The sequence below is a fragment of the Clostridium culturomicium genome, from assembly GCF_000821305.1.
In the GTDB taxonomy this organism is placed as follows: Bacteria; Bacillota; Clostridia; order Clostridiales; family Clostridiaceae; genus Clostridium_J; species Clostridium_J culturomicium.
The window spans coordinates 346029-461371 of sequence record NZ_CCXK01000014.1; the positions used below are offsets into that span (position 1 = coordinate 346029).

123 protein-coding genes and 2 other annotated features (2 of these 125 cut by a window edge) are annotated in these 115343 nt (G+C 32.2%); of the genes, 16 read left to right on the top strand and 107 right to left on the bottom strand.

Annotated elements, in window-relative coordinates; translation table 11 throughout:
* From BN1075_RS05560 to BN1075_RS22330, 34 genes are all read right to left on the bottom strand, one after another.
* A protein-coding gene (locus BN1075_RS05560; protein ID WP_040192085.1) for a hypothetical protein crosses the window boundary here: on the bottom strand, positions 1-321 show its 5' end (the start). Its footprint begins 2880 nt before the window's first position; the window shows 321 of its 3201 coding nt (coding positions 1-321); it begins with the start codon at positions 319-321; its stop codon lies off the left edge, out of view.
* Positions 322-357: 36 nt separating this feature from the next.
* Positions 358-720, bottom strand: a complete 363-nt coding sequence (locus BN1075_RS05565) for a hypothetical protein (RefSeq protein WP_040192086.1) — start codon at positions 718-720, stop codon at positions 358-360.
* Entirely contained in the window at positions 707-955 is a 249-nt protein-coding gene (locus tag BN1075_RS05570; RefSeq protein ID WP_040192087.1) for a hypothetical protein, read from the bottom strand. Before BN1075_RS05570 ends, BN1075_RS05565 begins: the two co-directional genes overlap by 14 nt.
* Positions 956-968: 13 nt before the next feature.
* Positions 969-1319 carry a DUF6711 family protein gene (locus BN1075_RS05575; RefSeq protein ID WP_040192088.1) on the bottom strand — a complete coding sequence of 117 codons (351 nt, stop codon included), beginning with the start codon at positions 1317-1319 and terminating at the stop codon, positions 969-971.
* Positions 1320-1334: 15 nt separating this feature from the next.
* Positions 1335-3887 (bottom strand): hypothetical protein, encoded by a 2553-nt coding sequence (locus BN1075_RS05580; RefSeq protein ID WP_040192089.1) that lies wholly within the window; start codon positions 3885-3887, stop codon positions 1335-1337.
* A complete protein-coding gene (locus BN1075_RS05585) occupies positions 3884-4240 on the bottom strand; it encodes a hypothetical protein (RefSeq protein WP_040192090.1) in 357 nt (118 codons plus the stop codon). The genes BN1075_RS05580 and BN1075_RS05585 overlap by 4 nt, the downstream gene beginning before the upstream one ends.
* A gap of 41 nt (positions 4241-4281) precedes the next feature.
* Positions 4282-4650 carry a DUF6096 family protein gene (locus tag BN1075_RS05590; protein WP_040192091.1) on the bottom strand — a complete coding sequence of 123 codons (369 nt, stop codon included), beginning with the start codon at positions 4648-4650 and terminating at the stop codon, positions 4282-4284.
* An 18-nt stretch (positions 4651-4668) separates the two neighbouring features.
* Positions 4669-5085 (bottom strand): phage tail tube protein, encoded by a 417-nt coding sequence (locus BN1075_RS05595; protein WP_040192092.1) that lies wholly within the window; start codon positions 5083-5085, stop codon positions 4669-4671.
* A gap of 13 nt (positions 5086-5098) precedes the next feature.
* On the bottom strand, positions 5099-5452 hold the full coding sequence (locus BN1075_RS05600; protein ID WP_040192093.1) for a hypothetical protein: 354 nt from the start codon (positions 5450-5452) through the stop codon (positions 5099-5101).
* The gene (locus BN1075_RS05605; protein ID WP_040192094.1) at positions 5449-5922 is read right to left on the bottom strand and encodes an HK97-gp10 family putative phage morphogenesis protein; all 474 of its coding nucleotides are present in this window, start codon (positions 5920-5922) and stop codon (positions 5449-5451) included. Before BN1075_RS05605 ends, BN1075_RS05600 begins: the two co-directional genes overlap by 4 nt.
* Positions 5919-6239, bottom strand: coding sequence for a hypothetical protein (locus BN1075_RS05610; RefSeq protein ID WP_040192095.1), 321 nt, complete (start codon positions 6237-6239; stop codon positions 5919-5921). The genes BN1075_RS05605 and BN1075_RS05610 overlap by 4 nt, the downstream gene beginning before the upstream one ends.
* Complete coding sequence (locus tag BN1075_RS05615; RefSeq protein WP_040192096.1) at positions 6223-6528, bottom strand: phage head-tail connector protein; 306 nt, start codon at positions 6526-6528, stop codon at positions 6223-6225. Before BN1075_RS05615 ends, BN1075_RS05610 begins: the two co-directional genes overlap by 17 nt.
* Before the next feature lie 51 nt (positions 6529-6579).
* Positions 6580-7692 (bottom strand): major capsid protein, encoded by a 1113-nt coding sequence (locus tag BN1075_RS05620; protein WP_040192097.1) that lies wholly within the window; start codon positions 7690-7692, stop codon positions 6580-6582.
* Positions 7693-7713: 21 nt separating this feature from the next.
* On the bottom strand, positions 7714-8370 hold the full coding sequence (locus tag BN1075_RS05625; RefSeq protein ID WP_052406408.1) for a DUF4355 domain-containing protein: 657 nt from the start codon (positions 8368-8370) through the stop codon (positions 7714-7716).
* 114 nt (positions 8371-8484) lie between these two features.
* Positions 8485-8748: a DUF6275 family protein gene (locus tag BN1075_RS05630; RefSeq protein ID WP_040192098.1), complete on the bottom strand. Its 264-nt coding sequence runs from the start codon at positions 8746-8748 to the stop codon at positions 8485-8487.
* A gap of 215 nt (positions 8749-8963) precedes the next feature.
* On the bottom strand, positions 8964-9467 hold the full coding sequence (locus BN1075_RS22105) for a TM2 domain-containing protein (RefSeq protein WP_235777760.1): 504 nt from the start codon (positions 9465-9467) through the stop codon (positions 8964-8966).
* A 98-nt stretch (positions 9468-9565) separates the two neighbouring features.
* Entirely contained in the window at positions 9566-9730 is a 165-nt protein-coding gene (locus BN1075_RS21485) for a DUF4926 domain-containing protein (protein ID WP_148315462.1), read from the bottom strand.
* Complete coding sequence (locus BN1075_RS05640) at positions 9717-11315, bottom strand: minor capsid protein (RefSeq protein WP_052406409.1); 1599 nt, start codon at positions 11313-11315, stop codon at positions 9717-9719. Before BN1075_RS05640 ends, BN1075_RS21485 begins: the two co-directional genes overlap by 14 nt.
* Positions 11305-12723, bottom strand: coding sequence for a phage portal protein (locus BN1075_RS05645; protein ID WP_052406410.1), 1419 nt, complete (start codon positions 12721-12723; stop codon positions 11305-11307). Before BN1075_RS05645 ends, BN1075_RS05640 begins: the two co-directional genes overlap by 11 nt.
* A 10-nt stretch (positions 12724-12733) precedes the next feature.
* On the bottom strand, positions 12734-14161 hold the full coding sequence (gene terL, locus BN1075_RS05650; RefSeq protein ID WP_040192397.1) for a phage terminase large subunit: 1428 nt from the start codon (positions 14159-14161) through the stop codon (positions 12734-12736).
* On the bottom strand, positions 14154-14738 hold the full coding sequence (locus tag BN1075_RS05655; RefSeq protein WP_040192099.1) for a terminase small subunit: 585 nt from the start codon (positions 14736-14738) through the stop codon (positions 14154-14156). The genes terL and BN1075_RS05655 overlap by 8 nt, the downstream gene beginning before the upstream one ends.
* Positions 14739-14813: 75 nt before the next feature.
* A complete protein-coding gene (locus BN1075_RS05660; RefSeq protein WP_040192100.1) occupies positions 14814-15116 on the bottom strand; it encodes a spore coat protein in 303 nt (100 codons plus the stop codon).
* Positions 15117-15120: 4 nt separating this feature from the next.
* Positions 15121-15336: a hypothetical protein gene (locus BN1075_RS05665; protein ID WP_040192101.1), complete on the bottom strand. Its 216-nt coding sequence runs from the start codon at positions 15334-15336 to the stop codon at positions 15121-15123.
* Positions 15337-15579: 243 nt separating this feature from the next.
* Positions 15580-16026, bottom strand: a complete 447-nt coding sequence (locus BN1075_RS05670) for a hypothetical protein (protein ID WP_052406411.1) — start codon at positions 16024-16026, stop codon at positions 15580-15582.
* A complete protein-coding gene (locus tag BN1075_RS05675; protein WP_040192105.1) occupies positions 16026-16424 on the bottom strand; it encodes a RusA family crossover junction endodeoxyribonuclease in 399 nt (132 codons plus the stop codon). Before BN1075_RS05675 ends, BN1075_RS05670 begins: the two co-directional genes overlap by 1 nt.
* A gap of 153 nt (positions 16425-16577) precedes the next feature.
* Complete coding sequence (locus BN1075_RS05680) at positions 16578-16859, bottom strand: 50S ribosomal protein L7/L12 (protein ID WP_040192106.1); 282 nt, start codon at positions 16857-16859, stop codon at positions 16578-16580.
* 270 nt (positions 16860-17129) lie between these two features.
* The gene (locus BN1075_RS05685) at positions 17130-17393 is read right to left on the bottom strand and encodes a hypothetical protein (protein ID WP_040192107.1); all 264 of its coding nucleotides are present in this window, start codon (positions 17391-17393) and stop codon (positions 17130-17132) included.
* 619 nt (positions 17394-18012) lie between these two features.
* Complete coding sequence (locus tag BN1075_RS05690; RefSeq protein WP_040192108.1) at positions 18013-18297, bottom strand: hypothetical protein; 285 nt, start codon at positions 18295-18297, stop codon at positions 18013-18015.
* A gap of 42 nt (positions 18298-18339) precedes the next feature.
* On the bottom strand, positions 18340-19146 hold the full coding sequence (locus tag BN1075_RS05695) for a hypothetical protein (RefSeq protein ID WP_040192109.1): 807 nt from the start codon (positions 19144-19146) through the stop codon (positions 18340-18342).
* Between the two features lie 81 nt (positions 19147-19227).
* Positions 19228-19644 carry a single-stranded DNA-binding protein gene (locus BN1075_RS05700; protein ID WP_040192110.1) on the bottom strand — a complete coding sequence of 139 codons (417 nt, stop codon included), beginning with the start codon at positions 19642-19644 and terminating at the stop codon, positions 19228-19230.
* An 11-nt stretch (positions 19645-19655) separates the two neighbouring features.
* Positions 19656-19808 carry a DUF6906 family protein gene (locus tag BN1075_RS21490; RefSeq protein WP_156132764.1) on the bottom strand — a complete coding sequence of 51 codons (153 nt, stop codon included), beginning with the start codon at positions 19806-19808 and terminating at the stop codon, positions 19656-19658.
* Positions 19809-19823: 15 nt separating this feature from the next.
* A complete protein-coding gene (locus BN1075_RS05705) occupies positions 19824-20192 on the bottom strand; it encodes a dUTPase (protein ID WP_148315463.1) in 369 nt (122 codons plus the stop codon).
* Positions 20182-20703 (bottom strand): hypothetical protein, encoded by a 522-nt coding sequence (locus tag BN1075_RS05710; RefSeq protein WP_040192112.1) that lies wholly within the window; start codon positions 20701-20703, stop codon positions 20182-20184. Before BN1075_RS05710 ends, BN1075_RS05705 begins: the two co-directional genes overlap by 11 nt.
* Position 20704: 1 nt before the next feature.
* Entirely contained in the window at positions 20705-20833 is a 129-nt protein-coding gene (locus BN1075_RS22330; protein WP_268871534.1) for a hypothetical protein, read from the bottom strand.
* 136 nt (positions 20834-20969) lie between these two features.
* Here BN1075_RS22330 and BN1075_RS05715 point away from each other — a divergent pair, with 136 nt between their 5' ends.
* Complete coding sequence (locus BN1075_RS05715; RefSeq protein ID WP_040192113.1) at positions 20970-21299, top strand: hypothetical protein; 330 nt, start codon at positions 20970-20972, stop codon at positions 21297-21299.
* Between the two features lie 25 nt (positions 21300-21324).
* On the opposite strand, the gene BN1075_RS21495 is transcribed toward BN1075_RS05715, so the two are convergent.
* The 9 genes from BN1075_RS21495 to BN1075_RS05755 form a co-directional block, all read right to left on the bottom strand.
* A complete protein-coding gene (locus tag BN1075_RS21495; protein WP_156132766.1) occupies positions 21325-21498 on the bottom strand; it encodes a hypothetical protein in 174 nt (57 codons plus the stop codon).
* A gap of 31 nt (positions 21499-21529) precedes the next feature.
* Entirely contained in the window at positions 21530-22282 is a 753-nt protein-coding gene (locus tag BN1075_RS20615; RefSeq protein WP_052406412.1) for a hypothetical protein, read from the bottom strand.
* A gap of 19 nt (positions 22283-22301) precedes the next feature.
* A complete protein-coding gene (locus BN1075_RS05725) occupies positions 22302-22484 on the bottom strand; it encodes a hypothetical protein (protein WP_148315464.1) in 183 nt (60 codons plus the stop codon).
* Between the two features lie 9 nt (positions 22485-22493).
* Positions 22494-23165: a Rad52/Rad22 family DNA repair protein gene (locus BN1075_RS05730; protein WP_052406413.1), complete on the bottom strand. Its 672-nt coding sequence runs from the start codon at positions 23163-23165 to the stop codon at positions 22494-22496.
* 12 nt (positions 23166-23177) lie between these two features.
* On the bottom strand, positions 23178-23684 hold the full coding sequence (locus tag BN1075_RS05735) for a host-nuclease inhibitor Gam family protein (RefSeq protein ID WP_040192115.1): 507 nt from the start codon (positions 23682-23684) through the stop codon (positions 23178-23180).
* Positions 23684-24361, bottom strand: coding sequence for a hypothetical protein (locus tag BN1075_RS05740; protein WP_040192116.1), 678 nt, complete (start codon positions 24359-24361; stop codon positions 23684-23686). Before BN1075_RS05740 ends, BN1075_RS05735 begins: the two co-directional genes overlap by 1 nt.
* An 82-nt stretch (positions 24362-24443) precedes the next feature.
* Positions 24444-24629, bottom strand: coding sequence for a hypothetical protein (locus BN1075_RS05745; RefSeq protein ID WP_040192117.1), 186 nt, complete (start codon positions 24627-24629; stop codon positions 24444-24446).
* Entirely contained in the window at positions 24629-24874 is a 246-nt protein-coding gene (locus tag BN1075_RS05750; protein WP_040192118.1) for an AbrB/MazE/SpoVT family DNA-binding domain-containing protein, read from the bottom strand. The genes BN1075_RS05745 and BN1075_RS05750 overlap by 1 nt, the downstream gene beginning before the upstream one ends.
* Complete coding sequence (locus tag BN1075_RS05755) at positions 24874-25458, bottom strand: hypothetical protein (RefSeq protein ID WP_040192119.1); 585 nt, start codon at positions 25456-25458, stop codon at positions 24874-24876. The genes BN1075_RS05750 and BN1075_RS05755 overlap by 1 nt, the downstream gene beginning before the upstream one ends.
* A gap of 75 nt (positions 25459-25533) precedes the next feature.
* Between BN1075_RS05755 and BN1075_RS05760 the strand changes: the two genes are divergently transcribed.
* The gene (locus tag BN1075_RS05760; protein ID WP_040192120.1) at positions 25534-26271 is read left to right on the top strand and encodes a hypothetical protein; all 738 of its coding nucleotides are present in this window, start codon (positions 25534-25536) and stop codon (positions 26269-26271) included.
* Here BN1075_RS05760 and BN1075_RS21500 read toward each other — a convergent pair.
* The 7 genes from BN1075_RS21500 to BN1075_RS05785 form a co-directional block, all read right to left on the bottom strand.
* A complete protein-coding gene (locus tag BN1075_RS21500; RefSeq protein WP_148315465.1) occupies positions 26152-26508 on the bottom strand; it encodes a hypothetical protein in 357 nt (118 codons plus the stop codon). The two genes, BN1075_RS05760 and BN1075_RS21500, sit on opposite strands and share 120 nt — an antisense overlap.
* A gap of 13 nt (positions 26509-26521) precedes the next feature.
* Positions 26522-26704 (bottom strand): hypothetical protein, encoded by a 183-nt coding sequence (locus tag BN1075_RS05765; RefSeq protein ID WP_040192121.1) that lies wholly within the window; start codon positions 26702-26704, stop codon positions 26522-26524.
* Positions 26697-26864, bottom strand: coding sequence for a hypothetical protein (locus tag BN1075_RS21505; protein ID WP_156132768.1), 168 nt, complete (start codon positions 26862-26864; stop codon positions 26697-26699). Before BN1075_RS21505 ends, BN1075_RS05765 begins: the two co-directional genes overlap by 8 nt.
* Before the next feature lie 9 nt (positions 26865-26873).
* Positions 26874-27233, bottom strand: a complete 360-nt coding sequence (locus tag BN1075_RS05770; RefSeq protein ID WP_040192122.1) for a hypothetical protein — start codon at positions 27231-27233, stop codon at positions 26874-26876.
* Positions 27234-27950 carry an ORF6C domain-containing protein gene (locus BN1075_RS05775; RefSeq protein ID WP_040192123.1) on the bottom strand — a complete coding sequence of 239 codons (717 nt, stop codon included), beginning with the start codon at positions 27948-27950 and terminating at the stop codon, positions 27234-27236.
* 109 nt (positions 27951-28059) lie between these two features.
* The gene (locus BN1075_RS05780; RefSeq protein ID WP_040192125.1) at positions 28060-28266 is read right to left on the bottom strand and encodes a helix-turn-helix domain-containing protein; all 207 of its coding nucleotides are present in this window, start codon (positions 28264-28266) and stop codon (positions 28060-28062) included.
* Between the two features lie 12 nt (positions 28267-28278).
* The gene (locus BN1075_RS05785) at positions 28279-28485 is read right to left on the bottom strand and encodes a helix-turn-helix domain-containing protein (protein WP_040192401.1); all 207 of its coding nucleotides are present in this window, start codon (positions 28483-28485) and stop codon (positions 28279-28281) included.
* A 238-nt stretch (positions 28486-28723) separates the two neighbouring features.
* Here BN1075_RS05785 and BN1075_RS05790 point away from each other — a divergent pair, with 238 nt between their 5' ends.
* The 3 genes from BN1075_RS05790 to BN1075_RS05800 all read left to right on the top strand — a co-directional run bounded on the left by BN1075_RS05790 (position 28724) and on the right by BN1075_RS05800 (position 30891).
* The gene (locus BN1075_RS05790) at positions 28724-29158 is read left to right on the top strand and encodes a helix-turn-helix domain-containing protein (protein ID WP_040192126.1); all 435 of its coding nucleotides are present in this window, start codon (positions 28724-28726) and stop codon (positions 29156-29158) included.
* Between the two features lie 21 nt (positions 29159-29179).
* Positions 29180-29620 (top strand): ImmA/IrrE family metallo-endopeptidase, encoded by a 441-nt coding sequence (locus BN1075_RS05795; protein WP_040192127.1) that lies wholly within the window; start codon positions 29180-29182, stop codon positions 29618-29620.
* 131 nt (positions 29621-29751) lie between these two features.
* Positions 29752-30891 (top strand): tyrosine-type recombinase/integrase, encoded by a 1140-nt coding sequence (locus BN1075_RS05800; protein WP_040192128.1) that lies wholly within the window; start codon positions 29752-29754, stop codon positions 30889-30891.
* A 79-nt stretch (positions 30892-30970) separates the two neighbouring features.
* Here the strand turns inward: BN1075_RS05800 and rlmD are convergent, their stop codons facing one another.
* The 6 genes from rlmD to bilR all read right to left on the bottom strand — a co-directional run bounded on the left by rlmD (position 30971) and on the right by bilR (position 40146).
* Positions 30971-32347, bottom strand: a complete 1377-nt coding sequence (rlmD, locus tag BN1075_RS05805; RefSeq protein WP_040192129.1) for a 23S rRNA (uracil(1939)-C(5))-methyltransferase RlmD — start codon at positions 32345-32347, stop codon at positions 30971-30973.
* A 283-nt stretch (positions 32348-32630) separates the two neighbouring features.
* Positions 32631-32990: a DUF1540 domain-containing protein gene (locus BN1075_RS05810; protein WP_040192130.1), complete on the bottom strand. Its 360-nt coding sequence runs from the start codon at positions 32988-32990 to the stop codon at positions 32631-32633.
* 198 nt (positions 32991-33188) lie between these two features.
* On the bottom strand, positions 33189-34622 hold the full coding sequence (gene pyk / locus BN1075_RS05815) for a pyruvate kinase (RefSeq protein WP_040192131.1): 1434 nt from the start codon (positions 34620-34622) through the stop codon (positions 33189-33191).
* Between the two features lie 182 nt (positions 34623-34804).
* Entirely contained in the window at positions 34805-35764 is a 960-nt protein-coding gene (pfkA, locus tag BN1075_RS05820) for a 6-phosphofructokinase (protein WP_040192132.1), read from the bottom strand.
* Positions 35765-36163: 399 nt separating this feature from the next.
* The gene (gene lysS, locus BN1075_RS05825; RefSeq protein WP_040192133.1) at positions 36164-37684 is read right to left on the bottom strand and encodes a lysine--tRNA ligase; all 1521 of its coding nucleotides are present in this window, start codon (positions 37682-37684) and stop codon (positions 36164-36166) included.
* Positions 37685-37829: 145 nt separating this feature from the next.
* Positions 37830-38156: a binding site (T-box leader), on the bottom strand.
* Between the two features lie 64 nt (positions 38157-38220).
* On the bottom strand, positions 38221-40146 hold the full coding sequence (gene bilR / locus BN1075_RS05830; protein WP_040192135.1) for a bilirubin reductase, long form: 1926 nt from the start codon (positions 40144-40146) through the stop codon (positions 38221-38223).
* Between the two features lie 156 nt (positions 40147-40302).
* On the opposite strand from bilR, the gene BN1075_RS05835 reads away from it, so the two are divergent.
* On the top strand, positions 40303-40776 hold the full coding sequence (locus BN1075_RS05835) for a transcriptional regulator, SarA/Rot family (RefSeq protein WP_040192136.1): 474 nt from the start codon (positions 40303-40305) through the stop codon (positions 40774-40776).
* Positions 40777-40841: 65 nt separating this feature from the next.
* On the opposite strand, the gene BN1075_RS05840 is transcribed toward BN1075_RS05835, so the two are convergent.
* Positions 40842-41393, bottom strand: a complete 552-nt coding sequence (locus BN1075_RS05840; protein ID WP_040192137.1) for a helix-turn-helix domain-containing protein — start codon at positions 41391-41393, stop codon at positions 40842-40844.
* Positions 41394-42143: 750 nt separating this feature from the next.
* Here BN1075_RS05840 and BN1075_RS05845 point away from each other — a divergent pair.
* Together BN1075_RS05845 and BN1075_RS05850 are read left to right on the top strand one after the other, a co-directional pair.
* Entirely contained in the window at positions 42144-42533 is a 390-nt protein-coding gene (locus tag BN1075_RS05845; protein WP_040192138.1) for a hypothetical protein, read from the top strand.
* 253 nt (positions 42534-42786) lie between these two features.
* Positions 42787-43095: a hypothetical protein gene (locus BN1075_RS05850; protein WP_040192139.1), complete on the top strand. Its 309-nt coding sequence runs from the start codon at positions 42787-42789 to the stop codon at positions 43093-43095.
* A 147-nt stretch (positions 43096-43242) separates the two neighbouring features.
* Here the strand turns inward: BN1075_RS05850 and BN1075_RS05855 are convergent, their stop codons facing one another.
* The 35 genes from BN1075_RS05855 to BN1075_RS06025 form a co-directional block, all read right to left on the bottom strand.
* A complete protein-coding gene (locus BN1075_RS05855) occupies positions 43243-46806 on the bottom strand; it encodes a DNA polymerase III subunit alpha (protein WP_040192140.1) in 3564 nt (1187 codons plus the stop codon).
* A 56-nt stretch (positions 46807-46862) separates the two neighbouring features.
* Entirely contained in the window at positions 46863-47492 is a 630-nt protein-coding gene (locus BN1075_RS05860; protein ID WP_040192141.1) for a class D sortase, read from the bottom strand.
* A 36-nt stretch (positions 47493-47528) separates the two neighbouring features.
* Positions 47529-47819, bottom strand: a complete 291-nt coding sequence (locus tag BN1075_RS05865; protein WP_040192142.1) for a Dabb family protein — start codon at positions 47817-47819, stop codon at positions 47529-47531.
* A gap of 9 nt (positions 47820-47828) precedes the next feature.
* Positions 47829-49133 (bottom strand): DRTGG domain-containing protein, encoded by a 1305-nt coding sequence (locus tag BN1075_RS05870; RefSeq protein ID WP_040192143.1) that lies wholly within the window; start codon positions 49131-49133, stop codon positions 47829-47831.
* A 2-nt stretch (positions 49134-49135) separates the two neighbouring features.
* Positions 49136-50086, bottom strand: a complete 951-nt coding sequence (whiA, locus tag BN1075_RS05875) for a DNA-binding protein WhiA (RefSeq protein ID WP_040192144.1) — start codon at positions 50084-50086, stop codon at positions 49136-49138.
* A 4-nt stretch (positions 50087-50090) separates the two neighbouring features.
* Positions 50091-51434, bottom strand: coding sequence for a gluconeogenesis factor YvcK family protein (locus BN1075_RS05880; RefSeq protein ID WP_040192145.1), 1344 nt, complete (start codon positions 51432-51434; stop codon positions 50091-50093).
* Entirely contained in the window at positions 51431-52315 is an 885-nt protein-coding gene (gene rapZ / locus BN1075_RS05885) for an RNase adapter RapZ (RefSeq protein WP_040192146.1), read from the bottom strand. The genes BN1075_RS05880 and rapZ overlap by 4 nt, the downstream gene beginning before the upstream one ends.
* Before the next feature lie 337 nt (positions 52316-52652).
* Positions 52653-53861: a pyridoxal phosphate-dependent aminotransferase gene (locus BN1075_RS05890; protein ID WP_040192147.1), complete on the bottom strand. Its 1209-nt coding sequence runs from the start codon at positions 53859-53861 to the stop codon at positions 52653-52655.
* A gap of 242 nt (positions 53862-54103) precedes the next feature.
* Entirely contained in the window at positions 54104-55024 is a 921-nt protein-coding gene (gene murB / locus BN1075_RS05895; RefSeq protein ID WP_040192148.1) for a UDP-N-acetylmuramate dehydrogenase, read from the bottom strand.
* A gap of 318 nt (positions 55025-55342) precedes the next feature.
* Complete coding sequence (gene uvrC / locus BN1075_RS05900) at positions 55343-57196, bottom strand: excinuclease ABC subunit UvrC (protein ID WP_040192149.1); 1854 nt, start codon at positions 57194-57196, stop codon at positions 55343-55345.
* A gap of 298 nt (positions 57197-57494) precedes the next feature.
* Positions 57495-58904 carry a peptidoglycan D,D-transpeptidase FtsI family protein gene (locus tag BN1075_RS05905; protein WP_040192150.1) on the bottom strand — a complete coding sequence of 470 codons (1410 nt, stop codon included), beginning with the start codon at positions 58902-58904 and terminating at the stop codon, positions 57495-57497.
* Positions 58897-60213, bottom strand: coding sequence for an FtsW/RodA/SpoVE family cell cycle protein (locus BN1075_RS05910; RefSeq protein WP_040192151.1), 1317 nt, complete (start codon positions 60211-60213; stop codon positions 58897-58899). Before BN1075_RS05910 ends, BN1075_RS05905 begins: the two co-directional genes overlap by 8 nt.
* Before the next feature lie 16 nt (positions 60214-60229).
* Positions 60230-60658, bottom strand: coding sequence for an FHA domain-containing protein (locus tag BN1075_RS05915; protein ID WP_040192152.1), 429 nt, complete (start codon positions 60656-60658; stop codon positions 60230-60232).
* 65 nt (positions 60659-60723) lie between these two features.
* Positions 60724-63549 carry an excinuclease ABC subunit UvrA gene (gene uvrA, locus BN1075_RS05920; RefSeq protein WP_040192153.1) on the bottom strand — a complete coding sequence of 942 codons (2826 nt, stop codon included), beginning with the start codon at positions 63547-63549 and terminating at the stop codon, positions 60724-60726.
* A gap of 14 nt (positions 63550-63563) precedes the next feature.
* Positions 63564-65549: an excinuclease ABC subunit UvrB gene (uvrB, locus tag BN1075_RS05925; protein ID WP_040192154.1), complete on the bottom strand. Its 1986-nt coding sequence runs from the start codon at positions 65547-65549 to the stop codon at positions 63564-63566.
* 21 nt (positions 65550-65570) lie between these two features.
* The gene (locus tag BN1075_RS05930) at positions 65571-66884 is read right to left on the bottom strand and encodes a PDZ domain-containing protein (protein ID WP_040192155.1); all 1314 of its coding nucleotides are present in this window, start codon (positions 66882-66884) and stop codon (positions 65571-65573) included.
* Positions 66885-67011: 127 nt separating this feature from the next.
* On the bottom strand, positions 67012-68241 hold the full coding sequence (locus BN1075_RS05935; protein ID WP_040192156.1) for a S41 family peptidase: 1230 nt from the start codon (positions 68239-68241) through the stop codon (positions 67012-67014).
* Between the two features lie 468 nt (positions 68242-68709).
* Positions 68710-69606, bottom strand: coding sequence for a permease-like cell division protein FtsX (gene ftsX, locus BN1075_RS05940; RefSeq protein ID WP_040192157.1), 897 nt, complete (start codon positions 69604-69606; stop codon positions 68710-68712).
* Positions 69596-70282, bottom strand: a complete 687-nt coding sequence (gene ftsE, locus BN1075_RS05945) for a cell division ATP-binding protein FtsE (RefSeq protein ID WP_040192158.1) — start codon at positions 70280-70282, stop codon at positions 69596-69598. The genes ftsX and ftsE overlap by 11 nt, the downstream gene beginning before the upstream one ends.
* A 151-nt stretch (positions 70283-70433) precedes the next feature.
* Positions 70434-70814, bottom strand: coding sequence for a hypothetical protein (locus tag BN1075_RS05950; RefSeq protein ID WP_040192159.1), 381 nt, complete (start codon positions 70812-70814; stop codon positions 70434-70436).
* A 276-nt stretch (positions 70815-71090) separates the two neighbouring features.
* Positions 71091-72029 carry a transketolase family protein gene (locus tag BN1075_RS05955; protein WP_040192160.1) on the bottom strand — a complete coding sequence of 313 codons (939 nt, stop codon included), beginning with the start codon at positions 72027-72029 and terminating at the stop codon, positions 71091-71093.
* Positions 72029-72856, bottom strand: a complete 828-nt coding sequence (locus BN1075_RS05960; protein ID WP_040192161.1) for a transketolase — start codon at positions 72854-72856, stop codon at positions 72029-72031. The genes BN1075_RS05955 and BN1075_RS05960 overlap by 1 nt, the downstream gene beginning before the upstream one ends.
* Before the next feature lie 284 nt (positions 72857-73140).
* Positions 73141-73494 (bottom strand): type II toxin-antitoxin system PemK/MazF family toxin, encoded by a 354-nt coding sequence (locus BN1075_RS05965; RefSeq protein ID WP_040192162.1) that lies wholly within the window; start codon positions 73492-73494, stop codon positions 73141-73143.
* A 15-nt stretch (positions 73495-73509) separates the two neighbouring features.
* On the bottom strand, positions 73510-73782 hold the full coding sequence (locus tag BN1075_RS05970; protein WP_042386984.1) for a hypothetical protein: 273 nt from the start codon (positions 73780-73782) through the stop codon (positions 73510-73512).
* A 124-nt stretch (positions 73783-73906) separates the two neighbouring features.
* Positions 73907-75070: an alanine racemase gene (gene alr / locus BN1075_RS05975; protein WP_040192163.1), complete on the bottom strand. Its 1164-nt coding sequence runs from the start codon at positions 75068-75070 to the stop codon at positions 73907-73909.
* Positions 75071-75112: 42 nt separating this feature from the next.
* Positions 75113-75739 carry a germination lipoprotein GerS-related protein gene (locus tag BN1075_RS05980; RefSeq protein WP_052406414.1) on the bottom strand — a complete coding sequence of 209 codons (627 nt, stop codon included), beginning with the start codon at positions 75737-75739 and terminating at the stop codon, positions 75113-75115.
* Between the two features lie 152 nt (positions 75740-75891).
* On the bottom strand, positions 75892-76797 hold the full coding sequence (locus BN1075_RS05985; RefSeq protein ID WP_052406415.1) for an NAD(P)H-hydrate dehydratase: 906 nt from the start codon (positions 76795-76797) through the stop codon (positions 75892-75894).
* A gap of 2 nt (positions 76798-76799) precedes the next feature.
* Entirely contained in the window at positions 76800-77174 is a 375-nt protein-coding gene (gene acpS / locus BN1075_RS05990) for a holo-ACP synthase (RefSeq protein ID WP_040192164.1), read from the bottom strand.
* Positions 77175-77321: 147 nt separating this feature from the next.
* Complete coding sequence (locus BN1075_RS05995; protein WP_040192165.1) at positions 77322-77681, bottom strand: DUF6514 family protein; 360 nt, start codon at positions 77679-77681, stop codon at positions 77322-77324.
* Positions 77682-77945: 264 nt separating this feature from the next.
* Positions 77946-79208: a hypothetical protein gene (locus BN1075_RS06000; RefSeq protein ID WP_040192166.1), complete on the bottom strand. Its 1263-nt coding sequence runs from the start codon at positions 79206-79208 to the stop codon at positions 77946-77948.
* The gene (locus BN1075_RS06005; protein ID WP_040192167.1) at positions 79208-80332 is read right to left on the bottom strand and encodes a DUF58 domain-containing protein; all 1125 of its coding nucleotides are present in this window, start codon (positions 80330-80332) and stop codon (positions 79208-79210) included. The genes BN1075_RS06000 and BN1075_RS06005 overlap by 1 nt, the downstream gene beginning before the upstream one ends.
* A gap of 15 nt (positions 80333-80347) precedes the next feature.
* Positions 80348-81292, bottom strand: coding sequence for an AAA family ATPase (locus BN1075_RS06010; protein WP_197072284.1), 945 nt, complete (start codon positions 81290-81292; stop codon positions 80348-80350).
* 202 nt (positions 81293-81494) lie between these two features.
* Positions 81495-81851: a single-stranded DNA-binding protein gene (locus BN1075_RS06015; protein ID WP_040192169.1), complete on the bottom strand. Its 357-nt coding sequence runs from the start codon at positions 81849-81851 to the stop codon at positions 81495-81497.
* 169 nt (positions 81852-82020) lie between these two features.
* Positions 82021-84048, bottom strand: coding sequence for a sensor histidine kinase (locus BN1075_RS20620; protein WP_052406416.1), 2028 nt, complete (start codon positions 84046-84048; stop codon positions 82021-82023).
* Positions 84049-84298: 250 nt separating this feature from the next.
* A complete protein-coding gene (locus BN1075_RS06025) occupies positions 84299-85123 on the bottom strand; it encodes a YihY/virulence factor BrkB family protein (RefSeq protein ID WP_040192170.1) in 825 nt (274 codons plus the stop codon).
* Positions 85124-85360: 237 nt separating this feature from the next.
* Between BN1075_RS06025 and BN1075_RS06030 the strand changes: the two genes are divergently transcribed.
* Together BN1075_RS06030 and BN1075_RS06035 are read left to right on the top strand one after the other, a co-directional pair.
* Entirely contained in the window at positions 85361-86158 is a 798-nt protein-coding gene (locus BN1075_RS06030; RefSeq protein WP_040192171.1) for a nitrilase-related carbon-nitrogen hydrolase, read from the top strand.
* Positions 86159-86238: 80 nt separating this feature from the next.
* Positions 86239-86409, top strand: coding sequence for an HTH domain-containing protein (locus tag BN1075_RS06035; protein WP_040192172.1), 171 nt, complete (start codon positions 86239-86241; stop codon positions 86407-86409).
* Between the two features lie 25 nt (positions 86410-86434).
* On the opposite strand, the gene BN1075_RS06040 is transcribed toward BN1075_RS06035, so the two are convergent.
* The 4 genes from BN1075_RS06040 to BN1075_RS06055 all read right to left on the bottom strand — a co-directional run bounded on the left by BN1075_RS06040 (position 86435) and on the right by BN1075_RS06055 (position 90084).
* Entirely contained in the window at positions 86435-86824 is a 390-nt protein-coding gene (locus BN1075_RS06040; protein WP_040192173.1) for a DUF2500 domain-containing protein, read from the bottom strand.
* Positions 86825-86882: 58 nt separating this feature from the next.
* The gene (locus BN1075_RS06045; protein WP_040192174.1) at positions 86883-87875 is read right to left on the bottom strand and encodes a hypothetical protein; all 993 of its coding nucleotides are present in this window, start codon (positions 87873-87875) and stop codon (positions 86883-86885) included.
* 149 nt (positions 87876-88024) lie between these two features.
* The gene (locus tag BN1075_RS06050; protein ID WP_040192175.1) at positions 88025-89053 is read right to left on the bottom strand and encodes a M42 family metallopeptidase; all 1029 of its coding nucleotides are present in this window, start codon (positions 89051-89053) and stop codon (positions 88025-88027) included.
* On the bottom strand, positions 89044-90084 hold the full coding sequence (locus BN1075_RS06055; protein ID WP_040192176.1) for a zinc-binding metallopeptidase family protein: 1041 nt from the start codon (positions 90082-90084) through the stop codon (positions 89044-89046). The genes BN1075_RS06050 and BN1075_RS06055 overlap by 10 nt, the downstream gene beginning before the upstream one ends.
* A gap of 205 nt (positions 90085-90289) precedes the next feature.
* On the opposite strand from BN1075_RS06055, the gene BN1075_RS06060 reads away from it, so the two are divergent.
* On the top strand, positions 90290-90874 hold the full coding sequence (locus tag BN1075_RS06060; protein ID WP_040192177.1) for a 4Fe-4S binding protein: 585 nt from the start codon (positions 90290-90292) through the stop codon (positions 90872-90874).
* A gap of 47 nt (positions 90875-90921) precedes the next feature.
* On the opposite strand, the gene BN1075_RS06065 is transcribed toward BN1075_RS06060, so the two are convergent.
* The 3 genes from BN1075_RS06065 to addB form a co-directional block, all read right to left on the bottom strand.
* A complete protein-coding gene (locus tag BN1075_RS06065) occupies positions 90922-92517 on the bottom strand; it encodes a hypothetical protein (protein ID WP_040192178.1) in 1596 nt (531 codons plus the stop codon).
* Between the two features lie 215 nt (positions 92518-92732).
* Complete coding sequence (locus tag BN1075_RS06070) at positions 92733-96731, bottom strand: UvrD-helicase domain-containing protein (RefSeq protein WP_456151391.1); 3999 nt, start codon at positions 96729-96731, stop codon at positions 92733-92735.
* A complete protein-coding gene (gene addB, locus BN1075_RS06075) occupies positions 96715-100188 on the bottom strand; it encodes a helicase-exonuclease AddAB subunit AddB (RefSeq protein ID WP_040192405.1) in 3474 nt (1157 codons plus the stop codon). Before addB ends, BN1075_RS06070 begins: the two co-directional genes overlap by 17 nt.
* Positions 100189-100629: 441 nt before the next feature.
* Between addB and atoD the strand changes: the two genes are divergently transcribed.
* Both atoD and BN1075_RS06085 read left to right on the top strand, forming a co-directional pair.
* Positions 100630-101283 carry an acetate CoA-transferase subunit alpha gene (gene atoD, locus BN1075_RS06080; protein ID WP_040192180.1) on the top strand — a complete coding sequence of 218 codons (654 nt, stop codon included), beginning with the start codon at positions 100630-100632 and terminating at the stop codon, positions 101281-101283.
* Position 101284: 1 nt separating this feature from the next.
* Complete coding sequence (locus BN1075_RS06085; protein ID WP_040192182.1) at positions 101285-101944, top strand: CoA transferase subunit B; 660 nt, start codon at positions 101285-101287, stop codon at positions 101942-101944.
* 251 nt (positions 101945-102195) lie between these two features.
* Here BN1075_RS06085 and BN1075_RS06090 read toward each other — a convergent pair whose 3' ends face one another.
* Positions 102196-103464, bottom strand: a complete 1269-nt coding sequence (locus BN1075_RS06090) for a CCA tRNA nucleotidyltransferase (RefSeq protein WP_040192183.1) — start codon at positions 103462-103464, stop codon at positions 102196-102198.
* A 205-nt stretch (positions 103465-103669) separates the two neighbouring features.
* On the opposite strand from BN1075_RS06090, the gene BN1075_RS06095 reads away from it, so the two are divergent.
* On the top strand, positions 103670-103939 hold the full coding sequence (locus tag BN1075_RS06095; RefSeq protein ID WP_040192184.1) for a hypothetical protein: 270 nt from the start codon (positions 103670-103672) through the stop codon (positions 103937-103939).
* A gap of 14 nt (positions 103940-103953) precedes the next feature.
* Positions 103954-104865 (top strand): polysaccharide deacetylase family protein, encoded by a 912-nt coding sequence (locus tag BN1075_RS06100; protein ID WP_052406419.1) that lies wholly within the window; start codon positions 103954-103956, stop codon positions 104863-104865.
* A gap of 45 nt (positions 104866-104910) precedes the next feature.
* Here the strand turns inward: BN1075_RS06100 and BN1075_RS06105 are convergent, their stop codons facing one another.
* From BN1075_RS06105 to BN1075_RS06125, 5 genes are all read right to left on the bottom strand, one after another.
* Positions 104911-106209 (bottom strand): SH3 domain-containing protein, encoded by a 1299-nt coding sequence (locus BN1075_RS06105; RefSeq protein ID WP_040192185.1) that lies wholly within the window; start codon positions 106207-106209, stop codon positions 104911-104913.
* Between the two features lie 305 nt (positions 106210-106514).
* Positions 106515-107765, bottom strand: coding sequence for an ABC transporter permease (locus tag BN1075_RS06110; RefSeq protein WP_040192186.1), 1251 nt, complete (start codon positions 107763-107765; stop codon positions 106515-106517).
* An 11-nt stretch (positions 107766-107776) separates the two neighbouring features.
* On the bottom strand, positions 107777-109459 hold the full coding sequence (locus BN1075_RS06115; protein ID WP_040192187.1) for a biotin/lipoyl-binding protein: 1683 nt from the start codon (positions 109457-109459) through the stop codon (positions 107777-107779).
* Positions 109459-110157: an ABC transporter ATP-binding protein gene (locus BN1075_RS06120; RefSeq protein ID WP_040192188.1), complete on the bottom strand. Its 699-nt coding sequence runs from the start codon at positions 110155-110157 to the stop codon at positions 109459-109461. Before BN1075_RS06120 ends, BN1075_RS06115 begins: the two co-directional genes overlap by 1 nt.
* Positions 110154-111341, bottom strand: coding sequence for an efflux RND transporter periplasmic adaptor subunit (locus BN1075_RS06125; protein WP_052406420.1), 1188 nt, complete (start codon positions 111339-111341; stop codon positions 110154-110156). The genes BN1075_RS06120 and BN1075_RS06125 overlap by 4 nt, the downstream gene beginning before the upstream one ends.
* Positions 111342-111639: 298 nt before the next feature.
* Positions 111640-111894: a binding site (T-box leader), on the top strand.
* A 118-nt stretch (positions 111895-112012) separates the two neighbouring features.
* On the opposite strand from BN1075_RS06125, the gene thrS reads away from it, so the two are divergent.
* Positions 112013-113950, top strand: coding sequence for a threonine--tRNA ligase (gene thrS / locus BN1075_RS06130; RefSeq protein ID WP_040192189.1), 1938 nt, complete (start codon positions 112013-112015; stop codon positions 113948-113950).
* A gap of 38 nt (positions 113951-113988) precedes the next feature.
* Here the strand turns inward: thrS and BN1075_RS06135 are convergent, their stop codons facing one another.
* Both BN1075_RS06135 and BN1075_RS06140 read right to left on the bottom strand, forming a co-directional pair.
* Positions 113989-114831, bottom strand: a complete 843-nt coding sequence (locus BN1075_RS06135) for an ABC transporter permease (protein WP_042386989.1) — start codon at positions 114829-114831, stop codon at positions 113989-113991.
* On the bottom strand, positions 114818-115343 hold the 3' portion of the coding sequence (locus BN1075_RS06140) for an ABC transporter ATP-binding protein (RefSeq protein ID WP_040192190.1). The gene runs 245 nt beyond the window's last position; the window shows 526 of its 771 coding nt (coding positions 246-771); its start codon lies beyond the right edge, outside the window — the gene reads right to left on this strand; the stop codon is at positions 114818-114820. The genes BN1075_RS06135 and BN1075_RS06140 overlap by 14 nt, the downstream gene beginning before the upstream one ends.

A 115343-nucleotide genomic window follows, 5' to 3' on the forward strand; every position in this document is an offset into this window, starting at 1 on the left:
GGTATAATCAGTCTTTTCAACCTCATCTATGTTATAGTATCCCATGAGTATATATTCAATGGTAGAACCTACACGTAGTCCTATTTCAAGTTTAATTTGACTAGCCGAATAAATGGTATCTCCCTTGTTTATAAGTGTTAATTCAAGACTTTGGCTTGTTGTATTACCTATGCTATATCCCTCATTAGGCTGTACAGTCTCCAATATAATATCAACAATATCCTCGTTAAAATAAACATTATTGCCTATAGTGATTTTACATTCAAAACTCCTAGAAGGCTTCTTTATCTCTAGCTTATATTCTGCACTTGTTGCCTGCATACATAACCTCCTTCCTCCATCGTAGAGATTTAGAGATTAATCCTCTATCATATAATCTATGGCCATAAGCTCCCCAGGAGATATATTACAATTAGAGTTTATAAACTCTTCAACACTAAACTTGTGTATATCTATATCTACTTCAATTTCAACTAAAGCTTCAATGTCCCTAGTCCAGGCTTCTTGATGCTCCTCAGAAATCTTTAGATTTCCATGTTCATCCTTAACAGTATACTTATCAATAAGCTTTTGTTTCTCTGCATTATAAACCTTAAGTTCACTTTCAATTTTATCTATATTTTTAGCAACTGCATAAGATACCTTTATTGGTAGCTCCATCTGAGAAATCTTACTTAAAGCACCTGTGCTATTTAATATTTTTGAGTTACTTAACTTCATTATTAATACCTACCTTAATTTCATCTTCAACCTTAAACACTTCACTTTCAAATGCAGCCATATCAGCTCTTGCAGCTTCTACGTTTGCATTATATAATTCCTTATTAGTTATAGTTTTAGTTGTATTAGTGTTGTTATTGCCTTCAGTATTTATTGTTGCACTCATGTACACAATTTGTTGACCATTAATTTCTGAAACACCAGATAAAGTAATATTCTTGTTTATTTTTAACATCTCTTACACCATCCTATTTCTCAATAAAATTCATTTTTAAACCACTCCACTTAACTTCTTGTATTTTAGTATCATAAAAATATGCTGGGGCTGTTCTAGCTCCAACATACATTGTTTTTGTAATCATTCCTAATTGTGGATCAGGAAATTCAACCGTAAAAAAAACACTACTTACTGCATTAAGTAATGTTGTCATTTGTGATTGGGTTAATGGACCCCATTCTAAATTTAATTTTCTTTTTACTGCTATTCTATCTCTTATTAAATCACCATTGGCATTTCTATTTGTTTCTCCATCTAAATCTTCAATTGATGGCTCATAAACTTTAGGAGTAGCAATTGCTACCCCATTAACCTCAAGCATATTACCACTCCTTTATTATGTTGGCATTAATGTTATTCCACCTTGTCTTTGCATTTTTCTAAGCTGCTTTAATGCTACTTTTCCAATAACACTTCCATCTATCATAAGAATTAAATCTCCACTATAACTATTATCATAGTTTCCTTGTGGCATTCTTGCTGCAACCTTTTCTGCAAGCTGAGTAATCCACCCAGTATTGTTTTCAAGTGGCATGACTACCTCTTTACCTGCTTCACCAGCTATAAACATTGTTGCACTATCAACTATTCCTCCTCTTGCCAATTTAGGTATTCTTGGTACTGGAAGAGGATTATATCCCCAGAATCCACTAAATGGAGTTATTCCTAAAATACTTATACCTCTTATCTTGTTTAATATGCCATTAATCGAATTAAATGGAATAGCTATAACAGTATTAATACCACTAATAATTGAATTCACTATTGTTTTAAATACTTCAGCTATAGATCCTGTAATTCCTGAAAATATTTTCCCACCTTTTGAGAATAAATTTAAAATCCAATCCCAAGCGTTACTCGTAGTAGTTTTTATACTGCTCCACATGTTGCTAAAAAAGCTTCTAATAGGTTCAATAACTTTAGTGTTAAACCAATTACTTGCAGAGTTCCATATATCCTTAATTCCACTCCAAGCTGTATCACCAAATGATTTTATTTTATCCCACGTATTCCTAAAGAACTCTGTTATGTTATTCCATATATCTGAAACAATCTTCTTACACTCTTCCCATATAGCCTTCCAATCCAAAGTAAATAATTTATTTACCATTTCTATACACCAAGTAAAAAAATCTAAAACTCCACTTATAATAGCCATTATAGTTGTGATTGCTCCTGAAATAATATACACTACTACACTTATTATCGCCGCAAAAGGAGGTCCCAAAATTTCAAATATCCAATTAAATACTGGTTGTAACACATTATTCCATAAGTTAAGAAGTAGCATTGCTACTTGTTCTACACAATCTACAAAAGCTTTAACTAATGGCTTTAACCCATTCTCCCAAATCATAAGAAGTGATGTTACTATAGCATCAAATATAGGTTTTAGAAAACTTTCCCACACAGTAGATACTATTTCCTTTATTCCTTCCCAAGCTTCAATACATGCTTTTCTAAATCCATCACTAGTTTGCCAAAGATATATTAATGCAGCTACCACAGATCCTATAGCTAAAGAAATTAATGTTACTGGTGAAGTTATAAATGACGCTATATTTAAGAAAGCCACACCTATACCTGTTGGAATTGCTTTAATGTTTAATATAAACACCTTTACTGCTTTTAATATCTTAGGGCCAGCAAAATAACTTATAAGTCCAGCTATAAGACCACCAACTACCGAAAGTATTATTTCTTTATTTTGTTTTATAAAGTTTGCTAAATCATTTAAAATTGCTTTAACCTTTAATGCAGCTTTACTTACTCCAGATGTATCTGGCTCTTCATCTAGACCTAAGTCTAAGGCTCCTAAATCCCCAAGACCTCCCCCCATTCCTCCAGAACCACTAGCTCCACCACCAGTAGCATCACTATTTTTACTTAAAGAGTTTATTTCATCAAAACCACCCATAAGCCTGTTAACTTCTTTAGCTGTCTTCTTAGCGGAATCTCCTGCACTGCCAATAGCATCTCCAAAGTCTATTGCTCCTGAAGTCGCATCTGACATACTTCCTGCAATGCTTCCTAATCCTGAACTTTTACCACTACTCTTACCAAATAACGTACTTGTAAATGTTGCGATTGCACTTACAACCCTAGTTATAGCTCTTACTAAAGAATTAAGAATAGGAATAACCACTTGAACTATAGGCATAAATGCCCTTCCAAGTTCTATGCCTAATAGTTGTAAATTGTTTTTAAGTATTCTTACCTGATTAGCTGGACTGTCTAATGTTCTTGCTAAGTCTCCATTCGCTGCACCAGTTTGGGCTAATATTGCTTGATATCTAATCATTACCTTTTCTGAATTAGATAATGAATCACGATATCCATACTGCTTTAATGTATTAGTATCAACTAAAATACCTAAAGCTTTCAGTGGCTCTGTTTCTCCTGTAAGTCCTGCTCTTATCTTATTAAATGCTTCATCACTATTTAAGTTATAGAAAGAAGCCATATCCTCAGCAAGTAATGTTAAATCTTTAGATAAACCTAATGCACTTTCCTTCGCTAACCCCATGGATCTAGTCATATTATATAAAACTGCTGCATTCTCTCTTACTGCATATCCATTTAAACCTAAGCTATTCTGGAGTTCATTAGACCACTCGCGAATATCATCAGTCATACTACCAAACACGGTACCAACCAAACTCTCACTTTCAATGGCATTCATAGCAGATTTTATGCTGTTAACAAAAATCTTACCTAACCCAAGAGCTACGAGGAATTTACCTAACCTAGAGAATATATTTTTAATAGAAGCCACTTGTTTATTAACACTGCTAGTCATACTTTTTACTTCGTTCTGCACTGTCTTAAGCTCTTTCTTAAACTGAGATGTCTGAGCCTCAATAATTACTTGTAATTCTTCTAAGGTCATTTACTGCCTCCTTTCCTTTTAAGCTCTTCATTGTGCCTAAAAGCAAACTCTTCCATTTTAGCTTTATATAATGCTATATCTAATTTTTCTTTTTTAGCCTTCTCTTCTGCAAATAATTCTGAAAAAAACTCCTCGACTGGTGTTATTTTCACATCTGAACTAAACATTGAAGCTACATACTCCCCTATCTGCCTTGCTAAAACTGCATTTAAAGATATATCCTTCTTAATATTAATTAGCTCTTTTTCAGATTCTAACTTCATTCTTCTGTTGTAACTTGCTATTAAATCATATAGCTCCTGCAATGAACTATCCCAAAATAAAGAAGGACTTATATCTATGTCTAAACACATTGGATATAGTCCTTCTATTAACTCTGTTAAATTTTCAAATTCTACTCTAGCATTTCCTGTGCTTTCTCCTGTTGCTCCTCCATCTTCTGTGCTGCTGTCTGAGAAAAAAAACCACTTACTTTATAAATATCCATAAACACTTTTGTGAAAAACTCTAATTGTGATCCTCCACCTTCAATATATTTATCAAAGATATTATCTACATCACTTCTTTTAATTCCAGCATTCCAATCTTTCATAGCAGCATGTGTTATAGTCAGCATAATGCTTAAAGATGGCATTGTTCTAACTGTACCTATAACATCCATTAAACTCATATTCAACTTTTCTTCTAGACTACATACTGCGGATGTTTTAAGCTTAAGCTTATATTCCTCTTCTCCAACTTCCCATATCGCAAATTGTTTCATATTTTATTCCTCCTATATTTATTCTGGATCTGTAACAGAAATTTCGCTTTGTAGTGCCATCTTAAGGGTAAAATCTATAACTCCATTTACTCCACCGCCACCAAGCTTTACACTTACCTGTGCATCCCAAGTAAATGTAGTTCCATCTGGGAATGTTTCTTGGAAACTTAACACTTCTTTTGCATCTGCAGCCGCTCTTAACACTCTATATGGACTAGTTGCACTTTTGTTTTCATATTTAAACTTGAATTCTAAATCTCCTGGATCGCCTATTCCATATTCATACTTCTTAACTGTATCTGATAAGCAAGTATTTTCAACCTTTTCTGGTTCTGCTCCCATCTCTGGAACTTCTTTTAATCCTGTTAAATCTGTATAAGTACCTGGTTCAGAACCCTTCTTTTTGTAACCCAACTTAATTCCATTAGCTAACATCTATATTCCTCCTTTACTGATAAACTAACTGAGTATTATTATCTATAACACCCTCATATCTCATTACTTTATGTTTTAATCCACTTGGATCAGCTACATCTTGGCATAATGTTCTTCTTAAACCTAAAGCAGATACTCTTTTATCTACTTCTAAAGCAAATTCAGAAGTGCTTCTATTATGCCAAATATCAATTTTATACCTTATATAAGACTTATCTTCTTTACCATCTGTAAACTCATATACCTTGTTATCTTCCTCAATATACTGAATAGCGGGTAAATTCGCCCACTCTGATGGATAACTATCACTTACATTAGTACAAATATCTTTTATAGCTTTATACACTTGATCCTTAACATTAATCATTTCTTAACCACCTTTTCTATGGCCTCTTTTAAATCTAACTTTATATTCCCTAATATTTTATCCTCATTATTTTTTATAGCAGGATACATATATGGTTGAGCTGGCTGACCTGCAACATATCGTAATCCCACATCTGGAATATTAGCTAACCATTTATCTTGCTTGTAAGCTAATTCTCCTGGATACTTATCCGCTACTGGAGTAGTTTCTCCAACTCTCCCAGTACCAAATTCAACATAACCAGCATACTCGTTATTAGTAAATACTTTTCCTGTTACCTTACTTGATGATACATTTACATCTGTAAAAATACTTTTTCTTAAGTCCCCTGTATCTACTGGACATAAATCCTTAGCTTCACCTTGAATTAACTTAGTCTGCTTTGATATGCTTATTTCCAGAACCTTATTAACATTTCCACCAAGAGCATTAAGTTTCTTCATTAAAGAATCTATCCCATTTATACTCATAGTATTTTCTCCAGTTCTATTACCTTGTGCGAATATCTCTTTATAGAAATAATCTTATAATCTGGATCACTCTTTTTAGGTGCATAAACACATATACCATCACCTTCTTTTAGATCCAACGGTCCATCATAAAGCATATTAAGAATATAATTTAACCTCTCCCCATAAATCTCTGCTTGTAACTTTCCCGAAGCAGGACTTATATTGGCCATAATATCTATCCCTAAATCCGAGTATCCTTGATACTTTCCACCTTCATTATCTTCACTTATTATTTTCTTCTTAAGATAGTAAGTTTTCTTATTCTTCACTCTCAACTATACTCACCGCCTTGAGTCTTCTATAAGCCTTCAATCTATCCTTAATATGTTCTGGCATTTCATAGCTTACAGATATACCTCCTTCACTTCTAGAGGTTTCTCCTTCACTTCCTAACCTATTATAATAAATAATAGCCAGTTCTCTTTGTATAGCCTCCATTTTAGGTAACATTACGTTTCTATTAGTATAATCTAATATGTCAGCTTCAGTGTCTTCTAATAGCTGATTTAAAAGAGAATCTTCTACACCTGGAAGTCTTAACTTTAACTTTTCTAATTGTGTCATTTAAACACCACCTTATAATACAAAAAAGGGGATTCTCTCCCCTATCTATTTCTATCCTAATACTCTTGTAGCTAATTCTGGATACATTGTCTTATATCCATAAAGCACATCCATAGAAAGCATTTCTTTCTTATACTTCATGTCATATCCTCTTACTACTCTTAAAGTAATTCCATTGTAAGATGTAACATAAGATTCAACTCCTGCTGGTGCAGTTAATGGTCTAGTAACAAAAGCGAATGCCATCGGATTAAATGCTAGGTTAGCAGTATGTCCAGAAACTAATGTTACTACTGTATCATCAGCAATCTCTGGTAACGCTGGATATACTTCTACTGAAGCTATTGCATTAGTAGATGCATCTGCAGTATCTTTTATAACTACATAATTTTTCTTTTTAATAGTTAATATATCACCTTTTACAAGCTTACCTGTTAAAGCCGTTCCATCTATAGCAAGACTTGTTGCTCCTGCAGTAACTTTACCATTTACCTTAACATCTGTAGCTTTTGTAATTCCTGTAGAATGTTGTTTAACACCTTGTGCCATATAGTTATCTAGTCCAAATACCCTACCAATAGAACCTTCTCTTAATGCAGCAGTAGAACCACTCTTTTCAGCATTAACTATTGCATCTATTGTTGTAAAATTAGCATCTGCTTCCGGATCCCATACAGCAACACGCCCTGATACTGGAACTTTATTTGTGTTTAACATCTTTCTTACATTAGCTAAATCAGTAAGTTTGCTTGGAGTTGTTCCTGCTGTACCTACTGCATAAGGTATATCTTTATATAAGAACAATCCATCACTATTAATCTTTTCCGCTAAAGCAACTGCAGCTGGCTCTAAGAATAATCTATTTAGATCATCAACATTAGTAGCTCTTTGAATTGCTCCAAACTCAACATCAACTGTTGCTAGTTTATCTAATGTTACATCTACTGACTCTTCTTTTACATCTTGTGCAGAAGTCCCTTCTGATTCATTAAATTCCTTTGCGGTTAAAATAACTGGTTTTTTCACTTGTATTGTAGCTCCCTTACCAGTTACATATTCTTCACTAAAATCCTTATGGATTAGGTTAGGAAAAACTAAGTTTTCAATTAATCTTGGCAAGATTTGCCTTGCTATTTCCTTTACTGTAATAAATTCATTTCCCATTTAACATTCCTTCTTTCTTTTTTACTTTTTATAAGTAGCTGCATAGTATTCTGCATCACTCATTTTGCTATAATCTGCTTTACTTCCTTGTCCACCCTTAGGAGGATTTCCCCCCCTTAACTTTTCATTTACAGCCTTCTCTACAGCTGATTGGAAAGCTTTCTCTACTGATTCAATACTTTTATTGCATGATTCAGCATCAGAATAGTTAAGTAGATCTACTAAATCCTTTGGTAGGCCTTTTTCTGCTAGAGTCTCATAAGCTTGTGCTTTTAACTCTCTAGTAGTTATTTCTTTTTCTCTCTTCTCCAGTTCAGCTATTCGCTTTTCTTCTGCATACTTTGCTTTCTGTTCTGCATTCATCTTTGCAAGCTTCTCTGCTTCTGTTTTTGCATTTTCAAGCTCTGTAGCTTTCTCTGTTTCCCACTTAGACTTTGCAGTTTCAAGAGCTTTAGCTACTCTCTTATCAAATTCAGATTGATAAAATTTATCTTTAAGAACATCATCAAACGTCTTTGTTTCTGTTCCTTTGCCGTCTTCTCCAGCTCCATCTGTACGAGTGTTACTTGTTCCAGCATCACCAGTTCCTCCATTACCCCCATCAGCTCCAGTGTCTGGTGCTAACATTGGTTGAAATCTGCATAGTGCTAAGTTAACTAAAAATCTTGTGTTTTTCATAAAATCCTCCTTGCCCACTACATTCACTTAAGCCCATAGTGTTCATAAATAAATTTAAGCAGTTTAAAGCCATACTCAGGGCATAATAAAAAGCCTTAGTTTCCTAAGACTTAATTACCTTGCAACCTTGTAGTTTTCCCATTTCTTATAGGCATCTACATACATTTCCTTTTTATCTCCATTATATGTACACTCATAATACATTCCATCAAACAAAGTAGTACTAAGTAATGCTTTATTGTTTTGTAGCGTTTTACAGCTCCATACCATAAATACATCATCTGTTGAAATTTCCTTTTTATCTGTTTTATCTAGATGCTTATTAGTATAGTTACATACCTCTTGTTTACACCATTCTATAAATTCTTTTTCATTCATTATTTAATCTTCTCCTTAATTTTAAGTATAATAAAAGACTTCAATTACATTGTAATTTAGGTTTATTACACCATTTACATCTGTAACCAAAGTCTTTTTGATAAACTATTTCATGTTTATAATTTTTGGTTCTAAATAGTTGTTTATTTTTTCTATTAACCTCATTGTACTCCCCCTTAAAATTGAGCATAATAAAAGCACCTACATAGTAAGTGCTATCTTTGCCCTGGCTTAAATTGTTTACCACAGTTAAGACAAGTTATATTTACCTTTTTAGCTCCTATGTTACCAGCCATTAATCCAAGGCCTCCAGCAACTGAAGCTCCTACAACCGCTTTTCCTACACCATAACCTTTCTTATGAGCTGTTATTGATGTACTTCCACAATAAGGACAACATGCTAACCCTGCTCTGTGAGCTTCTGCTTTTCTCTCATCAATAACTTGCTTTTTAGCATTTACTTGTTGAAGATATTCCTGGCTCTTTTTAAGCTGTTCCTCACTTTTCTTTTTCTCTTTTATTTCATACTCTCTTCTTTTATCTTCAGTATAGATAAATGCTACAACGAATAATTTAATAACATCAAACATCCATCCAAATCCAAATATTCCAAATGTAAATAAGTAAAGTACTCCCATGCCTGCTTTCTTCTCATAAAACTTATGAGCTCCAAACATACCCAGAATTAGACATAAAAAGAAATCTAACTTGTAATTCATATTATCCTCCCCCAAATATTACTTATAATACAATAATATACAAATTCATTGTAAAAGTAAACATAATAAAGCACCTACTTTGTATCTAAGTAAGTGCTTCAATCCTTCTGTATTACTTCATATATATCTTCTCTTTCTATTGTTTCTAATTTGGGTGAGTCAATTTCAACTTCATAAGCCTTTCCATCTGACCATATACCTAATATTGTTCCTACTCTTCCATCTTTAAGCTTTACAATATCACACTCTTTAATATCTTTCATACTCTATATCACTCTCCTTTAATTTATCGATAAATACAGTAGTTAATCTAGGTCCATTATCATCTGACATAACTCCAACCTTAACCTTTGCCTGTTTATTTTTTAATCCTTTAAGAACCATATTCACTTCATACTTTTTACCATGTGGTGTATCCCCCTTAAATATAGCTGGGAATTTACCTATATTATCTTTTATAAGTATATCTAGATCTTTATAGTTATTTATACTATATCCCAATCTACTTTCAAAAGCATCACCTTTTGCTAATCCATTTACATTGCTACCGCCAAATAGATAACTTGTATACTTTCTTTCATCAATATTAAATTTATGAGCATTTTCTAAAATACACTGAGGATTATTCTTAGCCTCGCTCTTAAGTTTATAATTATATTTTATTAGCTTCCACTCATTAATATCATTATACTTCAACTGCCTAAAATCTGTAAATGACTTAGGAACATCTTTTCCAAGGATTTCTTTATACTTACTATATTGTTTTCTATCAGCTGCTTTATTTTTTATCATCTTCTGGAATGTTTCAGCCTTCTGCTCACCATACTTATCTACAACAAACTTTTGATACCATTCATCAAAGTTCATATTTTCAATGATATAGTTCTTGCCCGTCTCTGGATCACGTGCTCTTCTTCTCCTATTCATTCCTTCAAAATATGCCCTTGTTGTACTTCTACACCAAGGATGTAATGGTGGAAGGTTTTCTCCTGGTACTCCTCTGTATACATCGATTACTTTACCATCCATATTCCTACATTGTTTAGAAGTCCTCAAATCTAATGTAGCAACAAATATATACTTATCTATTCCAAGTTCTTTATAACTTTCTAACTCTGCCATATTAGTAACATAAGTAGTCTCTGTTCTAATCAGCCTTTCAGCTGCCATCTTTCCATACTGACTTAAATCAGCTAATTCCACAGCCATCTTTTTAGAACTCTTACCACTCATTAATCCACTTGTTATCACTTCTTCAAGCTTTGCTGCTAATACTTCACTATTTCCCCATACTCTCTCACTGTAGTGTTTTCCACTCCAATTATTCTTAAGTATATCTTCTATAACATTAACAGGCATTGTAGCAAAATCTGTTACAATACCTGTTACCTTTTGGATATCATATATATTCCTATAGTAAGCCTCATTAATATTCTTTATATATCTTAATTCACTCTGTACAAGCTCTACATTAGCAATTCTTTTAGTGTTAATATAAATACTCTCTTTAAGTGCTTCAAGTCTTGTCATTCTTGAATTATAAGCTTTAGCATTTAATTGAGCCATGAGATATCTTTTTAAATTCTTATCTTGAATGCCATTAATCTTACTTCTAATACTTTCTAATTCTAACTTTGGTATTTTCGTATTGAGTAAGTCCTTAGCCTCTGCTATACTCATACCACTATCAGATTGAAACTTATAAAATATCTTTTTGATATCTTTATTAATATCTTCTATAGCCTTATCATAAGCGTTATTGATTTTATAAATAGTCTTATCACTATTTTTGTGATATGAGTTCATTCTAAGATTAGCTCTATCTTTCCAATAGGAACTACTCTTCATTTACCTCACCACTCTTTGAAGTGCTTTTATAATCACCCTCAATATTTTGTTGATTATCTTTAAAATCATAACTTCCAAAGGCTCTTTGCTGATCCTCAACTTTCTTCTTATTTTCCCCTTCAAGTCTTTTTCTTTCTTCTTCAACATCAATTTCACCATCAAATCTTTTAACTCTAGTCTCCCATGATATGAACCCTTCTGTTTCAGCTGCAATCTTTGCAAGGAGTTCTTCATCAACTGGAAGAGTTCTCTTCATGCTAATATCAATGTCATTAGAATTAATATTCTTAGCTTTGATATTAGATATATTAGACATTAACTTAAGTCTTTGCCTTAATCCTTGCTTAAAGTATCTCTCTTTGCTCTTTCCTAACCCCTCAAGGCCTAACAGCTTGTACTTCATTGCAACTCCTGAAGCATTTCCTACAAAGTTTTCATCTGTTAAACATGGGACCTTTGAAAACTCATGAATATCATCTTTAAGTGCCTTTTTAAGTACTTCTGTTTCAGTTTCATTAAGCTGCTTAACTAACCATTTAGCATCACCATTATCATCAAGCTCTATAATCTTATTCTCCATAAGATATTTTACAGTTTCACTTACTTCATCCTTTGTATCTCCAAGAGATTGTCCAACTATAACAAGAAAGGTATCCACTAATTGTTCTTTATCATTAACCCTATCAGATTGAAGCTTATTATAAGCATCTATAAGACTTATTACTCCTTCAAAATCACCCTTAAGTTTCTTATTATTCTTGTACTCTATTATTGGCACATCTCCAAAGTAATGTTGCTCCCTATCTATTTCCATAGGATTACTATCGGACAAATCATTATAAAAGTATTTAATGATCTCTTTATCTGTATAAACATTAACATCATAACCCATAACAGTATCATCAATATTTCTTTTTTCAAAATAAGTTACTGCAAATAATGGCTTATGTTTAACAGTAGTATCGCACACAAGAAAAGTATTTAATGGACTGCTAACTACTAACTCGGGATACGGTACTTCATTATCATTCATAAATAACAATTCATACCCTACCCCCATAATTGAAATATCCATAGCTAACTCATTATTATGACTATCTTCATCTATCTCTGTGAATATCTCATTTAACTCCTCTGAACCTTCTCCAGCATAGCTTATCGGGCTTCCAAATACATATCCTACAGCCATATCTGTAATATATTCAGCATGATTTGCAACTATTTTATTATTAGGTATATTATGATTACTGAATGTTCTACTTAGTATTTTATGCTCTCCATCATAATAACTGTTAAGATGCTTATATCTATCAAGCATAACCTTATGATTATCAATGCATTTGTTTAATAATTTTATTGGTATACTGCCATCTTCATTTAACAGTTCCCTATCTTTATATATCGCCATGGTACTCCTCCTATCTTATTCCTAACTTAGATTTACTTCCTATTCCAATTTTCTTTTTCTTAACAAATTGCTCTGCTATACCTGTCGTTGCATCTGGAGCATCATCATGTTTATTCTTTCCTTCTCTTTGATACCTTGTCATAGCTTTATAATATTCTGGCCACTTATCTCTCCAGTTAGCTGGATAATAAATATGTTCTATTACCCATGTACTATTTGATAATATTCTTGCAATCTTATTTTCACTTTGATGAAACCAATCTATTTTAGTTCTATTACTTCCTAATTCTTGATTAAGTATTCTCTCAACACTTCTTGCAAAACCTCTTCCGCCATTATTTGATTCTATTAATGCTCTATTAACTTGATGCTCTAAATATCTTTTAGCAACTTCTTTTTCAGTTGTTTCCATAGGTTCTTTAGTATAGTAAACATCTAATATATAAGCCTCTTTGTTATACTCTCCGTAGATTATATTACATAAATTATCATCTCCAGTATCAGCAGTGTCACAATAGGCTTTAATACCTGTAAATAAAGATTTACCACCTTCATCTTTAGGTATATCAGTATAAGTCTTAAAGCTTGGATATAAACATCCTTTTAAATCTATAGGTTCTTGTTGATAGTTTGCTGAAGCAATATCTTCTCCCATAGCTTTCTTTTTATCCTCATAAGACTTTCTACTTAAAACTTCTTCACAAAGCATAGTTCCATCATCTTGTAATGCTTTCATACTAATATGTTTAATCCTTGCACCCTGTTCCTTATAATGCTCTAATGCTTTTCCTGCTAAATCATCACTGGCCCATCTAGTCATAATGATTATTATTTTCCCACCTTCTTCAAGTCTTGAAAGCATTGTGTTAGTAAACCAATCCCAATGTTTCTCTTTCACGCCCTCGTTATAGGCTTCCTCTGCATTTTTGATTAAGTCATCTATAATCATAAGAGAACATCCAAATCCTGTAGCTGTTCCTGTTGGCGATGTTGCTAGATAGTTATTATATCCACCTTCTAATGACCAAAGGTTCATAGCTCCATCACCACGCTTTATAGATACATTAGGAAATACATCCCTAAATACTGGTTTATATTGGTCGGCCTTTTCTTCTTGAATGCTATTCCTAACATTCTTAGAAAACATAGTTGAAAGAGTTTCATTGTATGATCCTGTCATTATCTTTTGTGATTGGTCTTTTCCTAACACCCACTCAACAAATAATCCTGCCGTTCTGCTCTTTCCATGTCTAGGTGGTTCATTTATGATTAAAACATCATCATCTCCTTCATAAAATGCTTGAAGGTCATTGCACAACTCTACTAAGTATCTTCTATCTTCTTTATAAAAATCAGGTGCTTTTAAATTGCAATAAAAAAAGAACTCACGTCTTGCAAGTTCTATCTTTGCTCCCAACCGTATTAACTTCTTATCCATTATCTTCATTAGCTATCTTTAGTAGCTGCTCTCTAGTTAACCCTTCATAAGGATTATTTATATTTCCTGTAACCTCTACTTTATCTTTAAACATTCCTAGGTGCTTTCCTAATAGCTCCAGGGCTTTAACCTTATCTGCTGTTTCTATACTTATACCAAACTTAGTATTTTTTATTGCTGTAATAGCTTTCTTCTTATCTTCTGAAAGATTATCGGTTATTTCTAACTCAACATCTTTATAAAAAACTTCTTTTTCATCTATGATTTCCTTGCCATCAGCACTATATATAGGCTTCATATAGGATTTTTCAACTACTTTTGCAAAGTCTGAACCTTTAGCAAATGCAATAGCTGCTAGCTCTTCAATTACTTTGTCTTGTGTTATTTCAGTTCTTTGAACCCTATCTTTCATCCTTTTGTTTAAATATTCTTGTATCTGAGGTTTTCTGAGGTTGTCAGCACCTGTTCTATATGCTGTTTTTTCTTTGTATCCCGCCCTAATTGCTGCTTGAGTAGCATTAAGGTCTATTAAATATTCTTCTACAAATCTCTTTTGCTTTTCTGTTAACTTGGCCATAATGCCACCTCTTTTTCATATAAAAAAAGAGTTCTATTAAGAACTCCATAATTAGCTACAATAAATTTTATTTTATTATTTATTTTGATTAGTTACAGTTTTTGATTCATTATAAGTATCAGTTAATTGTTGTATAGGTGAATTATATGGTTTAGCCCAACCTTTGTTTACAGCTAGTTCTGTAAGTGCAGTGTGACCTCCAACTATTTGACTTAATCCTGCAGAATATATGGCCCTTAACTCTGGAGTACTGCTTGTTAAAGTAGCATTAAGATATGCATCAGCTGCAGCTTTTCCAGAAGAAAGCATATTTGTAGATATAACTTCATCATTAATATTAACGTTATTTTTAATTAGGTTTCCAATTATATTTGACATTCCATTACACCTCACTTGAATCTGTTACTTGATTTTCAGTAATAAACTGCTGTAATCCTTTTATTCTACCTTCTGATGCTAATGCACTAGATTCACCTTGGCTTTTTAGGTTTTCATCTGTTATTAATGCATTCACCGCTCTTTGTACAATTAATCCATCTTGCTCCATCTTTAATAGTGACGTTAAAGATAGTACTTCTGCTTCTGAAAGCTTTCTCATATTTTTACCTCCTTTAAATATAATTTATAAACGATTATATTATGTGTTTTTAGAAGGCTAATATTCATGTTAAATCTATCCAATCAGGTTGTTTTTTATCTCAAGTTCCTAATAATTAAAAGACACCTATATTTGTATAGATGTCTTAATATAGGGTTAATCATGGATTGGGGAACTTCATTTGTTCTATGATAATAGCTTACATATTGTTTCAGATATAATCTATAGATTTATCCGTATATTTTATATGTATTTTTCTATAAATATTATACGTGATATTCTTTCAATTATATCAGAATTTAAGTATCTGCAATAATCACCCGTTAATCCTAATATCTCACCTATTGCATTCCATGACTTAATTCTTTTAAAGTACCTTAAATTAATTATTTTAAATTCACGTTCACTTAAAGGCTCCAATGCATTCTCAACTTTCTTAATTTCAATTTGCTTATAGCTTAACTCTTCTTGTAACTTTCTTATTTGAGTTTCCCTTATTATTATTTCATTTTCAACTATTGAACTAAACTTATTAGTTGGAGCTGCTTTCTCTTCATAGGTAATTGATGAACATCCTTTATATTCCCTCTCCATTGATTCTATTGACAGTTTAATATTCTCCACTTCTGCAACTAAAGTTTTATATCTTCGTAATACATCCTCTGTTTTTCTAAATAGCTCTTTCTCCATCAAATTCCCTCCAACTCAAACTCAACTCTCTCAAGCTCTTCCGTCCACTGCTTAATTACTTTTAACTCTACTACCTGACTATCATCCTCATATGCTATTTTATTTAATGAGTCCAAGATTATTTTAGCTACATTATCTGAATCCGGTTTCTTCTGTGGATACTCTAATCCTTCTCTTATAGCTTGTACACGTTTTTTAGTATAGCTCTTAGGTACTTTATAGTAAGCGGTTATCTTTGCTCTTACTGATCCTTCAAAATACCTTCCATCCTGTTCCTGATAACATAGCCTAACCCAGTTCTCATATTGAATAGTATCTCCAGGTGTAAACGCTCTTCCAGTTTTAGTGTTGTACCTTGGCCTAGCTTTACCCTTTATCTTCCCCTCTACTGTTATCATTCTCTCACTTCCTTCGTTAAATCTACGAATTACAAAATAAAAAATACCGCATATTCAACTTTGAATAATACGGTATTTTCATCAACTTAATATTTAATTCTATCTTAAGAATATTTAATAATTACTTATTTAATTTATTCGATAAACTGGAATTTATAGTGTATCAATATATTGCTTTGCCTGTACTAAATCCATAGAAGTAACTTCTCTTAACTTTTTAACCGCTTCAACTTCTTTCCCACTATTTTTTAGATGAACTATATATTCTTTTTCTTCATCAGAAATAAAATATGTTGCTAATTGCTGATTTCCAGTTTCTTTACACAAGGTATCAATCTGTATCTGTTGAGATTTCACTTGCTTTTTTAATTTAGTGATTTCTATATAAAGTAAGATTCCAATAATAAACATTAAAGTTAACATCCCATATTCCACAAATTTCACATCCTCCACAAATTCTAATTTATCAGTTAATAAAAAAGCTGATAACTCATATAATAATACAACTATGAGTTAATTATAACATATTTTTTAATACCGCACTATTCAATTTTCAAAGATCAAATTTCACTATTTAATTCGCAATATCTATGAATTGCGAAATAAAAATACCGTATATTCAGTTTTGAATAGTACGGTATGTTATATCATTTATAAATATTTAATTTTATTTTCATAAATTTTAAGTTACTTAAAAATTCTCTTTTATAAATTGATTACGTATGTAAATATTACTGAAGTTCCTAATAAAATAGCTAAATCAATCAAAGCTAATTTACTCTCTTTCTTTATGATTGCTATTACAAGAGTAATAATACTTACTATAATATTAGTACAAGCTAAAATAATATTAGTAAATAATCCAGTAAAAAGTATAGTTTCTAATAGATATAAACCTGTAATAATAAATAGAATAGTGTGCATTATTTTATTCAATTTACTCTTGTTCGTAAAAATATTATTAATCATAGTATTTTACCTCCTTATAATATTAATATTAAAAATTGTTTAAATATTTATTTACATATTATACTATATAAATACCGTACTATTCAATTTTCAAAGAACAAATTCTCTATTTAATTCGCAATATAAACAAATTGCGAATAAAAAATACCGTATTATTCAGTTTTGAATAGTACAGTATTCCATATGATTTAATATTTAATTTTTCTTCATAATAATCTAAGATTGTTCTTCAATAAATTTAACAAATAAAGAACTTATTAATACAACCACTATGCAGTACCCTAAATACATTATAATTACATAGTAGCTAAAAATATTTATTAAATAAATTTGAAAAAATACTGGCAACGCAAAAAGTATAGAAATCGTTAATCTATATAAGGCAGGAACCTTATACTTTTTTTGCAGTTTTTACAGATTAACTTATAACACATAATGGCTTTTAAAATATCCTTATATGAAAATTTCTGTTTACATTTAGCACATGTCATAATATTTCTCCTTTTTAAACTTAATAAAAAATATAATACTATTATGAAACAATTGTAACATATATTGTAAACACTGTACTATTCAATTTTCAAAGATCAACTTACGTAATTAATTCACAATGTAAACACTACCAACAGTAATTAGTATTATATTTTTCATTGTATTGCTGCAATAACTTATGACATTTAAGACTATACCCTTTGGCTTCTTCTTCATCTTTACAAGCCTTATAAGTAAATTTAGTGCCTTTCCTAGTTGTCTTACCTTGTTTTTTTACTATAAATCCTCTTTTAGTTTCTAGTGTATAAGCCACTAAAATAGCCATATCATAATTTTTAGTATCATTCTTCATCATATCTAAGTTAATCGTTTCGAATTCCTTTTGGAACTCCATAACAACTGCATAACTCATTACTTCACTCCTTCGTATCATAAACATTCTCAAATCTGTGATCTATGCATATTTCACTTTCCTTACCTTACTTCTATGAAAAGCTGTGTGTTTATTGTCAAAAATACAGTTTATTGTATCTCCCCCGTTATAGATCCTTGTGATAACTCCCTTGTAAATTTTCTTATTAAATTCTACTTCCACGCTTTCACCAACTTTAAAATCTTCATTTATGATTTCATCAGCTGCAGTTTTCACCCTAACATCTTCCTCATCATAAACAGCTTGTACACCTTTATAATCAAGTACCCAGCCCTGCTTATTTATGCCAATAACTTTACCTGCAGCTATAGCTATTATATTTTCATCACCTTTACGTTTTAGTACCTTTGTTACTTTGTCCTGAATTGCTAACAATTTCTCTTCCTGGAGTTCGTTCGGCTTCATGTCATCTTTGTAATAAATGATTTTATCCATTGGAACTAATGCTATTCTCTTATCATACGAAAGTTCTATAACTCCATCTTTATTAATACAAATAGTTTTATAGTTTTCTCCAAATATGAACTCTACTAACAAACTACCACTACATAATAACGTTATCCTTGATAAACTCTCATTTTCCATAACTTTATTTTTTTCTAAGAATCGTTGCTGCTTATCTGTTACTATAAACTCTTTCTGCACTTTCTCACTTTTGGTAACCTCTTCTACAAGTGATAAGCTTGTAATCGGATTGCTTATTTCTGTTATATTTTCTTTGATTTTCGTAACCGAAACATCATTTATCGTAATTTTAATGTCCCATAATGACATCTGACCTTCAATTTGATTTATGCCCTTTTGAGGCCTAGTTTTTCTTCTTAACATAATACTGAACCTCTATTTATCAATTGATTTTCATATGAGAATACATTGTTGTAGCTGCACCCTCACATGAACTACCTTTTACTAGAATGGCATATCTGAATCATCTTCTATTTCAGTCATACCACCATTCCCAAAATAATCACCTGGTATTGTATTATCTTGTTGAGCTTGTCCTTGCTGCTTATTTTCGTAATCTAAGAAAATTATTTCTTCTGCTATAACTTCTGTAACATATCTTTTGGTTCCATCTTTGGCTTCATAGTTTCTAGTCTCAATTCTGCCAGCAACAGATATTAAATCCCCTTTCTTCTTATAGTTAGCTACACCTTCACCAGTTTTACCCCATGCCACTATTTGAATAAAATCAGCTTGTGGTTGTCCTTCTTTTTTATACCTTCTAGATACTGCAAGTGTGAATGTTGTTACTGATGTTCCAGTAGGTGTAAACTTTAGCTCCGGATCCTTGGTCAATCTTCCGATTAAAACTACCTTGTTCATCTTTCATCCTCCTATTTTGGTATTTCCATCAACTGCTCAATATGAATATTATAAAATCTATACCCATATTGGTCCTGATGTTCAAATAAATAATCCTCTGGCTTAAATCCTAGTTTAGATAAAAGCTTTTTCTGAGCTCTTGTTAATTTCCTTAGATGCTTCATTATTTCACCGCCCTTCTAATATCCTTCTGCTTGTCTCTTGTAGTTCTCACTATGTTTTTTAATATAAGCATGTTCTATGTCCTCCGATGTCATTTTAAGACTATTGGCAACGGATAGGAGCATATGAAGTACATCTGCAAACTCATCATGTATTCTTTCTGTGCTTTCTGGACCCTGTTCACTCCAATATTTAAAACATTTAGTTGCATTTGCGAGTTCTGAAACTTCTACACTTAAAGCTAATAACTTTTTATCTAAAACAACTTTATTCCATAAATCTAACTCTTCTTGATTGTCTAGTCCTGTTGATATGTGAGCTAAATACCTATCAAAAGACTTCTGCATTTTTAGTAAATCTTTAATTTTCAACTCTTTATTTTCCATGTCTTCTCCCTGTAAGCTTTGCATATGCTGATAAATCTATCATTGGAACTGTATATACAATTCTGCTTGCCTGCTCTTTGGTTGTTTTGTTTATATCTCTGGTACTTTTATCTATCTTACTTTCCAACCTTTCACTTATACTTTTTATGTCATCTCTTACTCTTTTATTTGCCTCTATATATTCATCATCACAAGCAGCTATTAGTTCTTGTAAATCAATAAACTGTTCATTAGCTCTATGTTTAACATTCAAATCGTGACGTCTAATTTCTTGAACAACATCATTACTACTTGAAGTTATCTTTTCTGCTAATGCAACAAAAGCTTTTTCTTGAAATTGTGCTTTTTCTACTATAGTTTTAATAACAGACTTATACCTTTCATCTGAAACATAATTCTGCTTGTCTATTCCCTTCTGTAAGCTCTCCAATTTCTTTTTTAGAGTAATAACACTCATGAAGTGAAAAACAACTAATAAACCTATCGTAATTAAAATTAAGCTTGTCTCCATTTTAATTTCCTCCTAAATTCTTATTTTTATATTCTTGTACTTCTTTTTTACACGTTCTTACAAACAAGTTATAAGCAGCTATAAGAATTATATTTAACAATATGCTTGCTCCTAATAACACATCTTTCATAATCTATCACTCCTTAATTTGAATCATAATTTATTTATATTATTAATTATTAATCATATATAACATATTTCTTAAACCACAAATCTGTATATTATTATTGCTATTACGCAAAATAAGTTTGAAAGGTGGTTGTTATATGAAAAAAATTGCTACTATGTTATTAATTTTAATGACCTTAGTATTTAGTACATTTATTGTAACTCCCGCATTTGCTTCCAATACATTTAAAGAGGGTGTTTATAAAGCAGCTGATTTTAATTTTTCAGCAAATGAAACTTATATAGTTCAAAATTTCTCACCAACTTATAGTGTTTACATTACTCTTTATGATGAAAATCAACTTATAATACAATCTATTCGTCTGCAACCTAATTCAGATAAATATAATTTGATTCCCCTTAAACCTGAATATAGAATTGTAATAGTTGGTAACGGTGAAGTATTTATTGACAAAGGGACACAATAGAGTGTCCCTTTTATATTTGGGCAACCTATAAATTACTAGCTGGTATTAATATCTCTTCATTTTTAATCTCCGAATCATATATTAAATACTTTTTGCCTTTAATAACCTCTTCACCCTTAGGAAAGTAAGCAGTATTCGCTTTTAATAAAACATTCCCATGTTTATCCTTCATGTCTTTTTTTAGATTTAACATATTCATTTATATTCCCTCCCTAATACTTCAAAGACTTTTACACTTTTATCTCAACTCTTATATTTTTACCTAAGAGTATTCCTAAGTGCTTACTAAAACTCCGATTAATAGCCTCAGCCCTTAGCTCACTATCAACTATGATTTTTAAATCTTGTCCATCCTCAACTATTTCTGAATCCATGAACCATGTTTTATATGTTACCTCTGACCATTGGTCCAAAATTAATTTATGATACTTAGTAGGAATGGATAAGGGTGGAGGTGAAGGAGGTGTAATTTCTTCCCCTTCTTCTCCTTCTTTATCATTGTTTTCATTCTTTAATTCTTCTTCATTCTTGTTTGTGTCCACCTTATTGGGACTTATCTGGGACTTATCTGTCCCTATGGTTGTCCCTTCTGTTGGGACTTCGTTGTCCTCACTGTTGTCCCTATCGTTGTCCTCTTCATTGTCCTTTTTAGGTTCTGAAACTGCTTGATAATCCTTATAATTACTTATCTTTAGCGTTGTCCCCTTTTTTGAAGTTTTTAGAGTAATCATGTTATCCTTTTGGAGCAAGTCGAGAAATCTTTTTACCGTTTTTCTATCAACTTTCCATCTTTCAGATAACTTAATTGTTGATGTGTGAAAACTTCCTCTTTCAATCAAAACAATCTCATTTCCTATAAGGATTTTTCTCTCCTGGTGGTTAGCTTGAAGAAGGATATCTAACCACCATTTAAGCTTTAGAGGGTCTTCCCATATCCAATTTTTACGAATTGCTCTATGGAGCTTTATCCATCCTTCATCCATACCATCACCTACTTATTTTTTATGCATTTAAGCCCCACTGCTCTCTTAATGAATTTTCTAAATCATTCCATTGCTCATAACTTAACTTTATCTTTGTTTCAACATCTGAATCCTCAACTAATACTTCTACATGTCCTCCTGCTTCATTAATTGAAACTACCTTGCCATCATTTGCTCTAAGGTCCATTTCCATCCTATACATTCTTTTCACCTACTTTACCTTTTTGGAAAGCCTTTCATATACTTGTTGATATTCGTCACTTGAAAGCTCTCTTATCTCGCTACATCCAAATTCTTTTTCTATAACCTTCTTTACATCAGCCTCTGTTATGTTTGCACTCGCAGCTAAGTTCATTAATTTACTTATCTCTGCTTCACTTATAGAATTAGGTAAGGCCCATGCAGGTAATTTAGGAACTTTCCAATATATAGTCCTTTTATCTTTAGCTGTTGCCTTTTTCCATCCTATATTGTCTTTAGGTTTTTCTAATGAACACTCTGCAAAATTTTCAGTAAGGTTATATAAATATCTTCCTATGCCGTATCCACTACTAGCACATCTTTTTAATGCTCCACTTATTCCACCTTTAAAAGGTTCAACGTTACTTTCGCTGGCCCCATCTTCTTTATATATCCACTCTCCATCTTTGTCCTTTACAGAGATTCTACAGATAATATTGCTATCATTGGACCCTGTTCTGTATTCTACTTTCCATCCATCAAACCCAAATACATAATCTAATCTGTTCTGTATAGCTCTAGCCTGTACATAACATAGAACCATCACCCATGGCTTATTGTTGTTACTTACTCCACAGCTTTGAACTCTCCATTCAATCTCATTTTCTCCAAATGGTTTTCTTAATTCCTCTTGTATATCCATCACTTATACCTCTTAAAACTTAATTTCGAACTGCTCTGGTACTTCAATAACATTAATTCCATCGCAATCTATTATTTCACCAGTTTCTTTATGTATAATTAAATCACCATTAATCTCTAAATCTTTCTTAAAGTTACTCCAATCAAGCTTTTCAGTTTCTATTCTTTTAATATATTTTTCTTTATTAACTAATTTACAGTATTCAATAAGTTTCTTATCATCATGATCCAGCTTTGATGTTGGCTTTTTAAGTACCATTTCACCAGCTAGTAATGAATATTTCTTTTGAGTTTTAGTTTCTTTTGGTGTAATAGTGTTAAAATATGCTCTTAGCTGTGCAACCTTAAATCCTACACTATTTTCATGCGCTGCTCTTTTTCTCTCTATCTCCTCATGAATAGCTTCAATCTTTTGAGCTGCTAACTCTTCTAATCTTAAAAAGTCAGCTTTCTCTTCTTTTATCTCATCTATAAGTCTATCTGCCTCTATATCGTTTAAAATTACTTGAATATTCTCCATTACATTGCCCTCCAACATTCTTTATATTCCATATACTCTTTTTCAGTAAGTTCCTTTGTGAATGTTCCTGCTACTCTTCCAAATGTTTTTCCAATTGATGTGTCACATATAACAAAATCTCTAGGTTTTAAATTTTCATTGCCACTAGCTCTGAATGTATAGTGCTTGCCACCAACTGCATGAACAATTTCAAATAATGTATATTGTTTTTTAGATTCTCGAAGTTTAAATCTTGCATAACCCGGTATTCCTAAAGTTGAATTTATTAAATTTGAATAATTAGCTTTAATTGAAACTCCTCCATTTTCATTAATTACAACATATTTAATTCTTAAACCTTTATCAGTACAAACATAAACTCCTGGAACATTCCTCGCTATTACCTCCTGGAATGTAAACTCTGTTTGCTTTTTCTCAGAAGTATATTCCACTATTTCACAACCATTTTGTTTGTACCAACAAGTACTTGCATATTCCAAACTATCAAAACCACTAAAATTGAAAGTATATGCAATTTCTGCTCCATGGATATTGTAATAAGTAATATTTCTTGCTCCATTTATCCACTTTATCCCTCTGATATAACACTCTTCAATAAACTCTTTAGCTGCTTCCTCTGTTCTGCAATTAACAGCTATCTTTTCATTTTTAAATTTATTCCAATCAAATTTATTCATTTTCATTACCTCCTATGGTATAATTCACTTGAATATATTTTGTTATTGGTGCAAGGCTGTTGGCGCAGCTAAGCACCTATTTTTATGCTTGTACACTTCTGACTAACTTAAGAATTCTATCTAGTAAAGCTTTTAATTCCTCTGCCTTTGTCATTCTATTAAATCCAATATTGTTAAATTTAATATCAGCTGTAGCTATCTTAAGAACTGCTTTAAACTCTTCCTCTGTAGCACCAAGTGATACATCTTCAAATACTCCAACTCCCATTACTTTATTTCTCCTAACTCCTTTGCACAACTTTTACAAACATTTTTACCTCTGAAATTTTCAACATTAGCTGCTTCACCGCAAAATATGCAAGCTGGCTCATATTTCTTTAGGATTATTAAGTCTTCTTCTACGAAAATCTCTAATGGATCCTTAATGTCTATATTCAAAGTCCTTCTTAATTCAATTGGTAAAACCACTCTTCCTAATTCATCTACTTTTCTAACAATCCCTGTACTTTTCATTATTCTCTCTCCCCTTCAATTAAATTTGCACTTAAAAATACTTTCTTTTTATCATGCCAAACTAAGTCAATAGGACTATCGCAGCCTTTACATCTAACTTCATTTAAATCATTTGCTACATAAAACCCCGCTCTAGTATTACAGTTAGGACAAGTATATTTTGCATACTTAATGTTCTCAAACTGTGGAAGTTCACTGCTGCAATTCATACAAACCAAATTGTGTTCTTTATGAATTAATTCTCCATTTTCAATATACATAATAGGTGTTGCTACCTTCCCACATCTTTCACACTTAACCATAAGTAAATGCTTTTTACCTTGAACTTTTTCAGTTTTCTCTCCAAGTTCTTTTACTACTGGTTTAGTTTCAGATAGAGCACGTCCAACCTCACAAGATATTTCTGCAAACTTTTCCTTGAAATCTTGATCTAGTTTAATGTTAGTTACACTAACCTGGCTTGTTGTTTCACATCCTCCATCAATAACCATTGTTGCTAATTTCTTAAACAACTCATTAGCTTGTCCAGTTGGAACATCAATTGAAACTCTAGATTTCTTTTCTAAAATAACTGATATTTTCATTTTAAAATTCCTCCTTAATTTACATCTTCCCCCATAAGATGTTAGAATATTTTTGAAAGGGGGTGAGTTTAATTTATGGCTACTATTTCAGATCAGTTCAAAATTTATGACAATATTTCAAAACAACTTGATTCATATAATCGTATTCTTAAAAGCACTATAAACGTTAATGTACCTACATACGACTTTAAGATTATTACCGAATCTATTAATCCCTTTACAGCACAGTTGAATTTAATATCTAACCAATTTGCTATGATTAATTCTTCTATACAACCATTCCAAGATTATATGAATTCAATTAATAAAATTATCAATCAATATTTAGAAGCTACTACACCTAAATTTAATTTTGAATATCTAAATAATTTAAAAATACTATCTTCATTTACTCCAGATGATTTAGAATATATTGATGAGACTTCATTTATTAATACTGTCGATGAAATCTATACTAATATAAATGATTTTGATACTACTAATGATTCAGTTGAGCTTAATGAATATACAAGTTGTTTTTTATCTTTAAAACAACTTATTCAAAATTCTTCTCTAACTTGGGAAAGCTTTCGTTCATTTATAGCTTTATTGATAACAATATTTACAGTGTTTCAGCCATATTTAGATAATTCATCTGAAATAATGATAGAACAACAACAAGAAATTATAGAGCTAGAAAAACAAAAATTAGATTTATGTGATGATATTAGTGATAGTTTGAAGAATATCGATAATTCTTGTTGTGACATCACTAGTACCTTGGAAAATATCAACAACTCCTTGGAAACTCTTATCGAATCTATTAATCATTAAATTGATACTAACTATTATTAATGTAAAATATATAGTTTGGCTAACTTGAATAAATTTAAAATTTTTACTTATAGTTGATAACTGCTCTTGAACTGGTACTTCTTGAGCAGTTTCTTTTAATGCTGCTAGTGCTATCTCTAAAGCTTGTACATCTTTTTCTGTTGGATTAACACTCTCAAACTCTTTACAGTCTGCTCTTAGGCTTTCTAGTTGTAATATTGCTTCTTTTTTATCCATAGTTAATTCCTCCTTAAAAAACTATGTCTGGATTATGTAGCTCATGAATTCTCTGTATTAAATGATCTATTTTAGTAGCAATTGCTATTTGTAGTGTAATCGTATTACTAATCGCAAGGTCTCCTAACTCATTGCTATAATCCCTTAATCTCTCGATTTGCTCCTCTAATATTTCAATTAATTCTTGTTTATCCATTTATAATTCCTCCCCTCTCTAACTCTCTCCTAGACTTCCTATACTGTCTATCTAATAACCTTTTGCATGGTATACAATAGCTTTGATAACCTCCACCAGTTCGTTTAGGAAACTCGGTTTCCTCTTTGTACCCATGGCAGCTGGCACATTTACGAATCATATGACACCTCTACTGATATTCGTTAAATCCTTTGATTAAGCAACAATGAATACATAACTTATCCTCTTCCAAATTCTCTTCAATAATAAACTCAAGATGAATCTCTTTATATTTATCCATTACTACTGTTGCAACCTCATCACAACCATTCATAAAATCTAAAATCCATTCTCCTGTTTCTTCATGCTGAAATGCATAAAAGCTTGTTGCAACACTTGCAGACATCAAATCTGTACATATTAACACTCCAACATTACTATTGCATTGTTCCATTTCTAGTAACGCATTAATAGATTTAATCTCACCTTGAACTTGATCCTCTTCAAAACAATCTCTAAACACGTAAGTTTTTGTATAAGTACTCCACATCTACATTGCCTCCTCTATAGATATCTGATTATTTACTTGTATAATTTCTTCTTCTAAAACTGTTGGAACTACATAGTTATTTACTATCCCCCTAGCCTTTTCTAACTGACTTCTCTTAATAGCTTCATATCTACTAACACCAAACTCTCTTCTTAGTTGATGCTGAATGTCTGAGTAAACTCTTCCTCTTAATGAATTATCTTTATATGCCTGGCTTTTATATCCACCTAAAACCTTAATACCTATTTTTCTAACTAAGTTTTGTAATTCTTTGCAATCCACATTAAATAAGGGCATATCATTTTCAAGCTTAGTAACTTTTGAATCTACTTCTTCAAGCTTTTCACCTTGTTCTTTAACTACCTGGAACTGTAACTCTAGTATCTCCATAGGACTTAATTGTTTCTTATGGCCTTCTTCAATGTACTGCTCCATCTCAGCAAACTTGTCCATGTATCTGTCAGTAAATAAGTTTCCTTTGGTTCCCGTAGTCTTATGTGCTAAAAACTCACACCCTCCTTTAGTTACCATATACTCTCTATTTGATTTACCGCTCTTATCAACATAAGAACCTTCTGTCCAATATTTACTGAATCCAATTTTGGCTTTAGCTAAATCCTCATTGATCCCATCAATCTTTCTTAATAACTTTGCATGTTCCATCTCAATCATTTCTGCAACTTCTCTGCTGCTTAATTTGTTTTCTAATTTGTTCATATTTCTTACCTCCTAAACTTTTTACCCTCTCACTGGAGCCGTTCGAATATACCCTCCAAATACATCAGGAGCCGCTTGAATATCTATTTAATCATCCTTTTAGCTAAAACTAATTTAGTTCTTTTATATTTTCTAAATCAGATAAATCCTTTCCAGAATAAGTTTCAAGAAATTTAAATAACTCTACCCTAGTAACTTTTAATCTTCCTAGTTTTAAGCCAACTAATATTTTTTTATCAATAAGTTCATACACTTTATGATTATCAACTTTTAAAAGCTTTGCTACTTCTGGAACTGTATATAATAAATCTTCCATCAAATTCAACCCCTAACCTGTAATTTTAAAATCCTTAAATATTTCATCTGTAGTACAATTGTAAATTTTAGCCATCCTTGCGATAAGCACTGCTGAAGGCTTTTGATATCCTTGTTCTAGCTTATAAAATGTACTCATACTTATATTTAAATTTTCAGCTGCTTGAGTGGATTCAAGTCCAGCATTTATTCTTCTAAGTTTAATTGGTGTTATTTTCATATTCATATCACTTCCCTCTTTAAATTCACAAGATAAATTTGTTATGTTAGGTGATTTATTTATCATGTTATATATATATTATGTCGCTTAAACCGTCATTTGTAAAAAGTCTAATTGTCGGTATTTACGTCATATTTTCAACTTATGTCGCTCTCACTCTGCTTTTCTTGAATTTTCTTAATATTGCTATTGATTTTGTCGGTAATTATGATAAAATTATCATACGAGGTGATTTTTTATGTTAGGTGATAAAGTTAAGTTATTAAGAAAACAAAATAAGGTTACACAACAAGAATTAGCAAATGCTTTAAATTTAAGTCGTTCTACAATAGGAATGATTGAAGGAAATAAACAAGGTGCCAGTAAAGATACTTTAATAAAAATAGCTGACTTCTTTAATGTTACAATTGACTATTTGCTTTCAGATGATAAAGATATGAATGATATAGATGATATAAAAATATCTAAAAAAGCTGAAAAGGATATAAAAAAAGCTCTTAGTGAAACACTAGAGCAACTCGAAAATTCTCAAGATGGCTTGATGTTTGACGGTGAACCTATTGATGATGAAACTAGAGAACTATTAAGATTAAGTATTGAAAATTCAATGAAACTTGCTAAGCAAATTGCTAAGGTCAAATATACTCCAAATAAGTACAAAGACAAGAAGTAATATACACAGGGGATGGGTTTAATGAAAAACTATATAAAAAAAGAAGTTAATCGACTGATAAAAAAATATAATACTAATAATCCTTTTGAAATTGCAAAAGGTGAAAACATTATTATCTTATTTGAAAAACTAGGTAATATTAATGGATATTATAATAAATATGCTAGACAAAAGTTTATTCATATCAATGAAGATTTAGATTTTCAATCTCAATTCTTAACATGTGCTCATGAATTAGGTCATGCTAGAATCCACCCTGATTCTAATACCCCTTTTTTTAGAGATAATTCTTTTTATTCTATAAATAAACTTGAAAAACAAGCAAATTATTTTAGCGCTGAATTGCTTATAGATGCAAATAAAATTGATAAATGCCTCTTAGGTTTATATTCTGTAGAGCAATTAGCAGCTATATATAATGTACCTGTTGAGTTAATCAATCTAAAATTTAATCTAGGTTAATGTATATTTTTTTACCATTTCTTGAACATACGTTTGTGGAAGGAGGTTATTTTATGACTATCTAGAGTTTCTTACACTAGATTTTAAAAAATAATCATTTTTTAATAATGAAAGTAATTGGAGGTAATATAATGCAAGGTGGAACAAGAAAACGTGGCTCAACATGGAGCTATTACTTCGATTTAGGAATGGTTGAAGGAAAAAGAAAGAAAAAAGAAAAAGGAGGGTTTAAAACAAAAAAAGAAGCTCAAGAAGCTTTAAGAATTGCTTTAAATGAATATGAAAAATGTGGATCTATCATAGAAGAAAGCAATATTTCTGTTTCTGATTACTTTGATTATTGGTACAAAGAATATGTAGTTATTAATTGCAAATATAATACTCAAGATTATTACAAAAGAATAATAAATAATCATATAAAACCAATATTAGGTAAATATAAACTGAAATCATTAACCCCAGCATTATTGCAAGAATTTATTAATAAAAAATACTTAAGCGGATTATCTAAATCCAGTATAGAGAATTTTTACAGTGTACTTTCTAGTGGATTAAAATCTGCAGTATATCCCTATCAATTTATAAAAGACAATCCTATGCAATATGTTAAACTCCCTAAAGATGATAAATCTAAAAATGCTAAAGATGATTTAAAACTAATATCTCTTGAAGATTATAATAAAATCACCAAAAGATTCCCTGTAGGTAGTAACTTTTATATACCACTTCAAATTGCTTTTCATACCGGTATGCGTGGTGGTGAAATCACAGCATTACAATGGAATGATATTGATTTAAATAATAAAACTATACAAGTTCGTCATACTTTAATAAATAAAGGAAAAGGAATATTTGAACTAGGAACACCTAAAACCATAAGCTCCAATAGAACAATTGTTATAGGTGATACTTTAGTTAATATACTAAAAAAGCACAGTTTACTTCAAAAAGAAAATAAATTAAGATATGGTGAATATTATACTAATTCAAATTTTATATGTACTAAAGAAAATGGTGAACACATAACAACTGATAGTCTTAAGTATTTATCACGTGTAATAAATTACGAATTAGGTATAACTTTTAACTTTCACTCTCTTAGACACACTCATGCTACTATGCTTTTAGAAGCTGGAGCTAATATTAAAGATATCCAAGCAAGATTAGGGCACTCAAAATTATCCACAACTATGGACACGTATTCGCATGTTACTAACAAAATGAAAAATGATACTGTTAATATTTTAGAAAATATTATTTTAAAAAAATAATTTGCCACCAACTATAAAGTTACGGTGGCAAATCGGTGGCAAATCATATTTTTGCCAATATCAATACGGCTTAAACCCTTTATTTTCTTACTATCTTAGCAACACACTCAACATGATGCCCTTGTGGGAACATATCAACTGGTTGAATTTCCTGTGCTTTATATCCTAAGTCCTCTAATATTCTTAAATCTCTTGCAAGGGTTGCAGGATCACATGATACATATACTATCCTTCTTGGCTCAACCTCTGCTATAGCATGAAGAAGAGATTCCTCACAGCCTTTTCTAGGTGGGTCAAGCATTATTACATCTGGATTTATGCCTGATTTAATCAGCTTTGGTATTTCCTCTTCTGATTTTCCAACGATGAATTCTACATTTGAGACGCCATTATTCTTTTTATTTTCATTTGCATTATTAATAGCTTGAGGAATTATCTCTATTCCATAAACCTCTTTAGCTGCTTTTGATAGGAATAAGGAAATTGTTCCTGTTCCGCAATAAGCATCAAATACAACTTCATCCCCCGTTAGTTCTGCATATTCTAAAGCTTTGCTGTATAATACTTCTGTCTGTACAGGGTTAACCTGGAAGAAGGATAATGGTGATATATTAAATTTAAATTCTCCAATGTAATCAGCAATAGTATCCTGTCCCCATAAAGTTATAGATTCAAGTCCTAATATTACATTGGTTTTATCTTTATTTATATTTTGAATTACAGATTTTAAATTTGGAATTTCAGCTTTTAATTCATCAACAAGAGCATTTACACTTGGGAGCTTGTTTCCATTTGTTACAATTACCACCATAACATCTTTAGTCTTAAAGCCTTCTCTTATCATTACATGACGAACTGTTCCACTGTGTGTTTTTTCATCATAAGCCTTAATCTTATATTTTCTCATCCAATCTTTTAGAAGCTCAACAACTTTATCTCCAAGTTTGCTTTGAATAAAACAAGTCTTCATGTCTATGATATCGTGAGATCTTGGTGCATAAAAACCTACCACTATATCCTCACCATTCATTCCCACTGGCAGCTGCACCTTGTTTCTGTAGTTATAAGGATTCTCCATACCTAAAGTTCTAAGAATCTCTGCATCCTCAAGCTTTCCAATTCTGCTCATAACATCTTGAACTCTTTGAGTTTTAAAATTCAACTGCTCTTCATAGGTTAAATGCTGAAGATTACAGCCTCCACATCTTTTATATATTGAGCAAACTGCTTCTGTTCTGCAGTTTGCTGGCTTTATAACCTCTAAAAGCTTCCCTACTCCATAATTTTTATTAACTTTTATAAGCTTAACCTTTACTTGCTCGCCTTTGATAGCGCCTTTAACGAACACTGTAAAATTATCTATTTTACCTACGCCTTCTCCTTCATGACCGTAATTGTCTATGTTAATTATATAATCTTCATTCTTTTTTATATCTAAATTTAGTGCTTTAGTCATTGTTAATTCACCCTCTATCAGTTTTCAATACTAATAATTTTAACAGAAATCCACTTATTTAACCACTATAACGTAAAAAAGTAACTTTAGCTGACAACTAAAGTTACTTTTTAGTATTAAATCACTTCTTATTTCATTGAAATGATGCTCAAATATTAAGCTCGTTTGTCAAAATTAAAACTTTGCACACTCAGTTAACTTTACAATAACTAAACCACAGTTGTTCTCTGCGGAAGTTCCACTGCCAAATTAAAGATTTTAAGCGTCACTTCTATATCGCCTCTTAAAGCATAAAAGATTCACAATCCGTTCTATTATTACTTATTGCACCAGGACCATTTATATTAACATCACCAGAAGTGCAACTTCCATTAATATTATATCTGCATCTCGCTGCTTCACATTGAATTGATGAACTGTTGCTGTAAGCAGAATTGGTAAATCTATTATCTACCACACCACCTATATTATAATTATGTACATTAGATAAAGTATGCTTAAGCCCTTTTTCTTCAAAAGATCCACAATTCGTATATTCCTTTGAGTGAGCATTTGTACCTTGAATGTGTATATTATTTGATGTGCACATCCCATATGTGTTATGCATGCAATTTTTGGCATTGCAGTTCAAATTTCCACTCATTTTAAACACTCCTTTGAGTTAGTTTTCATTAGTATGTGGAATTTTTAACTTTTTATGCATAAAAAAGGACACCCTTACGGGTGCCAATAATGTATCAGTTGCCAAAAATGTCGCCATTACAATTTTTGTCCACTTGACCATCAATTATACACTTATTTTTAATTTTTTTCAAGTTTTCTGGATTATTTTATAAACCATTTAAATATTAGTATCCTCAATAATATGAACCTTCATCATATTTGTGCTTCCAGTATGATTTATTGGAATTCCTGCAACAATAACTACTAAATCTCCATTTTCAACGTAATTTTCTTTTAATGCAATTTTTGAAGTTTTTTCAATTAAGTCATCAGTATCAACCACCTTTGGAATTATTACAGGTAAAACACCCCAGTTTAATGCTAAGCTTCTCGCAACCTTTTCATATGGAGTACATGCTAATATCATACACTCTGGTCTATACTTAGAAATTTGTCTAGCAGTTTGTCCGCTTTGAGTTGCTGTAATAATAGCAGGAACATTTAATTCCATAGCAGTACTACAAGTTGCTATACTTATTGCATCTGGAACATTTGAGCTATAATTCTTTCTTCTCTTTTCAAAAATCTCCTTATAGCTTAAATATTCTTCAGCCTTAACAGCTATACGTGCCATTGTTTGTACAACTTCTATTGGATATTTACCACTAGCAGTTTCTCCACTAAGCATTATTGCATCAGTACCATCAAAAATAGCATTAGCAACATCTGAAGCTTCAGCTCTAGTGGGTCTTGGATTTCTAATCATAGAATCTAACATTTGAGTAGCTGTAATAACAGGCTTTCCAGCTTCATTACATTTTTCAATTATCATTTTCTGAACTATTGGAACTTCTTCTGTTGGTATTTCAACTCCAAGGTCTCCTCTAGCAACCATGATTCCATCAGAGTACTCTATGATTTCATCAATATTATCAACACCCTCTTGGTTTTCTATTTTAGAGAAAATTTGAATACCTTCTCCTCCATTTTTACTAAGAAGACTTCTTATATCAATAACGTCTGAACCCTTTCTAATAAAAGATGCAGCGACTATGTCAACCTCACACTCAATACCAAATAATAAATCTGCTATATCCTTTTCTGTTAAAGCAGGAAGGTTAAGCTTAACCCCAGGTACATTCATCCCTTTATGATTTCCAATAACCCCTGTATTCTCAATAGTAGTTTTTATTATTGTTCCCTCTATAGCCTCTATTTTTAAAGCTACCAATCCATCATTAATTAAAAGTCTGTCTCCTGGTTTTACGTCTTTATATAAGCCTTTGTATGAGATAGAACATCTAGTTTCATCCCCAACTATATCTTCTCCACAATAAACGTCAAACTTACCGCCCTCTTGAAGCTCAACAGTTCCATTTTCAAAATTACCTGTTCTTATTTCAGGTCCTTTTGTATCAAGAAGAATTGCAATATGCCTTCCTAATTCTTTTCTTGCTTCTTTAACCATGTTGATTCTTCCTAAGTGTTCATCATGGCTTCCATGGGAAAAGTTCAATCTTGCAGCATTCATGCCACTTTCAATTAAACTTTTAATGATTTCCTTATCATTAGTAGTTGGACCCATGGTACATACTATTTTAGTTTTTTTCATCTTGTTCTCTCCTTCGATTCGTACTAATTAAGCCGGCATTCAAAAATGACACTCCCAATCTTTGATTTGGTCAGTGAAACTTTCACAAAATGCATGTTTTGATTCAATTGCCTGACTTACTCATTAAACACCCCACCTAACTGATATCAGGTGGAGTGTTTATATAATTTTAATTATCTCTATTAATTTGAAAGGCTAATTGATAAATCAAATAACTCTTCATCAAATACCTTTGGTATTGCTAAAGCTTCCTTAATATCCATATCTATTATTTTATTATTTTTAATTCCTATAACTCTTGCACTTTTTCCTTCTAGTAATACTTCAACAGCTTTGTTTCCCATTCTTGAAGCCAAAATTCTGTCAGAAGCACTTGGACTTCCACCCCTTTGAATGTAGCCTAGTACAGTAGCTCTAGTTTCTATTGAAGTAATTTCTTCAATTTTTTTAGCTAACTTTTGAGCTCCACCTACACCTTCTGCTAATATAATTATGTTATGAAGCTTGCCACTTCTTTTTCCATTGAAAATATTTTCACAGATATCCTCTACTGTAAATGGCTTTTCTGGGACAACAACATATTCTGCTCCACCTGCTATTCCTGAATATATAGCTAAGTCACCACAGTTTCTTCCCATTACTTCAATAACACTTACTCTTTCATGAGAACTTGATGTGTCTCTTATTTTGTTAATAGCATCAATAGCTGTATTTAAAGCTGTATCAAATCCAACAGTATAATCAGTATATGCTAAATCATTATCTATTGTTCCTGGAATTCCTATAGTTGGCACTCCTAAGTCACTTAATAAATCTGCTCCATGGAATGAACCATCTCCGCCTATTACTATTATTCCATCTATTTTTAGAACCTTTATAACATTGAGAGCTTTTTGTCTGCCCTCAGGAGTTTTGAATTCTTCACTTCTTGCAGTTCTTAATATAGTTCCACCTCTTTGAATTATATCTGAAACCGAATGTTTATCCATTTCAAAGATTTCTCCACTGATAAGACCATTATATCCTCTGTGAACACCATATACCTTAAGCCCTTTTTCTATCCCTGTTCTTACAACCGCTCTTATAGCTGCATTCATCGCTGGTGAATCTCCACCACTTGTTAGTACTGCAATTCTCTTCATATTATTACCCCCTAGGATTTTATAGTATATCATCTCTAGAATTTTATGCTTCCTCTACTTGTCCCTTAATAAACGCAGAAACAAATAGTATAACACATATATATTCTAATATTTTGAATTGTTACTTGCAACAGAATATACTGACATTTAACATTCAAATAACAATAATTCCCATTGAATATTATAATTACACCATAATTTTATTCTACCCATTTTTAATTTAAAGCCTTGATTAAAAAATATTTTAAGTTGAAATTTCCTTGGTAGCATTACCTATATTTTACCTCAAAATTCTCCATAAAACCACCGATTAGTTTTAAAATTTTAAATTATCACAAAATATCCATAAAAAAACATCTTCAAAATAATATTTTGAAGATGTTTTAAAAATAAAATTTATTATCTTTTTACAAGTGGAAATGCTATTACATCTCTTATTGAGGAAGAATTCGTAAGGAACATCATCATTCTATCAATTCCTATTCCAAGTCCGCCTGTTGGAGGCATCGCCACGTCTATTGCCACTGCAAACTCTTCATCCATTGGACTTGCAGTTTCAAATCCAGCTCTCAATTTATCTGCCTGCTCGTGTAGCAAAATTCTTTGTCTTAACGGGTTATTTAATTCTGAATAAGCATTACCAAGCTCAACTCCAAATGCATAAGGCTCAAATCTTTCAATTAATTCTTCATTTTCTCTATGAACTTTACATAATGGTGAAGAATCTAGTGGGAAGTCTATTACAAAAGTTGGCTCTATTAATTTGCTCTCACTGTATGCCTCAAATAAAGTTAAAATTAAATCTCCTTTATTTGCTTCTTGCAAATCAAAGCCTTCTGCTATTTCTTCCATTAATAAACTCTTTTCCTCAACTAAAGTTACAATTTCATCTCTAGTTAATCTTTCCACATCAATTCCTGTATCCCTAAGGACTAAATTACACATGGTTTCTCTTTTCCAAGGTGCTTTAAAGTCTATTTCCATACCATCATACACCGCTTTGGTTGTGCCTTTTACTTTTAGGAATACATCTTCATAAAGATCTTCCATAAGTCTCATCATATCATTGTAATCAGCATAAGCCATGTAGCATTCAAATAAAGTAAACTCTGGATAGTGAGTTCTATCTATCCCTTCATTTCTAAAAGAACGTCCCATGCTGAATACTCTGTCGATACCACCAACAATAAGTCTTTTTAAATATAACTCCGGAGATACATTCATGAACACTTCGCAATCGATGGCATTTACCTTTGTTATAAATGGCTTTGCTTCCCCTCCACCATATTTAGTATCTAAAATTGGTGTATCCATCTCCATAAAACCTCTTGAAGTCATGAACTCTCGTATTGCAAACATGGCTCTTGATCTATTCATAAATCTTTCTCTTACCTCTTGATTCATTATCATATCTAGGGATCTATGTCTTAATCTTAAATCCGCATCCTGAATTCCATGATACTTTTCTGGCAGTGGTCTGATGGATTTTGAAAGTATTGTAATGCTTGAAGCCTTAACTGTTGTTTCATTAGTTTTTGTTCTAAACACAGTTCCTTCAACACCAATTATATCTCCTGTATCTAAAAGCTTTATAACCTCATAAGCTTCTTCACCTATATCATTTTTACTGATATAAACTTGAATATTGCCGTCTTGATCACTCAAATTTAGGAAGGTAACCTTCCCCATTCTTCTAAGTAGCATTATTCTTCCTGCAATTGTGAAGCTCTCCTCTGGATTTATATTTTCAAAATTATTTAGTATATAAGTTGAAGTAGAATTTGGATTAAATGTATAAGGATATGCATTAATTCCTCTATCTAAAATTCCATTTAATTTCTTAATTCTCTCCACATTAAATTCATTTGCATCCTGCATTATTTCTTGTAAATTTTTAAGCTCTGCATAATTATTGTACATGATAGTACCACCTTTCAATTTCTTTAAGTTGTTAACTTAGTTTTTAACTTTCTTTACTCTCCATATTTTTAATTAACCTCTACCTTCATAAGGCTAAATAGAGTATTAATTGCAACAAAAAAACTCTCACCTCCCAAGACTAAGTCTTGGGGACGAGAGTTACTAAGTTCAACTTCCGTGGTACCACCCCATTTTATCAATATGTCACCATATTGACCTTTTCAAGTACGGCTTTTATCACAGGCTTCTTTACCCGAAACCCCTGTACGTAATTCAATAAAATTAAATTACCAGGTTATTAAAAGATTATACTCTATCTCTATAACGGGAGCACCCGTTGCATCATCCCCTTAACGGTTCAATGCACAACTCCAAGGCTTTATTCATCAAAATACTTTTCGCTTCATCTCACCAACCGAAAGCTCTCTGTAAAAAAATTTAGATTGACTACTGTTCTCTTCATAGTTTTATGATGCCATTTTACTACTTCTTTTTTTAATTTTCAATAATTTTATTCAGAATTTTAATTTTTTATCCTATATTGTTACAGCTAAATTAAAGCCGTCTCTTACAGCATCTCCAATTAATCTCACATTGTCCATCTTGCAGTCTCCAATTAAATAATGGTTAATGCCAGCTTTAGTAAGTTCCTTTGATAACGTCTTATCTGGCTTAGCTCCAATTGCAACCACCACCATGTCACATGGCATTTCTTTTATCTCTTCTCCATACTGAACCTTAATGTGATCTTTTTCTATTGATAAAAGTTTATGAGATTTGAAAATCTCTATGTTATGATCTTGAAGATTTTTCATCATAACCTTAATATTAGATACATTTTCTCCATTTAATATCTTATCACTTAATTCAACCACAAAGGCTTCCTTATTCTTTTCTCCAATATATTCAGCAGTTTCAATACCAACGAATCCAGCTCCTATTACTGCAATTTTACCTTTTAGCTCTTCTTTTCCACTTAGAATTTCCCAAGCTGATACAACCTTCATATTATCCATACCATTAAATTTAGGCATAAACTCAGTTGCTCCTGTTGCTATTATTACTTCATCGCAATTTAATTCTTTTATAATCTCAACAGTTGCTGCTGTGCCTGTTCTAACTTCAATATTAAGACGCTTTAGCTTTTTCAAATAGTACTCCATTAATCTTTCCATTTCAGACTTATTGGGAGGAGCCATAGCAATATTTAGTTGTCCAAATAGCTTCTCTTCTTTTTCAAGCAATATTACAGTATGTCCTCTTTCAGCTGCTGTACAAGCTGCTTCAATTCCAGCCACACCGCCACCTACAACTACTATTTTCTTTTTACTTTCTGCTTCAGTTATTATAACTTCCTTTTCTAAACCATTATTTGGATTTATTGAGCATTCAATACTTCCATGAGCAAGAAGCTTGTCTGTACATCCCTTATTACACATAATACAGTATCTTATTTCATCTTCTCTTCCCTCTTGAACCTTTACCGGCCAATCAGGGTCTGCTACTAATTGTCTTCCTAAGGCAACAATATCAGCTTTACCTTCTTCTAATATTTCCTTAACCATTGAAGGTCTTAATATTCTTCCAACACAGCTTACTGGAACTGTGGCAACAGATTTTATTGCCTCTGATAAATCTAAGAAGCATCCATAAGGCTCCATGCCCATACCAGGTATAGTGTTGATTAGTTCCCCATGGTTAGCAAGAGCTACATGGAAAGAGTTAACTCCTTTTTCTTCAAGCCACCTCACTAATACTTTTGCTTCTTCTAAAGTTGGGCCTCCAAAACCTTTTCTTGGATTCATTCTGATAATAGACATTTTATACTCTATCGGCATATCTGGTAATGATGCTCTAAGCTTATCCATTACCTCTAAAACAAATCTTGCTCTATTTTCAAAGGATCCACCATATTCGTCAGTTCTTTTATTTAAGATTGGAGAACAAAACATTCCAATCAATCTATCTCCATGTAATTGCAAAATATCATAACCTGCTTTTTTTGCTCTTACTGCTACATCTACAATTAAATTTTGTATCTTTTCTATTCCTTCTTTATCTACTTCATTAACAAATTCATTAAATAATCTATTATATAGCTTCATAGCTGTAGGCATCCCCTTAGCTTTCATCTCATTAACTATTATATCTGGATCTACCTCTGGATAAAATATCTGAGCAGCTATCTTACTTCCCTCTTTATGCACCGCATCTGTTAAACTCTTATGTCCTTCAATTAATCCATCATGATGAAGTGTTGGTGTTTTTGAAAAAGCTGAAACTGCTGAAACATCCCCAATTACAATCAATCCAGCTCCACCTTTTGCAATACCTCTGTAAAACTCTATAGACTTTGGAGTAATAACTCCACCTCTCTCCTCAAATGAAGTAGTTAATGGTGGAAACATAATTCTATTTTTTAGCTCCACATTCCCAATTTTTATTGGCGTAAAAATATTCATAAAACCCTCTCCTACCAAATTTTTATTTCAAAAACTGAAATATTAATTTTATTGTAGCACATTATTTCAATTTGTGAAATATATCTCTGAATTTTTAATCTAAACTTATGTTATAATTTTTATATAATATGAAATATCTATTATGGAGGACTACTTATGCTTATAAATAAATTAATAGACATGCATTTCGATGATAATAAAAAATATAAAGATTGGTTTGGAAAATCCTTTAATATTAATTACCAATCTATTTCTCTAAAAAAAGAAGAAAAGGGTGTTTTATACTACCTATATAAATATGGAGAAAGCTCAATGGGTGACATCACCGTATCCTTTGACTTCGCCCATAGTACAACGAACTATGTAATAAAAAATCTTGAATCAAAGGAATTAGTTTATATAACTCCTTCAAAAAATGATAATAGAGTTCGCTTAATAAACCTGACTCAAAAAGGCCAAGATTTATTAATTCTATTAATGGAGCAATTAGAAAAAGTATCTTTAAAAATCATCTTAGATTTATTCCCAATGGTTAGTGATAACTTTAAAGAGGATCTTAGTGAAGAAGAACTTAATCTTTTAGAAAAGTTGCTGACAAAAATAAATTCATCTATAGAAAATATAAAATAAATTTATCTCTGGTATGGTTCACCTCAACGAAAAAATAACAGGCTGTATTTCAAGCCTGTTTAATATTATTCTTCATTAATTTTTACTCTTAACATTTTGTTTTTAACTCTAACTGCATATTTTAACTCATATGCAGGTGCACCATTACTAATGGCTTTTGCAATTTCATCCATCTCTCTTTTAATATCTTCCTCATCAGCATACCAACCAAGTACAATTGATTTTTCTCCCCAAAACGCTCCACTATTAACACCAATCAACCAATATTTAGGTTCATCATCTTGTGGTTTATACATTACACTAGAAGCTAAAACCTTATAGCAATTTACGATTGTTTTTCCATCATAGGACTTAATAGTGATTTTTCCTGTTGATACAATTATATTGTTAGATGAGGGTATATCCTTTTCAGTATGCTTTGCCTCCCCTAACATTAAATAGTCTAAAGACACATTAAGCTCCTTTGAAAGTATAAGCAACTTCTCCATCTCAGGATAACCAGTACCTTGTTCCCATGTAGAAACTGCTTGACGACTTACGCCCATTATTTCTGCCAATTCTTCCTGTGATATATTTCTTTCTTTTCTCATTAACCTTAGATTTTCTGAAAAACTCATATTTTAACCTCTTTTCATTTTTATTATGTTTAAATTCTAATATTTTTTTACCATAATAAACACCAACTTACATTTGCAAATGCGCAACTTGAGGTTGCACTTAATAAAATTTAGATCTAAAGAATAATTCTTCTCAACCTAGTATTTTATCAGTCGCTTTTTGCAAGTTTATAATGTAATCCATGTCTCATTGTAAATATATGTTATAATATACAATATATCAAACATTTTGAAAGGAGCTTTCACATGTTCAATTATAAATTTGTTAAAACCCCTTGGATTTGTAATCACCATGCAAAATATCTTAGAAAATATTTTCTAACTTATAATGCTCTTATGCTTGCTATAGCTGATATCATTATTTTTCTTTTTTCCTATATCATAATATCACTTAATAAATTTACTGAATTAAATGTCCACCTTAATACTTATTACACTTATATTAGAAGGTGTTATTTTTATATTTGCCTCCACCCCAGAAATAAAAAAATCCTTAGATGATTTAAGAGATTCAGCACTTACACTTTCCTTTGATGAATACGGGATTCATATAAATTCTGAAGGTATCATTAGACATATCCAATAGGATGGTATTAGAGGAGTTCGATCTAGTAAAGAGGAGTTAGCCTTATATTATAAAATAAACGGGGTATCAAGTAATGGGTTTTACTTTAGATTCTTTGAAGCTTCCAGAGAAGATATCCTGAAAGAAATTGAAAAATACACAAAGGTTAGGAGGGTTGACTAAAGATGAAATTGGAATTTACGCCTTCTAACCATAGTTCAAGCTTTAGAGAATACCTAAATCATTTATTCAAGGATACTCCAACTGTTAAAATATACCTTAAAGCAATAATTCCAGCAATAATACTCCTAACAAGCTATTTTATCATCTCTATCTTTAGTAAGTACTTTAATTCTATACTCACAAACAGCATAGAATTAGCTATATTTATTATAGTTATATTGTTGATGATTTTTATTATAAGAATTGTTTATACAAAATTGTGTAGAATCATTAAGAATAATAAACTTTATAGCGACCTTGAAGGTAACTTCACCTTTACCATTGAGGATGGTTATTTAATAAGAGAAACCCAGTTTAGTACTATTAAAACAAGGATTAATTCTTTCCTCTAGAAATGAGCAAGTTTTCTTATTTATACCCAATGCAGCTTTACCTATTTCCTTAAAGGAATTTATTGAAATATTTAAAGTTGCCAATCCAAAGCTAACGGTAGAGAACATCAGTAAAAAGAATTAGCATGAACTAATAAAGCAATGTATCCTACTCGTTGTTATATCCTATTTAGCCCTAGCTGCTTCTCATTTCATTGGCAGATATGATTATGAACATAACTTTCCAACTTATGACCTAATTATGGAGGATCAAATGGAGAGGTTAATTGATAACTCATTTTTATATGAAAATGAAACCTTGAAATACTCCATAGTATTCCCTGAAAGCTGGTCTGGTAAGTTTGGTATAGAAGAGAATGCCGATTATATAAATGTTTACTATTTACAAAATGGAGAGCAAAACTCTAACACTAACCTTCTTTTCACTATAAAAGATGAAAAAAACTCACCACCTCTTAGCGAATATAATAAAATAACTTATAAATTTACTGACCAAACTACATATGTTCTCTGGGGGCCTAAGAAGGTGTACATAGATGATAAATCTAACACTTATTCATAATATGTTGAAATATACAATGAAATTGTAACTTTATCGCTTAAAGGCTTATAAGAAATATTCCAATACACTATAGAAAAAGAACTAGACATTCCCTGTATAATCTACGGGAAAGGTCTAGTTCTTTACTTTTCACCTTTATTTAACTAATTACTCTTCAACAACCTTCACATTCTCATCTCCGAAAAGCTTTCTAAGCGTTGATGTTGTTTCAAAATCATTGTTAAGCCATCCACTTTTATTGGTAAGATATTTTTTCTTAGTTCCAGCAACAAAGAAATATACTGGAGTGTTTCCAAAGTTACCTTTGAAATTTTCATATATCTCCTTCATAGCCGTTATCCTTCTAGGATCATCAGGGACTCTTATATAGATTTTATCCTGTCTTGCATTAACAAGTGGTAATATCTTTTCACATAGAATTTTTGGCTGCGCTTCATCCTCAATGGCAACTCTGCCTTCTATGGTTACAATTTCGTCCTCTTCTATAAACTCTCTATAAGCAGTATAGGTTTTAGGGAAAATTACAACTTCAATTGTTCCCCATAAATCTTCAAGGGTTGCAAATGCCATAGCCTGATTATTTCTTGTTATCTTTTTAGAAACACTAGTTAAAAGACCACCTAATATAACCTTTTGTCTATCTTTAACCTTTGAAACATTAGTTTCTACCAGCTCATCTCCAGTGTTTTCCTCCAATGTATCTGCAACAACTAGATCAGAAATCTTATGAGTAGTACTCTTCTTCAGGGTTTTCTCATAGTCATCAAGTGGATGACCTGATAGATATATACCTGACATTTCTTTTTCCATACCTAAAAGATACTTTTTATTAAATTCCTGTATCTCTGGATAAACAATTTGGAAGGTCTCCTCTTGAGTTTCCTCCTCATCGCCACCACCAAATAAGCTTATCTGACCTGGAACATTTCTCTTTCTTTCGTTGTTTATACCATCAAGAAGCTTTTCATAAATTGCAATAAGCTTAGATCTATAAACGCCTAATTCATCAAAAGCCCCAACCTTTATAAGACTTTCTACTGCTCTTTTATTTACTTGAGAAGTATCAATCTTAGTACAGAAATCTACAAAGCTCTTAAATCTACCTTTTTCATTTCTTCTTTCAACGATGGATTCAATTACGTTTACCCCAACATTCTTGATAGCTGAAAGTCCAAATCTTATGGTATTACCTTTAACCGTGAACTTTGTATAGCTTTCATTAATGTCTGGAGGCAGAACCTTTATTCCAATATCTTCAGCGAATCTGCTATAATATGCAACCTTCTCATTGTTACCCATGATACTATTTAACATGGCTGCAATGAATTCCGCTGGGTAGTAATATATTAAGTATGCTGTTTGATATCCTACAACAGCATAGGCTGCAGCATGGCTCTTGTTAAAAGCATACGAAGCGAAGTCCATCATCTGATCAAAGATCTTGTTGGCTGCTGCTTCTGTTATCCCATTTCTAATACATCCTGGAACAAGAACCTTTCCTTCTTCGTCCACGATACCATGGATAAAGTTCTTTCTTTCCTCTTCCATTACCTTATGCTTCTTCTTAGACATGGCACGTCGTACCAAATCACTTCGCCCTAGCGAGTATCCTGCCAAATCTCTAACAATTTGCATTACCTGTTCTTGATATACCATTACCCCATACGTAACATCTAATATAGCTTCAAGCTGTGGCGTTACGTACTGAACTTTTTCAGGATTTCTCTTACCTTCGATATACTTAGGTATCTCCGCCATTGGACCTGGTCTGTATAGACTGATTCCGGCGATGATATCCTCTAAACAGTCTGGCTTCAGGTCCTTCATGAAGTTTGTCATTCCTGCTGATTCCAACTGGAATACTCCAACTGTTTTTCCTTCTCCAATCATGTTGTAAACCTTTTGGTCATCAAAATCAATCTGATCGATATCAACCTTGATTCCTCGGTTTTCCCACACATTTTTTATACACTCATCCATTACCGTAAGGGTTCTTAAGCCTAAGAAGTCCATCTTCAAAAGTCCAAGCTCCTCAAGGGTTCCCATGGTAAATTGAGTTACTATCATTTCATCATTTTTCTGTAGTGGAACATATTCCACCAGTGGATGGGATGCTATAACAACTCCCGCTGCGTGAGTTGAAGAGTGACGTGGCAGACCTTCTAAGTCCCTCGCAACGTCAATAAGCTCTCTTATTCTGTCATCCTCATCATAAACTGCTTTAAGCTCTGGATTCATTTCTAAGGCTTTATCTATGGTGATATTCAGCACCGCTGGAATCATCTTAGATATTTTATCAACCTCGGAATAAGAATAATTCATTGCCCTTCCTACGTCTCTTATGCAGGCTCTAGGCGCCATTGTTCCAAAGGTAATAATCTGAGCAACATTTTCTTTTCCATATTTCTCAACAACGTAATCTATAACCCTCTGACGTCCTTCATAACAGAAGTCCGAATCAATATCTGGCATACTCACACGTTCAGGATTCAAAAATCGTTCAAAGATTAAGCTATACTTTATTGGATCAATCTTCGTAATTCCAAGTGTGTATGCAACAATGGCACCTGCTGCTGAACCCCTTCCAGGACCCGTTGGAATGCCATTTTCATTGGCATACCTTATGAAATCCCAAACAATTAGGAAGTAGTCAACATACCCCATCTGTTTAATGATTCCAAGCTCATAATCAAGCCTTTCACATAGATGGTTTGCTTCCTCATTCTCTTCGCATAACTTTCTCACCTTAGATTCATCAAAATCCGTGAAACCTTCAAAAACCTTATATCTTTCAAATAATCCCTTATAACAGGTTTCTTTTAAGTACTCAAAGGGATCTGTCTCTTCTGGAAGAGGAAACTTTGGAAGCTTAGATTCATGGAACCTATAATCAAAGTTACATTTTTCTGCTATTTTAACTGTATTCTCTAAAGCTTCAGGCACATATGAAAATACTTCATACATTTCATCTGCAGATTTAAGATAAAATTGATCTGATGGATATCTCATTCTAGTTTTATCCTCCACAGTTTTAGCTGTTTGAATACAAAGGAGAATATCATGAGACTTGCTATCTCCCTCTTTTATATAATGAAGATCGTTTGTGCATATAAGAGGTATATCACATTCCTTTGATAATTCTAAAAGCATTTCATTTACTTGAAGCTGTTGATTAACTCCGTGATATTGAAGCTCTAAATAAAAATCTTCACCGAAAATTGCCTTATATTTCATTGCAACTTCAACTGCTTTTTCTCTATCTCCTCTTAAAAGATTCTTTTGAACCTCTCCACCAAGACAAGCACTACATGCAATTAAACCTTCGCAATGCTCTTTTATATATTCGTAATCTACCCTAGGTTTATAGTAAAATCCATCTATGGATGCAGCGGAAACTATCTTCATCAGATTTCCATACCCCACTTCATCCTTTACTAATAAAACTAAATGATATGTGTCATTATCCTTTTGGGGTTCTTTAATATCCATGGACTTTCCAGCTACATAAACCTCACAGCCTATGATTGGCTTAATGCCTGCTTCAACTGCCTGTTTATAAAACTCAACAGCTCCATACATAGTTCCGTGATCGGTTATTGCTATGGCTTTCATTCCAAGCTCTTTAGTTCTCTCAATAAGCTTTGATATCTTTCCCGACCCATCCAAAAGGCTATATTCTGTATGAACATGCAGATGTACAAAATCCTTCATATTCTCACCTCCCAGCAATAAATTGCTCTTCTGTTTCTTATTTACTTTTTTCCTTTTTATTCAGCTTTTTCTTTTTTTCCTGTTAATGCGCCTTGAACAATTAATCTTTCTGAACCATCATAGGTACATGTAACAAGAGTTACTATAGGCTTATCGCTTTCCTCTAAAATGTACGTATCCTGTGGCTGAACTACAAAACTATTAGTTACATTATAAGTATAGACAGTGCCATCTAAGGTAGTTACCTTTATTTCGTCGCCTTCTGCAAGTTTATCAATTTTTAGGAAGAACTCCCCTGTATCAAAATTTCTATGTCCTGCTAAAGCAAAGTTTCCAGCATCTCCTGGCATAGCAGTTTCTTCAAAATGTCCTACTGCATATCTGATTATATTATCTTCAGTACCTTCTGCTACAACAACCTTTAAATTTATTTTTGGTATTTCTAGTATTGCTATAGGGTCAACCATATTAATATAATCATAAGTATTATCTTTCTCTTCCATCTGCTCTTCTTCCTGTTCATTGCCCTTTATTCCTTGGTCACTTTCATATATTGTATTAAACTTTTCTAAAAGTTTATCCTGCATCACTTTTGTTTCAACCTTGCCTTTAAATGCCATAAAGAGCAATACAAGTCCAATAACTATCAAAGCTATACTAGTAATATTTCTAACCTTATTTTTCATTCTACAAACCACCTTTTTGAATGAATCACTTCAAAACTAAATGCTATAATCAGCCACCTTGCTAACCTCAATAAAAGGCTTTATCTTAGCTAATACTTCATTTACATGATAAGGATGAACTTGATAAGCTTTCATCTCTTCAAGAGAATCAAACCTAGTAATCAAACAAATATTAAAGGATCTTTCACTTTTTAATTCATCAATTCCAACTTCTACTTCTTTAATCTGAGGTATATTTCCCTTCATCCCCTTAAGAATATCACTTACATATTTAACATTTTGCTTTGTTGGTTCACTTAATTTAAACAGTACAACATGAGTAAACATAACAGCCTCCTATCTTTTTCTTAAAACCTTTGCTGAAAGCAATGCCTTTGCCATCAGTTCTTTATTTTGATTGTACATAGTAACTTCAACCTTAGAATTATATCTGCTTCTATCTATAACCTCTGCATACACATCAATAAGCCTCTCAATTTGAACAGGCTTAGTGAAATATGAAGTAAAGTTATCTATTGCTACATTAGTAGTTCCATCCTGTCTTAATGCCATAGTTCCCATAGTTGATAAAAGCATATTAAGTGCATTCCACGAAGCTGTTCCTATGGAATCCAACATTTCTGGAACAATCTCTCCCCAAAAATGAACTCCATTTTTATTAGATTCAAATTCAAAGTTCTTTAAAATTAAATCATCCATGGTTTCACCCATGTGAGGCTGTCTTACCACAATCTGAAGTGCTTTAATTACATCCTCTCTGGTAATTACACCAACAAGCTTCTTTTTATGAACTACTGGACAAATTTTAATTCCTTCCCAAGCCATAACATGAGCAGCATAGGCTACCGTACTTTTAGGAGTTAAAACTATAGGTTCCTTAATCATGATAGTACCAACTAAATCTTCATCATCATTATGTCTAATATGAGTTAAACTTACCACCCCAACAACTTTTCCTTCATCATCAATTACAGGATATCTCTCATGTCCAGTCTCTTCTACCAACTGTCTAACAGTTTTAACCTTGTCCATGACTTTCACATACCATGGCTTTTTTGCCATAACATCTTCTACGAGAACAATGTCTTTCTTTATATTATTTTCATAGATAGCTTTATTTATCATACTGGCAACTGTAAAGGTGTCATAGGCGCAAGATATAAGTGGAAGTTTATTTTTATCTGCCAATTCCTTTATCTCTTCACTACAATCCGACCCCCCAGTGATTAATACTGCACATTCATTTTCCAGAGCCATTTTTTGAGCTGCTTCCCTGTTACCTACAATTAGAAGAGCTCCTGGACTTATATACTTAATCATGGCTTCAAGCTCCATGGCTCCTATAACAAATTTTTCAAGAAAATTTTCTTCGCCTTCCTTTCCTCCAAGAAGAGTACCGTCTACTATATTTACTATCTCCTTAAAAGAAATTCTATCAATATTTTTCTTCTCTAGCTTCTCAACCCTGATTGTTCCAACCCTTGGAACTGTATTTACAATTCCTATAGCCTCACATTCCTTTATAGCTCTATATGCAGTTCCTTCACTAACACCTAATCTGTTTCCAATACCTCTAACGGAAATTTTTGTTCCAATTTCTAAGGATAGGATATGTTTAATTATCTCCTCATGTTTAGACATAATTATCGCCCTTCCTTTCTTAATTCATCAGCAATTTTTTCAATTCTTCTCAATCTATGATTTATACCTGATTTTCCAACTGGTGGATTAAGCATAGCTCCAAGCTCTTTTAACGATTCATCTGGATACTCTAATCTCAGTCTTGCCACCTCCTTTAAGTTCTTTGGTAATCTATCAAGCCCAATCTCGCTTTGAATCAGATTTATACTCTCAACTTGTCTAACTGCTGCATTTACTGTCTTACTTAAATTAGCAGTTTCACAGTTAACAATTCTATTTACGTTATTTCTCATTTCTTTCATAATTCTTATGTTTTCAAGCTCAAGAAGTGCATTGTGAGCCCCTATTATATTTAGAAGGTCAACTATCTGCTCGCCTTCCTTTACATATATTACGAAACTATTTTTCCTTTGTATAACCTTTGAGTTTAATTTATAGCTATTTATTAATTTACTTAAGGCATTTGCATATTCCTCATCATGAGTTACAAACTCTAAATGGTAAGTTTTTTCTGGATTACTTATGCTTCCTCCACCTAAAAAGGCACCTCTGATATAAGCTCTTTTACAATTTTCATCCTTTAACATATCCAATGGAAGTCCATAATTAATATTAAAATAATCATCCTCTTCAATGATTCCTAAATGCTGAAGTAATCCTCTTACATCGGCATCTTCTGGTATTAAAACCATATAAATATTATTCTTTTTAAGTGAATTACTCTTCTTAACAAGCAGCTTGCTGTGAATCTCAAAATACTCTTTCAGCACTCTAAATACCCACCTTGCAATGGATGGGTTTTCAGTTACAACCTTAAAGGTAACAGCTCTATTAAATCCAAAGCCCAAAGTTCCACTGGCCTTCATAATTGCAGATAACTGTGCTGCCACTTCATCTTTTGATATTTCACTAGTTCTGCATACTTCATTCTTAACCTTTAGTGAAAATGACATTTCTCTACTCCTTATCCTTCTTTTCCTTTTTCATTTCATGGGCTAATTGCATATATTCTTCAATTCTTCTATTGCCCTGTCTCATACATCTAGTTACTATTGTTTTCATTAAAATTTTAGCTAGCTTATCTTCATCATGTCTGATAAGCTCCCTTTTTATCTTTATCATGTCGCACTCTATATACTTAGTTTTTATACTGCTATCTGGTTTCCCATCACGCTTAACTAAATTAGAACCCTTTTGAAGATACCTTTCTTTAATATGCTCTTCTTCATTGGTATCTCCTTTATTAACAATGGTATAATCCAAATTAATACCTTCACAATGACGCATTATTGACCTGATATGATCCTCAACACTATAGTTATCACTTTCCCCCGGTTGAGTCATAACATTAGAAACATATATCTTTAATGCCTCTGTCTTTAACAAAGCTTCCTTTACATCCTTAACCATAAGATTAGGAATTATACTAGTATAAACGCTTCCTGGCCCCAAAACTACAGCATCGGCATCTAAGATGGCATCAATAGCCTCTTGGATTCCCTTTGCATCTTCTGGTTCAAGAAAAACCCTCTCTATTGGGGAGTTCTGATTCAAGCTTTCCATTGGAATAGATGATTCTCCCCTTACGATACTACCATTCTCAAGCTTTGCATAAAGCTCAACATTCTCTAAGGTAACTGGAAGTACCTGCCCTGTTACCGCAAGAACCTCACTAGTCTTTTTTACAGCTTCTAAAAAATTGTCTGAAACTCCATTCATAGCTGCAAGAAAAAGATTTCCAAAGCTCTGATTTTCTAAAGCTCCATCCTTAAATCTATATCTGAATAACTTCTCCATAAGTGGTTCAGTATCAGCTAAAGATATTATACAGTTACGGATATCTCCTGGTGGCAGCATTCCTAAGTCCTGTCTTAACATACCTGATCCACCACCATCATCAGCAACGGTAACGATAGCAGTGATATTAAAAGTATACTTCTTTAATCCCCTTAGCATATTAGAAAGTCCAGTTCCTCCACCTATAACTACTATTTTAGGACCTTTAATTAAAAGGTTTTTCCTTTGAATTTTATCCTCATGATTCTTATCAATCTTAGAAAAGTCTAGTTCTTCTAATCGCATAATAGTCATAACTTTTTTAGTATATTGATTTAATCCTAAAATAGTTATCAAAATACCTACCATCAAAACAAAAACTAGAAATTCTTTAGCTTTAACTCCAGCTTCTGTTCCACCTATGAATCCAATTATAGCATAGGAAACAAAAAATATTCCTATGAGCATTTGGAAAAGCCAACGCTTAACTCCTATGCCAGGAGTAGCCCACTCACTTAACTTCATCGTTTTCCTGCACCTCGATTGACATCTTCATTTATATCTCTATGGTCTACAGTCACATGATATCCTAAATGATTTAACACTTCATAAGTTCTATTTGCAATAGCAACAGACCTATGTCTTCCCCCAGTGCACCCTATAGCCACAATCAGTTGTCTCTTTCCTTCATTTTTATAGTTTGGTATTAAGAACTTCAACATATCAGTAAACTTATCCAGAAACTCTGAAGTCTCACTTTTAGAAAGAACATAATCCTTAACTGGCTTATCCTTTCCTGAATATGGCTTTAGTTCTGCAATATAATAAGGATTTGGTATAAATCTCACATCCATAACTAAGTCCGCATCAAGAGGTATTCCATACTTAAATCCAAAAGAAATTACATTTATTAAAAGAGGACTATCTATTTGATGCTCATCCCCATAAGCCTTAATAATTTCTTCATTTAATTCCTTATTTGTCAGCTTAGAAGTATTAATTATCCTGTCTGCCTTTTCTCTTATGGCTTTTAGCTTTTTCCTCTCAACGTTGATTCCATTTATAATCCTTCCATCTGGTGCTAACGGATGCTTTCTTCTTGTTTCTTTATATCTCTTAACTAAGGTTTCATCTGTAGCTTCAAGATATAACACCTCATACATATAACCTTCTTTGTTTAAAGTGTTCAAAGTTCCTAATAGGTCGTCAAAAAAAGACCTGCCTCTAATATCCGCAACAATGGCTATCTTATCTATCTGTCCCCCGGTCTTATAGCAAACCTCTGCAAATTTTGCTATGAGTGTTGGTGGTAAGTTGTCAACACAATAAAACCCTAAGTCCTCAAGACTTCTAATGGCCTGTGTTTTTCCTGCTCCCGACATTCCTGTAACCACTAAAAATTTCACTAAAACACATCCTTCCTAAATATCATCCCTAGTATTTCTTCAATAAACGAAATCCTTTTATTTTATTTAAGCTGATATCCCAATTCTAACTTGAATACCTTTAACTTAAAGTAATATCTAAATCTATGATTTAGCTGCTAAAATATACTCTTTAGCTACTTCTATCAATGAGTATACCCTATTTATTATACAACAATTATAACATATATTCATTGATTAATTTTCTTAGAAATACTGGAATTTGAGCTTATATACACTCTCAAATTATTTTGCATTATATTCCATGGTAACATAAATAAAAAAGCTCGTATAAAACGAGCTTTTAACATAATTAAATTTACTTACTTGCAGCCACTAATTCTTCTCCAGCCTCTGCCATTAAACTTGCAAAACCACCCATTGCATTTTCAATGGTTTTATATGCAACACAATATGCGATTCTTATATATCCCGGACATGCAAAAGAGGTTCCTGGCACAATAAGAATGTTATGCTTTTTAGCTGCATTGCAGAATTTAACATCATCCTCAATTGGAGATTTTACAAATAAATAGAAAGCTCCCTCAGGCTTAATACATTCATAGCCTATTTTAGTTAATCCCTCATAAAGAAGTTTTCTATTCTTATCATAGAATTCCACATTAGTTTCTACGTCTATACACTTTCCAATAACCCTTTGGAATAAGGATGGTGCATTAACGAATCCTAAAATTCTATTTGCTACATTAGCCGCAGAGATAACGTTTTCAAAATCATCAACCTCATTTGGAATAACTAAATATCCTATTCTCTCTCCTGGCAATGATAAAGATTTACTATAGGAATAACCTACTACTGTATTTTCGTAGTACTTAGTTAAATACGGTACATCTGCTCCATCATAAGCTAATTCTCTGTATGGTTCATCTGAAATCAAGTAAATATCTGTTCCATATTCCTGCTGTTTTGCCCTTAAAATCTCAGTTAACTTTATTATAGTATCCTCTGAATATATTACCCCCGTAGGATTATTAGGAGAATTTATTATAACCGCTTTAGTATTTTGAGTAATTTTATCCTCAAATTCTTTTAAGTTAGGTTGGAAATCAGCGCAGTTTGGAGATACAACAACAAGTTTACCGTGATAATTGGCTGTATAGCTTCTATATTCTCCAAAGTATGGTGCAAAGACAATAACTTCATCTCCTGGATTCAATAATGTTTTAAAAATTACATTTAAGCCTCCAGCTGCTCCAACAGTCATTAATATGTTCTTTTCGCCAAAACTAGTTCCATGCTTTTTATTAAGTGATTCTGCTATTGTGCTTCTAACATCCTCATAGCCAGAATTATTCATATACCCATGGACTAAGGTATCCGCTTCATTGCTTAAAATATCAATAATAGCTTCTTTTACTTCCTTTGGTGCCTCTAAGTTTGGATTCCCTAAACTAAAATCATACACCTTATCAGGTCCATATATAGAACTAAGCCTCTTCCCCTCTTCAAACATTGCTCGAATCAACGAACTACTTTGTACATAAGTAACCATTTCCTTTGAAATCATATCCCTATTCCCCCTAATTTTTTATAAAAATAAAAGATGAAAAGCTAATAATGAAAAATCACATAAAAATCCCCTTGTTGATTTACTCTAAAGTCTAATCATAAAAGAAATAAAATATAATTTTTCATCTTTCGCTTTTCATCTTAATTAACATTTTAATTTAGAATTAATAATTTAAAATTCAAAATTGTAAATGAAACTTCCAGGGAATTCCCACTTTAATTTTTAACTCTCAATTAATATTAAAGTTCTTCACCTATTATTCTTACTTCAGTTTGAAGTTCTACTCCAAACTGCTTGTAAACCTCATCTTGAACCCGCTTTATAAGATTTAGTATATCTGCAGCACTTGCATCACCAACGTTTATTATAAAGCCAGAATGCTTTTCTGACACTTGAGCTCCACCTACTACTGCTCCCTTTAATCCAGCATCTTGAATTAATTTACCAGCAAAATATCCAACTGGTCTTTTAAATGTACTTCCTGCTGATGGATATTCTAAAGGCTGCTTAGTTCTTCTTTGAAGAGCTAACTCGTTCATTCTGCCTTTTATATCTTCCTTATTGCCTTGTTCTAATCTAATAGTTGTTTCTAAAACAATATAGCCATATTTAAGTATTGCACTTGTTCTATAGCCTAATTCTAATTCATCCTTAGATAATTCAATAATATTATTTTCATCATTGATAACTAATACTTTTTCAAGAACATGGGACATTTCTCCACCATAAGCTCCAGCATTCATAGCAACTGCACCACCAATATATCCTGGTATACCAGCAGCAAACTCTAATCCTGTTAAGCCATTTTCTAACGCCGTCTTAGCAACCAAACTTAAAATTGCACCACATTGTGCAGTTACAGCATTATCAGTAACCTTTATTTCACTTAAACGGTCTACTTTTATAACAACACCTCTAAACCCACCATCTTTTACTATTAGATTTGAACCATTTCCCATAAGGAAGTACTCTACATTATTCGCCTTACATACATCAATTACCTTCTTTATCATATCATATGTAGATGGATAAACTAAAAGGTCAGCTGGACCACCAACTTTAAATGTTGTATGCTTCTTCATTAATTCATTTAACTTTATATTCTCACTGCCAACGATTTCTTCGATACTTTTTATAAAACAATCCTTCAACTTCATCATATACCCCTTGCTCATTATTAATATTTAAGTATAGACCTTTTATGCATTTAATCAATCTCCTATAACTGTAATTGCAAATTCAAAGCCTCTCTACCTTTATATGAATATCTCTTAGATTTTGTTAATCTTTTTCAGTAAATTCCTTCTCATATACACATATACATTAGAAGGAGTGCTCAAAAAGTAAGTTCCATTAACTAAATCATAGATTCACTCTTTGGAAACCCCACTATTCAAATCAAAGATGCACGCTGTGAAAATTAAGTTAACCAAATCATATATTTGGAGCATCACTTTTGCAGCATCACTTTTAGAGTCTTACTTAAAATACTCCAGCACACTTTCACTAGACGACTTATCCATTGAAGGTGTTGAGATTAATTCTTCATAGGTAGCTTTTCTTATATTATCGACACTTCCAAACTTTTTTAGAAGCTCTCTTCTTCTTCTTTCTCCAATTTTAGGTATTTCATCTAAAATTGAATATAGAGTACGCTTATCTCTAAGAGTTCTGTGATATGTTATTGCAAAGCGGTGTACTTCATCTTGAATTCTAGTAATAAGAAGCATAGATTTAGATCCTGGTCTTAAGATAATCTCTTTATTGTTATATATAATACCTCTGGTTCTATGATTGTCATCCTTAACCATTCCACATACAGGAATGGTTATATTAAGCTCTCTCAGAACCTCCAGGGCTACATTTATCTGCCCTTTTCCACCATCCATCATAATCAGATCTGGGAAAATAGAAAATTTTCCTGCCTCAAAATTCATTTCATTATTGTTTATTTTTTCAAGTTCTTTTAGTCCATGAGTAAATCTTCTTGTAAGAATTTCTCTCATTGAACCATAGTCATCTGCACCCTCGATAGTGTTTATCTTAAATCTTCTATAATCACTATTTTTAGCAGTTCCATCTTGAAAAACAACCATAGATCCTACAGAATCCATACCCATTAAATTTGATATGTCATAAGCTTCTATTCGACTTGGACTTTCATCAAGTCCAAGTGCTTCTTGAAGCTCTGTAAGAGCTACTTCATTTAATTCTCTGTCCACCTTATGCTTTAACTTAAACATTTCAAGTGCATGACTAGCATTTTTCTCTACCATGTCTAAGATTCTTCTTTTCTCACCCTTTTGAGGTATTTTTATATTTACCTTATGCTCCTTTTTCAATGATAGCCATTGTTCCATAATCTCTATATCATTACACTTACTAACGTAAATTGATTTAGGAATAAATGCTGTACCACCATAGAAATTCTTAATGAACTCTCCTAAGACATAAGTGGGCTCTTCTGCCCCAGTATTATCTAAAATAAAATGTTCTCTGCCACTAATCTTTCCATCTCTAAGAAAGAATATCTGAATACAGCTATCCACTTCATCTTGAGAAATACCTATAAAATCCTCATTTTCAAAGTTATTACTTATAATTTTTTGCTTTTCATTTATTTTATCAATAGCTATAAGCTTATCACGAAGGATAGCAGCCTTCTCAAAATCTAAATTCTCAGCTGCTTCTTCCATGTCTGCCTTTAGCTTGTTTGTAATCTTCGTATCTTTACCTGTGAGCAAATCTACCACGTCATCTATAATCTTACCATACTCCTCTTTAGATATTAACCCATTACATGGTCCTTTGCAAAGGTTTATATGATAATTTAAACAAGTTCTTGTTTTAGGTCCATCTTCTTTTATAGATTTTCTACAAGTTCTAAGTGGAAATACCTTTTTTATAAGCTCATTAACCGCATAAACGGCACCTCCATCAGTATATGGACCAAAGTATCTAGAAGCATCATTTCCATGATTTCTTGTTACTATAACCCTTGGAAATTCTTCATTTGTGATTTTAATAAAAGGATAATATTTATCATCCTTTAAAAGAATATTATATTTAGGACTATATTTTTTTATAAGATTGCACTCTAAAATTAGTGCTTCCATTTCAGAATCTGTAACAATGTATTCAAACTCACTAATATGAGAAACCATAGCTTTAACTTTTTCCGTATGGTTCTTGGAGTTTTGAAAATACTGTCTTACTCTATTTTTTAAGTTTTTAGCTTTTCCAACGTATATTACTTCCTTTAAGGAATTTCGCATTAAATATACACCCGGACTATCTGGAAGATTTTTCAGCTGATATTCAAAGTCAAACATAAATAAACTCCTCCACTTTTTAATTTAGAATTTATATGTAGAATTATGGTTGAAATTCCTTCGGAATTTCTTTATTTTTATTTTATCATACTGAGCTATTCTACTATAGATAGAATAGCTTAGTATACAATAACAATAGTATTTTCAACTGTCAATTCTTAATTTTAAAATCAAATTAAATCTTCTCCGAAACACAGTAATTGAAAACAACCTTTATTCTATATTCTACATTCGGGCATTATAAGTTAAATATACCCCTCGTCATTTTCATCCTTACTTAACTTCTAATACACAATTCTTACTTGAAAAAGGCATCAACTAAATCTCCTGCCATTCCACTAGCATTGTAAGAATCATTACCACCCTGTTCAACAATTATTGCAAATGCAATTTCAGGATTATCATATCCTGCAAAACCTGCAAACCATGAATGAGGTATTTTATCTCCTGCATCAGTATCTGCAGTTCCTGTTTTTCCTGATACTTGAACACCCCAAAGACTAGCAGCCCTACCTGTACCTTCATTTACTACAGCCTTCATATATTCCTTTAAGACTTGTGCATTCTCTGGCGTTGTTACCGTTGTAGCTACTTCTGGCTTAAACTCCTTAACAGCCTTCCCTTCTGAATTCACTATCTCTTTTACTATATTAGGCTCCATCATAACACCATCGTTAGCTATGGCACTTGCAACAAGAGCCATCTGAATTGGACTTGAAAGAACTCCACTTTGACCTATACCACTTTGAGCTATATTTCCAACCTCTTCTTTCCCATAGGTTGGGAATCTACTATCATCAATAGTTAAAGTTCTTGATGGAATCTCTTTATTGAAGAAAAATTTCTCTGCGGTTTCTCTAAGCTGTGGGTTTCCTAACTCCATGGCTAATGTACCAAAAACAACGTTACTTGATCTTAAAAATGCTGTTCTAAGGTTGATGTTCCCAAAAGCAACCCCATTATAGTTTTCTAAAGAATCTACATCATTGAAATAGATTCTTCCTTCATCCTCAAAGACTCTATCTCTTACTCCAGGCATATTTTCAAGAGCACTTACTGCAGTTACTATCTTAAAAGATGATCCTGGAGGATACAACCCAGAAACAGCTCTATTTAAAAATGGAGTGTTTTCATCCTGTGATAAGGCTGAAAACTCATCTTGTATTTTATTAGGATCATAGCTAGGTTTAGATACCATAGCTAAAACTTCTCCCGTTTTAGGGTCTAATGCTACAATAGATCCTTTTCTATCTCCTAAAAGCTCATAAGCCTTTTTTTGAAGTTCAGAATTTAAAGTAGTTACTACATGATTTCCTACTTTATCTGCGTCAGCAGAAGCAAATAAATCTTTAATGGAATTCATTGTACTTCCTGAGAGTTCTTTATCAAACTTTTTCTCTATACCACTTGCCCCATAAACTACATCATAGTACCCAACTACATGAGCAAAGGCTTCTCCGCCTATATACTGTCTAGTTTGAGAGAATTCACTGGTTTTTTCACCACTTGTAAGTGGATTCATATCCCTATCATAAATCGTACCTCTTAAAACCCTGCTATTTTCAGCTTGCGTTCTTTTGTTATATACACTATCTATAGCTTCTTCACTTTTAAATAAATAGTAATAGCTTATATAGGATATTAACGCTATAAAAAGTGCTAAAAATACTATCATTACATTTTTTATATTTTTCTGCAGATTATTCATAGCTGTTACTCTCCTCTGATATCTTTTGAATTATTCCTAGAGCAAAATAGCTTATAAGCATTGAACTACCACCATAGCTTACAAATGGAAGGGTTATTCCTGTAAGAGGAATAGCTCCTGTTACACCACCAATAATAACTAAGGTTTGTGCCACTAGCATGGTACTGTATCCTACAACTAAAAGCCTAGAAAATTTATCCTTAGTATATAAAGCTGCTCTTATACATCTATAGAATAATAAGAAGTTAAAGATTATTATTGCAAATCCAGTTAAAATCCCCAATTCCTCGCAAATAGCTGCAAAAATAAAGTCTGATTCTACTACTGGAATATAGTTGGGAAATCCACTTCCGAGTCCAACTCCAAATAAACCTCCACTGGATATGGCAATAAGCGATTGTACAAGCTGTAGTCCCTGATCATATCCATATTCCCATGGATTTCTCCATATCATAACCCTCACTCGGACATGATAAAATAAGAAATAACCAATAGTTCCACCCACGGCAAATAAAAGTAAGGCAATTATTACATATTTCTTCTTTGATGTTGCTATGTACAGCATTGTAAGAGCTATAGCAAAAAAGATAAGGGCTGACCCTAAATCCGTTTGAGCAAGCATAAATAAAAGAGATACTCCCATAACTAATGCAGGCTCTACTAAACTTATTAATGAATAATATTTCTCATTCTTTATTCCAATTCTGCTAGCTACTCTTATCCAAAACTTTGAAGGCTTTTCATAATCTCTTAAAGCTGAAGCCAAATATGCTACCAAAGCAATCTTTCCAAACTCCGATGGCTGGAAACCAAACCCTGCAATATTTACCCAGTTTTTAGCTCCATATGTTTCTTCACCAAGAAAAGTACCCATAGCCATAAATATTATAGTTACTACAAGATACAAATACTTATATTTGTTAAACCTTTTTAGGTCCGGTACAATTACAACTATTAATATAAATCCAATCATGCCTAAAGCAAAAAACAGCACCTGCTTAACAGCTAAATTTGTAGTAACGCCATCTGCAATAAAAGTACCTCCTCTAAGTGGTAAGTCCAATCTATAAATCATGGCAATTCCTATAACTGCCAAAATATTTGCAAACAATAATAAAAATTTATCTCCATCTGGATAAAATCTTCTTATGACAAAGTGTGCATAAGCCATCAATCCACATATTATTGCTCCAATAATAACTGCATTATTGTTAATGGTTGGAGTTATTATTGCAACATTAAAGAACAATGCCATTACCAATAGATATGTCAACCTTAGTACACGTTTTTCTTCTCTTATAATGTTCATGTTTCTCCTTCCACCTTTATATCAATTTAAAAATAGCTGTTCCAACCTTTATTGAATCTCCCGCTCTTAGCGTAACTCTATTTTTAATTAATTCATCATTAACTTTAGTACCATTTGTGCTATCTAAATCTTCAATTACATATTCATTATTTCTTTTAAAAATCTTCATGTGATGGGAAGACACATATTTATCATCTAAAATTACAGTGTTATCACTCTTTCTTCCCATAGTAATAATATCTGCTAAAGGCAGTACCCCTCCAGTTTTTAAGTTAGAATTCTCTCCTGCCTCTATAACCTCTAGGCCCATAGTCGCCTTCTTTATCTTATTACGTCTTTTACCCGATGTCTTAGTATCTGTGTACATTATTTTCAATGCATAAAATATTATAAAGTAAATAAGTACAATTACTCCTACCTTTAATCCAAACTTTAAAATCTCCATATACAAACTCCTTTAAAAAATATAACATAACTAGCATCAAAATTCTTTGATGCTAGTTATAGTAATTATATCATTTTTTTAAGATACTGTCCTGTATAGGATTTAGAACACTTAACTATCTCTTTAGGAGTTCCAGTGGCTAAAATAGTTCCACCCTTATCTCCACCTTCTGGTCCTAAATCTACAATGTAATCCGAACATTTAATTACATCTAAATTGTGTTCAATAACAATAACAGTATTTCCGCCTTCTACAAGCCTTTGAAGTATCTTTATAAGCTTACTTACATCATCAATATGAAGTCCTGTAGTTGGCTCATCTAGAATATATAGAGTTTTTCCTGTACTTCTTTTAGATAACTCGTAGGCAAGCTTAATTCTTTGCGCTTCTCCTCCTGATAATGTAGTTGAAGGCTGACCTAGTCTAATATAAGATAACCCTACATCCATCAATGTCTGAAGCTTACTGCTGATACGTGGTATATTTTCAAAGAACTTAAGCCCTTCCTCAACAGTCATATTAAGCACATCATCTATACTCTTTCCTTTGTATTTAACCTCTAAAGTTTCCCTGTTATATCTTTTCCCCTTACATACTTCACATTCTACATAAACATCAGATAAAAATTGCATTTCAATTTTAATAATTCCATCTCCACGACAGGCTTCACAACGTCCTCCCTTTACATTGAAGCTAAAACGTCCTTGCTTGTAGCCACGGCTCTTAGCTTCTGGAACCATTGAAAAGATTTCTCTTATTAAATCAAATACACCTGTATATGTTGCCGGATTACTTCTTGGGGTTCTTCCTATTGGACTTTGATCAATATTTATAATTTTATCAATCTGCTCAGCACCAATAATTGCATCATGCTTTCCTGGAAGTTTTTTAGAGCGATTTACCACCCTATTTAGTCCCTTGTAAAGTATTTGGTTTATAAGTGTACTTTTTCCTGACCCTGATACTCCAGTTACAGAGGTTATTAACCCCAATGGGAAGGAAACCGTAACATTTTTAAGGTTATTTTCCTTTGCACCCTTTATAGTTATAACCCTTTCTGGATCCATAGCTCTATATTCTTCTGGTACTTCAATGGATTTTTTACCACTTAAATATTGACCTGTAATTGATTCCTCACATTTCATAACTTCATCAACAGGTCCTGCAGCAACAATTTTGCCTCCATGCTCTCCAGCTCCTGGTCCTATATCCACAAGATAATCTGAAGCTCTCATTGTATCTTCATCGTGTTCAACTACAACTAAAGTATTTCCTAAATCTCTAAGATGTTGAAGAGTTTTTATGAGCTTATCATTATCTCTCTGATGAAGTCCTATACTTGGCTCATCAAGAATGTATAAGACTCCCATTAAACTTGACCCTATCTGAGTTGCAAGTCTAATTCTTTGAGCCTCTCCACCTGATAGTGTTCCCGCAGCTCTGCTTAAGTTTAAATAGCTAAGCCCAACATTCACTAAGAAATTCAATCTGCTTCTTACTTCTTTCACAACTTGAGCCGCCACAATTGTATCCTTCTCAGATAAAGCTAGATTTTCAATAAATTTCAGCTCCTCTGTTATAGACATAGTACAAAAGTCACTTATGTTTAATCCTCCAACTGTAACTGATAAAGCTTCTTTAGACAATCTCTTACCCTTACATTTTGGACAAGGATTATCACTCATATACTCTTCAATTTCTCTTTTTATGTAATCTGAGTTGCTTTCCATGTATCTTCTTTTCAAGTTATTTATAACACCTTCGTAAGCATACTGATAAGTTGACTCTCTAAACTCTTTAACATATCTTATTTTTAACTTTTCTCCATTGGTTCCATAAAGTAATAAATTTAAATTATCTTTAGATAATTCATTTATTGGAGTATCTAAAGTAAAGCCTCCTTTTTCTGCTAAGGCTTCTAAAATAGCTCTAGTCCATGAATCATCCTTTAAACTTCCTTCTCCCATGGTAACAACGGCACCCTGAAGAATAGATTTGCTTTTATCTGGAATAACTAAATCCTCGTCAATCTCCATTAGTGTTCCTAATCCATCACAGGTATCACACTTTCCAAATGGAGAGTTGAAGGAGAACATTCTTGGTTCGATCTCACCAATACTTATACCACAATCAACACAGGAGAACTTTTCACTTAATAGGATATCTTCTCCATCAATTATGTTAAGAATTGCAATACCTTCACCAAGCTTCAATGCAGCTTCTAATGAATCTGTAAGTCTTGAATTTATGCCTTCTTTTATAACTATTCTGTCTATAACTATTTCAATTGTATGCTTTTTATTCTTTTCAAGTTTAACCTCTTCTTCTACTAAATCAATAAGTTCACCATCAATTCTAGCTCTTACATATCCATTCTTTTTTATACTTTCAAGAATTTTAACATGTTCACCTTTTTTCCCAGTAACTATAGGTGCTAAAATCTGTATTTTAGTTCTTTCTGGTAATGCCATTGCCTGGTCTACCATTTGATCTACCGTCTGTTGAGTTATCTCCTTACCGCATTTAGGACAATGTGGCACTCCAATTTTTGCATAAAGAAGTCTTAAATAATCATATATCTCTGTAACTGTTCCAACTGTTGAACGTGGGTTTCTACTTGTAGTTTTCTGGTCAATAGATATAGCTGGTGATAGTCCTTCTATATATTCCACATCTGGTTTGTTCATCTGTCCTAAAAACTGTCTTGCATAAGCTGAAAGTGACTCTACATATCTTCTTTGTCCTTCAGCATATAGGGTATCAAAGGCTAAGGATGATTTTCCTGATCCTGATAATCCAGTAAATACAACAAATTTATCTCTTGGTATTTCTAAATCAACATTTTTAAGATTATGTACCTTAGCGCCTTTTATATAAATACTATTTCTCATAAGTTCTCCTTTTCTTATAATTCAAAATCTCTTTTCATACGCTGAATCTCATCTCTTAACTGTGCAGCTCTCTCAAACTGTAAATCCTTAGCCGCAGCCTTCATTTCTTTTTCAAGCTTAGCGATGTGCTTAGCTAATTCTTTCTTATCTAAAAGAATATCTGATGACGGGGAATCTCCGTAAGCTGCAGTATCTTCAGCTACTGTAGAAATTTCAATAACATCTCTTATCTCTTTAATAATGGTCTTTGGTACTATTCCATGAGCTTCATTATACTCCATCTGTATCTTTCTTCTTCTATTGGTTTCATTTATGGTCTTTTCCATAGAATTAGTTATAGTATCTGCATACATTATAACCTTACTCTCTGAATTTCTCGCTGCTCTACCAACAGTTTGAATAAGCGAAGTTTCACTTCTTAAGAACCCTTCTTTATCAGCATCTAAAATTGCTACTAAAGCAACCTCTGGAATATCTAACCCTTCTCTTAAAAGGTTAATTCCTACTAAAACATCGTGTTCTCCACTACGAAGTTCTCTGATAATCTTCATTCTTTCCATTGTATCAATATCTGAGTGAAGATATGTTATTTTAACTCCTAGCTCCTTAAAATATTTAGTTAAATCCTCTGCCATTTTCTTTGTAAGGGTCGTAACTAAAACTCTAAAGCCCTTCTCAATGGTCTGCATTATCTCTGAATACAAATCATCTACCTGACCCTTTACAGGTTTAATGCTTATTTCTGGGTCTAAAAGTCCTGTAGGTCTTATAATCTGCTCTGCCGTATTTTCTGAGTGCTCCTTTTCATAAGGACCTGGTGTTGCACTTACAAAAAGTACTTGGTTAAGCTTATTTTCAAACTCATCAAACTGAAGCGGTCTGTTATCATATGCCGATGGAAGCCTAAAACCATACTCCACCAAAGAGGTCTTTCTAGACCTGTCTCCACCATACATTGCTCTGATTTGTGGAAGAGTAACGTGACTCTCATCCACCATAAATAAGAAGTCTTGTGGGAAATAATCAATTAATGTTTGAGGTGGCGTTCCTTTTGCTCTTCCATCAAGAATCCTTGAATAGTTCTCTATACCAGTACAATACCCAACTTCTCTCATCATTTCAATATCAAAGTTAGTTCTCTGTTTTAATCTTTGTGCTTCTAAAAGCTTATCCTCTTCCTTTAATTCCTTTAATCTCTCTTCAAGTTCAAACTCAATCTGTGAAATAGCTCTTTCTAGATTTTCTCTTGAGGTAGCAAAGTGAGATGCCGGGAATATTGATACATGTTTTCTTCCACCAATGATATTTCCAGTTAAAACATCAAATTCCCTGATTCTATCTATCTCATCACCAAAGAATTCAACCCTTATCCCCTTATTCGTTGAGGAAGCAGGAAATATATCAAGAACATCTCCCCTTACTCTGAAGGTTCCTCTAACAAAATTAATGTCATTTCTTTCATATTGTATATCTACCAGCTGGCTTATAACCTTATTTCTATCCTTCTCCATACCTTCTCTTAAAGAAACTGTAAGTGCCTTATACTCCTCTGGATTTCCTAACCCATATATACAAGATACAGAGGCCACAACAATTACATCTCTTCTTTCAATTAAAGCAGAGGTTGCTGAGTGACGTAGCTTCTCAATCTCCTCATTTATAGAAGCATCCTTTTCAATATAGGTATCAGTTTGAGCCATATAAGCTTCTGGCTGATAATAGTCGTAGTAAGATACAAAGTATTCTACCGCATTCTCTGGAAAAAACTCTTTAAACTCAGAACATAACTGAGCCGCTAAAGTCTTATTATGAGCAAGTATCAAAGTTGGTCTTTGTACCCTCTCTATAATATTTGCCATAGTAAAAGTTTTCCCTGAACCAGTAACACCTAAAAGTGTCTGATACTTTTTATCTTCTAAAATACTATTTACCAGACTATCTATAGCTTGAGGCTGGTCTCCAGTAGGCTTAAACTTTGAATGTATCTTAAATTCGCCCATAGTTTCTCCTTTTCTAATTAACTAATCTTCATCATTCTTCTTTTTCTTAACATTATTTATTATGTCCGAAAATCGCATTTCACCACCGCTGTTATTGCCACTTCCAGCAACCTTAACTTGCTTTGGCACTTCTCTTGGTACTATAACGAAGCCTAATTTTTCTTTTCTATCTTGAATATTTTTTGTAAGAATCTTTATCTCGCCATTAACACCCCTAACATACATCTTTATATGATAAGGCATTCTTTCAAGAAATTTGAAAACCACTTCATCCTTAAGCACTTTTTCTTCATTTATTTCTAAAATCAAATCTCCTGGACAAAGTCCCATTTCTTTAGCTATTGAATTAGGTGCAACATCAAGTACACAAACGCCTTCATTAGTACTTACATACTTAGGTTTTGCCTTTAATTCCATCTGCTTTTCTAATCGACTAATTCCCTCATGAGCTAACGGAATTAACACAAGTAAAAAGGTATCCAAAAACTTATTTATATTTCCAAACTGTGATATCATCAATACAAATATGCTAAAAACACATAATAATGCTCCTGAAATAACTGGCTTTTCTCCTTTACTTTTAGTAAAGGTCGCCGTTTTATAACTAAGGCCGGAGTACATTGGCAACGCACCAATTATCATGGTTGCAAAAAGCACTAAATTTTCTTCATGATTAACTAATGGCCACCAACTGGGTGTATTCACTGCATTTCCACTAAGTAGATCCGCACCTGAAGCCTGTACCATCAACAATATAATCATAGGCAGTACCCACTGTCTTCCATAAGCAAACCCACCAATAATATGCTTATCTCTTCCACTGAAAACTGGTATTGCACCTCTTTTCCCATCCAGGATTATAAGTAATCCTTCTGCAAAGTGCATTACTGCAATTACTATTATTAAGTTAGTTATATCCAAATTCATCACATTTAAATTTGGCTTATTCAGTGCTTGGGATAAAAAGAATAACAATATTGAAACTACCCCAAGCACACTTCCTGAATAAGAAAATGCACCTAACTTCGGATTAACAAAAATTAACCCCACTGAAAGTATAAATATTAAAAATATATTGGAGCTCTCATAAAAGCTTACGCCTAAAAAAGTAAGTATTATACTAACTAATACACCTCCAAATATCCCCATTACTATTTGTGAAATTGTTAGTTCAAAAGCTGAAATCGTATTTTTACCCATAACTAACTTTTCCATTAATGTAATTTTTCTATTCTTCATATAAAATGCCAATCCCATTAATATTAAAATTAATGCATAGGATGGCTCTACAATTGCATAAGAAACATTCTGCAAAGTATATTTTAATAGCTCCATTTTTCTCTCCTTCTAATATGCACACACAAGTTGACATAAACATATAAATTAAATTAAGAATTTAGAGTTTAGAATCCTCTTAAATTCTAACTCTAAATTCTCTCATATAAAACTATATTTTAAAATTTTATTTTATTTTTTCTTTTGCTATCTCTAAAGCTTTAGCAAATTGAGGATCTTTCGCTCTATCATAAGCTACTGTTGCCAACTCTTCTGGATATTCAACTTTTACATCTGGCTCAATACCAGTTCCTTGAATATAATTTCCATTTGGAGTGTAATAGTTAGAAATGGTAACTTTAAGACCGCTTCCATCATTAAAGCCATCTACTGACCTATAGAAGGTAGTCTGTACTAATCCTTTCCCAAAAGTTGTTGTTCCAACTATTGTTCCTAAGCTATAATCTTTTATTGCTCCAGTAAATATTTCAGAAGCACTTGCACTTCCACCGTTTGTTAATACTGTCAACGGCGTTCCTATTGCTACTCCACCTTCAGAATTATAATCTTTTCTGTTACCATATTTATCTTCTGTATAAACTATATTTTTACCTTTTTCAATAAATTGAGAAGACATTGCTACAGTTTGGTCTAATAATCCACCTGGATTTCCCCTCAAGTCAACTATTAAACTCTTCATACCTTTTTCTTCTAAAGTCTTAAGCGCTGAATCAAAGTTCTTAGAAGTATTTTCATCAAACATAGTAACTTGGATATATCCTACTTCATTATCTATCATTTCACTTTTTACAGTTACCATTTCAATCTCATCTCTTACTAATGTAACATCATAATTTCCCTTATTCTCTCTTGATAAAGTGATGTCTACCTTACCACCTTTTTCACCCTTCATCATTGATACTGCATCTTGTAATTCTGCACCAGTCATTGCTTTTCCATTTACACTTTCAATAATATCTCCAGATATAATTCCACCTTTTTCAGCTGGTGAATTTTCGAAAACACTAATTACAGTAATTTTATCATCTTTAACTCCAACTTGAATTCCTACCCCTACATAGTTTCCCTCTGTTTGAGAGTAAAAATCCTTGAACTCCTCTGCATTCATGTATGTTGTATACGGATCACCAACTGCTGAAACCATGCCCTTTGCAGCTCCATCTATTAGTTTAGTCATATCATAATCGTTTAAATAATACTTATCTAGCTTATCCTTAATAGTGAACAATTTTTCAAAGCTTAAAATATTGTTATATGTGGTCCTGCTAACCATTACCTTACCATTAGGCATTGAAAATGAAACTAAGTTAGAGACTAAAAATGTCGCTACATTAGTAATTATCAGCAAGGCTACAATAATGGTAATACCTTTCCATCTTTTCTTTTTGTCGTTCATACAAACCACCCTCTCAACTTCCTTAACATCTTTATCAAAATACTTTGTAAATTTATTTTATCTCATTAATAAGTATGTTCAAAGTACTATATTATTAATAACATATTTATTAATTTAAAATTAATTATTATCTTTGAGTACAAAGTTTAAAATTCATACTTTACAAATATAGAAGAAACTCCCAAGAAGTTTCTTCTATAGAGTTTCTTTCTTTTAGTTGAAAATATAACTTTGTTAGTTTTGTGTTATATTATAACACAATATTTACTACCTATATCTTAATTTTTATTTAAATTTATATACATATATAGTCATATATGTTCAGTACAAAAATCAAAATAAAAGGTTCTTTGAACACATTAAGAAACATCAATCTTCATTAATACATTCAGGCATTCTAAATTCAATCATATGCAAATAAGACTAAGAAATTTAATTCCTTAGTCTTAGTCTTATATCTTATATAAATTAAACTTTTAAGAACTTTCTCATTGAGATAATACTTCCTACAGCTCCAATAAATAATCCACAGGCAAATAACTCCCAAATAACAACCTTCCACATATACGTTACAGGTATCATAGTAAATCCAAATGATGATAAATCTAATCCTAACTTACTTGTAACTACTAAGTAAGCTAATGCAAGGACTATTCCTGCAATTATAGCACCTGCAAGTCCAAGAATCATTCCCTCTATTATAAGAGGCCATCTAATAAACCAATCAGTAGCTCCTACATACTTCATGATTCCAATTTCTTTTTTTCTTGTGAACACTGTTATTTTTATTGTGTTACCTATTAAGAATAGAGATATTAAAATAAATACTACAAACCCAATTACTGCACCAAACTTAACTGAGTTAGTTAAATTAGATATTTTTTCAATTAAACTTCTAGCATCTTTTATCTCTTCAATTCCATCCATATCTTTAATTGAATCTACAACATTATCAATAATCTCTGGTTTTTTTACATTTACAGTGTATGAAGCTGGAAATGGGTTATCATTTTCAAAACCAGCAGTTAAATCACCTGTTGAGTCATTTAATTGTTCTTTAATATTTTCTAAAGCTTGTTCTTGACTCTCATATACAACGGAATTTATTCCATCTACAGAGTTTATCTTAGCTTCTAAAGCCGTTTTTTGTGCATCAGTTATATCATTATTCAAATAAACTCTTACTTCAACCATAGAACCCAATTGTGTAACAGCTTTATCAACATTAGCTACTACTAAAGTTATAGTACCTAATATGAATAATGTTGCTGCTACAGTAGCCATTGATGCTATACTTAATGTTTTATTTCTTACAATACTTTTTACTGCATCCTTAAATGAATACTTAACCGAATCAAATCTCATATCCGTACATACCCCTTTCTTCGTCTCTTGCAATAACACCTTTTTCAATAGCTATAACTCTCTTCTTCATGGTATCAACTATATCCTTAGCGTGAGTTGCCATTACTATTGTAGTTCCTGCTCTATTTATATCATTTAATATTTCCATAATTTCTAATGCTGTTTCTGGATCTAAGTTACCCGTTGGCTCATCGGCAATTAGTAATGATGGACTATTCACTATAGCTCTAGCTATAGAAATTCTTTGCTGCTCTCCACCAGATAATTCACTTGGGAATGCATTTCTCTTTTTTGATAGTCCAACTAGTGATAAAACAGCTGGAACCTTTTTCTGTATATCTTTTTCCCCTGCACCAGTAACTCTAAGTGCAAAAGCAACATTTTCAAACACATTTAAACTTTGTATTAATCTAAAGTCTTGGAAAACCACACCTATTTTTCTTCTATAATAAGGAACTTCCTTATCTGTTAACTTCGTTAAATCCGAGCCTGCAACCACTACTGACCCAGCTGTAGGATCTACTTCCTTCAACAACATTTTAATAAAAGTAGATTTACCTGCACCACTAGGTCCAACTAAGAAAACAAATTCTCCCTGGTCAATGTGGACATTTAAGTTTGATAATGCTAGTACATTGTTATTATAAACCTTAGTAACATTCTTAAAATCTATCATATCATTAACTCTCCTCAATTTTACTTTTCAAACTATATTATATCATAAAAACCTTAATTCCAAATTAAATTCGACGAATAACCCTTAGGGTTATTTCCTGAAAAATATAACTTTTTTAACATATTGATCTCTTTTTGTTAGAATTTGATAACTATTGTAATAGCAAATAGTAAATAGCAACATCTAACCCTAAAAAATATACTGCCATAAATCCTGAAATACAGAACATGACACCAACTAATCCAAATTGTTTAAAATACTTTTTCCATGTATTATGATAGCTCAAAGGTCTTAACAGCTTTAATGGTTGTAAAAATCCAAGTGCGCAAATAAATAGACCACCACAAGAAAATACTATCCCTACATTCCTAACCCCTAAAAGTATCCTAATAAATTCAATAGATTCACCTTTTATAAGCAGATATACAATAGTTCCAATTACTCCAATGACAATTGGAATTAAAGCTATCTTTAATGAAAGCTTTAAACAATAAAGTATATCATCAACATATGTTCCTATCTTTTGCTTCATATAACTTTGCCCCCATCAACTATCTTCATGTTTATAGATTATACCATAGCTTATACCAAAAATCACTATAAAAACCCCTCCATTTAGCTTAATTCCTATTTTTACGACAAAATATGCACCTTATCACTCTATCGATTTTTTAATAAAATTTTATTAAGCTGACTCTTAAAAATACTGCAATATGGAGCTTCTACAAAAAAAGAATTTGACCATATTTTAGTCAAATTCTTTTCTTTCCATTTAATCAAATAAAAATATTAAATTTCCATAAACAGCTTATTTCATGCTTATTCCATGCTTAACAGCTTTAACTATATCTTCGGCAGTTAATCCATAAGCCTTAAGCAATTCTGCAGGTTTACCACTTTCTCCAAATACATCCTTAATTCCAACTCTTAGTACTGGAACAGGGCAATTCCCAGTAACAACTTCTGCTACTGCTGAACCGAGTCCTCCAATGATGCTATGCTCTTCTGCTGTTATAATAAGACCTGTTTCTCTTGCAGCAGAAATTATTGCTTCTTCATCTATTGGTTTAATTGTATGCATATTTACAACTCTTACCTTTATTCCTTCTTCTGCTAATACATTGAAAGCTTCTAGGGCTGCCTCTACCATAACTCCTGTCGCAATTATAGTGGCTTCTTTACCTTCTCTTAAGGTAACTCCTTTACCAATTTCAAATTTATAATCACCATTATCATTAATAACTGTTACTGCACTTCTTCCTAATCTTACGTAGCAAGGTCCATTATATTTAACAATAGCTTCAATTGCAGCTTCTGTTTCCACTGCATCACTTGGGCTTATAACTACCATATTAGGTATACTTCTCATAAGTGAGATATCTTCTACAGACTGGTGAGATGCTCCATCTTCTCCAACAGTTATACCTGCATGAGTTGCACATACCTTAACATTTAGCTTTGGATAACAGATTGAGTTTCTTATTTGCTCAAAAGCTCTTCCTGTAGCAAAAACTGCGAATGTAGAAGCAAATGGAATTTTTCCACATGCAGCCATACCTGCAGCAACAGACATCATATTACCTTCAGCAATACCCATGTTTATAAATCTCTCTGGACATACAGCTTTAAAATCTGCAGTTTTTGTTGATTTTGATAGATCTGCATCAAGTACAACTATATTATCATTTTCTTGACCTATTTTAGCTAACGCTTTACCGTAAGCTTCTCTAGTAGCAATCTTCTTCATTATTCTTCTCCCCCAATCTCTTTTAATGCAATATCACATTGCTCTTTGCTTGGAGCTGACCCGTGCCATCCTGCTTGATTTTCCATAAAGGATACGCCCTTACCCTTTATAGTTTTACAAACTATCATTGTAGGTTTATCTTTAACTTTCTTGCCTTCTTCGATTGCATTTTTTATTTCAGTTAAATCATTACCATTTTGAACAAATATTACGTTCCATCCAAAAGCAACGAATTTATCTGCTATTGGATTAGGATTCATAACTTTTTCTATATCTCCGTCAATTTGAAGACCATTAAAGTCTACAAATGCAGTTAAATTATCTAATTTATAATGTGCAGCACACATTGACGCTTCCCAAACTTGACCTTCTTCAAGCTCTCCATCCCCTAATAATGTGTACACTCTATAACTCTTTCCATCTATTTTTCCTGCTAAAGCCATCCCAACAGCAGCTGAAATTCCCTGACCTAATGAACCAGTTGACATATCAACACCTGGAATATAATTCATATTTGGATGTCCTTGAAGCATAGCTCCCATTTTTCTTAATTTCATTAATTCTTCTTTATTAAAGAATCCCTTCTCTGCAAGCGCAGCATATAATACTGGTGCAGCATGCCCTTTTGATAATACAAATCTATCTCTATTTGGATCCTTCGGATTATTTATGTCTACATTCATTTCATTAAAATATAGTGTTGTAATAATCTCCACTGATGATAATGATCCACCTGGGTGACCAGATTCAGATTCAGTTACCATTTTTACAATATCTCTTCTAAGAGTCTTTGTTATCTGTTCTAACGATGCCAATGATTTTTCCATTACTTATCCCTCCAGACTTACTTCTACACTAATTATATCAATTTTTCATATATTCTCAACTATTTTACCACTTTTTTTCATAAATATATTACATTTTCTTATATATAGCATGTACAAATTCTTTTAATGAATACTATTTCAAATTTAATTTGATATACTAAACACCTATTATATACATTTTTGCTACACATTATACTTATAGTGTAATACATTCATCTAAATAAACCTTATTGCAATGCAATAAAAAAACGGAAGATAACTTGGTTACCTTCCGTAATATATACTTATCCTTTTAAATCTAGACTAATTCTAAGAGCTATGTCAACCTTTATCATATCTTCATCAGTCATATGCCCTATCCTCTCTTTTAGTCTCCTTTTATCTAAAGTTCTAACCTGTTCTAGCAAAACTACTGAATCTTTATTTAACCCATATTCCTCCGAGGAAATCTCCACATGTGTGGGAAGTTTTGCCTTATTGATTTGAGAGGTTATCGCTGCTACAATTACCGTTGGGCTATATCGATTTCCAACATCATTTTGTATAATGATTACTGGTCTTATACCGCCTTGTTCAGACCCAACTACCGGACTTAAGTCCGCATAAAATATATCGCCTCTCTTAATAATAGTTGTCATTAGGCATTCACTCTCCTAAAGGCTAGCTTCGTATTCTTTCAAATCATCTATATAGCTCTCAAAGCCGTACTCTGACAATTCTAAGTTAAGTTCTTCCATAGCTAAGTAACCTTGCTTCATGCAATCAATATAGCTATTGCTCATTTCGCCTTTACTATATTCTATTCCATAGTGGTCAATTAATTCACTACTTTTTTTATATTGTTTTAAAGCTTCTGAGTAACCAGTATAAAAGTCACCAGAAAAATTACCTTTTGAACTTAGAACTATCTTTTTTGAGCTAAACATGGATTTTCTTACCTCCAACTTAAATAACAACTATATGTACACTTCAATTATAATTGATTAATTGCTACTATGTCAAAGAAATTGTACCCATTTCTACTTTTTTCAACAATTTACACGGCCTTGATTATACATAATTCCTTATATTAACTATTTTCCCGTCTTTTTTATACACCCTTGGTACTCTTTTACTTACATCACAAACAACTTCATAACTAATAGTACCTATAGCTTCAGCAATATCATCTGCGGTTATTCTATTTCCAAATTGATCTTCTCCCATAAATATAACTTCATCACCAACCTTTACATTTGGAATGTCAGTTACATCTATCATACATTGATCCATACATATTCTTCCTACAATATCTGCAAAAGCTCCATTTATGATTACTTTTCCCTTACCAGTTAATAGTCTTGATAGCCCATCTGCATATCCAATTGGAAGTGTGGCAATTTTACTTTTTCTTTCTGTAGTAAACACTCTTCCATAACTTACACTTTTTCCTGATTCTAAAGTCTTTAAATGAACAATTGAAGCTTTTAAACTCATTACAGGTTTTAAACTAACTTTAGTTTTGTCCACATCCCTAGATGGATAATATCCATATAACATTATTCCTGCCCTAACTCCATCATACTCGAGATTTGAAAAATCTATTATACCTGCACTATTGCTAACGTGTTTATATTTAATATTTACTCCAAGTCCTTTTAAATATTCATCAAAATCATCAAAACTCTTTAATTGTAAAAATGTAAATTCTTTATCCTTTTCATCTGCAGAAGCAAAATGTGTAAACATCCCTTCAAGTTCTATACCTGGAAGGTTAGCTATTTTTTTCACCTCACCAGCTTCTTCTTGTGTTGCTAAAAAGCCAATTCTGCCCATCCCTGTATCAACTGCGATATGAACTTTAACTTTTGCATTTTTCTTTACCGCTGCTTTTGATAGTTCCACTGCATCATCGTAGGAATATATTGTCTGTTCTATGTCAGAGTCTATAATTTCATCATAAAAATCATGGGCAGTATATCCAAGTATCACTATTGGAGCTTTTAGTCCAGCTCTTCTTAGTTCCATAGCTTCAGTGATTACTGCAACTGCAAATTTAGAAACACCATTTTCCAATAATGTGTTGTAAATATTAACCGCTCCATGTCCATAAGCATCAGCTTTTATAACACCAATTACATCTTTACCATTGGAAACCCTTAATACTTCTTTAATATTATTTTCTAAGGCATTTAAATCTATTTCTGCCCAAGTTGTTCTTAACTTGTGAATCATATTCTTTTCACCTCTTATAAGTCATTGATACTCATATCCCTACTAAAAATCTATACTCATATCACTTTCTTTATCCGTCCAATTAAAGTTTTTATAGTTATATATTATTCTTTCATTGTGTTTATTATCATAAATTATTATTTTGCTAGGTTTATACTCTGCAATATCATAATACATACTTCCTTCATATAAATTATTATTGCTTCCTGGAATTAATGTTGTTATTACAAAATATTCTTTATCATTTAAAATTTCCTTTTGAAATTTTAATTCCTCATTAGTATATATTAAACCTATGTATTCCCCAATAAACCCATATTTAAATACTTCATCAAAATCTTTTTCAAGAGTATATTGTCTCTCACTATTGTTATCCTTAACTTCTATGTCATTACCTTTAAAGATAAAAGTTCTTTCATCATTTAAATCTAACTTATATCCAACATCTTTAACATATTTTTGAGTTCCCTCATAGACATTGATCTCTTTGTCATTGATAATCTTAATAGTAACCTCACTAGTATAAGCCTTGATTTCACTTAAAAGTTCAATAACATGATATTCATCTGAAACATTCTTATTCTGTAATTTTACAAAAACTGTTCCAAATATCAATGCTACCCCAATTGCAACAATAACCACAAGTGTAATAATATTTTTCTTTTTCATAATTGCCCCCCAAAATCTTAATACACTATATGTTTATTATATGTAATCCTAGTTAATAACCTACACAAATATAATTTACTTCAAATAAAAAAATTTAATACATAAAATTTTATAAAACTTCTTTGATTATTCCTATGTAAATAAAGACTTCATCATACTTTTCCTTCTATTATTTCATATATACCAAATGGTAATTCATTTATGATGTGTGTTGCATTAACACAAAACATATTTTCTGCTAGTCTATCCCCGCAATATCCATGAATATATGCACTAATGAATGTTGCCTCTAAAGGCTCATATCCCTGTGCTATAAACGATGCAATTATACCTGTTAAAGTATCTCCCATCCCGCCTGATGCCATAGCACTATTACCCGAAGAATTTTCATACACCACTTCTCCATCAGTAATAATTGTCCGATGATCCTTTAACAAAATAATCACATCATGCTCTTTAGCAAATCCCCTTGCAATCTCAACTTTATTAGCTTTAATTTCATCTATAGATAAGCCTGTTAATCTTGCCATTTCCCCATAATGAGGAGTTAATATGATGGTGTTGTTTTTTCTCTCTAATATCTCTAATCTTTCTTGTAATACATTAATTCCATCTGCATCTATTACAATAGGACAATCCGCATTTTCAATAGTATTCTTAATCACATTTAATGTCAACTTGCTGACTCCCATACCTGGTCCTATAGCAATGCAATTCGACTTAACCATAATATTTCCAATTTTATCACTTTGCTCAAAATTTATAGTCATAGCTTCCGTTAATTTAATACTCATTATATCTTGAATTTCCTTAGGCACACAAAGGGTGACGAGTCCTGCACCACTTCTTACAGCAGCTTGGGTTGTCAAATATGCTGCTCCAGCAAATCCCATAGAACCTGCAATTACTAGCACCTGGCCATAATCACCTTTATATGAATTCTGCTTTCTTCCTACAAGTGTATTCCTTACCATTCCAAAGTCTACTTCCGTAGGTTTATGTCTGAATCCAATAAAACTTAGCTTATTACTTTTAAATTTTTCAAAAGAATTCTCCAAGATTATACCTCCTCAAGCACAGCATATGCAATGGCGTTATCCTCTCCATGTGAAATACTAAGATGTATATTAGTATTTCCTGTTTTGTTGGCAATGACCCTTGCTTTTCCTTTTAATGTGACTATAGGTTTTCCAAGAGTAGAATTCTCAATTATTATATCTCTAAATGAAAAACCTCTAAACCCTGTACCCAAAGCTTTTGAAACTGCTTCCTTTGCTGCAAATCTGCCTGCCACATACTCAGGTCTAAGATTACGCCTCCTCAAATATTCTATCTCATTTGAAGTAAATATTTTTTCTAAAAAACCATTGTCCTTAGCTAATATTTCCCTTATTCTCCTTATCTCAACAATGTCTACTCCAATACCTAATATCACCTCTATCCCTCCTCTCTAATTTAAGTTATTTATTATTCTATCATAAAAATAAATTATATAATACACCTTTTACATCTTTTGACTTATATTGTTATAATTTCTAAAAGGCAGGATTTCAAATTTATCCCGCCTTTTAATTTATTGCTTTTATACAGTTATTTTTTCAAATTGAGCATAAAGCTCTTTATCAAAATCCTTATAATATTCCTCAACCACTTCTTCCGCTACATCAATTAAATGTACTGGTGAAACCATGTTCTTTTCTAACATGTGTAAAAGTTGGCTACCTTTATACTTATATGGAGTAATATACTTAATTTCTTCCTTAAAAGCTTGTACATTTTTTTCATTATCTCTTACTTTACTTTCAACTTCAATCCCATACGCTTTAATACAGAAAGATTCTCCATTGTTATCCATACGCAAATCTCTTTGTACTAATCTATAAATATATTCTAGATTTTCCCCATCATTATTACAATTGCATTTTAAAGTTTCAATTACCATACTAACGCCCCCAATAATAATATTTCCCCGTTGCAAGCTTACACTCGTTCTATAATTGAAATTGTATCACTTAAAATAAAAATAAAGTGTAAATTTTTGTAGATGGAACTAATTATATTCCACCTATAAACTTACACCTTATTTCTTAATATTCTTTAATATTCACCTTTGCCGCCCTCATTAATGGTTTCCGTTTCCACTTTATCCCTTTTATATGAATCCTCTTATCTTATTTTGTCTTAAAGTGTAGAAATATTTTTTGTGTTATTTCATGATTTTATTTAGTTTATTTACATTTTCTTCCATACTTTTCCATTCCTTATTTTCTATCATATGTTGCGAAAATTTAGCCTCATTATATATATTAGTAACCTCATTAATCCTTTCTGATGGATCAACCTTAATCTTTATAACATGCTTTAATTGACCTGGAGTCATATACTCTTTAAAAATATCCTTTTTAGCTGCAGTATCAACCAATTCACCATATTTATATATAATTTCTTCTCGTGGACTTCCTTTTTTTCTAAATAGCTTCTTAAGCTTAGCAAATATTTTATCTTTTTTTATTGTCTGTTTTTCTATATCCTCTACAAACTCAGTATACTCCTGTGATTTATTCTTATTTGCCCTATAATAAACCTTATTAATACTTCTATATAAAAAATATATAATTAAAAGAAATAAAATAGCTATAATTATATTTACTATAACCTTCCCATCTCCCGTAACACGCTGTGCTTGTATGTCTTGTGTAACTGCCCCTAAATCAATTAAACTCTTAGGAAGCTCACCTTTAGCTCCAGCAAATAATCTATCAATCAAACTATATAACCACATTAATGGATATTGTAAAACTGAAAATATAATATTAGCTAGAAAATCAATTACATTTGCTACCATACTTGCAATTATTTCGCCTACAAACATTATCTTACTATATACAGCATCTTGCGTTAATAAAATTCCAAACAAAGACAACCCATAATTAATGTACTTACTTCCTCTGGTTCTTCTTATCTGATACTCATATCCCATAGCTTCCCTAAGAGATATAACAACCAAAATGATATATACTAATATACCAATATAAATCATTGATCCCTGTGATCTAAACCCTGACCACCTCATGAAATTATAAATAATCCCAGCGGCAAAAATATAATATATTCCATGCAAAAAAATTCGCTTATATTCATCATAGTTAATATCATCTTTCTCTTCCTTAAAAAGCTTCAGTATAAGTGCTGATGAAAATATAATATTAATTATGGCAAAAAAAGGTTCGCTACTAGTTAAAAACTCGATTAAAGCAATGGGAATTACCGATAGAGCCAAGCATAACTTCGGATTATTTCCAAGCCTTAAAAGATATCTTCCTATATTAGACATAACAACAATTAAAAAGAATAATTGAAAACTTATATTTTCCTTAAATGCAATAGACATTATTATGGTCCATATAAATGTTATTAACAGTGCTATCGTTGAGGTATAAAAAAATTTAACTTGATTAAACCAGCTCATTATTTAACCTCCCCCTTATAACGGATTGTCTGAACACCCTTTATATTTACCTCTATTCCATTTTCAGATACATCTATAATTTTTACCTTATATCCTCTTCTTATCATTTCTCTAACTACTTTAATATCCTTATCATTTAAGTAATAAGTTATTATCACATAAGTAGTATCAGCATTAAGATATGAAAGTTTACTTTGTAAATAAACTGAAAACTCCTGTCTTGGAACTTTATGAATTCTTGTACAGTATTCAATCAACGATTCCAAAGCTCCTCGCCGTGGCATTAAGTCAAGCGGACCATTACCTTTACAATATATCATATTTGCATTACTCCAAATTCCCGTTGGAATATTTTCATTTAATGCCTTACTGCTTAAAGCTAATGCAATATCTATAGCCTTATCCACCGCATCTGGCCTTAGACATCCCCAGTAAGGATCCCCACATTGTACATTTATTATCATTACTAATTGATTATCTGAAGTATAATCATATTCCTTAACCATGAGCTTATCAGCCTTTAAAGATGCTTTCCAATTAATATCTTTCATCCTGTCTTCAACACAATACTCCCTTACCCCTCTTATATAAAGAGGATCTTTATGAATCCATCTTCTAACTGTATTATCTCCAACAAAACTTGTATCTTCGAAGCTTAGAGAATCCATCGATTTCACTTTAGGACAAATAAGAATCTCAACCCAATCCTCCATCTCCTTTGTCTCAATACATAACCCTAATGGATCTCCAATTCTAACATTAACTCCTCTAACATTATATGCTCCTCTTTTTTCCCCTGTCATTGTATAGCTTCTATTTCTTCTTTGATATTTCCCCATGGCATATCTAGAAATATGCCATTTTTCACTGCCACACAACTCAGTTTTTGCTCCATCACAAAAGCTTAACTCCTCCGGAATCTTCTGCTCAACCAGCATAAACATTATAGGGAGACTTTTCCTATTCTCGATTTTCAATGTAAATTTAAATTTCTCACCTATAGGAATTAGTTTTTCATTAACTTGTCTTGATATGTTTAAATCCTTATGACCATTACTAGCACTGTAATTACAAAGCTGTATAACCCCCAGTATTAAAGCTCCTAGAATAAAAATTTGAAGCATAGTATCTCACCACCTCTAACTTCTTTCTATTGGCGTCTCTACTGTATTTAAAATATTTTCAATGACCTTTTCACTTTTATTTCTTGAATTACTCATATCATTCTTCACAATAACTCTATGTGCCATTATCGGAACTGCCAAGTCTTTAATATCTTCTAAAATAACATAATCTCTTCCCTTTATTGCTGCTAATCCTTGACATCCTTTCATTAAATTCAATGTTGCTCTTGGGCTACATCCTAACTCTATTTCCTTATGATTTCTAGTAGCTCTAACCAAGTCTACTATGTATTTCTTTATATCTTCACTTATATAAATTTTATTATAATTTTTCTGAACATAGGAAATCTCTTCTAAAGAAATTACGCTATTTAACTTTTCAAGCGGTTCTTCTTCTATAAATCTATTGATTATTTTAATTTCCTCATCATACTCTGGGTATCCAATTGATAACCTCATAAAAAATCTATCCAATTGTGCCTCTGGTAATGGAAATGTTCCAAACTGCTCAACTGGATTTTCTGTTGCTATAACAAAAAAGGGTTTTCCAAGTTCAATTGTATTTCCCTCAACAGTAACTTGTCCTTCTTCCATGCATTCAAGTAAGGCTGATTGAGTTCTAGGTGTTGCTCTATTTATTTCATCTGCTAATACAACTTCACTTAAAATAGGCCCTTTTCTAAATTCAAACTCCTTAGTTCCTTGATTATAAAAATAAATTCCTGTTAAATCCGATGGTAATAAATCAGGCGTGAACTGAATCCTTTTAAAACTACAATTCATAGTCTTAGATAAAGCTTTACACATTTTTGTTTTTCCTAAACCAGGTACATCCTCTAATAATACATGTCCTGAAACGATAAATGAAACAATTATATGCTCTATTACCTGTTCCTTTCCAACAATAACCTTAGAAATATTCTCAACCGCTTTATTCCTAAACTCTACAAACTTATTAATATCCACAGCTTCTCCCCCTAATTGCCTTTTTTATAATTATACTACTTTTCAAAGATTATAAATATACACATAATTTAAATAATTCAACACAAAAAAGCTACATAAAATAGATTTCTCTATTTTACATAGCTTTTCACTAGGTTCTTATGCCATATTTCTAGTAATGATTGGTCTTTACAAGTAATTGTCTGTTTCATTGAAGCTAACAATTAGCTACATCTTCATCTTTTTTCTTTTTAATGTTGTTACTCATAAATTGGAACTCATCTGCAATAACTTCTGATATGTACTTCTTATGACCGTCTTCACCTTCAAATTGTCTACTTTGCAATCTACCAGTTACACTAATGATACTTCCTTTTACTAAGTATTCATTTACTATTTCAGCTTTCTTTCCTCTAAGAACAACTGGAATAAAGTCAACATGCTTTTCTCCGGCGGCAGTTTTATATGGTCTGTCAACAGCTAAAAGTAATCTAGTGAATACTTTACTACCATCTTCAAATACTTTGATTTCTGGATCACGAATAAGCCTGCCTACCAAAACTATTCTATTCATCATACACCTCCAACATATCGCTTATTGTAATTATATCCATTAAAAATTTTTTTAAACATAATATGTCAAAGTTTTTATAAATTTTAAGTTAGCAGCCAAATCTTTGATTTAGTTAATGAAGACTTACTCAGTAGAGTAATTCTTCCAATGAATATGAGAAAGAGCTACTTTATATACCTGAAAACTCTATTCTTACTTTCTCATTACTGCTTACTTGATTTATTGCATGATCGTTATATCCTATAGGTTTTTTAGATAAAATATTGGGAAGTTCTACAGTAAATTCACTCCCAACTCCAAGTTCACTTACTACATAAATACTGCCGCCATGATTTTCAACTATTGATTTCACTAAGGATAATCCAACCCCACTTCCTTCATGGCTTCTAGTAAATAACTGTTCAACTTGAACAAACTTATCAAATATTTTTGCTTGATCTTCTTTAGATATCCCTTTTCCATCATCTCTAACTTTAATTTTAACAATCTCCCCTTCATCAATAATCTGAACTTCGATTTTACCCTTAGCTTTAGAAAATTTAACTGCATTTGATAATAAATTAAGCATAATTCGCTCAATATTATCCTTATCAACTCCAATTATTTTTTCTTCAACATCAGTATCAAAGGTAATTGTTAATCCTTTACTTTCTACATATTCAACAGCCTCCATTGTTATATCTTCAACAATCTTAACAATATTATAGTTGCCGAAATTCATTTTAAGATTTCCAACATCAATTCTTGTACCATCAATTAAATTATTAATTAATCTCAAAAGTCTATAACTATTTATTTTAGTTAAATTCAAATATCTTATTAACTGTTCATCTTCACAATTCTTATAATTATATTGAAGCAACTGAACTGTACTTAAAATAATATTAAGTGGAGTTTTTAACTCATGTGATACATTGGAAATAAATTCAGTTTTAAGTTTGTCATATTTTAAAGTTTCCTGTAATTTAAGCTTATCTATTTCAGCTTTCTTTTTTTCAGTAATTTCTTGGGTCAACACCACAACTGATTTATCACCTTCATAACATAGGGGCATCATTATCATTTCAACTTCAATTATTGTTCCATCTTGTCTTATCATTTTAATTTCCTGTAAGTCTGTAGTTTTTCCAGTTGTGAAAGTCTTATAATACATTTCTCTATAAATTTGTTTATAATCTTTATGAATCATGTCCATAATATCTTTATTGGTTAAATCATTAATGTCTTCGACCCCCAATATTCTTGCTTGAGCCTTATTTCCACTATTAAATTTATTATTAGTATGAATCATAACACCAATAGGTAATAACTCTAACAACTTCATATAGCTATTTTTATTACTTATAAGATTTTTTTCCAGCTTAACCCTTTTTGTAATATTCTTAATAAGATAAATATAATATATTTCGTTTTTTTCTTCTAAAAACATGGTAGTAATTTCACAAAATACTGCACTACCATCCCTTCTTATAATCCCTCTATCAACAATATTTATATCCTGAAAATTTTTATGCTGTTCTTCAATAAGGTTATCTTTATATCTTATTGGCTCTATTTTAACTACATCTAATAAACTCTTTCCCAAAAACACTTCTCTTCCTTCATAATCATCTGATCCACCTATGATTAATCTTGCTGAATTATTTATAGCTATTATTTTATTATTTTTTTCGATAACTACACCTGTAGATGTAGCATTAACGATTCCCATTGCCATTTCTGCACTGACATATTCACCACAATGATTTTCTAAAGAATTCTTTATATCTATAAAATTGAACTTCTCATTGTTCTCAACGGTTGCTTCCTTTTCTACATAAGGCATGATATCAAAAAAACTTTTTTCCTTTTTATTAGCTGGCAACAATAACATTTTATACTTATTATCCCCAATAAAAACATCTGCTAGGTTTAATTTAAGATTCCCTACTGTATACATGTTTACTTCAGCTATTGTCTCAAATACTTCTTGTTTCATGCCATAAATGTCGACAATACAAGGCTTTCCACTTTTTTTATCCTTAAATTTTATTATGTTATTTATTTTTTTATTAAGATAGTTGTCATCAGTAACTATGGATAAAAAATTTCCAGCATGAGCATTGCAATAAACAACTTTATTCATATCATCAATCATTACAATTGGTTGTGATATTTCATCATATATTCTTAACTCCGCTAAACTATCAAATTTCATTACCAATCCCCCGTGTTTATGATAATTTTAAATATTATATTACCTAAACATTTTACACTATATTTCCCAGTTTTTTTACTTATTTTTTCTCCCATTATTCTACATTTTATTCTTAATGATTTTATCAAACCAATTATTAATACATCTATATTGCTTAAATCAATTAATTCCCCTAAAAATAAACAAAAACTAGCCAATTATTTTTAATAATTTTCCAATTTTTCTTCATTTTGTTTAATCAAATATTTGCTTACTTAAATACATACTCATTTTCTTGCATAATTATGGCATTAAGCTCTCCGCCCAGAAGTATTGTTGTAGAAGTAAGCTTTAACCATATCATTAAAATAATTATTACACCTATACTTCCATATAAATCTGAATATCTTCCAAAATTATTCACATAATATGCAAATCCCATAGAGGAAACTGTCCAAACAACACTAGTAAAAACAGCGCCAGGCAATGCGTCCATTATTTTTACTCTACGTGAAGGTATTAACTTATAGATAACAGTAAAGACAACAACCATACCCACTATTCCTATTGGATACCTTAAATAATTAACATAATTAAATATCATAGGACTTAAATCTAACCATTTAATTAACGCACTTCCAATTTTCTCTCCAAATACCAATACTGCTAAAGTAAATAAAATTAACATAATAATTACGAACATAAATATTATTGAAAAAAAAATAACTTTTATAAAGTTTTTATCCTCCTCTTCATTATAAGCACGATTTAAGCCATAACGAATTGCCCTAAAGGCTCTAGATGCAGTATAAAGCGAAAAAATTAATGACACTGATAATAGATTTCCATTCCTTGTCAGCAACAACTGCATAGTTAATGTTGATACTAACTCATACAACTGCTCTGGAATCATTGTTCTAAAAGATTCTAAAACACTAGCTGGATTAACATTAATAAAACCTACTAAACTTAAAAGCAGAATTAAAAATGGAACCATTGAAAACATTATGTCAAATGCCAACTGGGAAGATAAGTTTGATATATGGTGGTTATTATATCTAATTACCATTTTTACACTATATTCAGGTATTTTCATACTCATCCCTCAATTCTATATTAATAATCTTAATTATATATCCTTTATTATCCATTTCAACCTTTTTATATGATTTATTTTTTTCAAACCTATTTTACCTAATCTTCAAATCCTCAACCCTATATATCAATGTTACAAAACTCAAATTAATATGAATATAAACGTAAAAATATCTTATAATTATAATATATATGGAATATTTTATTAAATACTAGCCTTTAATAAAGGAGTGATATTATGAAAATAGGACTAGTTCAAAATAATATCCTTTGGGAAAATAAACAATTTAATCTAAACTCAAGTAAAGAATATTTTAAAAAAGCTAAAACCCTTAATATTGATTTACTTCTCTTCCCCGAACTTTCCTTTACAGGCTTTACTATGAATACAAAAATGTTTCAGGAGTCGGACTCATATACTATACACTATATGTCTAACTTATGCAAAACCTATGATATTAATGTAGGTATAGGCTATATTCAACAATGTACTGGTGAAAAAGCAAAAAATAAATATACTATAATATCTAAGTCTGGTGATATCTTATGCAACTACACAAAAATTCATCCATTCTCCTATTCCAATGAAGATAAATATTATATTAGCGGCAACGAGATTGTTTGGTGTAATATTAATAATATTATATTATCGCCATTTATATGCTATGACTTAAGGTTTCCAGAAGTATTTCAAATTGCCTCAAAAAAAGCTGACTTAATCACTATAGCTGCCAATTGGCCTTGTTCCCGTTCAGCCCAATGGATATCTCTACTGAAAGCAAGAGCAATTGAAAATCAATGCTATATCACTGGAGTAAATAGAATTGGTATTGGTAATAATATAACCTATAGTGGAAATTCAATGATAATTAATCCTTTAGGCGAAATTATTGCTTATGGAGAAGATGGTACAGACGACATTATAGTTGGAGATATAAGGAAAGATTTTATTATTGAAGTCCAAAACAGTTTTAAATTTAAACAAGATAGGAGAGAAGAATTATACTACCAATTAAATAATAAAATTAACAGTTGAATCTTTCCATTATTTGAATTATAATATTTTTAAGAATAAACATTATTAATTAACTATAATTATTATAAAGAGGGGTTACAATGATCGATAAAGTATTAGAAATATTAAAAAGTTCATCAGAACCATTAAAAGCTGGAGAAATAGCTGAAAAGGCCGGAATAGATAAAAAAGAAGTAGATAAAGCTATAAAATCTCTTAAAGCTGAAGAAAAAATAGAATCTCCTAAAAGATGCTATTATAGCGCAAAATAATAAAAGGCACTTTAAAGTGCCTTTTTTAATTTCTTTTAAATTCTTTAAATCTAGTTCCTTGAAATGTCAGTTTCCCCTTGTCACCTTCAACAAGCATACCATAATCACTTCCGCTTACTGCAAGTTCAAACCTATCTCCGCTATCAACTTGAAACGTAGCATAGTAAAAAGTTGAATTAGATGTGTGATTTATACTATCACCAGTATTATTGTGATGATGTCTTACAGAAATCCTTTTAGCCACAACAGCAGCTTCTACCGTCAGTACTGGAGCATGGTTATTTTTGTTCCAAATACCAACGCCTCTAACTAAGTTTATAATTACCACACATAAAATAATGAGAAATACAATCATAAATATAAACGGAAATACATCAAACATAAAGTTAACTCCAAATCCGTCACCATAATTCATAATTAATCCTCCAACACATTATTACTATATATATTATATAACCGGCCTCAATATACTTCTATAATAAAAGATAGTTAAATACTATATCACAGCCTTCTTGTATATCTGAGTAATTCACCATCTCCATGTTTGTATTTTTATATCTTACTGGATATACAATAGTTCCTGTCTTAACTCCCGTACCTTCTTTGTGAATAGTTCTTCCATCACTATATTCTTCGCCGAAAACAAAACCTGGCTTTTTACCCAATTTTCCATATACGCCTTCAAGCTGCTCCTTAACTTCGTGATGAATAATCATAGTTTTATCCATGAATTTCACAGCAGTACCTTTTCCTAAACTTAATCTTCCGCTAGCGCCTAAGCTATCCCCTGAAGCTTCACCATCTACTACTAAAGCATACATTGGATTAATAGAATAAGCTGCTGCTCTTGCTCCTCTTCCATCTAGCACATTTTGAGTAGAAAATACAAAGAATAACTCCTTATCTAAATTTTCCAAGGTTTCCTTTTCTCCCTTAAGTCTTTCCATAGCTTTTAATACCATGTAGCAGCCTGCCCTATTATCTAATGCTGGAGCAATTATACTTTTCTCTTCCTCAATTATATTAGAGGTTATTACACATACATCGCCTTCCTGTACAAGCTCTAGAGCTTCCTCTCTGCTTCCTACTCCCATATCAATGTACATATCCTCAAGGGTTCCATCTTTTTTAGAAATGCATACTCTTCCTGAATTTCCATTTTCAAATTCTACTAAGTTATTAACAAAAGCAGTTTCATCAAATTCACCAACTTTACCGATTCTTAAGAATCCGGTTTCTTCAATATATAATATTATGAATCCCATAGTGTCCATATGTGATACAATCATGGTTCTCTTTTCCTCAGGTTGATTTTTCTTTCCCATAAAAGCAATTACATTTCCCATTTTATCTATTTCATTTTCTATCTCTAATGAATTCAAATATTCAACTATAACACTTCTTACTTCGCTTTCATGGCCACTAACACCAAAAGCACCTACTAAATCTTCAAATAACTTATTCATAATTTACCTCCATAACTTTCTTTTATAAAGAAATTCCTTCTTATCTTCATTCGAAGGAGTGCTCTACTGAGTAAGTTCGAGCAACTAAATCAAAGATTTATACTCTAACTTAAGTTCGCCTTAACCAAATCATAGATTTGGAGGCTTACTTATAAGGTTTTCAAATATGCCACCAACAGCTTAATTGTATTTGTTATATCTGATTTAGATGCAACTGATACAGCTGAATGGATATATCTGCATGGGACAGACAATGTTGCAATTTTTGCACCTTCTCCAGTTCCATGGAAGGTTGCTGCATCATTTCCTCCTGCAATAGCCTTTCTTCTCTGATGTATTATTCCAAGTTCATTACCTAATTCCATCAAATCTTGTGCTATATCCGTGTCAAAAATACTTGTTCTATCCATAATAGAAATTGCAGGTCCTTTTCCTACCTCGGTGGCACTTAAGTGCTTTGGAATATTTGGCATATCAGCACATATAGTTCCCTCTAAGGCTATACCAATATCTCCCTTTACGTTTAAAGAAGCAATAAAAGCACCCCTTTCTCCAACCTCTTCCTGAACTGCAAAAACTCCATATATATCTGCATTATAACTTTCCTTTAATGCCTCCATAAGGATCAAACAACCCATTCTGTCATCAAAGGCCTTTCCTTTCACTAATCCTTCTCCAAACTCATCATATTCTGTATCAAATACCACATACTCGCCAAGTTCGATTAACTTCTCAGCTTCACTTCTAGAGTACGTCCCAATATCAATACAACAGTCATCATAAGTTAAACCCTTCTCTCTTGGAGCCTTATCTTGAAGGTGAATAGGTTTTGCTCCAATAACTCCTGGAATTTTATCTGGACCAATAAGCACAGTCTTTGATGGTATTATTTTAGCATTTATCCCCCCCAAAGCTCTAAATCTTAAAGTTCCATCATTATTATAGCCTGTTATAATAAATCCAACTTCATCCATGTGGGCATCTATTATAACTCTTTTCCCATTCCCCTTTTTATGGGCAATTACATTACCCATTCTATCTACAAAAATCTCATCTACATAAGGTGCAATCTTTTCTTTTATGAAGTTTCTAACTTCGCCTTCATACCCTGAAGGTCCATCTAAAGAAGTTAATTTATCTAAAAGACCACCCTTTTCAAGAATCTCTTCTAAAAACATATTAACTCCTCCAATTCCTCACCTTTAATATTTTCTATAAGCTTAGCCATCATATATCCAACATTTTTAATGTCATCCATATTAACAGTTTCCACTGATGTATGCATATATTTAATTGGAATAGATATAAGTAACGTTGCTACCCCATTACCTCCTACTTGAATGTTCCAAGCGTCTGTTCCAGTACTTCCTGCTTCAACCTCAACTTGATATGGTATAGAATACTCCTTACAAATTTTCACTAAAAGCTTTCTAACCTTCGGATGAATATTAGGCCCTATACATATAACTCCACCATTTCCAAGCTTTGTGTCACCTTCCTTTAATCCATATCTTCCGCAATCAAAAGTTACATCTACAGCAATTCCTATATCTGGATTAATTCCATTAGTAGCTGTTTTAGCTCCTCTTATTCCAACTTCCTCTTGAGCAGAGCATACAAAATACACATCTAAATCATGACTTATATTCCTAAGCTCTTTAGCACATCTATAAAGAGCCACAACCCCACTTCTATCATCTACTGTTTTTACACTCACATTATTATTTAAAAGTTCTTTGTAATTACCTTTTATCGTTATATAATCCCCTGGTCTCACCAATTCTTCTAAAGCTTCTTTAGAATATCCAGTGTCAATTAGTAAAGATTCAACAGTTACAGCTTTTTGCCTATCCTCTTCTGTCATTAAGTGAGGAGGCTTGATTCCAATAATCCCAAGAAGCTTTTCTTTTCCATGAATTATTACCTCCTTAGAAACTAACGTCTTAGGATCAATTCCATTTCCTTTAAACTGTAAAAAACCATTTTCCTTTATATCTGTTACCACCATAAATATCTCATCTAAATGAGCCATTAACATGATTTTACCTTTACCCTTACCTTTTTTATGTACAATAAGGTTATTTAAATTATCAACAGTAACTTGTCCAAATTCCGAAAACACCTCAGTAACATATTCATGTAGCCAATGCTCTCTTCCACTTGGTCCATGAGCCAAACAAAGCTCCCTTAGAAACTCCTTATCTTCCACAGTATTCAGCCTCCATCCTTACAAATATTTCATTATGATAAAATTATATCCTATCCCTCCTTTAAAAGAAAGTACGGGATGCGAAATAATCTGAATTATCTTTCTCTTTTCTCTTGATAATCCATATAGATTTATATATGATTTAACTATACATAATTTAATTAAGTAAATTATATTTAATTTTTTATCTAGGAGTGACTTTTATATGAAAACGTTAACTAAACTTTCTCAAAATGATATACAAGCTATTAAAATTAAAATTCAGGGTTTCCTATATACTGATAGAGTGTCAATCTTTAAACATGATACCGTACCAGAACCTGCAACAAAATATACTGAAGAAGATTTAAATATCCTTGGTTTCCTAGCTGAAGAGTATGAAGATTTATTTGAAAATTCTCTTGGCATACTTACGTCCTCTCACGTTGAACTTAATGATAAAAAGTGTATAGCCTGTAAACGTTGTACAAGATTTTGTCCAAGCCAAGCTTTAGAAAAAATAGGGGTAGACTTAGTTTTACATGAAGATAGATGCATCAGATGTGGTAACTGTGTCGGAAACTGTCCCTTCCTAGCCTTAAAAGCTCCTGAAACTGGTCTAGGTGTATACATAAAAAATTTATCTTCTGAGAAACCGCATATGCTTCCAACCTTGTATAAGGTAGATGAACTTAAAGATGTACTATCAAAAATATATAATTTCTTCAATGAAAACAAGATTGATGATGAGGTCTTATATGAGTTTGTTGAAAGATTTGGATTTGAAAATTTACTTAAATCTATACAGTAGAACTGAAAAAGCATATAAAAAAGGGCAGTTGTATTTAACTCTGCCCTTTAATAGTCTATATAATCTATTCTACTTTTATATAAATTAATCTCTAACTCTAATTGCTTAATACTTCTTTCTATCATGCTATTAAAAGAGTTAAAAATATTAATTAGTCTGCTGTTTAAAAGCTTCCAAGCTTCGTCCTTCAAAAAGGTTACATTACTATGAATTATATTATTTTCTTCTTCAACTGTAACATCTAAAAGTGACTCTACTTCAATATTTTTATAGTTAAACGTCTTAACTATATCATAAACTTCTTCCTTCAAACCTAAGTATGCCTTCTTAACAGCCTTTAATTCTTTACTCTCATTAAGCTTCAAGTCATAATTTAAATAAATATCATTCAATCCCCTATGAAGCTGAAGCATAACCGATGGTTCATATATGTTGAAATTCCCCATATAAGTTATAGGTTTAAACACATACAATTTTTCAATTCTTTCTTTTCTGTTCTTTACCATGAAAAGTATTATTTCTTCACACTTATAAATAAAGCTTTTTATTATTTCTGTAACTAAACTATTTAAAATAAAACTAGTTTTAACTTCATAAGCTTCAATTAAATTTTCAAAATCACTAGGAAACCTTATATCATATATGGATGAATAAAATTCATGATTAAATACATCATTGAACCTTCCCTGTGTTTCCTGCTCAAAACTTCTAAATCCTTCAATATATATGCTTTTCACAAAGCATATATATGTGAGTTCACCCTCCAGTACTGATATACATCGTCTATATAAACTTTCATTTGTTATTAGACTATTTCTACATCTGCACATTGTAGTTTTTTTCTCCATATCCATAGTTAAAATATAATACTTATTTAATGTCTCTATGTAGTTTTTAATTATTAAGCCTAATTTTTCTTCTGTAGCTTGATTTATCTTATTAAGAGTTTCTTTAACTAGCTTTTCTTCAATTATTACCTTAACTTTTTCTTGAAATTCATCAATCTTCATGAAAACAGATTCTCTCATTAAATTCACTTCATCATAAAATGTATTTAAATCCATAGAACTCTTATTAGCTATAAAATACTTTAAGTCATCATGTTCTATTGAAATACTTTTACCTAAAGCTTTCACCAAATTATCCATTTCAAGGTACGCTTCACTTTTCACTTCCTCAATGATTTGTTTTATAAATTTTAAATTAAATTTTCTTATATCATCCTTAGATTGCTCTATGATGTATACATTTATATTTTTAACATTACTATTTCTCTCTACAAAGGTCGCAATCTCCAAATTCCAGGAGTTCAAAAACAATCCATATTCCTTAAGGAAAAATTTCTCCATGCTATAAAATATATAATTAAAGTTTTCGACTTTAATCTCCTGAATCTCTGGTAATGATTTTATATTTCTAAAAATCATCGCATTTTCAAACAAATCTATCCATTGCTTTTTATATTTTTCAATTATATTAACACCGTAATCAATAATAAAATTACGACTATTTCCTTCTTTGTCTGTTAAACAAAAAAAGCTTCTATAAAGTTCCAACATACCTTCTACTATCTCTAATCCATCTTTATATAAATTAATATCATTATTTAATGAGTCAAATGTATCTTTTATATTAGCATCCATAAGTACATCACCCCATATATTTTCTTTGAATATCTATTCTACATTATCTAAAAAATCCCCTTTAGTGCTACTTAAGAGATTATCGACATTAAAATTCAATAAATATTCCAAGCTAAAACCTGACCCGTAGTTTTTGCAGTGATAGCTTTTGACCTGTTTATCCAATAAAAAAATTCAAGAAAAACTTGTTAACTAAGTTTTCTTGAACTTTTTTACTATTCTACTTCTACAAATTTATTTGATGAAAATAAATATAAATATCTTCTTACTTTTTTCTTCTTAAAGGCATCCTTAACTGCTTCACTGTAATAATCTAGCTGCACTTTATACCGTTCTTTTATCTCTTCAATTTTATCCTCTGGAGCATAATCGGTTTTATAGTCAATTATTATACCTTCCTCGTCATCATCGAAGTAGCAGTCTATTACTCCTCTTAAAAGTAGCTTTTCATTTTCGTACTTTTCTTTATCCAGGTTCTCATAGATTCTAGTACTTGGAATCTCAACTCGGAAAGGCAGCTCTCTTTTTAAATTTCCTAATCTATAAGCTTCAATAACCTTTTCTCCCATATCACTATTGAAGAAATTAAATATTTTTGTGACACTTACTTCTTTTGCCGCTTCAAAGGTCATTAACTCCTTTTCTACCATTGAGTTAATTTGTTTTTTAATACTTTCCTTAGTTACTTCTTCTTGAAGATTTATCCTCTGCATTACATTGTGATAAGCCGTTCCAATTTCTGCAGAGGATAAACCTTTTTTCTCCTGAAGAAATAAAGGTGTCTGCATAAGCTTTGAAACTACCTTTCTTGCTGCATCTTCTGAATCTTCACCATAAGTACTTGCTATATATTCATCTTCAAAATAATCTGCTGCTGTTTCGTCTTCACCACTTTTTGCCTTCACTGCCTTATTGGCATCTTCAGCTTTATTGTGAGCTTCCTTAAGCTGAGTAACACTTATAACTGTTGGCATCTTCGTAGCTTTCTCAAACTCATATTGATAATTTAATCTTTCCTTCAGAAGCTCATCATATTGACCTTTGGAGTCCATGTTTTCCAGAATCTCCAGCTTTTCTTCTATGGACATTCCTTCATGATGAACTGCATCTGAAGCCATGAATTCTTCTTTTTTAAATATATTAACTTTAAATGCACTGTTATCCTTAATAAACTTTGGTTTTATTACCTTTTCCTCATTGAAGTGCCTTAAAGGTTCGCCATCTCTATGATTCATTACTGCAGCACCTATCCAATCCATGTAAGAGGTCTGCTTCTTTGTAAACTTTGTTTTTATACTGATTTCATTTTCAAGATCAGCTCCAGCCCATTTCTCAATCTTTTTCCCAAGACCCTTACTGCTTCCAACTAAAATCAGCTTTTCCTTTGCCCTTGTAAGAGCAACATAAAGCAATCTCATTTCTTCTGATTTATTTTCACTTTGAATCTTTTTACTTATAAATTCTCTTTGAGCAGTATTATGGCTAACTCTATTATCTAAATCTATGAATGTAGGACCGTAGCCAAGCTCTTGATGGAAGAGAATTTTCCCCTTAAGGTCTCCTTCATTAAAACGCTTATTCAGACCACATAAAAATACTATCGGAAACTCTAGCCCTTTACTTTTATGGATACTCATAATTCTAACTACATCTTCATTTTCTCCAATGATTTTTGCACTTCCCATATCTTCACTGCTGCTCTTTACGTTATTAATAAAGTTAATAAAGCTGTAAAGCCCCTTATAGCTAGTTCTCTCAAAATCCTTGGCTCTCTTAAATAAAATCTTTAAGTTTGCCTGTCGCTGCTCTCCCCCTGGAAGAGCTCCCACATAACCATAGTAGCCTGTATCCGTAATTATCTGCCAGATTAATTTATTTATTGGAGTATATCTGCTCTCTAATCTCCATCTTTCGATTTTATCAAGGAAATCTTTAATCTTCAGAATTAACCCTTCATTATCAGCTCGATATTTTGAATTACCTTCTGCAGCTATATTTTCATTTGATAACTCTTTATTTCCTCCATATACTGAAGCATCTAATGCCATTTCTCCATTTTTTTCTTTGTTTTGAATCATACCAACCATTGCATGATAAAAGCTTACCTCTTTGTTAGAAATTCTTATATCTGCCAAATCATCTGTGGTAAAGCCCCCAATTGGTGACCTTAAAACTGCTATTAAAGGTATATCCTGAATAGGATTATCAATTATCTCCAAGGTACTGATTATAGTTTTAATCTCCAATGTATTAAAGTAACCACCACCACCTTCAGAGAATAGCGGAATTCCTTCTTTTTTAAACTCTTCAATGAATATTGGTGCAAGCTTATTACTGGAACGTAAAAGTATTATCATATCTTTATATGTTGCTCTTCTGTAATCATCAAGATGCTTATCATAGACCTTAAGAGAGTTTTCTCCTTCCACCTCCATAAGCTGTCTTATACGTTTTGCAACAAATCGAGCTTCCACCTGAATTGCATCAAGCTCTTCCTTTGTTTGCTCCTCCTCTGATGACTCTTCTTCTCCTATTCCCTCTGAAGAAATCACTTCACCTTTTATTTTATGCTCCTCTACAGCTTCTTCTTCACCTGAAGGTACTTCTTCATCTAGATCTATAATATTAAACTCTACTGCTCCACCTGCATTTCCAATTTCATTAAACTCCTTATACGCTGCTCCAACTTTTAACTCTTCTCCTTCGTCATAGGCAAGCTCCCCTACTTCTTCACTCATGACAGCTTTAAAGATAAAGTTTATTCCATAAATGACTTCCTCACGGCTTCTAAAGTTTTTGTGCAAGGTTATAAGAGCATTTAGGTCATCACCATCCTTAGTATAAGTGTTCTTTTTCTCCTTAAAGAGCTCTGGCTTAGCCATTCTAAATCTATATATGCTCTGCTTCAGGTCTCCAACCATGAATACATTTCTTCTGCCCTGCTCTTTTCTGCAGATTAGATTAATGATTTCCTCTTGAACATTATTAGAATCCTGATATTCATCAACTAAAATTTCTTCAAACTTCTCTTTCAATTCAAGGGCTACATTAGATGGCTTTGATATATCTTCCTTATCCCTTAAAATTTCAAGAGCATAATGCTCCTGGTCATTAAAGTCTATAATACCTCTTTCCCTTTTCTTTTTATCAAAGGCATCTTTAAATTCTAATACAAGATTCGATAATTCAGCCATTAAAGGATATAATGCTTTAATCTGCTCAATAGTTTTCGGGTCGGTGATAGCTTTAATCCTATCCTGTACAGGCTTATAAATATCCTTATATTCGTCTCTAATTCCTTTAACCTTTTCCTTTAATGCTCCAGCTTCACCTGAAAGCTTAAGTGATGGAAATCTTCCAAAGGCTGCTCCTGAAATTATCTCTGTGCCTTCCTTTAAGCCATTCTCAATTACCTCAAAGGTTCTTTCCAATAAATCACCATCAGCCTCAAATATTGAAGTTAACTTTTCTAAATCTTCATTTGAAACAATAATGTCCATGGCCTGATTATTTAACTCTAAGGCAATTAAAATTTCTTCTCTTAATTCCTTAATAAATTCATCCTTAAAAGAAAAATCTTCAAAGGAGAAATCCTCCCCTAAATTAAAAGCTTCAGCCTTTGCTTTAAGCCATATTTCAGGGCTTGCCATGCTCATGGCAAAGTTGTAAAGTTTTAATACTATCTCTGCAAGGGCTCTATCGGTTTTATTATCACAATAGCTTTCCACCAGCTGTAGAAAGGCTTCAGAGCCTTCATTATACTTAGCTTCCATTAAGTCTTCTAAAGCTTCCAGCTTTAAAAGATTAAGCTCTGTGGTATCTCCAACTCTAAAGCTAGGCTCCACATCTATTTGATGGAAGTTATTCTTTATGAGATTCAAACAAAAGGAGTGCAGAGTAGATATACTGGCTTTATTAAGTAAAATAAGCTGTGTCTGTAGATTTCTGTTGTTTGGATTTTCTTTTATCTTCTTATTGATAGCTTCTCCAATACGCTCCCTCATTTCTGCCGCTGCAGCATTAGTAAAGGTTACAATTAAAAGCTTATCTATATCCACTGGATTATCTTCATCGGTTATTATATTTATTATTCTTTCAACTAAAACTGCAGTTTTACCTGAACCTGCAGCTGCCGATACAAGCGTATTTCTATATCTAATATCAATGGCCTTCTGCTGGTCTTCTGTCCACTTAACACTACTCAAGACTTTCACCACCCTTTCCTTCTTCCTCTAATTTCTCTAGAAGCTCTGATGGCCTCACTCTAGGCATAACCTTATAATTGTTAATCCCCATAGTTTCATCAAACTGACATATGGAAGAGAAATCACAGAAATCACAATAAGAACTCTTACCATTTTTGCAAGGAGTAACCTCGATAATTCCCTCCAGCATATTTTCACAAACTTCTTTGATTTTCTCCTTCATATGGTCTCTAAGGACATTAAAGGCACCATTAGAAATAACAGAATTATTTCTTTTTCCAAAGTCAGGATCTGTTTCTCCCTTTTTAGGCTTATTAAGTGAAACTGGAATTATGGCAGAGGTTCCCCCACCTTCAATGGTTTTATCCATTTCCCTGACAACCTTTAAGTCTTTTATAACTAGTCCTTTCATCTTTAAGGCCTTTAATATTTCTTCATTGATATTTTCCAGTGTAATCTTTTTAGAAGCATCCATTATTGGGTCATCTACTGCAAGATAAACCATTGCTCCCGGCTTAGTTCTTCTGCCATTTACACCTTCTAATACAGGACTTTTAGCCATTCTTCTTTCTTCTAAGGTAAGAACTGCATCTAAATATGTTAGTAACTGAATCTTTAAACCATTATAAACGTCATTAATATCTAAATCTGACCTTCCTGTCTTATAATCTACAACTCTGTAATAATTAACTCCATCAATTGTAGTTTTATCAACCCTGTCTATCTTTCCTTGAAGTTTAACTACCTCACCGCTGGACAGCTTAATTTCTATAGGTGGATAATAATCCTCTTCTCCAAAGCCAAAGGAAAGCTCATATCCCATTGGCTGGAAAGTTCCCCTCTCCATTTGTTCGTTAATAATTCTAACCATTCTATATAAAATACGTTTTACTCTTGCCCCTATATACTCATATCTCTTGGAACTTCTTAAAACTCTATGGTCATCTGATGCCATCATTTCATCTATGATATTTTTAACTAATTCTTCACAAAATCTATCATCTAAGGTTCCCCATTTAACACCTTTCTCTTCAACCTTCTTTGAGAACTTCTCAATGCCCTCATGAAGAAGATTTCCAAAATCTAAAGGTGCAAAGGTATATATCTTTCTTTCCTTAGCCCTTAAGCCATATCGAACAAAATATCCAAAAGAGCAGTTGGCATAGGCTTCTATCTTTGAAACACTTAGCCCTTTGCCATAAAGCTGTCTAATTTTCTGTCTGCTGATTTCCTCCACATGATTCTTATAAGTAAATCCGCTTATAACCTTATCCAGCTTTTCTTTGTACTCTTTCCTGCTGTAAAAATATCTATAAATCTCCTGCCATAAGGGCGAAATTTCATCTTTCTCAAGATAATCATGGAGCTTTTCAATAAGCATATTGAAGGTAGGAAGCTCTGCCACCACAGTATCTTCTGCCATAAGCTCCTCATGATGAATGATATCCGTTTCTTCTGTAATATTTTCAAAAATCCCCTTAAGCTTTGGAATAACCATGGAATACCTTTTAGTTCTTCCCTCTAAATCAGCAATGGGGTATGTTACATATAATAAGTTACTGGCTAAGGTCAGTAGTTCATAAATAAGATGCTGCTCACCAAAGGCAAGCTCAAGGCTGTTATCAGCCACACTTATTCCATTATTTTTAAAGGTTATTCTATCACTATCATTAAATAATCCTTCATCTCCGCTGGTTCTTGGAAGAAGTCCATCATTTACTCCAATAATCATTGCTGCTTTAACTTCTTGAGCCTTAATTCTATCTGCACTTCCAACCACAACCTGATCCATTGAAGTTGGAATAAGTCCCATCTTATTATGAGAAATTCCCATATTCATCATATTATTAAAATCTTCAATGGATAAAACTTCATTTCCTAAGAGTTCTACAAATTGGTCAAATAGCTCAATAAGCATATTCCAAATGTTACTGTATTCGTCCACAAGAACAAGATTACTTTCATCTTTAAATAGCTCTATATACTCATTTACTTTTTCATATACTCCACCTTCAACCAAAAATTTATAAATTTCTTCACAAAATTCTCTAACTGTATGCTTTCCTTTAATTTTTTGCTCTATCTTTATTAATGGAGTAACACCTTTTTCTTTTATTTCAGTTATACCTGGATATCTTTCATGGTCATTAAAGTAAATACCTTCTTCATCAATCCATTTCTTTCTACTTTTAATCCCGAATTCTAATGCATAGTTTTCTAACAAATCTACTTCTTCAGATTTTAAAATTGTAAAACCGCTTTTAAAGTAATTTATTATGGAGTTATCTCTCCAGCCTTTAGCAAAAATATTTAGAAGTGAGGTTATATAAACAATAAGCGGATTTGAAGCTATATCTTCCTTATCATCAATGAAGTATGGAATTTCATATTCATCAAAAATAACCCTTACTATATCCTTATAATTTTCTAAATCTCTGGTAACAAGAATAATATCCCTAAACCTATACTTTTCGTCTCTTACCAAACTTAAAATTTCTTTAGCAATATACTCAATCTCTCCGTAAGGATTCTGCGCCTTAAAGATTTTAATATCTTCTGTATTTCCTTTATATGCAGACTCTTTGCTATTAAAGTAATTCCTTTCAAGAAATTGAAGCTCTAAACTGTTTTTAAATCTGTGACCAGTATCTAAATGAAGAGTTTCCTTTGGATAATGACCATAATCTTGAGCAACCTTTATAAGCTTCTGCTCTGTTACGTATATAGGATAAAATGGATTTGTATCATCTCCATCTCCTTGAACTTCTCTTCCACTGTAAGGCAGAGTAATATTTACATTAGTACAAAGCTTTAAAAGTTTTCCAATGATGTCATACTGCTGTGGTGTAAAACCATTAAATTCATCAATCCACACCTCGGCCCCCTTAAGAAACTCACTTTCTTCAATTTTCTCCTTTAAAATAGTTAAGTTATCCTCAAAATCAAAATAGCCTTCATTAAGCTTTTCTTGAAACTTAGAATAAATCTTTTCAACATCGGTCAACTTATCCACCAATAATGAATTTTCATCCACATTTTCCTTTAAATCTAATAACGTTTGTGGAAAAATATTATGTCTTTTAAATTCCGTTAATACTCCAATAATTTTATCTACAAAACCATTTTGCTTTGTAGCTCTCTTAAATATACTTAGCTCCTCTTGAACCTCTTCAATTGACCTTCCAATAATAATTGCCTTCCCCGTATCGTTCATATAGCTATGTGTTATTCCACCAACCTCATTAAATACAGTAAAAGCCAGTCTTTTAAAGCTTAATAGATGCACATTATTTATTCCCGTTGCACCAATTCTATCTATTAACGCCTTCTCTGCCCTAAAGGATAACTGTTCAGGAACAATTAAAATAAGAGGCTTATCATTTCCCTTTGACTTTTTATATATTTCATCAACACATGTATAACTCTTACCCGTACCAGCTCTTCCATAAATAAATCGAATACCCATTTGCATCACTTCCCTCTATAGTTTATATGAAAAATAAAGATTGAAAGATGAACAATTATAGTTGAAACTCCTTTGGAGTTTCTATATTTTTATTTATTGTTTATACTAATTCCACAGGAATTCTTTTATCAATCTTTCACTTATCACTTTTAATCTTTCCTTTAATTATATATTACCATAGGTATAAGTTGTCTAATCAATTCCTTTTATACTTTCCCAACAAATAATACTTATCTAATGAAAATCATTCTGTAAATTAAAAACTATTTATTCAAAATTCCGCTTCTAAACAGTATTGATTCGATTTAAAGTTATTTTTCTCAACATATACCAATAAAACCGTTTTCAATTTAACAAATTTTTAAACATTGCAAAATATTCTAAAAAGAGTTAAACTAAAAATGTGTAAAATTAATCTTTAAATCATGGAGGATACGGGATATGAATAAACTTATTTCAATCGATGAAGCAATTGCTAAAATCGAAGATGGTATGACCATTATGATTGGTGGTTTCTTAGCTAACGGAACACCTGAAGCTTTAGTTGATGCTTTAGTAAATAAAGGTGTAAAGAACTTAACAATTATCGGTAACGATACTGGATTTGTAGATAGAGGAATTGGAAAACTTATAGTTAACAAACAAGCTAAAAAAGTTATCGCTTCTCACATTGGTACAAACAAAGAAACTGGAAACCAAATGAATTCTGGAGAAATGGAAGTAGAATTAGTTCCACAAGGAACTCTTGCTGAAAGAGTTAGATGTGGCGGTGCTGGTCTAGGTGGATTCTTAACTCCAACTGGTCTTGGAACAATAGTTCAAGATGGAAAAGAAGTCATCACTATAGATGGACAAGAATATATTTTAGAAAAACCTTTACATGCTGATGTAGCCCTTATCTTTGGTTCAAAAGTGGACAAGAAAGGTAATGTTTATTATCACCAATCAACAAGAAACTTTAACCCATTAATGGCTACTGCTGCTGATGTTGTTATAGTTGAAGCTGAAGAGCTAGTTGAAGTTGGAGAAATAGAAGCAAGCTGCGTTATGACTCCACACATATTTGTAAACTATATTGTGAAGGGGGATAACTAACATGGATAAGAACATGATAAGAGAAGTAATTGCAAAAAGAGTTGCTCAAGAATTACACGATGGAGACGTAGTCAACTTAGGTATAGGTTTACCAACTATGGTTGCTAACTACCTTCCTGAAGGAATGGATATAACTTTACAATCTGAAAACGGATTTATAGGAATTGGAGCTGCTCCTGCTCCTGGTGAGGAAGATAAAGATTTAGTTAACGCAGGTGGACAATACGTTACTGTTACTCCTGGTGCTGCTTTCTTTGATTCTTCTATGTCCTTCACAATAATCAGAGGTGGACATGTTGATGCTACAGTTCTAGGTGCTCTTCAAGTTGACCAAGAAGGAAACTTAGCTAACTGGATGATTCCTGGTAAAATGGTTCCTGGAATGGGTGGAGCAATGGACTTAGTTGTAGGAGCTAAAAAAGTTATCGTTGCTATGGAGCATACTCAAAAAGGCGCACCAAAAATACTAAAGAAATGTACACTACCTTTAACAGCTTCTCACCAAGTAAACTTAATCATTACAGAATTAGCTGTTTTAGAAGTAACTGCTGAAGGATTAGTTCTTAGAGAATTAGGACCTGAAGCAACTATAGAAGACGTAAAAGCTGCTACTGAAGCAGATGTAATAGTACCAGAAAACGTAAAAAGAATGTCTATCTAAGTTAAGAATTAAAGAATTTATAATTAAGAATGAATGTTATTTTTCTTCGCTTTGTTAAGAGAAATTGCAATTTTAAAATTGCAAAATAAAATAGATGAAATCCCATTGGATTTCATCTATCATTCTTAACTTTTACTTCTTAATTCTTATCTTGCCATTAATTACACCTAATGTTTTCATAAATAAAGCCCTAAATCTAAACAGCTTGCCATCTGTTTAATCTTTAGGGCTTTGTTTCGTTTTTTTATGCACTAATTTATCTTTTTAATTTCCTGAAATAAACGCTCTCTATTATTTATTTCAGGCTTCTCTATAACTAGTTCAAGCATTGTATTTAATGTTTCTCCAATTTCTTTTCCATCTTTAATTCCTAGTAAAATTAAATCTCTTCCATTGATTTTTAAATCTTTAATTCTATAACACTCACCATTTTCCTCAATGGAACTTAAAAGCTTTATGTACCTGTCCTTATTAAATTTTTTTTCCGTTGCTTCCTTCATAAGTATTAGCTTTTTAAACATATCCAGATCTATTGAATTTAAAATCCTTTTTATTTCTGTTTTTTCACAACCAATTTCAACATTGAAATATCTGCTTAAAATACCAACTTCCCTTATTGTTGTTTTATCATATCTTAACGTCCTGAAAAAACTTTCTACTGTCAAGTTCTTGCCCTCATCTTTCACATTACCAATAAGATTATAGGCTTCTGCTATAAAATTGAAAAGAATGCATAATCGTATACTTAAGTCTCTTGGAGCCGATTCAATGATTTGTCCACAATTTTCAGTAAAGCTATTCAAATTATCCACTTTTATACTGAAATTGTGCATAAATTCAATAATTATATTAAAAATATCTATTTCAAATAAAAGTTTAATCATTTCCTTTGGATTTTCTGCCATGATTAATTTATTTAATTCCATCATAATTCTTTCCGATGAAATATTTCTTAACAACTCTTTACTCTGGTTAATTGCCTCCAAAGTATTCTCTTCAATTGTATAATTTAATTGTGCTGCAAACCTTAGTGCTCTCATTATCCTTAAAGCATCTTCACTAAATCTTTTATTAGGATTTCCTACACAACGAACTACCCCTTCGTTAATATCTTTCCTTCCATTGAAAAAATCAATTAACCCTTTTTCATAATTGTATGCCATTGCATTTATAGTGAAATCACGTCTCGAAAGATCTTCTTCAATTTTTGATGTAAATTCAACCTTTTCTGGTCTCCTGTTATCTTTATATTCTCCATCAACTCTATATGTAGTAATTTCAATACTTTCATCTTCAAATAAAATAACAACAGTTCCATGTTCCATACCAATGTCAATTGTTTTATACTCCTTAAACACCAGCTTTGTTTCATGAGGTAAGGCTGATGTACACACATCCCAATCATTAGGACATCTTCCAATAATACTATCTCTAACACAACCTCCAACAACAAAAGCCTCAAACCCAGCATTATTTAACCTTTCTAAACATAGCTTAATTCTCTTGGGAATAATAATCATAATTTAATCAATCCTTATAAAAATATTTTTATATCACTATAAATTATAATCTATTGCATATCATATAAACATAATTCTAAAATTAAATTTAAAAATAAATAAACTTACTACAAATTGTTACCTTTTCGTAATGAATCTAGTACTTAAATCCCTTACAATAGTGTTAGTGATAAAAAATACGACAAAAACAACGAAGGTGATACAAATGTCAGAGAATTTTAAAAGACCAAGACGACACAAATCAACATCAAACTCAACCATTATCATTCCAATAATATGCATATTACTTTTGAGTGTTGCAATGTGGACTAACTCTATTGCCAATAATTATAGTTCAAAAACAACTGATTTATCTAATAAGATAAAGTCAGCTGAGACTGAAACAAAAGAAATTGAAGTTAAAAACAAAGAACTAGAATCTTCCATTTTCGAACTAAACTCTCAAATTAAAGAGATGGAAACTGAATTAAATTAGGAAAGGAGAGAGTCATGGATATTAATTCATTTATGGAAATTCCATCAAGAAAACGTGTAAGAAAAATAAAACTTTCCGCACAAAATATTATTAAATTATTAGTACTCTTAATATGTTTTGTTACTTTATGTCTGTGTTCTGGAAAGATGTTTTATAAAATGTACCAGTATACTCGAATAAAAGCTGAGTATAAAACAATTATTAAACAAAACACACTGCTTTCAGAAACTACATCAGAATTATCTAATACATATGCTAATACAAAAGCTAAATTTGATGAAGTTCAAAAAAACTATGACCAAGCTATGGCTAATTCTCCTATTGCATATCTAACCTTTGATGATGGACCTTCTGACAATACAATTAAGCTTTTAGACGTTTTAGATAAGTATAAAGTTAAGGCAACATTTTTTGTAGTTTATAAAGAAGGTTATGATGATGTCTATAGAGAAATCGTTAAGCGTGGACATGTTTTAGCAAATCATACCTATAGTCATCAATATAAAGATATTTACGCATCACCTGAAGCATTTATAGATAATATTCTAAAGCTTGATAAAAAGTTAGAAGAAATTACAGGAGTTCCACCGTCAAAAATATTAAGATTCCCAGGCGGGTCAAATACAGGATTTGTAACTCCTGATAATTCAGCAAAAATCAAATCCAAGCTTAATGAATTAGAATATTCTTACTATGACTGGAATGTAGATTCTACGGATGCATCTGCATTAACCCAACCAAAAGAAGTTGTTGTTAATGGAGTTCTTAGTGGAACTGATTTAGTTAATACTGCAAATATATTAATGCATGATACAAATGTAAAACATACAACTATTGAAGCCCTTCCTCAAATCATAGAAGGCCTAAAGGATAGGGGCTATAGATTTAAGAGCTTAGATCACGAATCAGTTAAAATACAGTTTTAAATTAAAAGTGGATTCAAATGAATCCACTTTTTTTATACAGCTATATCAACTAAATATATCCTTAATCCCAATAACAGCATCAACATAGTTAACCTCTCCCGAAGTATAAATATCACATAAGGAGCTTATGGTTACCCCCCTAATAGGCAGATAAATAAGTTCTCCTTCATCTTCTACATGAACTCCAATAACATCATGAATAACATAAGTTTTTTCCTTATACTTTCCTATAACCATAACTACGTGACCGCTTAAGTATATTAAAGCTCCTGGTTTTACTCCTTCAATAACCCTCAGCTTATCATTCTTCTGTGTACTTTCGTCAAAATAAATAGATTTACCTACGGATTTTTTTAACTGCTCACTTGTATTTCTCGGGAAATATATCCCAAATGTTCTAAATATGTCGACAATCATTGAAGAGCAGTCTCTGCCTTCAAATTCACCTCCCCAACCATATCTCTCACCTTGAAACTTAAAGGCCTGCTTCAAAATATTTCCCCTCTTGCATTTTAGGTATCCTTTTTTAACCTCTGCATTGAAAGGTATTAACACATGAGTTAATTTCAATTTACCACTTCTGTCTCGTACAGGATATTTTACAATATAATTTCCCTCTGTATACATATCATAAATGTTATCATTTCTTTCCCAATCAGTTTCTATTGGCAGTCTTACTCCCATATCAAGACTTTCTTCACTTAATGCTTCTGAAAAAGGATTGTACCCTAACATAATTTTTCTGCCAGTTACAACTATAAAATCTTTACTCTTACTAAATTCTTCAATCTCTTCTTTATCTCCTAAAGCTATATACTCACTATTAATCCAACCACTACAGTTAAAGGTTTTACAAAAGAACCACTTACCATCTCTACTTATAGAATATATTACACAAGGCTCTCCAACATAAACTGCACTTTCCATAAATCTATCCAACTCATAATCTTTTGGTTCCTTAAACACCCTGTCACTAGTTGGAAAGCTTTTTAGCTTTCCCCTTTTAACCACAATACCGTATTCAGGTTTTCTATCCCTTAATTCATTTAAATTCATATTATCTTCAAGTTTATCATAATACTCCTTTGACAGCTTAGCACCATTTTTATACCTGTCAGCTTCTGGTCTTCGACTAACTAGTTTTATACTTTCTTCAATACTCTCTCTTGTTAATTCATTTTCTTCCTCAAAAATATTGTTCAAATATCCTTTTTTAATATTTTCCATATTCATCTTTTTTATATCCTCTTCGGTTAACAAAGTACCTTTACTTCTTCTACAAAGCTTTATCCATAAATCACTGTAATACATTGAGTCCATTACATTTTTATTTCTTATATCCAAAACAGCTTTCCTCCTATCCATACAGGAATAAAATATCCACACTATATTTATATTAAAGTAAAAAAAAAGTATGAAGCCATAAGTAATGGCTTCATATCAATTTAAGTTTTTATTTAACTAAGAATGAATGTGATTTCTCCTCTCTACTTTCGTAGAAGTTTTAAATTATTTTTTATTAAACTGTGAAATTCAGAACTGCTTGAGAAAAAGACTAAAGAATCGTAGCTTTGTTAGGATTCTTTAGTCTTTCACTTGATCAAATCAAAGAATTTCCTACACCACTCTTAATTCTTAATTCTTAATTCCTACTCATATCTCAATGCATCAATTGGCTTTAATTTTGCAGCTTTAACTGATGGTAATAATCCAAATATTATTCCTATTACCATGGAGAAAACTACTGAAATCATAATTGCCGGTACACTGATTGCCACTGGTGCCTGCGACATTTTTGATACCACTTGTGCCAGTGCAATTCCAACAAGAACTCCAATGATTCCGCCTAGACTTGTTAAAACAGCAGCCTCTGTTAAAAACTGTGTTAAAATCTTGCTGTTTGGAGCTCCAATAGCCTTTTTAAGTCCAATCTCTTTAGTTCTCTCGGTTACTGATACAAGCATTATATTCATAACGCCAATACCACCAACTAAAAGTGAAATGCTTGCTATCCATATAAGTTGATTGTTTGTTGCTGCACTAAGCTCTTGTAACTCCTTCGCTTGTTGCAGAATATTCTCTGCCTTATACTTTATATTATTTTGATTAGTTACATATCCATTTAAAGTATCAGCAACAGCTTTTCCAACAGTAGCCATGTCATCAGTAGTCGTAGTTCTAACTACTACACTTTGTGGCTCATCATAGCCATATATTATTGGCCAAGTTGAATCTGGAATAAACACCATACCACTACTATTTTGAGCATACATATAATAATCTTCCATAGAATTAATAACAGGCTCAAACTGCTCTGAAAGTTCTGCAATACCAACAACCGTATATGGTTCTCCTGAAATTTCTATAGTTTCTCCAACAGGATTAACTCCGGCAAATAAGCTATCCACAGAAGTTTGGTCTAACACTGCAACTTTTCTGAACTTAGTAAAGTCTTCTGCAGCTAAGCCACGACCTTTTTTTATTCTGTAACCACAAGTATTGAAATAGTTATTATCTACTCCCATTATCTGTCCTCCAGATAAACTTGTGTTTCCAAAGAATATATTATCATAGCTTCTTCTCATATTATACATTGAAGCTGCCTCAACATTTTCAAGATTTTTAATTGTGTCAAACACCTCTTGAGAAATCATAGGAATTCCATCTGGTGCTCCATTATACTCCATTTCATACTGCCAATCATCTTGAAAAAGCTGTATGTCAACAGTATTACTTCCAGCTCCAATTAAGTTTCTTTTAATCTGCTCATTAGTCCCCTTAATAGTGGAGACGATTGTTATTATTGATGCAATTCCAATGATAATCCCAAGCATTGTCAGGAACGACCTCATTTTGTGGGACCAAATACCTTGGAATGATAATCTAATATTTTCTAACATTTCTTCCCCTCCTATTTAAAGAACATTCCGCCCTCTTCACTCATATCCTTAACTCTAACGCCTTCCTTAACATTTTTTCCATATGGGAAAGCTATTCTATCTTCCATGGTTACTCCCTCTTTTACTTCAACCTGTTCACCATAAATAATTTTTCCTGTTTCTATATATCTTTTTTCAAGTCTATTATCTTCATTTGCAATAAACACGTAGTTTTTCCCATTTTCTTCTCTTATATATGCTTTGCTAAGATATAAAGCATTTGATGTACCATCTGTATTTCCACCTACTGTCATTGTCATATCAAGATACTGACCGTTAGTTAAGCCTTCACTCTCTTCAATAACTGCCGTAAATGGATAGTAGGAAACATTCATATTTCCACTACCATAATTGTTACCATTGCTTGCAGGATACTCAGATATCTCTGAAATTACTGCATTGTAGGTCTTTTGCCCCTCTGGACTCCATAAATTAGCCATTAAAGCGTCTCCACCCTTTAATTGTCCTAGCAATAACTCACTAATTGAACCAGTAACATAGAAGGCATCACCACCACTAACTATCATAAATGGAGTTCCAACAGTAAGTTCTTCCTGTGTCTTAAGACTTGATACCTTACCTTTAACACTGCTTATAACAGTACATTTATCTAGCTTTGCCTTCGTGTTATCGTAATTTAGTTGCGACTTTTTCTTTTTAAGCTGTAAATCTCTTATTTTCTCCTCTTTTTCTGCAATAAGCTTTGCCAATTCCTCCTTTGTATACCCCTCTTCTACTGGTGGTTCAACAGGTATTTCTGGTTCAACTGGTTTTTCATCTGAATTAACTCCAAACTTCCAAACAGAATCTGCAGCCACTGGTTCATAATCTGAACCATACATAGTCCATAGATATAGCATATCTCCTTCAACTACATTTCCTTTATGAATCTCAAAAACCGCAACTGTTGGTTCCCCCTCTTTGCTTGTGCCAGCAGTATTATAGCCTATAAGCTTATTAATAAACTCTCCTGAAATTGTAACCTCAGGACTACATAAAAATCTATATGGGTCATCAGCTGCTCCCGTTCCTTTATATGCCTTAGCATCAGATCTTATATTACTGTATAAAGTAGCTTCAACCTTTGGTGGTTGTGGTGTCTCTTCATTTTCACCACTATTCTCTCCATCAGTCCCTTCTTTACTACTACCATCAGCTTTATTAGCTGCCCCATCTTTACCTACAATTGGTAAGGATGCTGGTACCTTTTGTGTTTCTTCAACCTCTACAAGCTTTGGTGACTTTTTTACTATAGGCGTTGTATTTTTTAAAACCTTTAGCTCCTCACTAGCAACTGCTATATCTCTATCCGCTTGTTGCATTTCAAGATTTTGAGTTTCCATATCAAGCTCTATAAGAGTTTTATCATACTCAAATAATTTATCTCCTACATTAACCTCCTGACCTTCTGTTACGAAGACCTCCTTAACCTTTTGCTGCTCTTCAAGATATATCTCCTGCATCAAGTCATTGCTAACTATCCCGCCAGTATACATTTCATTGCCCCACCAGCCTCCAGTTAAGCTAGAAACAGGTGTAACTTCAACCTTTTTACTAGAATCACTATTTTTTCTGTAAAGCCAGATTCCTCCGCCACAAATTCCAACAGCGATTACAGCTGCCAATACTATTGACACTATTCTCTTTGTTTTCATTATAGTGATTCCTCCTTAACTTCAAAGACATTATTTTCGCTTAACTCACCATCTCGAATATAAACTATTCGCTTAGCTCTTTCAGCAACTTCCCTTTCATGAGTAATCATTACAATGGTTACACCCTCATCATTAAGCTTTTGAAATAACTCCATAATCTGTTCACCAGATTGACTATCTAAAGCTCCTGTTGGCTCGTCGGCTAAAAGTATTTTAGGATTATTAACCATAGCTCTAGCAATTGCAACTCTTTGGTTTTGTCCACCTGAAAGCTGTGTTGGTTTAAAATCAACTCTATCAGCAAGGCCAACTCTCTCAAGGGCTTCCTTTGCAATTATATGCTGCTCCTTCTTAGGAACTCCAGCATATAAGAGTGGTAGCGCTACGTTATCAAGAGCAGTTTGTCTTGGAAGAAGATTAAAGCTTTGAAAAACGAAACCAATACTCTTTAAACGTACTCCAGATAGCTCCTTATCATTGTATAGAAGAATATCTTCATCAGCTAATTTATACTCTCCTGAAGTTGGTTTGTCCAAACAGCCAATAATGTTCATAAGTGTACTTTTACCTGACCCCGATGGCCCCATTATGGCCACATATTCTCCTTCTTCAACATTTAAAGAAACATCCTTTAATACTGGAACGTCCATCTTCCCCTGTTCGTAGTTTTTATAGATGTTTTTTAATTCTAATATCATTCCGCTATCTCCCCTCCGTCTTTTATAACCTTAGTTCCCTCTTCTAATCCTTCTTGTGGGAACGCTATATAATCTTGAGGAGTAATCCCTTCTACAATTTTATATTGATCCATATCTGCATCATATTCTCCTAATGTTACTGCTTTTTTTTCTAGCTTGTCCTTATCATTGGCAGTCCATATAAATGCATTTTCTCCATCCATTTCTACTAAGTAATAACTTGGAAGCCATAATCCTTCCTTTTGTTCACCTTGTCCATTATTCATTTCTACAAATACGTGCTGACCAAGCATTAAGCCTTCATAAGAATCTAGAGTTGTGTAGAAATGATATTTTGTCGCTGTTTCAACATTGCCACCACCTGGACTCATCATTCCGCCATTTTGGTTATTGTTATCTACTGGACTCTCTGTATCAATCTTATTGATAGTTCCATTCCAAGTTAATGTGCTGTCAACTCTAGAACGAGCAATAACAGGCATACCTTCTGTTAATGCATATATGTTTTGTTCATTAGTCGTTGCCTTAATTCTATACTCTCCAGTAGCAAGAATCGTCATATAAGCTACAGGTTGTCCATATTGATCCATCCCTGTTTTATTAATTGACTTTACAACTCCCTGTATATTACTAGTTACCTTTGCAGTATCAATACTCTTTTGAAGCTGAGTTAATTCTATGTCTTTAACGGTCTTGTTATATTCAGCTCTCTTTACAGAGTTTTGTAAATTTTGTATCTGAATTGTATATTCTAACTTGCCATCATCAGAAGCATTTGCCTTCTCTGTCTCAAGGGTAGCAATTTGACGATTCATTGATAGAATTTCATTGCTAATAGATTCAAGCTCAAGCTTTCCCTCTTCCAGCTTCATTGCCATCTCACCAGTGTCATATAAAAATAACTCTGTTCCTATAGAAACTTCTTGTCCCGCTTCTACATAACACTCCTTAACAGTCTTTCCTGAATCAAGTTTTATTTCTAAAGTTTCCTGTGGCTCAACAACCCCTGAAAATCTATTCTGTAGACCTATTCCTCCCATTCCAGTAATCATTGACACTGAATCTACATATACACCTTCTCCATTGCTGGCATCTGACTTACTTCCTCCAAGGAAATATACTCCAGCTGTAATTACTCCTGCAAGCACCACAGCACCAATGGTAATAACGACTTTCTTATTCATTCTGTACCTCCCCCAATATTATTCATGCTAACTCTATCGCATGAATATAGTTATATTTACCATGTCCTGGATAGAACAAATTTTACATACAATTCAATCAATTCTACCATATACTAACTATACGAATAAAAATGACAAAATGTATTACATTTTTATTACAGATTTAAAATTTTTTAATAATTAATTTTATATCATCTAATTTCAAATTCCATTTGACAATAAAAACTTTTATGCTAAAATAAAATTATTACTCATGTATCAAAAATAGTTTTTGGTACTATAATAGTAAATAAATAGTGTTATCCCTATGATGAGGACAGTACTTATGAAACTTATTTTCAGAGAGAAGGCATAGTAGCTGAAATTGCCTTTAAATAAATCATAACGAAAACCACCTCTGAGCGACTCTAATAAAGTCCGTTAACTACGTTATAGTTTTTAAAGTGGTCCTTTCGCTTTTTATTTTGACTTGCTTTGGAAGTTTTCTTGAAGGAAGTTAATTTAATAGAAGGGGCAATTTGGGTGGAACCACGGGTTATATCTCGTCCCTTTTCAATTCTGAAAAGTGACGAGTTTTTTTATTTTTAAAATAGATTATTTTGCAAATTATGTAGTAGCTGAGTTCTCCATAGAATTCATGTCTACAATCTAAATAGAAAGGGAGAATTAATATGATTAAAATCACACTTAAAGACGGTTCTGTTAAAGAACTTGAAAGAGAAATGAGTATTTTAGAAATTGCAAAGAGCATATCTGAGGGACTTGCAAGAGTTGCAACTGCTGGTACAGTTAACGGAAAAACTGTAGACCTACGTTATGTTGTTAAAGAAGATTGCGAGCTTAGTATATTAACCTTTGATGATGCTGAAGGTAAAAAAGCTTTCAGACATACAGCATCTCATATATTAGCTCAAGCTATTAAGAGATTATACCCATCAGCTAAACTTGCTATAGGACCTTCTATCGATAATGGTTTCTACTATGACATCGATGTTGAAGAAAAATTAAGCAACGATGATTTAGCAAAAATCGAAGCTGAAATGAAGAAAATTGTTAAGGAAAACCTATCTATCGAAAGCTTTGTTCTTCCAAGAGCAGAAGCTATCGCTTTAATGAAGGAAAATGATGAACCATACAAGATTGAACTTATTGAAGATCTTCCTGAAGATGAGGTTATATCTTTCTACAAGCAAGGTGAATTTGTTGACCTATGTGCTGGTCCTCACTTAATGTCTACAAAGCCAGTTAAAGCTATCAAGTTAACTAAACTTGCTGGAGCATACTGGAGAGGAAACGAGAAGAATAAAATGCTTACTCGTATCTACGGAACTGCTTTCACTAAGACTGCAGAACTTGAAGAGTATTTAGCTTCTGTTGAAGAAGCTATGAAGCGTGACCACAACAGACTTGGAAGAGAGCTTAAATTATTCACTACTTCTGAACCAATAGGTCAAGGACTTCCAATCCTAATGCCAAAGGGCGCAAGAGTAATCCAACTTCTTCAAAGATGGGTTGAGGATGAAGAGCAAAAGAGAGGATATCTTTTAACTAAAACTCCTTTAATGGCTAAAAATGATTTATATAAAATTTCTGGTCACTGGGATCACTACAAGGAAGGTATGTTCGTTCTTGGAGATGAAGAAAAAGATGATGAGGTATTTGCTTTAAGACCAATGACTTGTCCATTCCAATTCATGGTTTACAAGGCTGATTCAAAAAGCTACAGAGATCTTCCACTTAGATATGCTGAAACTTCTACTTTATTTAGAAATGAATCTTCAGGAGAGATGCACGGCTTAATCAGAGTTAGACAATTTACAATCTCTGAAGGACACCTTGCCTGCAGACCAGACCAATTAGAGGACGAATTCAGAGGAGTAGTTGATTTAATCAACCACATGCTTGAAACTCTAGGTCTTAAAGAAGATATCAGTTACAGATTATCTTTATGGGATGAAAACAACAAAGATAAGTACATTGGAGAGCCAGAAGCTTGGAACAATGTTCAAAACAAGATGAGAGAGATTTTAAACCACCTTGGAATAGAGTATACAGAAGCTGCTGGAGAAGCTGCTTTCTATGGTCCAAAGCTTGATCTACAAATCAAGAATGTTCACGGTAAAGAGGATACAATCATCACTGCTCAAATCGACTTCTCTCTTGCAGAAAGATTCGGTATGACTTACACAGATAAAGATGGTCAAGAAAAATACCCATACGTTATCCATAGAACATCTATCGGCTGCTATGAAAGAACTCTTGCTCTTCTTATCGAGAAATATGCTGGAGCATTCCCGGTATGGCTTGCACCAGTTCAAGTTAAGTTACTTCCAATCTCTGAAAAATACCATGACTATGCTGATGAAGTATTCGCAGCACTTAAAGCACAAGGTATCAGAGTTGAAGCTGACTTCAGAGCTGAAAAAATCGGATACAAAATCAGAGAAGCTCGTAACGAAAGAGTTCCTTACCTTATCGTTGTAGGTGAGAAGGAAGCTGCGAACAGAGAAGTTGCTGTTAGAAGCCGTAAAAACGGTGATGAAGGCGCAATGTCTCTTGAAAGCTTCATAGAAAGAGTAGTTAAAGAAAACGACTCTAAAGAAAGATAAAAAAAGGACTGAGATATCTCTCAGTCCTTTTTTATATCCTATAGCTTTTCAGCATATTTCTTTTCAAAATAATGAACTACTTCATACATTAAGTATGCAATAACTGCTAAAACAACAACACTCATCATAACCATATCTAGCTGTGCAACCTGTCCACCGTAAACTATCAAGAATCCTAATCCCTTCTTAGCAACCAAGAATTCTCCCATGATTACTCCTACCCAGGATAACCCAACACTTATCTTTAGCGCTGACATCAATGTAGGTGTAGAAGACGGAATTATTAAGTTTGTTAATATCTTGTATTTTGAGGCTCCAAAGGTCTTTAAAAGTTTTATCTTATCTTCTTCCACTTCCCTAAAGCCTGACAGAACACTTATTATTGTGGATATAACCGAAATTAATAAAGCCATTATGACAATTGCCTTCATTCCATTTCCTGCCCAGAATATAATTATTGGTCCAAGAGCTACCTTTGGAAGTGCATTTAAAACTACAATATATGGATCTAAAACCTTACAAAGAAAATCTGACCACCAGAGCATTATAGCTATAACGACACCCATAAGTGTTCCAAGGGTAAATCCTATTATAGTTTCATAACAGGTTATCATTATATGCCCCACCATAGTACCTTCTGTATAAAGCTTAATAAAACTCTTAACCATCCTTGATGGCGTACTAGTTAAAAATGGATCTATTATTCTTAAATCCCCAAGAATCTCCCATAATGCAAAAAATGTAACTAATATAAGTATTCTAGTTATAATAATATTTCTTTTTTTTCTTTTAACACCTTTTAAAAACTCCTCATGTTCTTTACTTACATTTAACTCAGCTTTATTGACTAAAGCTGTTTCTTTACTCTTATTCTTCTTCATTGTAATCCATCTCCTTCCAAATATCATTAAAGTAAATTCTAAATTTACTGTGTTCTCTGCATTTTAAAGGAGTAAGATTATCACACTCAAAATCAACATTAACAATCTTCTTTATCACAGCAGGTCTTTTAGATAAAACTACAATCTTCGAAGACATTGATACTGCTTCAGAAATATCATGTGTTACCATTATTGCAGTTTTTCCTTCTCTTTTGATAATATGGAATATTTCATCACTAACATTAAGCCTTGTTTGATAATCTAAAGCTGAAAATGGCTCATCTAAGATTAAAACCTCTGGATTTAAAGCCAAGGTTCTAATTAATGCAACTCTCTGTCTCATTCCACCAGAAAGCTGCCTTGGATAATGATCTTTGAATTCCCATAAATTATAATTCTTTAAAAGACCTTCTATCTTTACCTTTGCTTCTTCATTCAACATTCTTTTAATTTTTAACCCCAAGCAAACATTATTCCATACTGTAAGCCACTCAAATAGCTGATCCCTTTGA

What these genes read in the sequence shown, in the direction of transcription:
- BN1075_RS05565 (WP_040192086.1), bottom strand. Translation starts at nt 720, where the DNA reads ATGAAGTTAAGTAACTCAAAAATATTAAATAGCACAGGTGCTTTAAGT.
- BN1075_RS05570 (WP_040192087.1), bottom strand. Translation starts at nt 955, where the DNA reads ATGTTAAAAATAAACAAGAATATTACTTTATCTGGTGTTTCAGAAATT.
- BN1075_RS05575 (WP_040192088.1), bottom strand. Translation starts at nt 1,319, where the DNA reads ATGCTTGAGGTTAATGGGGTAGCAATTGCTACTCCTAAAGTTTATGAG.
- BN1075_RS05580 (WP_040192089.1), bottom strand. Translation starts at nt 3,887, where the DNA reads ATGACCTTAGAAGAATTACAAGTAATTATTGAGGCTCAGACATCTCAG.
- BN1075_RS05585 (WP_040192090.1), bottom strand. Translation starts at nt 4,240, where the DNA reads ATGTGTTTAGACATAGATATAAGTCCTTCTTTATTTTGGGATAGTTCA.
- BN1075_RS05590 (WP_040192091.1), bottom strand. Translation starts at nt 4,650, where the DNA reads ATGAAACAATTTGCGATATGGGAAGTTGGAGAAGAGGAATATAAGCTT.
- BN1075_RS05595 (WP_040192092.1), bottom strand. Translation starts at nt 5,085, where the DNA reads ATGTTAGCTAATGGAATTAAGTTGGGTTACAAAAAGAAGGGTTCTGAA.
- BN1075_RS05600 (WP_040192093.1), bottom strand. Translation starts at nt 5,452, where the DNA reads ATGATTAATGTTAAGGATCAAGTGTATAAAGCTATAAAAGATATTTGT.
- BN1075_RS05605 (WP_040192094.1), bottom strand. Translation starts at nt 5,922, where the DNA reads ATGAGTATAAATGGGATAGATTCTTTAATGAAGAAACTTAATGCTCTT.
- BN1075_RS05615 (WP_040192096.1), bottom strand. Translation starts at nt 6,528, where the DNA reads ATGACACAATTAGAAAAGTTAAAGTTAAGACTTCCAGGTGTAGAAGAT.
- BN1075_RS05620 (WP_040192097.1), bottom strand. Translation starts at nt 7,692, where the DNA reads ATGGGAAATGAATTTATTACAGTAAAGGAAATAGCAAGGCAAATCTTG.
- BN1075_RS05625 (WP_052406408.1), bottom strand. Translation starts at nt 8,370, where the DNA reads ATGAAAAACACAAGATTTTTAGTTAACTTAGCACTATGCAGATTTCAA.
- BN1075_RS05630 (WP_040192098.1), bottom strand. Translation starts at nt 8,748, where the DNA reads ATGAATGAAAAAGAATTTATAGAATGGTGTAAACAAGAGGTATGTAAC.
- BN1075_RS22105 (WP_235777760.1), bottom strand. Translation starts at nt 9,467, where the DNA reads ATGAATTACAAGTTAGATTTCTTTTTATGTCTAATTCTGGGTATGTTT.
- BN1075_RS21485 (WP_148315462.1), bottom strand. Translation starts at nt 9,730, where the DNA reads ATGAAAGATATTAAAGAGTGTGATATTGTAAAGCTTAAAGATGGAAGA.
- BN1075_RS05640 (WP_052406409.1), bottom strand. Translation starts at nt 11,315, where the DNA reads ATGAAGAGTAGTTCCTATTGGAAAGATAGAGCTAATCTTAGAATGAAC.
- BN1075_RS05645 (WP_052406410.1), bottom strand. Translation starts at nt 12,723, where the DNA reads ATGGCGATATATAAAGATAGGGAACTGTTAAATGAAGATGGCAGTATA.
- terL (WP_040192397.1), bottom strand. Translation starts at nt 14,161, where the DNA reads ATGGATAAGAAGTTAATACGGTTGGGAGCAAAGATAGAACTTGCAAGA.
- BN1075_RS05655 (WP_040192099.1), bottom strand. Translation starts at nt 14,738, where the DNA reads ATGGCCAAGTTAACAGAAAAGCAAAAGAGATTTGTAGAAGAATATTTA.
- BN1075_RS05660 (WP_040192100.1), bottom strand. Translation starts at nt 15,116, where the DNA reads ATGTCAAATATAATTGGAAACCTAATTAAAAATAACGTTAATATTAAT.
- BN1075_RS05665 (WP_040192101.1), bottom strand. Translation starts at nt 15,336, where the DNA reads ATGAGAAAGCTTTCAGAAGCAGAAGTACTATCTTTAACGTCACTATTA.
- BN1075_RS05670 (WP_052406411.1), bottom strand. Translation starts at nt 16,026, where the DNA reads ATGGAGAAAGAGCTATTTAGAAAAACAGAGGATGTATTACGAAGATAT.
- BN1075_RS05675 (WP_040192105.1), bottom strand. Translation starts at nt 16,424, where the DNA reads ATGATAACAGTAGAGGGGAAGATAAAGGGTAAAGCTAGGCCAAGGTAC.
- BN1075_RS05685 (WP_040192107.1), bottom strand. Translation starts at nt 17,393, where the DNA reads ATGATTAATAATATTTTTACGAACAAGAGTAAATTGAATAAAATAATG.
- BN1075_RS05690 (WP_040192108.1), bottom strand. Translation starts at nt 18,297, where the DNA reads ATGAGTTATGCAGTTGTTATGGAGTTCCAAAAGGAATTCGAAACGATT.
- BN1075_RS05695 (WP_040192109.1), bottom strand. Translation starts at nt 19,146, where the DNA reads ATGTTAAGAAGAAAAACTAGGCCTCAAAAGGGCATAAATCAAATTGAA.
- BN1075_RS05700 (WP_040192110.1), bottom strand. Translation starts at nt 19,644, where the DNA reads ATGAACAAGGTAGTTTTAATCGGAAGATTGACCAAGGATCCGGAGCTA.
- BN1075_RS21490 (WP_156132764.1), bottom strand. Translation starts at nt 19,808, where the DNA reads ATGAAGCATCTAAGGAAATTAACAAGAGCTCAGAAAAAGCTTTTATCT.
- BN1075_RS05705 (WP_148315463.1), bottom strand. Translation starts at nt 20,192, where the DNA reads ATGGAAAATAAAGAGTTGAAAATTAAAGATTTACTAAAAATGCAGAAG.
- BN1075_RS05710 (WP_040192112.1), bottom strand. Translation starts at nt 20,703, where the DNA reads ATGGAGACAAGCTTAATTTTAATTACGATAGGTTTATTAGTTGTTTTT.
- BN1075_RS22330 (WP_268871534.1), bottom strand. Translation starts at nt 20,833, where the DNA reads ATGAAAGATGTGTTATTAGGAGCAAGCATATTGTTAAATATAATTCTT.
- BN1075_RS05715 (WP_040192113.1), top strand. Translation starts at nt 20,970, where the DNA reads ATGAAAAAAATTGCTACTATGTTATTAATTTTAATGACCTTAGTATTT.
- BN1075_RS21495 (WP_156132766.1), bottom strand. Translation starts at nt 21,498, where the DNA reads ATGAATATGTTAAATCTAAAAAAAGACATGAAGGATAAACATGGGAAT.
- BN1075_RS20615 (WP_052406412.1), bottom strand. Translation starts at nt 22,282, where the DNA reads ATGGATGAAGGATGGATAAAGCTCCATAGAGCAATTCGTAAAAATTGG.
- BN1075_RS05725 (WP_148315464.1), bottom strand. Translation starts at nt 22,484, where the DNA reads ATGTATAGGATGGAAATGGACCTTAGAGCAAATGATGGCAAGGTAGTT.
- BN1075_RS05730 (WP_052406413.1), bottom strand. Translation starts at nt 23,165, where the DNA reads ATGGATATACAAGAGGAATTAAGAAAACCATTTGGAGAAAATGAGATT.
- BN1075_RS05735 (WP_040192115.1), bottom strand. Translation starts at nt 23,684, where the DNA reads ATGGAGAATATTCAAGTAATTTTAAACGATATAGAGGCAGATAGACTT.
- BN1075_RS05740 (WP_040192116.1), bottom strand. Translation starts at nt 24,361, where the DNA reads ATGAATAAATTTGATTGGAATAAATTTAAAAATGAAAAGATAGCTGTT.
- BN1075_RS05745 (WP_040192117.1), bottom strand. Translation starts at nt 24,629, where the DNA reads ATGGGAGTTGGAGTATTTGAAGATGTATCACTTGGTGCTACAGAGGAA.
- BN1075_RS05750 (WP_040192118.1), bottom strand. Translation starts at nt 24,874, where the DNA reads ATGAAAAGTACAGGGATTGTTAGAAAAGTAGATGAATTAGGAAGAGTG.
- BN1075_RS05755 (WP_040192119.1), bottom strand. Translation starts at nt 25,458, where the DNA reads ATGAAAATATCAGTTATTTTAGAAAAGAAATCTAGAGTTTCAATTGAT.
- BN1075_RS05760 (WP_040192120.1), top strand. Translation starts at nt 25,534, where the DNA reads ATGGCTACTATTTCAGATCAGTTCAAAATTTATGACAATATTTCAAAA.
- BN1075_RS21500 (WP_148315465.1), bottom strand. Translation starts at nt 26,508, where the DNA reads ATGGATAAAAAAGAAGCAATATTACAACTAGAAAGCCTAAGAGCAGAC.
- BN1075_RS05765 (WP_040192121.1), bottom strand. Translation starts at nt 26,704, where the DNA reads ATGGATAAACAAGAATTAATTGAAATATTAGAGGAGCAAATCGAGAGA.
- BN1075_RS21505 (WP_156132768.1), bottom strand. Translation starts at nt 26,864, where the DNA reads ATGATTCGTAAATGTGCCAGCTGCCATGGGTACAAAGAGGAAACCGAG.
- BN1075_RS05770 (WP_040192122.1), bottom strand. Translation starts at nt 27,233, where the DNA reads ATGTGGAGTACTTATACAAAAACTTACGTGTTTAGAGATTGTTTTGAA.
- BN1075_RS05775 (WP_040192123.1), bottom strand. Translation starts at nt 27,950, where the DNA reads ATGAACAAATTAGAAAACAAATTAAGCAGCAGAGAAGTTGCAGAAATG.
- BN1075_RS05780 (WP_040192125.1), bottom strand. Translation starts at nt 28,266, where the DNA reads ATGGAAGATTTATTATATACAGTTCCAGAAGTAGCAAAGCTTTTAAAA.
- BN1075_RS05785 (WP_040192401.1), bottom strand. Translation starts at nt 28,485, where the DNA reads ATGAAAATAACACCAATTAAACTTAGAAGAATAAATGCTGGACTTGAA.
- BN1075_RS05790 (WP_040192126.1), top strand. Translation starts at nt 28,724, where the DNA reads ATGTTAGGTGATAAAGTTAAGTTATTAAGAAAACAAAATAAGGTTACA.
- BN1075_RS05795 (WP_040192127.1), top strand. Translation starts at nt 29,180, where the DNA reads ATGAAAAACTATATAAAAAAAGAAGTTAATCGACTGATAAAAAAATAT.
- BN1075_RS05800 (WP_040192128.1), top strand. Translation starts at nt 29,752, where the DNA reads ATGCAAGGTGGAACAAGAAAACGTGGCTCAACATGGAGCTATTACTTC.
- rlmD (WP_040192129.1), bottom strand. Translation starts at nt 32,347, where the DNA reads ATGACTAAAGCACTAAATTTAGATATAAAAAAGAATGAAGATTATATA.
- BN1075_RS05810 (WP_040192130.1), bottom strand. Translation starts at nt 32,990, where the DNA reads ATGAGTGGAAATTTGAACTGCAATGCCAAAAATTGCATGCATAACACA.
- pyk (WP_040192131.1), bottom strand. Translation starts at nt 34,622, where the DNA reads ATGAAAAAAACTAAAATAGTATGTACCATGGGTCCAACTACTAATGAT.
- pfkA (WP_040192132.1), bottom strand. Translation starts at nt 35,764, where the DNA reads ATGAAGAGAATTGCAGTACTAACAAGTGGTGGAGATTCACCAGCGATG.
- lysS (WP_040192133.1), bottom strand. Translation starts at nt 37,684, where the DNA reads ATGTACAATAATTATGCAGAGCTTAAAAATTTACAAGAAATAATGCAG.
- bilR (WP_040192135.1), bottom strand. Translation starts at nt 40,146, where the DNA reads ATGAATATTTTTACGCCAATAAAAATTGGGAATGTGGAGCTAAAAAAT.
- BN1075_RS05835 (WP_040192136.1), top strand. Translation starts at nt 40,303, where the DNA reads ATGCTTATAAATAAATTAATAGACATGCATTTCGATGATAATAAAAAA.
- BN1075_RS05840 (WP_040192137.1), bottom strand. Translation starts at nt 41,393, where the DNA reads ATGAGTTTTTCAGAAAATCTAAGGTTAATGAGAAAAGAAAGAAATATA.
- BN1075_RS05845 (WP_040192138.1), top strand. Translation starts at nt 42,144, where the DNA reads ATGAAATTGGAATTTACGCCTTCTAACCATAGTTCAAGCTTTAGAGAA.
- BN1075_RS05850 (WP_040192139.1), top strand. Translation starts at nt 42,787, where the DNA reads ATGGAGAGGTTAATTGATAACTCATTTTTATATGAAAATGAAACCTTG.
- BN1075_RS05855 (WP_040192140.1), bottom strand. Translation starts at nt 46,806, where the DNA reads ATGAAGGATTTTGTACATCTGCATGTTCATACAGAATATAGCCTTTTG.
- BN1075_RS05860 (WP_040192141.1), bottom strand. Translation starts at nt 47,492, where the DNA reads ATGAAAAATAAGGTTAGAAATATTACTAGTATAGCTTTGATAGTTATT.
- BN1075_RS05865 (WP_040192142.1), bottom strand. Translation starts at nt 47,819, where the DNA reads ATGTTTACTCATGTTGTACTGTTTAAATTAAGTGAACCAACAAAGCAA.
- BN1075_RS05870 (WP_040192143.1), bottom strand. Translation starts at nt 49,133, where the DNA reads ATGTCTAAACATGAGGAGATAATTAAACATATCCTATCCTTAGAAATT.
- whiA (WP_040192144.1), bottom strand. Translation starts at nt 50,086, where the DNA reads ATGTCATTTTCACTAAAGGTTAAGAATGAAGTATGCAGAACTAGTGAA.
- BN1075_RS05880 (WP_040192145.1), bottom strand. Translation starts at nt 51,434, where the DNA reads ATGAAGTTAAGTGAGTGGGCTACTCCTGGCATAGGAGTTAAGCGTTGG.
- BN1075_RS05890 (WP_040192147.1), bottom strand. Translation starts at nt 53,861, where the DNA reads ATGATTTCAAAGGAAATGGTTACTTATGTACAAAGTAGTTCGTTGATT.
- murB (WP_040192148.1), bottom strand. Translation starts at nt 55,024, where the DNA reads ATGATGAAGTTGAAGGATTGTTTTATAAAAAGTATCGAAGAAATCGTT.
- uvrC (WP_040192149.1), bottom strand. Translation starts at nt 57,196, where the DNA reads ATGTTTGACTTTGAATATCAGCTGAAAAATCTTCCAGATAGTCCGGGT.
- BN1075_RS05905 (WP_040192150.1), bottom strand. Translation starts at nt 58,904, where the DNA reads ATGAATAATCTGCAGAAAAATATAAAAAATGTAATGATAGTATTTTTA.
- BN1075_RS05910 (WP_040192151.1), bottom strand. Translation starts at nt 60,213, where the DNA reads ATGAACATTATAAGAGAAGAAAAACGTGTACTAAGGTTGACATATCTA.
- BN1075_RS05915 (WP_040192152.1), bottom strand. Translation starts at nt 60,658, where the DNA reads ATGGAGATTTTAAAGTTTGGATTAAAGGTAGGAGTAATTGTACTTATT.
- uvrA (WP_040192153.1), bottom strand. Translation starts at nt 63,549, where the DNA reads ATGAGAAATAGTATTTATATAAAAGGCGCTAAGGTACATAATCTTAAA.
- uvrB (WP_040192154.1), bottom strand. Translation starts at nt 65,549, where the DNA reads ATGGGCGAATTTAAGATACATTCAAAGTTTAAGCCTACTGGAGACCAG.
- BN1075_RS05930 (WP_040192155.1), bottom strand. Translation starts at nt 66,884, where the DNA reads ATGGAGCTATTAAAATATACTTTGCAGAATGTTTCTTATGCAATTGTA.
- BN1075_RS05935 (WP_040192156.1), bottom strand. Translation starts at nt 68,241, where the DNA reads ATGAACGACAAAAAGAAAAGATGGAAAGGTATTACCATTATTGTAGCC.
- ftsX (WP_040192157.1), bottom strand. Translation starts at nt 69,606, where the DNA reads ATGAGATTTGATTCGGTTAAGTATTCATTTAAGGATGCAGTAAAAAGT.
- ftsE (WP_040192158.1), bottom strand. Translation starts at nt 70,282, where the DNA reads ATGATAGATTTTAAGAATGTTACTAAGGTTTATAATAACAATGTACTA.
- BN1075_RS05950 (WP_040192159.1), bottom strand. Translation starts at nt 70,814, where the DNA reads ATGAAGCAAAAGATAGGAACATATGTTGATGATATACTTTATTGTTTA.
- BN1075_RS05955 (WP_040192160.1), bottom strand. Translation starts at nt 72,029, where the DNA reads ATGAAGAAGATTGCTACTAGAGAAGCTTACGGTAAAGCGTTAGCTAAA.
- BN1075_RS05960 (WP_040192161.1), bottom strand. Translation starts at nt 72,856, where the DNA reads ATGGAAAAATCATTGGCATCGTTAGAACAGATAACAAAGACTCTTAGA.
- BN1075_RS05965 (WP_040192162.1), bottom strand. Translation starts at nt 73,494, where the DNA reads ATGACAACTATTATTAAGAGAGGCGATATATTTTATGCGGACTTAAGT.
- BN1075_RS05970 (WP_042386984.1), bottom strand. Translation starts at nt 73,782, where the DNA reads ATGTTTAGCTCAAAAAAGATAGTTCTAAGTTCAAAAGGTAATTTTTCT.
- alr (WP_040192163.1), bottom strand. Translation starts at nt 75,070, where the DNA reads ATGATTCACAAGTTAAGAACAACTTGGGCAGAAATAGATTTAAATGCC.
- BN1075_RS05980 (WP_052406414.1), bottom strand. Translation starts at nt 75,739, where the DNA reads ATGAAAAAGAAAAATATTATTACACTTGTGGTTATTGTTGCAATTGGG.
- BN1075_RS05995 (WP_040192165.1), bottom strand. Translation starts at nt 77,681, where the DNA reads ATGGTAATTGAAACTTTAAAATGCAATTGTAATAATGATGGGGAAAAT.
- BN1075_RS06000 (WP_040192166.1), bottom strand. Translation starts at nt 79,208, where the DNA reads ATGAGCTGGTTTAATCAAGTTAAATTTTTTTATACCTCAACGATAGCA.
- BN1075_RS06005 (WP_040192167.1), bottom strand. Translation starts at nt 80,332, where the DNA reads ATGCTTCAAATTTTTATTCTAGGAGCTTTAATACTGGGGGTTATACAG.
- BN1075_RS06015 (WP_040192169.1), bottom strand. Translation starts at nt 81,851, where the DNA reads ATGAATAGAATAGTTTTGGTAGGCAGGCTTATTCGTGATCCAGAAATC.
- BN1075_RS20620 (WP_052406416.1), bottom strand. Translation starts at nt 84,048, where the DNA reads ATGAAATTTGATAGTTTAGCGGAGTTAAGAATATATGATGAAATATCA.
- BN1075_RS06025 (WP_040192170.1), bottom strand. Translation starts at nt 85,123, where the DNA reads ATGAAAATACCTGAATATAGTGTAAAAATGGTAATTAGATATAATAAC.
- BN1075_RS06030 (WP_040192171.1), top strand. Translation starts at nt 85,361, where the DNA reads ATGAAAATAGGACTAGTTCAAAATAATATCCTTTGGGAAAATAAACAA.
- BN1075_RS06035 (WP_040192172.1), top strand. Translation starts at nt 86,239, where the DNA reads ATGATCGATAAAGTATTAGAAATATTAAAAAGTTCATCAGAACCATTA.
- BN1075_RS06040 (WP_040192173.1), bottom strand. Translation starts at nt 86,824, where the DNA reads ATGAATTATGGTGACGGATTTGGAGTTAACTTTATGTTTGATGTATTT.
- BN1075_RS06045 (WP_040192174.1), bottom strand. Translation starts at nt 87,875, where the DNA reads ATGAATAAGTTATTTGAAGATTTAGTAGGTGCTTTTGGTGTTAGTGGC.
- BN1075_RS06050 (WP_040192175.1), bottom strand. Translation starts at nt 89,053, where the DNA reads ATGTTTTTAGAAGAGATTCTTGAAAAGGGTGGTCTTTTAGATAAATTA.
- BN1075_RS06060 (WP_040192177.1), top strand. Translation starts at nt 90,290, where the DNA reads ATGAAAACGTTAACTAAACTTTCTCAAAATGATATACAAGCTATTAAA.
- BN1075_RS06065 (WP_040192178.1), bottom strand. Translation starts at nt 92,517, where the DNA reads ATGGATGCTAATATAAAAGATACATTTGACTCATTAAATAATGATATT.
- addB (WP_040192405.1), bottom strand. Translation starts at nt 100,188, where the DNA reads ATGGGTATTCGATTTATTTATGGAAGAGCTGGTACGGGTAAGAGTTAT.
- atoD (WP_040192180.1), top strand. Translation starts at nt 100,630, where the DNA reads ATGAATAAACTTATTTCAATCGATGAAGCAATTGCTAAAATCGAAGAT.
- BN1075_RS06085 (WP_040192182.1), top strand. Translation starts at nt 101,285, where the DNA reads ATGGATAAGAACATGATAAGAGAAGTAATTGCAAAAAGAGTTGCTCAA.
- BN1075_RS06090 (WP_040192183.1), bottom strand. Translation starts at nt 103,464, where the DNA reads ATGATTATTATTCCCAAGAGAATTAAGCTATGTTTAGAAAGGTTAAAT.
- BN1075_RS06095 (WP_040192184.1), top strand. Translation starts at nt 103,670, where the DNA reads ATGTCAGAGAATTTTAAAAGACCAAGACGACACAAATCAACATCAAAC.
- BN1075_RS06100 (WP_052406419.1), top strand. Translation starts at nt 103,954, where the DNA reads ATGGATATTAATTCATTTATGGAAATTCCATCAAGAAAACGTGTAAGA.
- BN1075_RS06110 (WP_040192186.1), bottom strand. Translation starts at nt 107,765, where the DNA reads ATGTTAGAAAATATTAGATTATCATTCCAAGGTATTTGGTCCCACAAA.
- BN1075_RS06115 (WP_040192187.1), bottom strand. Translation starts at nt 109,459, where the DNA reads ATGAAAACAAAGAGAATAGTGTCAATAGTATTGGCAGCTGTAATCGCT.
- BN1075_RS06120 (WP_040192188.1), bottom strand. Translation starts at nt 110,157, where the DNA reads ATGATATTAGAATTAAAAAACATCTATAAAAACTACGAACAGGGGAAG.
- BN1075_RS06125 (WP_052406420.1), bottom strand. Translation starts at nt 111,341, where the DNA reads ATGAATAAGAAAGTCGTTATTACCATTGGTGCTGTGGTGCTTGCAGGA.
- thrS (WP_040192189.1), top strand. Translation starts at nt 112,013, where the DNA reads ATGATTAAAATCACACTTAAAGACGGTTCTGTTAAAGAACTTGAAAGA.
- BN1075_RS06135 (WP_042386989.1), bottom strand. Translation starts at nt 114,831, where the DNA reads ATGAAGAAGAATAAGAGTAAAGAAACAGCTTTAGTCAATAAAGCTGAG.